We start from the raw sequence: 113,102 nt of genomic DNA on the forward strand, positions 1-113,102 counted from the left end.
CCCTTCGGTGTTCCAAACTCTATCAGTGTTTTTCCGGCCCCCTGACCACCGTCCTGCAGGCATGCAGAAGATGACCCCGGGATAGGATCTGACAAGTTGGGTGCTGCCAGGCCAAGCAAAGACGCTTGGTCACGTCGCTCGGCCTCAAGCAGGAGTACGACTGTACATGCGGCCGTAGAGCAGGTGCAAATCGATTAGAGGTGTGGTCTAGACCACTAATCCGGACCTCTCAGGCGGAACCGGTACTACATATGACATACCCTGCTACTCAGTGTGCCGTCCGGGACAGACAGTGACGGCCTCATCACATTTCCACCCCTGGGAGGCTTCCCATGACCAGCGTGACGTCCCCTCTCGCAGGACGTGCCATCGGACTGACGGAGGTGCCGGATCCGGTCTTCGCCGGAGCCATGGTCGGCCCCGGCATGGCCATCGACCCCGTACGTGAGCCTTCCGAGGCCGTCTCCCCCGTGGACGGAGTCATCGTCTCCCTCCACCCGCACGCCTTCGTCGTCGTGGACGGTGAGGGACACGGCGTGCTGACTCACCTCGGAATCGACACCGTGCAACTCAATGGCGAGGGCTTCGAGCTGCTCGTCAACAAGGGCGACAACGTGACCCGCGGCCAGGGCGTCGTGCGCTGGAACCCGGCCGCCGTAGAGGCCGCCGGCAAGTCCCCGGTGTGCCCGATCGTCGCTCTCGAAGCCACGGCCGAGGCTCTGTCCGATCTCCGCGAGGACGGCGATGTGAAGGCCGGAGACAGTCTCTTCTCCTGGGAGTGATGTCAATGCCGTCGTCATGACGGTGAGCAGGACAACCACCGCGGCGGCGGGACCCGCCGCACTATCGGAGACGGGTGAGATGGAGACAACGCTGCGAGGCGTCGGTGTGAGCCACGGTGTGGCGATCGGCGAGGTTCGGCACATGGGGACGGCGGTTCTGGAACCGCCTGCCAAGCAGATTCCGGTGGAGGACGCGGAGCGTGAACAGGGGCGCGCCCGCCAAGCCGTGGACGCTGTGGCGGCCGACCTGATGGCGCGCGGCAATCTGGCGGGGGGCGAAGCCCAGGCGGTGCTCGAGGCGCAGGCCATGATGGCCCAGGACCCCGAGCTGATGGCGGACGTGGAACGGCGTATCGCGGTCGGCAGTACCGCGGAGCGGGCCGTGTACGACGCCTTCGCCGCCTACCGTGCTCTGCTGGCCGGTGCCGGTGAGTATCTCGCCGGTCGGGTGGCCGACCTCGATGACGTGCGGAACCGTATCGTCGCCCGCTTGCTCGGGGTGCCGATGCCGGGCGTTCCGGACAGCGACGAACCGTACGTCCTTATTGCTCGTGACCTTGCGCCGGCCGATACCGCGCTGTTGGACCCGACTCTGGTGCTCGGTTTTGTCACCGAGGAGGGCGGGCCGACGAGTCACAGCGCGATCCTGGCGCGGGCGCTCGGTGTGCCGGCGGTGGTGGCGCTGCCGGGGGCCGGGGAGTTGGCCGAGGGCACGGTGGTCGCCGTGGACGGCAGTACCGGCGAGATCTTTGTGAACCCCAGTGTTGAGAAGAAGGAGCAGCTGGAGGCCGCTGCAACCGCGCGCAAGGCCGCTCTCTCCGCTTCTACGGGTCCTGGTGCCACCTCCGACGGGCACAAGGTGCCGTTGCTGGCCAATGTCGGCGGTCCTGCCGACCTGCCGGCCGCCTTGGAGGCGGGGGCCGAGGGTGTGGGGCTCTTCCGTACCGAGTTCCTTTTTCTGGACGACAGCAAGAACGCGCCGTCCGAGGAGAAGCAGATCGAGGCCTATCGGCAGGTGCTCGAGGCGTTCCCCGAGGGGCGTGTCGTCGTGCGGGTGCTGGACGCGGGCGCGGACAAGCCCTTGGACTTCCTGACTCCGGCCGATGAGCCGAACCCCGCTCTGGGTGTGCGCGGGTTGCGTTCGCTGCTCGACCACCCCGATGTGCTGCGCACGCAGTTGACGGCGCTCGCGAAGGCCGCCGAGGGGTTGCCGGTCTACCTCGAGGTCATGGCTCCGATGGTCGCGGACCGTGCGGACGCGAAGGCGTTCGCGGACGCGTGCCGGGAGGCCGGGCTGCGGGCCAAGTTCGGTGCGATGGTGGAGATTCCGTCGGCCGCGCTGCGGGCGCGCTCGATTCTGCAGGAGGTCGAGTTCCTGTCGCTGGGGACCAACGACCTCGCGCAGTACACCTTCGCCGCCGACCGTCAGGTGGGTGCGGTGTCCCGGCTGCAGGATCCGTGGCAGCCCGCACTGCTCGACCTGGTCGCGATGTCCGCCGAGGGGGCGCAGGCCGAGGGCAAGAGCTGTGGTGTCTGCGGTGAGGCCGCGTCCGACCCGCTGCTGGCTTGTGTGCTGACCGGTCTGGGGGTCACCTCCCTTTCCATGGGTGCGGCTTCGATTCCTTATGTGCGGTCGGCGCTGGCGAAGTACACGCTGGCGCAGTGTGAGCGGGCCGCGCTGGCCGCCCGGGCCGCCGACAGTGCCGAGGAGGCGCGCGCGGCGGCTCAGGCGGTGCTGTCCGGCGAGTAGTTCGGGCGGGAAGCCGTCCGTCGGCTGTGGTTCAGGGGCGCCTCACCAGTGGTGGGGCGCCCCTGGCGTGTTCAGTGGTGGTGTCCTCCCGGGGGCTGCTCCAGGTCTCCGAGGTCGGGCGGCACGCAGTAGTCGACGCCTGATTCCGGGGAGATGAGGTCGCCGGATTCGACGTCGGTGCAGTAGGCGTCGAAGACCTCGCCGGCGGTCAGGGCTTCCAGGCCGTCGCCGCGCAGGCGCCAGCCGTAGATGCAGTCGGTGGTGTCGGGGCTGGTGGTGCGCATGACGAGGCCGCCAGGGCTTCGGGTGGCGAGGCCGAGGGCGAGGATCGTGGTGAATTCGAGGGCCTCGGCGTCGTCCAGGTGGGTTGTTCCGTCCTCGTCCTGGTCGGCGTGGAGGACGGAGACGAGGGTTTCCGGTGGTCCTGAGACGCTGCAGACGAGGTGTCGGTTGCCGGGTCGGGCGGTGTCGAGGATGCGGACGATGAGGCCGGAGGCTCGGGTGAAGGCCGCGCGGCCGATGTCCTCGCCGCAGGAGGCGCAGGTGCCGAGGCGGGCCAGGAGTGTGGTCGCGTACTCCCAGGTCGCCTGGCGGACGGCCTCGTCGACCAGGGCCGGTAGGAGGTCGGCCAGGGGCTGGCCCTCGTAGAGCATGGCGGGGCCGGTGGCGGCGAGTTCGGCCGTGAAGCGGGTGCGGCTCGACGGGGTGTCGGGATCGAGGCCGCTGTCGGCGCAGAACTCGGCGTATTCCTGCGGGTCGAAGAGGGCCACGCTGGTGTGGCTGCCCTGGGAGGCGCGGATCTTGAGGAGGGCTTCCACCTGCTGGAGGTAGGCGGTGTGGTCGTCGAAGGTGAAGCTGCGATAGCGCCTCATGGCGCGGAAGTCCTGCTCGTCGGTCAACAGGCCGATGGTGCCTGCGATTTCGCGGCGCAGAACGCGTCGCATGGTCTGGTGGTCGGTGTGTGCCATGTTTCCCCCTGTGCACAGTCGATCAATGCTCACTCACAGTAACCGGCGGCACTGACAACGGCGCCCGAGCGAGCGGTTCGCGGACCAGACGGTGCTGAATCATGCAGGTCAGAGCGGTGACTGCGCCGAAGACCGTCCAGCCGAGGGGGCCGGTGGCGATGGCCGCGGTGACCGCGAGTGGGCCGATGCTGCGCTGGGTGGACTGGGCGAGTCCGTGCACGCCGAGGTAGGTGCCCTGGGCGGTGTCGGGTGCGAGGGCGACGGAGAGTTCCCACGAGATGGTGGCGTGCAGCATTTCCGCCATGGTGAAGGCGGCTGCCGACGCGGTGAGGAGCACCGTGGCGGTGGCGGCTCCGCCAGTGGCCGAGAGGGCCATGGTCGCGCCGCCCAGGGCGAAGGCGGCGGAGAGCGGTATCAGCAGGTTGCGGGTGGCGGCCGTCGTGGTGGCGAAGCGGGCCAGGGGGACGATGAGCGCCACCACCATCACGTTGTTAAAAACCATCAGCAGGGGTGCGAGGCCGCGCGGTGCGTCGCTGGCGTGGGCGATCCACAGCGGCAGGCCGACTTTGAAGACGGCGTCGTCGAGGAAGAGGACGGTTTCGGTCGCGACGTACGCGAGGTAGGTGCGGTCGCGCCAGGGGTTCGGTGGCTTGCTCGCGGAGGGCGCGTCCTTTGACGTCTTTACGGTGCGCTGCGGCGACGGGGGTTCGCCGCAGCGCATGGTGAGGGTAGCGACCGCGACGAAGGAGAGGGCGTCGCCGAGAAGAAGCCAGTGGTAGGCGGCGGTTGTGCCGACGGCGAGTGCGGCCGCGGCGGTGAGACCGCCCAGGGCCCAGCCCGCGTTGGCGGCGGTTCGGCTGATGGCCTGGTAGCGGATGCGGTCCGGGCCCGCGACGCGGGTGGCGTAGAGCTTGGTGAGCACGTTGGCGGCGCGGTCGCCGAAGCCACCGACGGCCGAGACGGTGATCAGCAGGACGTAGTTGTCCGTGGTGAGCAGGGCGAACGAGGCCAGGGCGCGCAGGAGTTGGAGGGCGACGAGGACGCGGGTGAGCGGGAACCGGTCGGCGAGGCGGCCGCCCAGGGGTGCGCCGGCGATACCGATGGCTCCGGCGATCGCGGCGAGGGTGCCGACTTGGGCGATGGAGAGATGCGAGACGTAGGTGAAGTACAGGACGGACACGGAGGCCCACAGGCCGCTGCCGGTGCGGTCCACGAGGGCGATCGCGAGCATTCTGCGGCCGTTGCGCCCTCCAGGTATGCGTTTTGCCCGTACGGCTGCACCCCGCGTCGTAACCACTGGCCCCCCTTGCGCTGAATTATGTATTGGTACATAGTGATTGACGTGGCAATACAATATGGGATCAGTGGTACGACGGCCAAGGGGATTGCTGCGTCCGTCGAACGGCGCGTGGCCGAGGGCGCGTTGGGGCCCGGTGCCGCGCTGCCTCCGGTGCGACGGCTCGCGGATGAGCTCGGGGTGAGTCCGGGGACCGTCGCCACGGCGTACAAGGAGTTGCGACAGCGGGGCATCGTCGTCACACGCGGGCGGGGCGGGACCGTGGTCGCACAGGCTCCGGCGGTGGCGTCGCGGCGGCCGCCCCGGGTCCCGGACGGCTTGCGGGACTTGGCCGGTGGGCACCCCGATCCGGCGTTCCTGCCGGCCCTGGTGCCGCCTTCGCGGCTCTCCCCCGGTGCGCGGTCCCACCGGTCGACGCCTCGGCTGGCGCGGTTGGAGGAGGCCGTACGGAACTGGCTTCGGCCCGATGGTGTGCCCGTGGAGCACGTGACCTTCGCGCACGGTGCGCTGGATCTGATCGCGCGGCTGCTGTCCGTGGAGTTGCGGCCCGGGGACGCCGTGGCCATGGAGGATCCCGGGTATCACCATCTGCTGGATCTGGTCACGGCGTTGGGGCTGCGTATGGTGCCTGTCGCCGTGGACGACGAGGGGATGCGTCCCGATGCCCTGCGTGCGGCGCTGCGGGCGGGTGTGCGCGCCGTGGTGTGCAGTCCCCGGGCGCAGAATCCGCACGGGGGTTGCTTCTCGGCCGCGCGCCGGGACGCGCTCGTCGAGGTACTCCGGGATGAGCCGGAGGTACTGGTCGTGGAGAACGATCACGCGTCCGCCGTAGCGGCTGCTCCCCTGTGGTCGCTGGCCTCGGGTGGGCTGTCGCGTTGGGTGCATGTGCGGACCGTCAGCAAGTTCCTCGGCACCGACCTGCGGTGGGCCGCGGCAGCCTGTGATCCGGTTACGTTGGCACGGCACGACGGGCGGTTTCTGCTGACGTCCGGCTGGGTCAGTCATCTCCTCCAGGAGACCGTCCACGGGCTGATGACGGACGACGGCACGCGCGCTTTGGTGATGAACGCCCAGGAGGCATACTCCTTGCGCCGGGAAGCCTTGCGCAAGGAGTTGGGCGGGCGGGGCATCGCGGCGCACGGGGCGAGCGGGATGAATCTCTGGGTGCCTGTGCGGGACGAGTCCGCCGTGGTCAACGGGCTGCGGTCGTACGGCTGGTGGGTCGCTGCGGGGGCGCGGTTTCGGTTGTCGTCCGAGCCTGGCGTACGGATCTCCGTCGCCGAGCTTGAGCCGGCCGACGCGGTGCGGCTGGCCTCGGACTTCGCCGCTGTGCTCGGCGAGGGCGAGTCCGAGGCCACCTATGGAGGGTGATCGACCTCTACGGGAGGCCGATCAGGCGCGTTTGCGGGCGAGCTCCTCGTAGAAGGTCAGCAGTCCGAGGTTGTCGATGGAGCCCGGGTTGACCGCCTTCTCCAACGGGGTGCCCTGGAGGAGGCGCTTGACCGGTACCTCGATGCGCTTCCCGGTGAGGGTGTGCGGGACTCCGGGCACCTCGATGACCTCGTCGGGGACGTGGCGTGGGGAGAGCTGTTCGCGGATCGCCTGCTTGATGCGGCCCAGGAGGGCGTCGTCGAGGACCGCTCCGGGGGCGAGGTGCACGAAGAGGGGCATCCAGTAGCCGCCGTCGGGCTGTTCGATGCCGATGACGAGGGATTCCTTGATCTCCGGGAGTCGTTCGACCGCTTCGTAGATGTCGGCCGAACCCATGCGCACGCCTTGCCTGTTGAGCGTGGAGTCGGAGCGGCCGTGGATGACGACGGAGCCTCGGGAAGTGACGGTGATCCAGTCGCCGTGGCGCCACACTCCGGGGTAGGTGTCGAAGTAGCTGTCGTGGTAGCGGGTGCCGTCCGGGTCGTTCCAGAAGTAGATCGGCATGGACGGCATGGGGTTGGTGACCACGAGCTCGCCGACCTCGTCGACCAGGGGTTCGCCGTTCGGGTCCCAGGACTGGAGGTCGGTGCCGAGACCGGGGGCCTGTAGTTCGCCGATGTACACCGGGAGGGTCGGTACGGCTCCCGCGAAGCAGGAGCAGACGTCCGTGCCGCCGCTGACCGAGGCGATCCACAGGTCGGCCCCGCTCTCCGCGAACTCGTCGTGCAGCCAGCGGAACCCGTCCGGGGGCAGAGGTGATCCGGTGGGGGCGACGCACTTCACCTTGGAGAGGTCGAAGTCCCGGGCCGGGTGCACGCCGGCCTTGCGGCAGGCCATGACGTACGCGGCCGAGGTGCCGTAGAGGGTCGCCCCGGTGCGTTCCGCGATGCGCCACTGGGCGGCCGTGTCGGGGTACCCGGGGCTGCCGTCGTAGAGGACGATCGTCGTGCCCGTCAGGAGGCCGGAGACGAGGAAGTTCCACATCATCCAGCCCGTCGACGTGTACCAGAAGAAGCGGTCCTCGGGGCCCAGGTCGCAGTGCAGGCCGAGTTGTTTGAGGTGCTCTACGAGGATGCCGCCCTGGGACTGGACGATGGCCTTGGGGAGGCCGGTCGTGCCGGAGGAGTAGAGCACCCACAGGGGGTGCTCGAAGGGAACCTCTTCGAAAACTGGCTCCACGTCCGCCGAGGTCAGGGACGACCACTCCAGGGCGCCTTCAGGGGTGTCGGTTCCCAGGAGGGGGATGTGGACCACCGCGCGCAGGGTGGGCAGTTCGCGGCGGAGTTCGGCGACCGTGTCGCGCCGGTCGTGCTCCTTGCCGCCATAGCGGTAGCCGTCGACGGTGAACAGGACGACGGGTTCGACCTGTTGGAAGCGGTCGAGGACGCTGCGGGCGCCGAAGTCGGGGGCGCAGGACGTCCAGACGGCGCCCACGGCGGCCGTGGCGAGCAGGGCGACGACGGCCTGCGGGATGTTCGGCAGGTAGCCGCTGACGCGGTCTCCGGGGCGTACGCCGAGGGTGCGGAGTTCGGCGGCCAGGGAGCCGACCTGGCGGCGCAGCTCGGCCCAGGTGACCGGGCTCGGCTCGTGGGTCTCGTCGACGTACAGGAGGGCCGGTTCGTCGGCGCGGGTCGACGCCGCGCGCAGGGCGTGCTCGGCGTAGTTGAGGGTCGCTCCGGGGAACCAGTGCGCGCCGGGCATCGAGCGGTCGCCGAGCACGCGCGCGTAGGGGGTCGAGAAGCGGACGCCGAACCACTCGGTGACGGCCTGCCAGAACGTGTCCAGTTCATCGACGGACCAGCGGTGCAGTGCCGTGTAGCCGCCGTCGGAGGGGGCTCCATGGTGTTCGGCCGCCCAGGACTGGAACCTGGTGACCTGTGCCTGGGCGATGCGTTCCGGATCTGGCTGCCAGAGCGGCAGGGGGTTCGCGGTCGACATGGGGCGGCTCCCGGGACTGTGCGCGTCGTGTGCGTCGCCGCGCACGGGCGGGGGTGTGCGCGTGACGCGGCTGACACGGACGATGCCATGTGATCGACTTCTGCACCAGGGCACGCCCCACATAGTCCGTGTCGTGAAGATGTGGTCCCACCACGGGTGAACGGCAGTTGAACGACACGGTTATCCGGGGCCGGTAATGGCAGGGTGAACAGCATGGACGGTCGTGACCTGGTGCGTTCGGTGAAGGTGGTCGGTTCGACGGGGGCGGCGCAGGGGTTGCGTACCGTACGGGCCGCATGGCGCAGGAGGCGTGCCGATGCCACCGGGCTGCCCACGCGGGGTGCCGAGCGGGCGCGGGTGCCCGGGCCGGTGCAGGAGGCGGAGCCGGGGCCCGGTGGCGGGGTCATCCGGTTCAGCCGCTCCGAGCTGCGCATCACCGTCGCCGTGAACGGGGCCGTCTTCTGGGGCTGGGACGGGGCCGGTCCCGAGCCGTCGTACGCGCTCGGCGGGCGGTGCCCCGAGCCGGATCCCCGGGCGCTCCTGGAGCCGGACAAGGACGGCGGCTGGCGGGTCGTGGCGGAGCGCGTGACGGTCGCCGTGTCGCGGCACGGCGCGGTCGAGGTGCGTACGCCCGGAGGTGTGACGCTGCGCCGGGATCTGCCGCCGCGCTGGTGGGAGCCGGTGGGCGGCGGCACGGCTCGCTGGATGCAGCGGTCGGAGGTGGCGGCGGACGCCCGGTTCTTCGGGCTCGGCGGGCGCGCGTCGGGCCCCCGGCTGCGCGACGGGACGTACCGGCTGTGGAACACCGACCCGGGGCACGCTTTCGCGCCGGGTGACGATCCGCTGTACATCACCATGCCCATGCAGTTGGTGGTCGCCGACGCCGCCACGCATCTGGTGTTCCACGACACCTCCTGGGACGGCACGGTGACGCTGCGGGAGGGCGAGGAGGGCGCCGGTTCCGGGCACGACCGGGCCGGGGCTTCCGAGCTGCGGATGGACGGGGGGCCGCTGCGGTGCTGGGTGGTGGTGGGCACTCCCGCGCGCGTGCTGCACGCCTGGGCCTCGCTCACCGGCGCTCCCGCGCTGCCGCCGGCCTGGGCGCTGGGTCACCATCACGCGCGGTGGGGCTTCGGCAGTGAGCAGGAGGTGCGGCGGATCGTCGCCGGCTACCAGGAGCGCGATCTGCCGCTGGACGCCGTCCACTTGGACATCGACCACTACGACGAGCACCAGGTGTTCACCGTCGACCAGGAGCGCTTCCCGAAGCTGCCGGTGCTCGCCGAGGAGTTGCGCCGGGACGGCATCCGACTGGTGTCGATCGTCGACCCCGCGGTGAAGGCCGAGCCGGGAAACGCCGTCTACGACAGCGGGACGGCCGAGGACGCCTTCGTACGGGACGCCTCGGGGCGGCTGGTGCGAGGAGTCGTATGGCCCGGGGAGGCCGTTTTCCCGGACTTCACGCACGCGCGTGTGCGGCAGTGGTGGGGCGGGCTCTACCAGGAGCGGCTCGCTCAGGGGTTCGCGGGTTTCTGGCACGACATGAACGAGCCGACCTCCTTCGCCGCCTTCGGGGAGTCGACGCTGCCGCGTTCGGCCCGGCACGACCTGGACGGGCGGGGCGGCGACCATCGTGAGGCGCACAACGTGTACGCGCTGTGCATGGCCGGTGCGGCCTACGAGGCGCTGCGCGAACTGGCCCCCCAGGAGCGGCCGTTCCTCTTCTCGCGCTCCGGGTGGGCCGGGATGCAGGCCTACGGGGGCACCTGGTCCGGCGACGTGGCCACCGGCTGGCCGGGGCTGCGGGCCTCGTTGTCGCTGGTCATGGGGCTCGGGCTGTGCGGGGTGCCGTACTCGGGTCCGGACGTGGGCGGCTTCGACGGGAGTCCCTCGCCCGAGCTGTATCTGCGCTGGTTCCAACTCGGCGCGTATCTGCCGCTGTTCCGCACCCATGCGAGTCTGCGTGCGGGGCGTCGGGAGCCCTGGGAGTTCGGTGCCGACGTGCTGGAGCACGCGCGCGTGGCACTCGTCGAACGGCGACGGCTGCTGCCGTACTTCATGACGCTGGCGCATCTGGCCCGGCGGACCGGGGCGCCCTATGTGCGGCCCCTGTGGTGGGGCGTGCCGGAGGATCGCGCGCTACGGGACTGCGAGGACGCCTTCCTGCTGGGCGACTGCCTCCTGGTGGCGCCGGTGCTCGTTCCGGGGTCGGACCGGCGTGCCGTGCAGTTGCCCAGAGGGCGCTGGTACGACACGGAGACGGAGCGGGCCTACGAAGGGCCGGCCCAGATTCTGGTCGACGCCCCGTTGTCGCGGATTCCGGTGCTCGCGCGCGCGGGTGCCGTACTGCCGGTGTGGGGCGCGGACGGGGAGTTGGAACTGGAGGTGTGGGCGCCCGCCCGTGGCCGTACCGGGGGCGGGCTGGTGGTGCCGGATGCGGGCGACGGGTGGGACGAGCCGGAGATCGAGCGGTACGTCGCCCGCTGGGAGGGCCGGCGGGTGGTCGTGGAGCGGGAGTTGGAGGACGGCGTGAGCGCGCCGTCCTACCCGGTCCGGGTACGAGGGCTCGGTGCGGGCTGAGCTCAGATGTACCGGCCTTCGAACCAGGCCTTGACGGCGACGGAGTGCAGCGGGAAGGCGAGTTCCTCCGGCCGGCGCAGGAGGTGCCAGCCCTCCGTCTCGTCGGTGGCGACGGACTTGGGCAGTCCCTCGACCGGGCGTTCGGGGAGGACTCCGAAGAGCAGGAGATGCCCGTCGGGCGAGCTGATGGCGTCGACGAGCCGTACGTCGCGGCTCGCGGTCTCGATGCCCGTCTCCTCCCTGAGTTCGCGGACGAGGGCCTGCCGCCAGTCCTCGCGGTCGTCGACGTAACCGCCCGGCAGGGCGACGCCTCCGCGCGCGGGGGACACGGTTCGGGTGATGACGACCAGGGCGGTGCCCTTCGTGTCGTACACGGGCTGGAGTGCGACGGCTACGGGCAGCGGGTTGCGGTACGCGACGGTGCCGCAGGCCGGGCAGGTGCGTGGCCAGCCGGAGACGCCCTCTCCGTAGGGCGATCCGCAGCTCGAACAGTGGCTGTTCGGCCCGGAGTTGGGGACGGAGGCTTGAGTTTCGGACACCCGGCGGACTGTATCCGATCAAGCGGAGGGCGTCTTTCCGGGGCCGCGTGCGTGAACGGGAAACGGCCGGAACCACCCCCGTGGGCCCCGGCCGTCCCTCCCGATACGACGACGCCGTAAGTGGCTCGATGGTTCACCGAAACGCCCTGCTCATTTTCCGTTGCCCGTGGCACACTTCTGACGTTCCGTCAGATCCAGTGCTGTGGAGGGACGTTGTCACGGACACGCACACCTGTGGTCACCGATTGGTTCACCGGGGACGGGGACGACTTCCGGCTGCTCGGCACGCGCTGTTCCGCGTGCGCCTCGGTCTTCTTCCCGCGGGAGGACGGCCACTGCCGCAATCCGGCCTGTGGGGGCGGCGAGTTGGCCGAGGTCCCGCTGTCGCGGCGCGGCCGTGTCTGGTCCTACACGGACAGCCGGTATCGGCCACCGTCACCGTATGTGACCGATCCGGAACTTCCGTGGGAACCGTACGCGTTGATCGCTGTGGAGCTGGAGTCCGAGCGGATCGTGGTGCTGGGGCAGGCGGTCCCCGGGATCACCGTCGCCGATCTGACGGTGGGCATGGAGGTGGAGGTCGTCCCCGGTGTGCTCAGCGAGGACGCGGAGACGACCTGGACGACCTGGCACTGGCGGCCTGCGGGGGTAACGGCATGACGGCGGACGTGGCGGTGCTCGGTGCGGGCATGCACCCCTGGGGGAAGTGGGGGCGCGGCTTCGTCGAGTACGGGACTGCGGCGGCCCGGGCGGCGCTCGCCGACGCCGGGTTGGAGTGGCGGGACGTCGGCTCGATCGTCGGCGCGGACACGGTGCGTGGCGGATATCCCGGGTATGTGGCGGGGGCGACGTTCGCGAAGGCGCTGGGCTGGCAGGGTGCCCGGGTGGCGAGCGTGTACGCGGCGTGCGCGTCCGGGGCGCAGGCCGTCAACGCGGCGCGGGCACAGATCCTTTCGGGGCTCGCGGACGTGGTGCTGGTCGTGGGCGCCGATGCCGCGCCCAAGGGGTTCTTCCGGCCGGCCGGCGGGGAGCGGCACAACGATCCGGACTGGCTGCGCTTCCGGGTCCTCGGGGCGACGAATCCGACGTACTTCGGGCTGTACGCGCGCAGGAGGATGGCCCTCTACGGGGACACTCCAGAGGACTTCGCCCAGGTGAAGGTGAAGAACGCCGCCCTGGGTGCGCTGAATCCGTACGCGCGCTACCGCAAACGGGTCTCCGCCGAGGAGGTCGCCGCCTCCGCGGTGGTCGCCGATCCGCTGCGGCTGCTCGACATCTGCGCCACCTCGGACGGCGGGGCCGCCCTGGTGCTGTCCAGCATGGAGTTCGCGCGCCGGCACGGGGCGGCGGACCCGGTGCGGATCCGCGCGGTGTCCACGGTGACGCCGCGCTATCCGAACACGGTGCTGGACCTCCCGGACATCGCCACCGACTCCGCGGCCGCGGTGCCACCACCGGACGAGACCTTCCGGGCGTCGATCGCCCGCGCGGCCTACGAGGAGGCGGGCGTCGGCCCTGAGGACCTCTCCCTGGCCGAGGTGTACGACTTGTCCACGGCCCTGGAGTTGCAGTGGTACGAGGACCTGGGGCTGTGCGGCGAGGGCGAGGGCGCGAAGCTGCTGCGGGAGGGCGCGACGGCCCTGGGCGGGCGCATACCCGTGAACGCGAGCGGTGGACTGGCCTCCTTCGGGGAGGCGGTTCCGGCGCAGGCGATCGCCCAGGTCTGCGAGCTGACCTGGCAGTTGAGGGGTGACGCGGGTGACCGGCAGGTCGCGGGGGCGCGGGTGGGACTCACCGCGAACCAGGGGCTGTTCGGACACGGGTCGGCGGTACTCGCCGTGCGGTGAGCGGCGGCGGGCCCCGCACGCGGTGTGATCGGCCCGCGAGGCTGCGTGAACGTCTTATGAACTGGGCCTGGGCGTACGCCGGTAGCGTCATCATGCTGCCGTGCGCTCCTCCACGGACACTCTCCGTTTCGCCTTCCAGCCGGTGGTCAATCTGACCACCGGCGGGGTCGCGGGGCTGGAGATCCTCGTCCGCCCGGAGACCGGGGACATCCTGGCCGAGGCCCGCCGCGACCCCGAACTCGACGGCAGGCTCGCCGTGTTGGCGGTCCGCGCCGCCGCGCGCAAGGAGACGCTGCTGCCGCTGCACATCAACGTGTTCGCCGGCACCCTCGCCGACCTGGGCGGGCTCACCCCACTGCACAGCGCGGTGCGCGAGGCGGGACGGCTCCCGTGGGAAATCACGATCGACATCGGCCCGCCGTACACGCACGTGCCCCAACGAGCGCTCCTGGAGGCGGTGTCCGAGCTGCGCGGCCAGGGATTCCGGATCTGCGCGGACGGCGTCGGCGACGGTGACGTACCCCTGCGGCTGCTCACGGATCTCGCCCCCGACCTGGTGAAGCTCGACGCGTCGCTGCTGGAGCGGCCGGCCGCGGTGCGGGCGATGCGGACCCTGTGCGAGCAGTTGGGCGCCCTGCTGTCCGTGGAGGGTGTCGAGACCGAGACGCAGTGCGCGACCGCGCGGTCGGCCGGAGTGCAGCTGGCGCAGGGCGAGTTGTTCGCGCCGGCGACGCGGGTTCCGGCGGTGGACGTATACGTTCCGCCTCGCGGCCCCGGTCTCGCGACGACACCGCCGTCGGGGCCGTGGGTGCGGGAGTTCGTCCGGCCGGCCGCGCTGCTGCCCGACACCGCGTCCGCCGGTCAGGTGCGGGCGCTGCTGACCGGCTCGCCGGACGTCTCCGGGGTGGTGCTCGTGGACCGGGACGGGGTGCCGGTCCGGTCGGTGCACCGGTCCCGCTTCCTGCTGTCCATGTCGGGGCGCTACGGGCATGCCCTGTACGCCGACCGGCCAGCCGCCAGGCTCGGTGACGTGCCGCGGACGGTCGGCGTCGACGCGACCGCCTGGGAGGTCCTGGACGTGGTCGCGGTCGGCGACCGGGACCGTACGTCGGACGACGTGGCGGTGGTCGACCGGTACGGGCGGTGCGTGGGCGCCGTACGACTCGCGGATCTGGTGCGGACGTTGGCGGAGACGCGGGTGGAGGAGGCCGCGGGGCTCAATCCGCTGACCAGGCTGCCCGGTTCGGACGCGATCACCGGGGAGGTGGACCGGAGGATCGTGGACGGGCGGGCGTTCGCGCTGAGTTGGCTGGATGTCGACCACTTCAAGCAGGTCAACGACGGGGCCGGCTTCGCGGCGGGCGACGAGTTGATCCGCTCGGTGGGGCGGGCGCTGCAGCAGGGGGCGATCGGGCACACGCGCGTGGGGCACATCGGCGGGGACGACTTCCTGGTGCTCACCGATCCGGAGGGGCTGGATCCGCTGGCCGCCGCCGTGCTCGACGTGCCCTGGGAGGCGGGCGGCAGGGCCGTGACGCTGTCCCTGGCCACCGTCCTGTGCCTGCCTGGCGGTGTGACCGACCACCGGCAGGCGGCCGCGTGTCTGGCGCCGCTGAAGAAGGCGGCGAAGGCGCTGGACGGCACGAGTTGGGTGCTGGGCCGGGCGGAGCGGGGCGAGTACGAGATCCTGCGCGGATCGCATGTGACGCCCGCACAGGCCCCCCGCACGGCCGCGGAGTCCCCCGGGCGCTGAGCGCGGCCCGGAGGCTGCCTACGGGGCGTGAGGGGCCGCCAGGACGGGTGTCACCGTTGCCGTCCGCGACCTTGACGCTCCACAGGCGCCGGTGAACACTTCCCGGTGTCGGTCGACATCGCCGTACATTCTCGGCGTACCAGGCACTGCGCCGCGCGGGCTCCGCCTGCGCTCAGGCCCACTTCCCATGGGCGATCTCGGCTGCGACGGCACGCTCGTCACGGACGCCGGGCGGGGCTCGGGACCCTCCCTGCCTTCGGCTGAAGTCGCCAAGGGAACCGCACCCTGCACGGAGGACCGGGGCCGACCGTCCCGGGCGAGGGCCTAGGAGCCGCCATGAGCAATGGAGACATATTCCTCGGTGAGGTCATCGGCACCGCGATCCTGATCCTTTTCGGCGCCGGAGTGGTCGCCGCCGTCGTACTCAACTACTCGAAGGCGAAGGACGGCGGCTGGATCGTCATCGCGTTCGGCTGGGGCTTCGGCGTGATGGCCGGGGCGTACACCGCCGCGCCGCTGTCCGGCGGGCAGCTCAATCCGGCCGTGACGATCGGCATCGCCATCGACACCGGGAAATGGGACAAGGTCCCGCTCTACATCGCGGGCCAGATGGTCGGCGCCATGCTCGGCGCGGTGCTGTGCTGGCTGGTCTACTACGCGCAGTTCCAGGCCAATGCCGAGGAGGAGATGGCCCAGCCCACGCTCGGGATCTTCTCCACCACGCCCACGATCCGCAATGTCGTGGCGAACCTGATGACGGAGATCATCGCGACGATCGCGCTGGTGCTGCCGATCCTGGCCTTCGGGCTCACCAAGGGACTGGGCACGTCCGGCACTGCGGTGCTGGTCGTCTCCTTCCTGGTGGTCGGCATCGGTCTGTCGCTCGGCGGTCCCACCGGGTACGCCATCAACCCGGCCCGTGACCTGGGCCCGCGCATCGTCCACGCGCTGCTCCCGATCCCGAACAAGGGCACCTCGGACTGGGGTTACGCGTGGATCCCGGTGGTGGGACCGCTGATCGGCGGAGCACTCGCCGGAGTCATCTTCAACGCAGCCTTCTGACAGCAGTGTTCGACCAGTCTTCCGAGAGCAGCCCTCCGAAGGACGGGAGCAGTCCTCCGAAGGAACCGAAGGACACGACAAAGGGGTCGTCATGACGGACAAGTTCGTCGCCGCAATCGACCAGGGCACCACCTCCAGCCGCTGCATCATCTTCAACCACGACGGCGCGATCGTCGCCGTCGACCAGCGCGAGCACCGCCAGATCTTCCTCCAGCCGGGCTGGGTGGAGCACGACGCCACCGAGATCTGGTCCAAGGTGCAGGCGGTGGTCGCCGGAGCGATCGCCAAGGCCGGACTGCGCGCCGACCAGATCAGCGCGCTCGGCATCACCAACCAGCGGGAGACGACGGTCCTTTGGGACCGCGCCACCGGCAAACCCGTGCACAACGCCATCGTGTGGCAGGACACCCGCACCGCGGCCCTGTGCAAGCAACTGGGCGGCTCGGACGGGCCGGACCGGTTCCGCGAACAGACCGGGCTGCCGCTCGCCAGCTACTTCTCCGGCCCCAAGGCGGCCTGGCTGCTCGACAACGTGCCCGGTCTCAGGGACCGCGCGGAACGCGGCGAGATCGCCTTCGGCACGATCGACTCCTGGCTGATCTGGAACCTCACCGGCGGCACCGACGGCGGCAAACACGTCACCGACGTGACCAACGCCGGGCGCACCATGCTGATGAACCTGGAGACCCTCCAGTGGGACCCGTCCATCCTGGCCGCGATGAACGTCCCCGAGGCGATCCTCCCAGAGATCAAGTCCTCGGCCGAGGTCTACGGCACCGCGGTCGGCCAACTCGCGGGCGTACCCGTGGCGTCGGCCCTGGGCGACCAGCAGGCCGCCGTGTTCGGACAGGCCTGCTACGACGTGGGCACGGCCAAGAACACCTACGGCACGGGCAGCTTCCTGCTGCTCAACACCGGGAACCGGCCGGTGCCTTCGAAGAACGGGCTCCTCACGACGATGGGCTACAAGATCGGCAGTGAGGCACCGGTCTACTGCCTGGAAGGATCAATTGCCATAACGGGCGCGCTCGTTCAGTGGTTCCGCGACCAACTCGGCATCATCCGCAACGCCGACGAGATCGAGAGCCTCGCCGCGGGCGTCGACGACAACGGCGGCGCCTACATCGTGCCCGCGTTCTCCGGCCTGTTCGCCCCCTACTGGCGCTCGGACGCGCGCGGAGTCATCACCGGGCTGACCCGGTACGTCACGAAGGCGCACCTCGCGCGCGCTGTGCTGGAGGCGACGAGCTGGCAGACGCGCGAGGTCGTGGACGCCATGTTCCAGGACTCCGGGGTGCAGATCACCACCCTGAAGGTGGACGGCGGCATGACCAAGAACAACCTCCTGATGCAGCACCAGGCGGACGTCCTCGACGTACCGGTGATCCGGCCCAAGGTCTCCGAGACGACCTGCCTGGGCGCCGCCTACGCGGCCGGGCTCGCCACCGGTGTCTGGAACGACCTGGACGAGCTCAAGTCGCACTGGCAGAAGGACGTCGAGTGGACGCCCTCCATGGAGTCGTCGGTGCGGGACCGCGAGTACCACAACTGGCGCAAGGCGGTGGAGAAGAGCTTCGGCTGGCAGGAGGACGGCGACAACTAGGCACGCGCGCGTACGTCGTTCACGAGGCACACGCGTGTGCGTGTCGTTCCGCGAGCTGCGGCCCGTACCCCGGTCGGCGGGGGGGTACGGGCCGCGCCCGCGCCTCAGCTGGTGACGCTCTGGCGGCGCTTCGCGCCGTAGGCCATCGCGTGCTGGACGACCTCGATGAGGACCTCCTTGACCGACGACCGGTCCCGGGCGTCGCAGAGCATGAGCGGTACGTCCTCGTCGAGGTCGAGGGCCTGGCGGACGGCGTCGACCGGGTAACGGTCGGCGCCCTCGAAGCAGTTGACGCCTACGACGAAGGGGATGGAGCGCCGCTCGAAGTAGTCGAGGGCGGCGAAGCAGTCCTCCAGGCGGCGGGTGTCGGCGAGCACGACGGCGCCCAGCGAGCCCTCGGAGAGCTCGTCCCACATGAACCAGAACCGCTCCTGCCCCGGCGTACCGAAGAGGTACAGCACCAGGTCCTCGCGCAGGGTGATACGGCCGAAGTCCATGGCCACGGTGGTGGTGTGCTTGCCCTCCACCCCGCTGGTGTCGTCGACCGGACGCCCTGCCTCGGTGAGCAGTTCCTCCGTGCGCAGCGGCCTGATCTCGCTGACCGCGCCGACGAGGGTGGTCTTGCCCACGCCGAAGCCGCCGGCCACCAGGATCTTGAGCGTGACGGGCTCGACCGGAGGCTTGCCTCGCTCAGTACGCCCGAAGATCATCGGTCTTTTCTCCTGCTTGATGGGGTAAGGGGCGGTGACTCGCGCCGCTCACAGGGCCCGGAGGCCGGAGATCACGTCGCGCAGAATACTCTCGTCCACCAGCTCGGCCGGGGGTACGGGACGTGACACATGGACGAGTTCCCCGTCCACGAGATCGCCGATGAGAACCCGTATCACCCCGATGGGCAGGTCGAGTTCGGCGGCGAGTTCGGCGACCGACTGCGGGGCGTCACGGCAGAGACCGACGATGTCCACGTGCTCCGGGGACAGCGTCTGGTCCGCTTCCGAGTCGTCCTCGTGGGACTCCGCGATCACCACCGCGATGAGGTCGAGGCGGTGCTGGGCCGGACTGGTGGTGCGGCCGCGCGTCATCGCGTACGGCCTGACGACCGGTCCGGCCTCGTCGTCGAACCAGTGGCTTCTTCCCTGACCGTCTCCGCTCATGTCACTTCACTACCCGCCGGAGGACAGGTCGGTGCGCGGGGCGGCCCCCAGATGCACACCGACCCGCTTCACGAGCAGGGTCATCTCGTAGGCGACCTGTCCGACGTCCGAGTCGGCGTCCGCGAGGACGGCGAGACAGCTGCCGTCGCCGGCGGCCGTCACGAACAGGAAGGCCTCGTCGAGTTCGACGACCGTCTGCCGCACGCTGCCCGCCTCGAAATGGCGGCCGACGCCCTTGGCGAGGCTGTGGAAGCCGGAGGCCACGGCGGCCAGGTGTTCGCTGTCCTCGCGGGTCAGGTCCTGGGACACGCCGGTGGCGAGGCCGTCGCCGGAGAGCACGATGGCCTTGCGGATGCTGGCGACCCGCTCGACGAGGTCGTCGAGGAGCCAGTTCAGCCCGCGTTGGTCGGTGCTGTGGCCGGTCGCCTTCGGTGCGGTCATCGACCGTCCCCCTTAGTTCCTTGTGCTGTGCCGCCTTGGGCGTCGTCGCCCTCGGCGTTCTCCTCGCGGCCGCGCTGCCAGCCGCGCTGGAGCGAGGCCATACGGCTGCGCACCTCGTCGGCGTCGCGTTCGGCGACCTCCGCCGGGCTCGCGGCGCGCCGATCGGGGTCCTGTTTCAGTTGCGGGGCCAGGTTGGCCTGACGTACGCGTCTGGGCAGCGCGCCCGTGTCGGGCCCGGTCCGGCCCTGCGGAGTGTCGGAGTCGGGAGCACCGGACGCGATCTCGGCGCGCCGGGTGCGCCTGGGGAGAGCGGGGGTCTCGGGCGGCTCTCCCGATCCGCGCCCCGGGTAGGCCTGGGTCGGCGCGGATTCGGCGCGCCCACCGGGCACGTCGGTACGGCGGCGTAGCGGCGTGTCACCGCGACGCCGGGCCGGTAGCGGTGCGGGGCCGTCCGTCTCGGATCCGCCCGAAGGCGAGGCCATGGAGGGTCCGTCGAAATCGACGTCTCCGGAGTCCCCCATTTCGCGCCGCGAGCGCTGCTCGACGACCGGGCGTCCATGGGAGCTGACGAGCTTGGGCGTACGGCGTCGGGGCAGCGGAAGCGGGTCGCTGTGACCGTCCGCATCGGCCCCGCGCGGTCCGTCGTGGGGCTCGGAGACCTGCTGATGAGGTTCTACGGGGCGTACGGGACCCAGGTCGTCCCGGTGGGCGGAGGAGCGGCGCGGGCGGAAGATCTCGCCGCGCTCGCCGTCCTCGTCGTCGAGCGCGTTCGGGAAGCCTTCGAGGGCGTCCAGGTCGACGGGGGCTTCCAGTTCGACCGGGCCGTCCAGGAGCGCGGGCGGCAGACCGGGCAGCTTCATGGGCACCTGGGAGAGCGCGGAGCGGTGGCTCTCCTCCAGCTCGGCCTCCTTCGTGGGCCGGGGCCGGTCGAGGCGGAAGCCGATGCCGTTGGTGTCCGGGACCTCGTCGCTCAGCAGGGCGTCGGGGATGAACACGACGGCGGTGGTGCCCCCGTACGGGGAGGGCTGGAGCGAGACACGGACGTTCTGCCGCTGGGCGAGCCGGCTGACCACGAACAGGCCGAGGCGGTCGGTGTCGGAGAGTTCGAACTCCGGTGTCTCGGCGAGCCGGAGATTGGCGTCCAGGAGCGCCTCGGCCGCCATCCCGAGCCCGCGGTCGTGGATCTCCAGGGTGAAGCCGTTGGCGACCCGCTCCCCGACGACCTGGACGGCGGTGTGCGGCGGGGAGAACACCGTGGCGTTCTCCAGGAGTTCGGCCACCAGGTGGGTGAGGTCCGCCACGGCAGGGCCGGTGACGGCGATCCGCGGCAGCCTGCGGACCTCGATGCGCTCGTAGTCCTCGACCTCGGCGACGGCCGCGCGGACGATGTCCATGAGCTGGACCGGCTTGCGCCACTGCCGGGACGGGGCCGCCCCGGAGAGGATCACCAGGCCCTCGGCGTGGCGGCGCATCCGGGTGGTCAGATGGTCGAGGCGGAACAGGTCGGCGAGTTCGTCGGTGTCCTCGGTCCTGCGCTCCATGGTGTCGAGCAGGGTGAGCTGCTTGTGCAGCAGGACCTGGCTGCGCCGGGCGAGGTTGACGAAGACGTCGGAGACACCGGAGCGCAACTCGGCCTGTTTGACGGCGGCTTCGACGGCCGCGCGCTGCAGGGTGTTGAGTGCCTGGCCGACGTCGCCGATCTCGTTCCTGTCGTACTCCAGGCGCGGGACCTCGGTCTCCACGTCGACCACTTCGCCGACGGACAGACGGCGCATCACGCTGGGCAGCCGGACGCCGGACGCCTCGTGGGCGTCCAGGCGCAGTTGACGCAGGTCGCGGATGAGGCCGCGGCCGATGCGTACGGACAGGAAGACCGAGAACAGGAGGGCGATCAGACCGAGGACGCCGGCGACGGCCGCCTTGAGGATGACGCTGATCGCGACGGGGCGGACGCGGTCCTGGTAGCGGTCGTTGGCCTGGTCGTCGAGGGTGCCGAGCTTGTCCAGCACGGCGCCGGCCGCGGTGCTCCAGGTCTGCGCGGTGACGTTGTCGGGCGTGCCGGACGTGGTCGAGGCGGCGGCCTGTTCCGCCACCCGCAGCGGGGCGCTGGCCGCGTTCTTCCAGAAGCGTTCGAAGTGGCCGCGCTCCGACGAGGGCAGCAGCGGCAGGTTGACGTCGTACATCAGGGTGCGCTGGGCGACGAGGTCGGAGATGTCGCGGGTCTCGTCCCGGGTGAGCTCGCCGACGATCAGGGAGGAGCCGAGCAGGGCGTCCTCACGGGAGAGGAACTCCCGCGCGCGGGCGAGGTTCACGAGGGCGCGGTACTGCTTGTCCATCTCGACGTTGTCGACGACATGGAGGTTGGACAGCAGCACGTAGCAGGGGTCGACCAGGTGGTTGTAGAGGTCGAGGGCCTGGGCGCGGCTCACGGTGCCGTCCTCGACGCTGCGCCGCAGGGACTGGAGGCCGTCGAAGGCGTCGAGGACCGCGGTGACGCGGCTGTCGGTGGCCTGCCCCATCGCGTCGCGTACGTCGGGGTTCTCGGCGTTCTTGCGGATCTTGGCGACGGCCTTGTCGGTGGCGGCGCGGCTGCGCTTGAGGTCGCCGAGCCCGTCGGCGGCGCGCGGGTCGGCGAGGTAGACGAGCGACTGCCTGCGTTCCTGCTGGATGACGCGGACGGTGTCCTCGGTGGGATAGCCGATCTTCTCGACGACCGACGACACGTTGAACAGGTCTCCGGCGGCGCGGCCGGTGAGGACTGTGGCGAACGCCCAGATCGCGGTCAGGGACACGAGCGGCACGAGAAGGAGCGCCACGATCTTCCGGCGGATGGACTTCCCGCGAAAGCGCATGGCCTCCCCCAGCTGGACCCCCGCCGGCCGGGGGTACACATGTACGTCAACAAACGGCGCGAGCCTACTACTGACACAGAGGTAACTCGAAGAGCTGTCCGGAGCGTGAACTTCCGCAACAGCGACCGGACATGGGGAGGTGTCGGGTCATTGCGGGAGATTGCCGCCCCGATATCCCCGGGATCCCCACACCCCACCCGATCGGTCCACTTGGCCAGTTGGCCGGAATTTTTCGTTCGTTGGGAATCTTCGTGGCATGTTGTTCGTCTTTCTCTACGGGACATGGGTGCGGAACCGGCCACACGAGCCGCATCCGCCCCCGGGCGGCGTAAAACAGGGCAGGCCGGGCACCCACTGGGGAGCCGGAGTCTTCGGACTCCGGGGCGAGTGGTGTACCGGCGGTGGGGAGGACACGTTGATGGGCACGGCGGAGCGGCAAGAGGCGCTTGAGGACGGCGTGGCGGCGCGGTCGACGGCGCAGCGGCGCCGTGAGGCACCGGATCGCGACATCGCGGCGGACGGTGGCATGACGACGGGCGGCGGCGAGAGCCCGAGGGGCTCGCACGAGCCCGCGGCGGCGGAATTCGAGGAGCGCGGCTCTGCTCGCGCGGCAGCGCAACAGCAGGAGTACTACCGGCCGTTGTGGATCGAGGAGCCCGCACGTCGGCGCAGGCTGCCCGATCCGGTGCGTACGGCGGCCGTGCGAGCGGTGCTCATCATCGCCGTGACGCTGATCCAGGCGACGGTTGCCTTCCTGTGCACGATGGCCGGGTCCTGGCTGGCGTTCCCGATGGTGATCAGCAGCGTGGTCAGCACGGTGGTGGCCACCTGGGGCGCCCTCGACGTCTGGGTGACCCGCCAGATGTGGAACCAGCGCAATGGCGTGATCTCGGAGCCCAGCAGCACGGCAAGGGCCCTCCGCCGCGAGCGGCGTCGGGCCCAGCGTCAGGCGCGGGCCGGCGAGCGGGCCCAGGAGCGGATAGCCCGCAAGAGCGGCGCCGGGCAGCTGTCGCACTCCTGAGACTCGTCAACGGACGGCTCGTCCAGTAGGGGCAGTTCTCCTACGGAGCGGTCGGCGCGGGGCGCTTGAACATCCGGGTCGCCGTGATCTCGCTGTGCACCGACTCGCCTTCTCCGGCAGGGGCCTGTTGTGGCAGGCCCGGCCGGAGGTGCTCCTCCACGCTGATGTACTTGAGGCCCGCCCTCAGGTCGGCGTCGTTGCGCAGCCGGATGACCAGCGGGAACTCGGCCAGCGCCGTCGTGTCGAACAGGCCGGTGGTGTACAGGAGTTGGACACCGAGCGCGTCGGACACGGCACGCTGCAGCTCCAGCAGGTAGGTCGCGTTGGCCCGCCCGATGGGGTTGTCGAGGAAGAGCGTGCCGGCGTGCCGGTGCTTGTCGCGGCCCCGGTCGTTCGAGCGCAGCGCGGCCATCGTGCAGTACAGGGCGATGGCCGCCGTGAGCAGCTGCCCGCCGGAGAACACATCGCCCATCTGCCCGACGGGCACCCGCTCGGCGCGCAGTACGGCGTCCGGCTTGAGGATCTCGACAGCGACACCCTTGGGCTCCAGACCGGCGCCAACTCCCCTCAGCAGCAGGGACATTCCGTCGCGCCGCATGTCGGAGTTCTTCTTCACGGCGGCCCGGGTCGCCTCGTCGACGACCATACCGAGCCGCTCGGTGAGCGTGGCCTGGTCGGGCTCCTCGAAGCGGATCCGCAGGAACTCCTGCCCGGACCACTCGCCGAGCCCCTCGGGCAGCCGGGACAGCCGCTGCGCGGACCGCAGGGTCGCCAGCGCCGACTCCACGAGCCCGCGGAGCCGGTCCACGATCGAGTCGCGGTTGCGCTCCAACTGCGCCAACTCATCGGTGAGGACCCGGAGTCGGGGCGCGAAGGCGTCGGCCCACTTCTGCGCGTGCTCGGGAAGCGCGGACGCGGGCAGTTCACGGATCTGCTGCCGCGCGGGGGTCCGTACCTGCTCGTAGCGCGTGGAGTTGGCGTGCCGCACGAGCACATCGCTCGCCTCGCGTACGGCGGACTCGGCGGCGGACAGGTCGGTGGCGCAGCCGCGCAGCGAGCGGCGGGCCTCGGCGGCGGAGTGCCGGGCCTCCTCCACGCTGCCGGGGTACGGCTCGGGCTCCTCCTGCTCCTCGTCCGAGGAGTGCTCGCGCATCAGGTCCCGGAGCATCGCGGCGGTCTCGTCGAAACCGCCGGCCCCGTCCTCGGCGGCGCGGTGGGCGTCGAGGAGCTCGGCGTGCGCCGCGCGGGCCTGGCCCAACGCGTCGGTGCGCGAGCCGAGTTCGGCCGTCGCCGTGCGCAGCAGGGCCTGGGCGTGCTCGGAGTCGCGCGGGAGGAGTTCCTCGGTCAGCTCGGTGTGTGCCTCGCCGTCCTCCGGCGCGTGCCGCTCGGCCTCGCCGCGCAGCCGCCCGAGCTGCTCGCTCGCGGTCGACACCCGGGTCTCCAGCAGCTGCACCAGTTCCTCGGCCCGCGCCGCGGCGGCCTGCCGGGACGGTCCGTCGGAGCCGTCCGGTGACTCCAGCAACTGCGCCGCGCGTGTGCGGACCTTGTTGCTGAGCCGGTCCAACTCCGCGATCGCCGCGCTCTCGTCGCTCTCCGCCCGCGCCTGCTCGGCCCGCAGATCGGCGCCGACGCCGACCTTCTCGTAGAGCTGCGAGGCGGCCCGGTAGGCCTCACGGAGGGCGGGCAGCGAGGGCTTGGGGGCGTCCGGGTCGTCTTCCGGTACGTCGTCGGGGGCGCCCGCGATCTCGGAGCGCTCGGCGCGCAGCGCACGGGCCGTGCGGCGGGCGTCGTCGGCGGCACGCTGGGCGGCGCGGCGGTCCTCGTCAGCAGCTCGCGCGCGCTCCAGGCAGGACTGGGCGCGGGCCTCCGACTCGGCTGCCTCGTCGGCGAGTTCACGCAGTTTGACCTGCCAGCCGGCGCGTTCCCGCAGCCGGAAGGCGAGTCCGGCGAGGGCGTCGGCGGCGCGCCGGGCCTTCTGCGCGGCCTCCTGCCGCTCGTCACGCAACTGGGCCGCCTCGGCGGCGGCCTCGTCGGCCTCGGCCCGTACGGTCCGCGCCTCACTGAGCTCGGCCTCGGCCTCCTCGGCGAACGCGCGCGTGTCCCGCGCGGCCTGCGCCAGCTCGACCAGCCGCCCGCTCGGGCAGCCGGTGCGCCAGGACGCGAGCCGTGCCGCCAGCTCCCGGTCCTTGCCGAGCCGCACGGCGAGCGTACGGATCTCCTCGTCCCGCTGCCCCGCCCGCGCGCGCAACGCCTGCCGCTCCTCGTCGGCGGCGTGCTCGTCGTGCATGGCCGGGTTCGGCGGTACGAGGAAGACGTCACTGGTCTGTGCGTCGGGCGCCGGGGTCGGGGCGAGGAGGGCGGCTGCCGTACCGACGGCCACTGCGGAACGGGGCAGCAGGGCCGCGTCGTTGAGGGCCTCACGGGCACGCGCGTGCGTGGCCGGGTCGGTGATGATCACGCCGTCGACCAGCTCGGGCCGGGCGGCGAGCACGCGCGCGTGGTCGGTGGGGTCGACGGCCTGGGCGAGGTAACGCCAGCCGGGCAGGGCCGGGATGCCGTGCTCGCCGAGGTACTCGACGGTGGCCAGGACATCCGGACCCGGCGGCAGCAGCCCGCCGTCGCCGAGCGCCCCGAGGATCCGGGAGTCGTCGGCGGCGGCGGTGCGCAGGTCGAAGAGGTTCCGCTCGGAAGAGGTGACCCCGTCGTCGAGCAGCTCGCGCAACTCGTCGGCGAAGCGGTCGAGTTCCTCGGGGGTGAGGGGGCCTTCGGCGAGAGGGCGGGAGGGTTTGGCGGTACCGGGGTGAGCAACGGGGGTGGCGTTGGTGGCGGAACGGCCGCTCGTGGCAAGGCCGTTGGCTGAAGCGACGTTCGCTGGGGCACCGGTCCGTGCGTCCGACTCGGCACCATCACCGTTACCGGCGGCACCCGAGCGCGCTCCCGCGACGCCCTGGCCCGCGTTGCCTACGCCCCCGACATCCCCCTGCCTCGTCGCCGCTTCGCCGCCCGTGCGCTCACCGCCCGGACCACGCGGCACCGGCACACCACCGCCTGCGGCACCACCAGCACCAGGCAAGCTGAGCAGCTCCGCCAGCCGCTCCTCCCCCGCCAGCCCCTCGGCAAGGCGCCGCTCCGCGTCATAGGTCCGCTCGGCGGCAGTCGCCGCGTCGGACGCGCGGGCCGCCGTCAGCTCAGCGCGGGACTCGACGGAAGCCGCCTCGCGGGCATGCTCGGAGGCCCTGCGGGATGCCTCGCGCGCGGTGTCCCAGGAGGCAACGGCGGTCTTCTCGGCGTCGCTCGCGGCGAGGGCCGCGCGGGCCGGGTCGGCGTCGGGGGCGCTGTCGTCGAGCCAACCGGCGCGCACCGCCTCGGCGGTCTCCTGCTCGACCTCGGACAGGCGCTGACGCAGATGCCCGACCTCACTGCGGGCGCGCTGCGCCTCGGTGGCGGCGGAGGTCGCGTCCCGGTGCGAGGTCTCGCCGGCCTCCTGCAGCGCGGCGGAGCGCTCCTCGCCCTCGTTGGCGAGGTTCTCCGCGCTCTCGGCGGCCGAGTGCAGGGCCCGTACGAGATCGACGGCGGCCTTGGCGCGGGCGGCGAGCGCCGGGGCGGCGTCCCGCTCGGCCTCGCGGATCGCGACGGCCACGCGCGCGGAGCGGTCGGCGGCGGCACGGTGCCGTAGGACCGCTTCGGCGGCCTGCCAGGCGGCGTGCAGGGTGCGGGCGTCGGCCAGTTCGCGCTTCTGCGCGGCGGCGGACTTCTCCATCGTGGCGAGCGCCAACGAGGCGTGCCGGTAAGCCAGTTCGGCGGCGATCAGGGCGCTGCGCTCCCGCGCCCCCTCGGCGTGCGTGACGGCGTACGCGGCGGCGGTGACCCGCTGGGCGAGATCGGCGGCCCGCACCCGCTCCTGCGCGCCCCGCGCGGACAGCCGGCGCGCCAAAGTACGCGTACGGCGCTCGGCGCCCGCGTGGATGTCACGCGCGCGTGCCCGTGCCTCGGCGGCCTCGACGATCCGGCCGAGCAGGTCCACGGAACCGGCCGTGAAATCCCGCTCGGCGATCAATTCGGCCCGCCGCCCCAGCTTGTTGCCGAAGCCGCCGACCAGGTCGGCGAGGCCGTCCGTGTCCCTGGTGTCGGTGACCGCGCGGAGCAGCAGGTCGGTGAAGTCGGAGTCCTTCTTGACCGCGAAGAGGCCTGCGGCCTCGCCCTCGTCGGCGTTCATCTCCCGCTGATAGCGGAAGAGTTCGGGGTCGAGACCGAGGTCACCGAGGTGCTCGATCCAGCGGTCGTGGATCTCCTCCCAGTGCACTTCGAGGTGCGGATACGCCTTGCCCGCATCGGTGATGGCGTCCCGGAAGCCCTTCATGGTGCGCCGGCGGCCCTGCGCGCCGGACGCGCCCTCGACGGGCGGCCGTACGGAAGTGGCCTCGGCGACGGGGAGGTTGTCCAGGCTCAGCCCGGGTCCGGGCCGGAACGAGTACCAGGCCTCGGCGAACTTCCGCGGGTCGTTGGAGACTTGACGCCCCCGCCACTCGCTGACCTTGCCGACCACCACGCACTCGCCGGTCAGCGTGTGCTGCCACTCCAGGGCGACATGCCCGCAGTCGTCCGCGAGGAGGAACTTGCGCAGCACACCGGAGCTCGCGCCGCCAAGGGTGTTGCGATGTCCCGGCAGCATCACGGAGAAGATCAGCTTGAGCAGGACGGACTTGCCGCCGCCGTTCTCCAGGAAGAGCACACCGGCGGGCGCGGGGCGGCGCGGCGGCCCGACGGGCTCGTCCTCGAAGAACTCCGCCTGGGTGGGCGCGGGATCGGGCACGGGCTTGCCCACGCCTCGCAGGTCAAGCACGGTGTCGGCGTAGCGCGCACCGGCGGGCCCGATGGAGTAGAGGCGGACCCGGGACAGCTCGTACATGGCGGACTCTCGTCGTAAGTCTTCGGCAGGTGGGGGGAGTTGAGGAACCTCAGGAGCTGAGGAACCTCAGGAGTGGAACGGCAGCCCGGCGTCGGCCACCAGCTCCAGATCCTCGGTGTCCTCGGCGGGCATCAGGCTCGCGGTGCCGTCGGTGACCGGGACGACGCCCAGCTCCAACAGCTCGGCCATGGCGGCACTTCCGGCCATGTCACGTACCTGGAGCTGATAACGGGCGGTCGTGCGATAGGTACCGCCGTTGTCGTCGCCGGTGCGCTGCAGGAACCCGGAGTCGGTGAGAAAGGCGGCGGCCTTACCGACAATCCCGGTGGTCGAACCGGCCAGTCTCCGGGCGTCCTTGGTGGCTCCGGTCGCACTGCGTCTGACCCAGATCCGCCAGGCCGCCTCCAGACCGGGCGCGTCGGTGGCCGGGTCGGTGTTCATGCCCTGCTCGTCGGCCCGCTCCTCCAACCGCCGACAGGCCTGCCGTACGAAGGCGTCGACCCCGTTGACCGTGACGCGCCCGATGTACCCGTCGTCGGCAAGATCCTCGGGCCGCGGAAACGCCATCGCGGCAACGGCAAGATGCGCGAGCCCGTGCAGGAACCGATCCCCGGAGTCGGCGGCCGTACGCCGCGCGTAGTCCCCCATCCGCACGGCGAACACCGAGTCCTCGGCGGCAGTTACGGCCATCCCCGCGCGCGGAGACACCTCCAGCACAACCAGCCCAAGCCCAGCAGCCACAGCATCGGCAAGCCGAGCAAACGGCGAATCCTCGCGGTATCGGCGGAGCAACTCCGCGTACTCCTGATCCCGCGCGGGCTGCAGTTTCGGCTGCAACCCGAACGCGACGAGCCGAGCGGCGTCGGCAGCATCGGCAGGCGTGACCGCAGCACTCACCGCCGGGGCGGCAGCTTCCGGCTCACTCCATTCGCCCTGCTCAGTCACGAAGCCAACTCCTTGAACTTGAAAACGGGGGCGAGGTCAAGCGCCCCGAAAGGGGCGCGGGGCTGTGACATTTGCGGCTCCGCCGCGTGGGCGCGACCAGCCACATCAGACGCGCACCCAAACAACGACCGACCCATCACGCCGCCTCACTCCGCCCCGCAGCCATCCCCGCCGCGTCCAACAAGGCCATCCCCACAATCAGATCGGCCCCACCGAACTCGGGATCATCCAGCTCGACCCCGTCATCCACGGCGAACAAAAGCTTCGGCTCCCCCTGCCGATAAGCAGTACCAACAGGCGGACTAGCCGCATGCACAGCCAACAAAGCCACCAGATAAGGAAGTTCGGGATCCCGCCGCCGCGCATCCGCAAGCAACCCCGACAACCTCCGAGGCGCATCCGCAGGCAGATCAAGCAACTCCATAGCCGCAGCCAGTTGCTCCTCACTGAACCGACTGTCATCCGGCGTGGCAATGAGATCCGGCTCAGGCATCTCCGCACCGAGATGCTCCCGCTCGGCAGGCGGCGTCAGAAGTATGTCGACAAGATCCCCCACCCGAACCGACACCGGCGTACGCAACCCTGTCCCCCGAGCGAAGAACGCGTCAGTGACCCGGATCGCCTGCTCCAACGGCAACGGCAGAACAGGCGAAACAAGATGCCCGTAGAGATCGATCCCCGAGGTCGTCATCGGCGTGGCGAAGGCCTGCCGATCCTGCTCCGCACGGAACAGCGGCCCGGCCTCCAGAAGACGCGACTGAAGCTGCGTGTGCCGCCGGATGCAGTCCTTGACGATGTCGACCAACTCGGCCGCCCGCCGCTTCTGTTCAGCGTCCTCGGACTCGTCACGGGCCTTGCGGATATTGGTCAGGATCGCGTTCTCGTGCCGGTACCGATCGGCAACGTGATCGAGGGCCTCGGCAATCATGTCCGGCACGGAGTTGAGCCAGTCCACCGCGCGGACGTTACGCCGCGTGGCATCCAACGCCCGCCGGAGCGTCTCCGAGTACTGCACGGTCCGATACCGAGCCTGCTCCGCCGCAAGCTGCGCGTCGGCAAGCCGCCCCCGGCTGATCAGCACCTCCAGCTTCACCTCGGCGGCGATCTGCGCACTGGTGACATCGGTGTCGAGCGCGCCGACCAGGACGTTGACAGCCTCATCGGTCGTCCGGAGGTAGACACTGCCGCCGTAGCCGGGGACTTCCTCGATCAGCTTGAAGTCGTAGTCGCGGCGCACATACGTGCCGTCCTGGGCGAACGTGCCGTAGACCGTGCGGAAGCCGCGGTCGACGCTGCCGACGTTGATCAGGTTCTCCAGGACCCAGCGGGCCACGCGCTCGTGCTCGACGACGGGGCGCTGCGGGGCCTGGGCGGCGATGCGCGGGATGAGCCTGGCCACTATCTGGTCGTGGTCCGCGCCGGTGTCGAAGTCCATGTTGAGGGTGACCAGGTCGATGGCGGCGAGGGCGACTTCCGCCATGCCGTAGACCGAGTACTCGCCGGCGAGATTCGCCTTGCGTGCGTCGAGGTCGTGCAGCGGCGCGGTGCAGGCGAGCGCGCGCAGTCGCCGCGCCAGTCCCTCGTCGGCGGCCGGGCCCGGGGCGGGGCGCGGCCCCGCGCTGAACTGGGGCGGAACGCTGTCCGTCGATGCAGGCGAAGTCACGTTGCACAGACTAGGTCCTCGGTCTGACAACGACCCAAACGACGCAGAAGCGACTACCGCCCCAGCCGCGTGTGCACGGTCCGCCGAGCACCGCGCCGTCCTCAGTCGGTTGCCGTGCCGTCCTCGCCGACCCGGTTCCGGTACGCGTCGACGACCCGTTCCAGCGAGTCGTCGAGGTAGACCGCGAGCAGTTTCTCGGCCTCGGCGGGGTTGTTCGCCTGGAGGGCCTGGAGGATCAGGCGGTTGCGCTGGAGGTACGGCTCGTGGAGCGCCTTCGGGTCGTCCACGAGGTGGAAGGCGAGCCGGAGTTCGGCGAAGACGCTGCGCATCAGCTCGTCGGTGCGGGCGCTGCCGGCGAGGGCGACGAGTTCCCGGTGGAAGTGGATATTGGCCGTACCCACTCCTTTCCAGTCATCTTCGACGGACGCCAACTGCCCCTCGGTGACGGCCGCGGCGAGCTGTTCGAGGGCGTACGGCGGCTCGCCCAGCCCGCGTACGACGGCGCACTCGACGAGGCGCCGGGTGCGGTAGATGTCCTCGACGTCCTCGACGGACAGGACCCGGACGAAGACGCCCCGGTTCAGCTCGTGGACGAGCAGGCGCTCATGGGTGAGCAGCCGGAACGCCTCGCGGAGTGTGTTGCGCGACACACCGAGCGCTCCGCCGATGCTGTCCTCCGAGAGCCGGGTGCCCGGCGGGAAATAGCCGTCCGCGATACGGCTCCTGAGGATGTCCGAGACGCGTTCCGCGGTGCTCGTACGGCCCAGGAGGGCGCGGTCGTCGGCCAGTCCCGCCATCTGCTCTGCCATGCCCGGAATTCAACCGCAGATACAAGAACGAAACAACATGGGTATTGAGGGATCGTTCAACGATCCTCTACCTTTCTCGGCAAGGCGCCACCGCTCACCCCGGTGCCGACGGCTTCCGCACAGCCCTGCTCACTCCCAGCACCCTCCGTCCTCCTTCTGCGAGGTGCCCATGAGCACGACCCCTCCACCTCAGGCCCTGAACACCGGCGCACAGCCCGGCGCGGACGAACTCACCACCGACGACGGCGCGTTGGCCTGGCTGCGCGCGCTAGGTCCGAACGGCCGCCGCGCCTTCGCCGGCGCGTTCGGCGGCTACGGCCTGGACTCCTACGACTACTTCACGCTGCCGCTGAGCATGGTCGCGCTGGCCGCGTACTTCGGCCTGGACAGTGGCCAGACCGGCCTGTTCACCACGGTCACGCTGGTCGTCTCCGCGGTCGGGGGCGCCATCGCGGGCGTCTTCGCCGACCGGGTCGGCCGCGTCAAGGCCCTGATGATCACGGTGGTCACGTACGCCGTCTTCACCGTGGCCTGCGGCTTCGCGCCCAGCTACGAGACCCTGCTGGTGTTCCGTGCCCTCCAGGGCCTCGGTTTCGGCGGCGAGTGGGCGGTCGGCGCGATCCTGGTCGCCGAGTACGCGAGCCCCAAGCACCGCGGCCGTACGCTCGGCGCGGTCCAGAGTTCCTGGGCGGTGGGCTGGGCGCTGGCGGCGGTGGTCTACACACTGGTCTTCTCGTTCCTCGGCGACGATCTGGCCTGGCGGGTGATGTTCTGGACCGGCGCGCTGCCCGCGCTGCTGGTGATCTGGGTGCGGCGCCGGGTGCACGACGCTCCCGAGGCCACGGCCACCCGTGAGCAGAACCCCCAGAAGGGCTCTTTCGCGGCGATCTTCAAGCCGGGCACGGCCGACGCACCGGGCCTGCTGCGCACGACGGTCTTCGCGGGCCTGCTCTCCACCGGCGTCCAGGGCGGCTACTACACCCTCGCCACCTGGGTGCCGACGTACCTGAAGACGGAGCGCGGCCTGTCGGTCGTCGGCACCGGCGGCTATCTGACCTTCCTGATCTCCGGCGCCTTTTTGGGCTATCTGACCGGCGGCTATCTCACCGACGTGCTGGGCCGTAAGCGCAACATCTGGCTCTTCGCGCTGCTCTCGGCGATCTGCATCCTGGCGTACACGCACATTCCCAGCGGCGCGAACACCCTTCTCCTGGTGCTCGGTTTCCCGCTCGGGTTCTGTATGTCGGCGATCTTCAGCGGCTTCGGCTCGTACCTGAGCGAGCTGTATCCGACGGCGGTGCGCGGCACGGGACAGGGCTTCACGTACAACACCGGCCGCGCGGTGGGCGCCGTCTTCCCGACCCTGGTGGGCTTCCTGGCCGACAGTTGGGGTGTGGGCGGAGCGCTCGTCTTCGGGGCCATCGGTTACGGCATCGCGGCACTGGCGCTCTTCGGACTGCCCGAGACCCGCGGAAAGGAACTGGCGTGAACCGCACGGAGGACCGCCCCCTGACGCTCGTCGACGAGCACGCGCACGCGTGGAGCCCGCGTTCCGCCCGGGCCCGCTTCCGGGCCGGACTGTCGGGTCCCACGGCCGGGGTCGCGGCGGGCCACACCCAGGTCAACCTGATCTCGGTGCCCGCCGACTGGGCCTACGACATGCTGCTGTTCTGCCAGCGCAACCCGAAGCCCTGTCCGGTGCTCGACGTCACGGACGCGGGCTCCTGGGAGACGGTTCTCGCCGACGGCGCGGACCTGCGCACCGATCTGCCGCGCTACCGGGTGTGGCGGGGCGGCGAGTTGGTGGACGAGCCGACGGACGTGCGGGCGTACTGGCGCGACGACCTGGTGTCGTTCCTGATCGGCTGCAGCTTCACTTTCGAGTGGTCGCTGAGCAAGGCGGGTGTCCCGATCCGGCACATCGAGCAGGGCCGCAATGTCCCGATGTACGTGACCGGCCGCACGTGTCGCCCTGCGGGGCGGCTGCACGGCCCGATGGTGGTGTCGATGCGCCCGGTGCCTCCGGAGCATCTGGCGACGGCGATCCGGGAGACGGCGCTGCTCCCGGCGGTGCACGGCAGCCCCGTACACTGCGGCGATCCTTCGGGGCTCGGCATCGAGGACCTCGGCCGGCCGGACTTCGGTGATCCGGTGGACGCCGCGCCGGACGACATCCCGGTGTTCTGGGCCTGCGGAGTGACCCCGCAGGCCGCGGTGATGGCGTCCCGCCCGCCGTTCGCGATCACCCACGCGCCGGGCCAGATGTTCGTCACCGACGCCCGCGACGAGCAGTACCGCGTCGCCTGACCAGGAGAGATGATGATCGATCTGAACGCCGACCTCGGCGAGGGCTTCGGCCGCTGGCATCTCACCGACGACGAACAGCTGATGTCCGTCGTCACCAGCGCCAACGTGGCCTGCGGTTTCCACGCCGGGGACCCGGTCACCATGCGGCGGGTGTGCGAGCTCGCGGCCGAGCGCGGTGTCCGGGTCGGCGCACAGGTGTCCTACCGGGATCTGGCGGGGTTCGGGCGGCGCGCGATGGACGTGCCGTCCGCCGAGCTGGCGGCCGAAGTGGCCTACCAGATCGGCGCCTTGGAGGTGTTCGCCCGCGCGGCGGGCACGCGCGTGTCGTACGTCAAGCCGCACGGCGCGCTCTACAACCGGATCGTGCACGACCGGGAGCAGGCCGCCGCGGTGATCGAGGGCGTGCTCCTGGCCGATGCCTCGCTGCCCGTGCTCGGGCTGCCGGGCTCGGTCGTGCTCGAACTGGCCGCGAAAGCCGGGCTGCCGGCCGTCACGGAGGCGTTCGCGGACCGCGCGTACACCGACGAGGGCACGCTCGTGCCGCGCGGCCGGGACGGCGCGGTGGTCACCGACCCCGAGGCCGTCGTGGAGCGCTCGCTGAGCCTGGCCCGCTCCGGGTCGGTCGACGCGCTCTCCGGGGCGCGCATCGAGGTACGGGCCCGCTCCTTGTGCCTGCACGGGGACACGCCCGGCGCGGTCGACCTGGCCCGCAGGGTCCGCGAGCGGCTCCTGGAGTCGGGTGTCCGGGTGGAGGCCTTCGCATGAGGGCGCTACCCGTCGGCGACAGCGCACTGCTCGTCGAGGTCGCCTCCGGGGAGGAGGCCCAGGCCGTCCACGCGGAGCTGCTGCGCCGCCGCGCGGCGGGCCTGCTCACCGTCCGCGAGATCGTCCCCGCCGCCCGCACGGTCCTCCTCGACGGCCTCGACGACCCGGCCCGGCTGGCCTCCGAACTCGCCACCTCCGACGTACCGCCCGCTCCCCCGCGCGCGGGGGAGGTGATCGACCTCCCGGTGCGCTACGACGGCCCCGACCTCGCCGACGTCGCCGCGCTGTGGAACGTCCCCGAGCGGGAGGTGGCCCGCATCCACGCGGCCACCGAGTTCCGCGTCGCCTTCTGCGGGTTCGCCCCCGGCTTCGGCTACCTCACCGGCCTCCCGGCCCGCTACGACGTCCCCCGCCGGGCCACCCCGCGCACGGCCGTCCACGCCGGTGCCGTGGGCCTGGCGGGCCCGTACACCGGCGTGTACCCGCGCGCCTCGCCCGGCGGCTGGCAGCTGATCGGAACCACGACCGCGGTCCTGTGGGACCACACACGCGAGCCCGCCGCGCTGCTGTCGCCGGGCACGCGCGTGCGCTTCGTCCCGGTGGCGGACGTATGACGGACAGCGCCTTCGCCGTCGTACGGGCCGGGGCCCTGACCACCGTGCAGGACCTGGGACGGCCCGGACACGCGCACCTGGGGGTGCCGCGTTCCGGGGCGCTCGACGGACCCGCGGCCGCGCTCGTCAACCGGCTGGTCGGCAACCCGCCCGAAGCGGCCGTCCTGGAGACGACCCTCAACGGCTGTGCCGTACGGCCTCGTTCAACGATCCTCGTGGCCGTCGGCGGCGCCCCCTGCCCGGTCACGGTGGACGGACGACCGGTCGCCTGGGGAGCACCCGTGCATGTCCCCGCCGGGGCGCTCCTGGACATCGGGACGGCCGTCTCCGGAGTGCGGTCCTACGTCGCCTTCGCCGGTGGGGTCGGGGTCGAGCCGGTGCTCGGCAGCCGTTCCACGGACCTGCTGTCCGGGCTCGGTCCGGCGCCGCTCACGAACGGCGCCATACTGCCGCTGGGTTCCCCGATGAGCCTCCACGCGCGCGTGGACGTCGCCCCGCAGCCGCGACCCCCGGTCGAACTCGTCCTGCGGGTGACCCTGGGACCTCGCGACGACTGGTTCACCCCGGAGGCCGTCCGCACGTTCACCTCACGCGCCTACCGGGTGTCCTCGGCGAGCAACCGCATCGGCCTGCGCACCGAGGGGCCGGCCCTGGAGCGGGCCCTTACCGGTGAACTCCCCAGTGAGGGCATGGTCCTTGGCGCCGTCCAGGTTCCCCCGGACGGCCGCCCGGTGGTGTTCCTCGCCGACCATCCGACCACCGGCGGGTACCCGGTGATCGCCGTCGTCCGCCCCTCGGACCTCCCGGCGGCCGCGCAGGCGGTGCCCGGGACCCCGGTCCGTTTCGTGGCCGTACGCCGCCGCTGAAGCCCCCGTAGGCCCTATGCGGCGTCCGGCTGCTCCTGCTGCACCGACAGCGAGGCAAGCGCCATCGACACGGCGTGGGACGCGCTCAGGTCGAGGCGCGCGCTGGTGCCCCGCGCGCGGTGGCGCATCTCGTCGGCGGCCAGCCTCAGAAGCTGCGGCAGCAGGTCGGTGCAGCGGCGGACCACCCACCCGGTGCCCGCGGTCGCCAGCCACAGCAGACTGGCCGACCTGGTGGGCGCCGGGAACTCGGGCTCGGGCGAGGGTGCGACCCCCGAGGCCACACCCTCCTCGGTGAGCAACGCGTGGAAACGCAGCGCCAGTTGGCGGTGTCCGCGCTCCCCGGGGTGCAGCCGGTCCGCGCTCCAGATCGCACGGTCCATGATCCACGCACCCTCGGCCGCGTGCAGATGTACGGCCCCGTACCGCTCGGAGAGCGCGTGCACCACGGTGTTCACCGCCCGCTGGCGACGGGCGAGCGGGCGGGCCAGCGCGCCCGGGAGGCCGAGCATCGCGCCCGGATCGGGCAGACAGGCCGTGAGCAGGGTCGCGCCCTGCGCCGTGAAGGCCGCGTAGACCTCGTCGAGGCGGGCGGCCACGGCCTGGATGTCGAAGGTGCAGCGCAGGGTGTCGTTGACGCCTATGACGACGGACACGACGTCCGGGTTCAGGGCGAGCCCGGCCGGGGTCTGCCGTTCCAGCACGTCGCGTGACTGCGCCCCGCTGACCGCCAGGTTCGTGAACTCCACGGTCCCTTCGGGCTGTTCGGCGATCCCGTCGGCGAGCAGCGCTGCCCAACCGCGCCATGCCTCGCCGACGGGATCGCCCACGCCCTCGGTGAGCGAGTCACCGAGGGCGACGAAACGGACCGTTCTCATGCCACGCCTCCGGGCACGAACCGCCGTACCGGAACATCCGCGTCGTGGGCCGCGAGGAACGCGTCGACCGCCGTGTGCCAGCCGAAACACTCGGCACGCGCGCGTGCGGTCTCGCGGCGCTCCGTCTCGGGGCGTTCGAGGAGCATGTCCACGGCGTCCGCGAAGGCCCTCCCGTTGTCCGCGGCCGTGGCACCGGCGGAACCGATGACCTCGGGCAACGCGGACGAGGCGCTGGCCACCACGGGCGTGCCACAGGCCATCGCCTCCAGCGCGGCGAGCCCGAAGGTCTCGGCGGGCCCGGGTGCCAGGCACACGTCGGCGGAGGCCTGGAGCGCGCCGAGCAGCCGCCGGTCGGAGACGTGCCCGAGGAAGGTGACCGGCAACCCGCGCTCCCGCGCCCGCTGTTCGAGCCGGGCCCGCAGCGGCCCGTCCCCAGCGACCACGAGGACCGCCCGCCGCCCGCGCCGTAGCAGCGCCTCCAGGGCGTCGAGCGCCGTGCCGGGCTTCTTCTCCACGGAGAGCCTGGTGCAGGTCACCAGCAGAACCTGGTCCACGCGCGCGTACTCCGCGCGCAGCACCGGGTCCCGCAGGGCCGGCCGGCGCCCCACCAGGTCGACGCCCAGGGGAGCCCGTACGACGTTCCGGGCGCCGATGCGGACGAACTCCCGCTCGGCGAACTCGGTGGTGCACACCACGCGCGCGTAGGTGTGCGCCGTACGGACGTTGAGGGCGTCGGCGGTGCGCCGGGACAGGTTCTCCGAAAGGCCCCAGGTACGCAGGACGCCGTCGGCGGTCTCGTGGGACACCATCACGGCGGGGACGCGGGCCCGCCTGGCCCATTTGCCGGTCCAGCGCAGGGTCGTACGGTCGGAGACCTCCAGGCGGTCGGGGGCGAGATGTTCCAGGAGGCCGGCCACGCGCCGCTTGTCGGCGAGGACGCGGTAGCCGCCGGTGCCGGGCAGCAGCGGCCCGGGCAGGGTGATGACCCGGCCCTGCTCGGTCTCACGGTCGGTGTGGCGTTCGCCGGGCAGGATGAGGACCGGATCGTGCCCGGCCTCCTTGAAGCCCCTGCCCAGCTCGCGCAGGGCGGTGCGCAGCCCCCCGGAGGAGGGGGCCACGAAGTTGGCGAGGCGGACGATCCGCAGCGAGGCGGTGTTCACGCCGCCACCACCACCTTGCGCGCGGCGAGGACATCCCCGTAGTGCGCGATCAGTTGGTCGCCGACGGCCGCCCACGTGCGGCCCTCGACCATGGCCCGCGCGGCGGTGCCGTACGCGGCGCGCAGTGCGGGATCGGCGGCCAGGGTCCGCACGGCGTCCGTCACAGCGGCCTCGTCGCGCGGCGGGAAGAGGAACCCGGTGCGGCCGTGGGCGACCAGGTCGAGCGGGCCGCCGGCGGCGGGCGCGACGACGGGGACGCCGCTGGCCATGGCTTCCTGGACGGTCTGACAGAAGGTCTCAAAAGGTCCGGTGTGCACGAATATGTCCAACGAGGCGAAGATACGGGCGAGCTCGTCCCCGGTACGCCGACCGAGGAAGACCGCGCCCGGCAGCGCCTCGTCGAGGTGCGGCCGACTGGGCCCGTCGCCGACGACCACGACCCGGACGCCCGGGAGTCCGCAGGCTCCGGCGAGGAGTTCGATCTGCTTCTCGGGGGCTAGCCGACCGACGTAGCCGACGAGCAGTTCGCCGTTCGGGGCGAGTTCGCGGCGCAGCGCCTCGTCCCGGCACTCGGGGCGAAAACGCTCTGTGTCGACGCCTCGCGGCCAGAGGCGGACCCGGGGCACACCGTGTGCCTCCAGGTCGCCCAGGGCCGCGCTGGAGGGCGCCAGGGTGCGGTCGGCGGCGGCGTGGACGGAGCGGATGCGCCGCCAGGCGGTGGCCTCGCCCGCACCGACATACGTACGGGCGTATCCGGCGAGGTCGGTCTGGTAGACGGCGACGGCGGGAATGCCGAGCCGCGCGGCGGCGGCCATGCCGCGGACGCCGAGGATGAAGGGGCTGGCCAGGTGCACGATGTCCGCGCGGTGTTCGGTGATGGCCGCGGCGACGCGTCGGCTGGGGAGGGCGACGCGGACCTGGGGGTAGCCCGGGAGCGGTAGGGAGGGGACACGGATGACGGGGCACGGCGACTCGGCGTCGGGCCCGGGGCCGGCCGAGGTGGCCGGCGCGACGACGAGCGGATGATGACCGCGATCCACGAGGTGCCGGGCGGTCTGGAGCGCGCAGTGGGCCACGCCGTTCACATCGGGGGGAAAGGATTCGGTCACGATGACGACACGCATACCCGTGTTCTCGCCGCGCTGGACGTGCCCGCGTCAACGTGGATCTATGCGAACGGTGAACGTCCCATGAGCGTTGCGCTGCACACCCGAGCAGGTCAGACGGCGGCCATGCGCGTCTGACCCGCGGGTCATCCCACGTTCACACTGCGGGGGCGTCGGGCCCGATCCGGCTCCGTACGGCTGTCTGGACTTCCGCTTCCTCGGCCGGGTCGGCGGCGAGCCTGCGGAGCTGCTCCACGACGCGGGCGTCGGCGGTCTCGGCGTGCCGGGCGGCGATCTCGCGGGTGGTCTCCTCGCAGTCCCAGAGGCACTCGACGGCGAAGCCTGCGGCGTAGGAGGGGTCGGTGGCGGCCAGGGCGCGGGCGGCCCGGCCGCGCAGATGGGACGAGGCCGTCTCCCGGTACACATGGCGCAGGACGGGGGCTGCGCAGGCGATGCCGAGGCGTCCGGCGCCGTCGACCAGGGTCCAGAGGGTGGGGGCGTCGGGTCCTTCGCCCATCACGGCCTCCCTGAGGGCGCCGAGGACGAGGTCGCTGTCCTGGGCTCCGCCCCGGCAGGCGAGCATCCGTCCGGCGGCGGCGCCGAGCGGATCGGGTCGGCGCGCCCAGCCGCGGGCCCGGTCGACGGCGGCGACCGACCGCATCCGTTCGAAGGCGTCCACGGCGGCCTCCACGACGGGTGCCGGGCCGGTGGCCACCGCGCGTTCGATCAGTTGGAGGGCTTCGGGATCGTTGCTGTCGGCGAGATAGCGCAGGGCGGTGCAGCGGGCGCCCTCCCCGCCGTCCTTGGCGGCCTCGACGATCGCGGGCCGGTCCTCGGGACCCGCCACCGCGGTGAGGCAGCGGGCGGCGGGGACATGCAGCGCGGCGCCGCGTTCGAGGCCCTGTTGGGCCCATTCGAACACCGCTTGCACGCTCCACCCCGGACGGGGCCCGGTAGGTCGCATCTGGCGTTGCCAGAGGTCGAAGCAGCCGGCTTCCTGGGCGGCACGCACGCGCGTGGCGATCGATTCGCGCGGGTCGTCGGCCCACAGCCGCCAGGGCCGGGGTTCGAAGGCGTCCCGCACGGCGGTGGCCAGTTCGGCCTCGCCCTCGGGGTCGGCCGGGAACCGCGCCAGCACGGGAGCGGCGAGGGCACGCAGGCCCGCGTCGTCGTCCCTGAGCGCCAGCTCGTCGAGCGCCCAGGCCCAATTGCTCCCGGAGGCCGCGTACCTGCGCAGCAGGGCGAGGGCGTCCAGCCTGCCGTAGGAGGCGAGGTGCCCGAGGACGGCGAGCGCGAGGCCCGTACGTGACTCCTCGGTGTCGAGGACGTCCTCGGTGTCGAAGAGGTGGGCCTCGACGGCGTCCAGGTCGCCGTTCAGATCGAGGTACAGACGGGCGTAGTACAGGGAGCGGTTCTCCACCTGCCAGTCGTGGCGGGGGTCGCGCAGCACACAGTGGTTCAGCGCCGCGAGTGCCTCGGCACGAGGGGCGGTGAGCGCGTGCAGTGTGCCGTCGCCGCGGCCCCGCTGAAGCAGGCCGAGCAGCGTACCGCTGGGCGCTATGACCGGATCGAACATGGGAAACAGCCTCACATCAAGCGTCGACGCAACCGGGGGACGTGCACTACCTGGCCGCGTGACAACACGTCGGGGCGCCCGCCGTTTCCTGCTTGCTGTAGACCATTTTCCTCTGCCTCTCGTAGGTGGCCCATACGGGCCGCAACTACGGCCCGCGCGGTGCGGCAACACCTGCCCAGCCATCGCGTCCGTAAATCACGACGTCATGATGACCCGGCAGTTCTCGATGCCGCGACCGAAATTTCGGGCGGCGCCGTGCTGCCTTCCCCCGTTTTCCCCCGTTTTCCTTGTCGTACCAGGTCAGAAGGCCCGCCTTTGCTGCCGACGGGCCGCGTGTCAGTGCGCGCCGAACAGCTCCAGCAGCTCGGCCTTGTCGAACATCCGGGCGGTGTCGACCGCCGACGGGGTGCCCGCGGCCGGATCGGCGCCGGCCTCCAGCAGGACTTCGATCACCTCGTGCTCGCCCTTGAAGACGGCTCCGGCGAGCGGGGTCTGGCCCCGGTCGTTGATCCGGTCGGCCTCGGCGCCGCGCGCCAACAGGGCCCGTACGGCCCCGGCGTGCCCGTGGTAGGCGGCGAGCATCACCAGGGAGTCACCGCGGTCATTGGTGAGGTTGGCCGGGACGCCCGCGTCCACGTACGCGACCAGCGCTTCGGTCCCGCCCTGACGGGCCAGATCGAAGATCTTGGTCGCGAACTCCACGACCTCGGGGTCGGGGGCTTCACTCATCGGCCTGACCGCCTCTCACTAGTACGGGTGAATCGCCAGCGTACTGGCTCCACAGACACATGACCGGCCCCCTCCGAGGCAAAGATCACCACAGGGCCCGACACCGGTGAAACCCCTGCTCAGACAGCCCGAATGCGCTCCACCATCCGAGGGAAATTCGCCGAAATTCACCCACTTGCACCTTTTATCGTATGGATACATCCTGTGATCCTGGAACAACTCATGGTGACTGTCCCCACGAACCAGGAGAGCTCAAATGATCTTGTCCATGTCAGGCGTCGTCCTTCTCGGCATCATCGTCTTCCTCTTCTTCAAGAAGGACGGACTCAAGGCCTCCCACGCCCTGGTGGCCGCACTCTTCGGCTTCTACATGGCCAGCACGGCCATCGCGCCGAGCATCAAGGCCGGCGGCGAGAGCCTGGCGAGCCTCCTCGGCGGCATCAAGTTCTGACGTCCCCACCCGTACGGACCTTCAGGAGACAGCAGTGGCCCGGCGCCCCCTCCCCCGCATCCTGAGCAACGGCACCGCCCAGATCGCCCGGAGCCGGGAGCTGGCCCGGACGGCGGCCGACAGCGCCACCGATGTCCTCCATCCGCTGATCACGATCACCAAGGGTCTGCGTCGGCTGGCATCCGCCGGCCGGCGCAGATGGACCGACACCCCCAAGGACAAGCGCGGGCCGCTGCTCTTCCTGGTGGCCTCGGTGATCCTGGTCGTGGCTCTGGTGCCCTACGGCCCGCTGCTCGCCGCCATCATCCTGATGGCGGCGGCGGCATGGCACGGCCGCGATCGCACCCCGCCGGCGCCCGAAGGGCCCGACGAGTCCCAGACCCAGCGCCTGCAGTCCCTCTACGAGGCGTTGGTGCCCTACTTCTCGACCGCCGAGGACCCGGCTCCCCTGTTCGCCCACGGCGGCGACTGGGAGAAGGCCTTCCCCGCCTACGAGTTCGACGGCGCGGGCCGGATCTCCCATCTGGTCGTCCGCTATCCGGCGTACTTCACCGACGGCGAGGCCGACTCCCGCGCGCGGATCGAGCAGCTGCTCACCGCGAAGTCCGGCCGCAGCCGGGAGTACCACTTCGCGTGGGACGAGGAGGGCAACCAGCTCACGATCGGCGTCCTCGCCCCGCTCCCCACCGACATCGCCGCCCAGCGCTTCGTCACCGCCCCCGGCGAGACCGTCCTGGGCTTCACCGACCCGACCCAGGTCCACCGCACCCTCCCCCTCACCCACGGCGAGGAACAGCGCGACGTCCCACCGGTCGTCTGGCGCACCGGCATCCGCTCCACCGAGCCGAACCTCCTGGTCATGGGCCAGCCCGGCAGCGGTACCTCCACCCTGCTGCGCTCCATCGCCCTGCAGGCCCTCCAGTACGGCGACGTCCTGATCGTCGAGGGCGGCGGCACCGGCGAGTACGCGTGCCTCACCGGCCGCGACGGCGTCCTCGCGGTGGAGTGCGGCCTGTCCGGCGCGCTGGCCAGCCTGGAGTGGGCCGCCCACGAGACGGAGCGCCGGCTGATCGCGGCCAACCGAGCCCGCCAGTCGGGCCACCCGGCACCGGACGACACCAGGCGCCCCCTGTGGATCATCCTGGACCGCCCGAGCGCCTTCGCCCACGTGGCGGCCGCCGACGGCTACAAGGACCCCCAGTCCCTGCTCCAGGTCCCCCTCCGGCACGGCCGCGCGGCCAACGTCACGGTGGTGGTGGCCGACCAGTTCGACAGCGCGGACACCCTCAGCGACGCCGTACGACAGCACACACGCGCGCGTGTCGTCCTCGGCCCCGCCACCGCCGCCCAGTTGGAGGCGGTCCTCGGCGCTCCCCCGCACACCACGCCGATCGCCCAGGTCCCCCCGGGCCGCGGCTACGCCCGCCTCGGCAACGGCCCGGTGCACCGCCTCCAGGTCCCGGCGACCCCGGACCCGTACGACGACGCGACGAACGACGCCCACCGCCAGGCGGTCCTGGCCCTGCTCCCGCCGCGCACGACACCGGCGGACGCGGCGGAGACGGTAGCCACAGAAGCGGTGGTGGAGGCCGCCGTGGCGGAGACTTCGTAACAGCCCGGGGTCGGCGCGGGCGGCCGGAAGTCGCCCGCCCGCACCGACCCCGGGTACGCCTTTTTCGCGTCTACGCCACGAACGTGCGCGGCGATTCGCCGCCGCCCCCGCTGACCCCGTTCTCCACCAGCCGGGCCGCCGCGGCCAGCCGTGCCGCCGCCTCCTCGGCCACCGCGCCGCCCACGGTGAACGGCAGTCGCACATACCCCTCGAAGGCACCGTCCACGCCGAACCGCGGCCCGGACGGGACCCGCAGGCCCACCCGCTCCCCCATCTCGGCGAGCCGAGAGCCCGACAGTCCGCCGGTGCGCACCCACAGCGTGAGTCCGCCCCTGGGCACTTCGAACTCCCAGTCGGGCAGCTGCCGCCGGAGCGCCCCGACCAGCGCGTCCCGGTTCTCACGGGCCTGGGCGCGCCGAATGTCCACGGCCTGTTCCCAACCGCCGGTGCTGAACAGCCAGTTGACGGCGAGCTGCTCCAGCACGGGGGTGCCGAGGTCGGCGTAGGCGCGGGCGGCGACCAGGCTGCGGATCACGTCGGGGGCCGCGCGGACCCAGCCGATGCGCATGCCCGCCCAGAAGGCCTTGCTGGCGGAGCCGACGGTGATCACCGTCGAACCGGCCGGGTCGAAGCCGCAGACGGGGCGCGGCATGTCGACGTCGTCGTCCAGCCACAGCTCGGTCATCGTCTCGTCGGCGACGAGCACGGTGCCGGCCGAGCGGGCCGCGTCCACGAGTTGGCGCCGCTGGTCGTCACCGGCCAGGGCGCCGGTCGGGTTGTGAAAGTCGGCGACGACGTACGCGATCCGGGGCGCCGCGTCCCGCAGCACCTGTCGCCAGCGGTCCATGTCCCAGCCGGACAGCCCGTCGGCCATCGCCACGGGCACCAGCCGGGCACCCGCCTCGCGCATCAGTTGAAGGATGTTGGCGTACGAGGGTGACTCGACGGCGACCCGCTCGCCGCGCCCCGCGAAGAGATGGCAGATGGCGTCGATGGCGCCCATCGCGCCGGTTGTGACCATGATCTGCTCGGGCATGGTCGGAATCCCGCGCAGGGTGTACCGCTCGGCGATCATCGCGCGCAGCGCGGGCAGCCCGGCCGGATAGTCGCCGTGCGTGTGGGCGTACGGCGGCAGCTCCTCCAGGGCGCCCTGCACGGCCCGGGTGAGCCACGGCTCGGGCGCGGGCAGCGAGGCGCAGCCGAGGTCGATCACCGAACCGAGTGCCTCCGGGGGCAACGGCTCCAACCCGCGCGCGGGGAGCGGATTACCGGCCGGTACGGAGGTCCAGCTGCCGGCCCCGCGCCGCGACTCCAGGAATCCCTCGGTGCGCAGCGCCTCGTAGGCGGCGGCAACGGTGGTGCGACTCACGGACAGCGCGAGCGCCAACTCCCGCTCGGCGGGCAGCCGGGCAGCCACCGGGACGCGCCCCTCCAGGACAAGCAGCCGGATACCGTCCGCGAGCGCCCGATAGGCGGGCGGGCGGCGGGTACCTGGCCCTGCCGGCCGGTCCTGCTGGGAGTTGAGCAGCCGGGCGAGCTGCGCGGCGCCCATCGCCGAGGTCCACTGCGCCATGGAAACCAGTCCACCTTCCCGGAATTGGCCATGGATGGCCTGTGTTCTCAAGCCACAGAGTGACATGCGTCAGGCCACTACCACCACCAGGGGGCACCTCTTGTCCACGCGGAACCGTCTCGGGCGACGGTTGGTCCAGCTGTACGTCGGACTCGCGCTCTACGGCGCCAGTTCGGCGCTCCTGGTGGTGTCGGGCCTGGGCCTGGAGCCCTGGAACGTGCTGCACCAGGGCCTCGCCGAACTCACCGGCCTGACGATCGGCGTCGTCTCGATCATCGTGGGCGCGGCGGTGCTGCTCCTGTGGATCCCGCTGCGCCAGCGCCCGGGCCTGGGCACGGTCTCCAACGTGTTCATGGTGGGCCTCGCGATGGACGGCACGCTGGCCCTGGTCCCTGAAGCACACGGTCTGGCCGTACGGATTCCGCTGCTGCTGGCGGGCATCGTGCTCAACGGAGCCGCCACCGGGCTCTACATCTCCGCGAACTTCGGACCGGGGCCGCGCGACGGGCTGATGACCGGCTTGCACAGGCGCACGGGCCGCTCCATCCGCCTGATCCGGACGGCGCTCGAGGTCATGGTCGTGGCCACCGGCTTCGCGCTCGGCGGCACCGTCGGCATCGGCACCCTGCTCTACGCTCTGGCGATCGGACCGCTGGCCCAGCTCTTCCTGCGCGTGTTCGCCGCCCCGTCGGCATCCGGCGGCAGCACGGTCGTAGCCACCGGGTCACCAGAACGGGCGATACTGCCCCGGTGACCACGCTCATACGTCATCCGTACCTCGACCACCCCGGCCCGATCCCCTTCGCCCACCGGGGCGGGGCGGCGGACGGCCTGGAGAACACCGTGTTCCAGTTCCGCCGCGCGGTGGAGCTGGGCTATCGGTACATCGAGACCGACGTCCACGCCACGGCGGACGGGAAGCTCGTCGCGTTCCACGACGAGACCCTGGACCGGGTGACCGACGGCGCCGGCCGGATCGCGGACCTGTTCTGGTCGGACGTGAGCCACGCGCGCGTGGCGGGCAAGGAACCGGTGCCCCTCTTCGAGGAGTTGCTGGAGACCTTCCCCGAGGTGCGCTGGAACGTCGACATCAAGGCGGAGCCGGCGCTCCGCCCGCTCCTGGACCTCCTGGAGCGCACCGACTCCTGGAACCGCGTCCTAGTTGGCTCCTTCTCAGAGAAGCGCGTGGTCCGCGCCCAGCACCTGGCAGGGCCGCGCCTGGCCACGTCGTTCGGCACGCGTGGGGTGCTGAACCTGCGGCTGCGGTCCTGGGGCGCCCCTCTCCCGGTGCGCCGTTCGGCGGTCGCCGCACAGGTGCCCGAGGAGCAGTCGGGCGTCCCTGTCGTCGACCGGCGCTTCGTCAGCGCCGCCCACGCGCGCGGGGTGCAGGTCCACGTGTGGACCATCAACGAGGCCGATCGCATGCACCGGCTCCTTGACCTGGGAGTGGATGGCATCATGACCGATCACATCGACACACTGCGCGAGGTCATGGTGGAGCGGGGCGTCTGGGCCTGAGCCCCCGGGGCGACGCGTTCACGGGGAAGCGAGGGCACGGGTGGGTACCGACACCCTGCGGTCACCGGCGGCCGACGAGGCAGCCGAGCGGCGGCGCGAACAGCGCGGCTGGTATTTCTACGACTGGGCCTGCTCCGTCTACTCGACGAGCGTGCTCACCGTGTTCCTGGGCCCCTATCTGACCTCGGTCGCGAAGTCGGCGGCGGACCCGGACGGGTTCGTGCATCCCCTGGGGATACCGATCCGGGCGGGGTCCTTCTTCGCCTACACGGTCTCCGCGTCCGTCATCGTGTCGATCCTCGTGATGCCCCTGGCGGGCGCGGCGGCCGACCGCACGGGCCGTAAGAAGCCCCTCCTGGCGCTTGCCGCCTATGTGGGCGCGACCGCCACCACGGGCCTGTTCTTCCTGGACGGCGACCGCTATCTGCTGGGCGGCTTCCTGCTGATCGTCGCCAACTCGTCGGTGGCCGTCTCGATGGTCGTGTACAACTCCTACCTTCCGCAGATCGCCCCTCCGGAGGAGCGCGACGCGGTCTCCTCCCGGGGTTGGGCCTTCGGCTACGCGGCCGGCTCCCTGGTCCTCGTCCTGAACCTGATCCTGTTCACCGCCCACGACTCCTTCGGCCTCTCCGAGTCGATGGCCGTCCGCATCTGTCTCGCCTCGGCCGGGATCTGGTGGGGCGCCTTCACCCTCGTACCGCTGAAACGGCTGCGCGACCGCGGCCGTACGACGTCCGAGGCGCCGACGGCGCAGGGCTGGCGGCAGCTCGCGGCGACCGTGCGGGACATGCGCGGCAAACCGCTCACGCTGTCCTTCCTGTTCGCCTATCTGATCTACAACGACGGCATCCAGACGGTGATCTCCCAGGCGTCCGTGTACGGCTCCGAGGAGCTGGGCCTGAGCCAGTCCACGCTCATCACGGCCGTCCTGATGGTTCAGGTGCTGGCGGTCGCGGGCGCGCTCGGCATGGGGCGACTCGCCCGGACCTACGGGGCCAAGCGGACGATTCTCGGCTCGCTGATCGCGTGGACGGTGACGCTGGGCGCCGGGTACTTCCTGCCCGCCGGCGCGCCCGTCTGGTTCTTCGTACTGGCCGCCGGGATCGGCCTTGTCCTGGGCGGCAGCCAGGCGCTGTCCCGGTCCCTGTTCTCCCATCTGGTTCCGCCCGGGAAAGAGGCCGAGTACTTCTCGGCGTACGAGATGAGCGATCGGGGCATGAGCTGGCTGGGACCGCTTCTGTTCGGGGTGACCTACCAGCTGACCGGAAGTTATCGGGACGCGATCATCTCCCTGGTGGCCTTCTTCGTGGTCGGATTCGTGCTGCTCGCGCGGGTTCCGGTGGCGCGGGCGATCAGCGACGCGGGGAATCCTCTTCCGGAGAGGATTTAGCGCTGGAGGCGAAAGGGCGGTAGTGTACGCGTTTGGCCTGCCTGGCGTACCGTTACTGCGCGTCAAAGATGACGAATCGCTGGGTGACATCTGCTAGTAGATGTGACAAACCGGGCGCTGGTGGGTACAACAAGGGGCGGCTACGACGGCGACGCATGACCCCGTACGGGAATCTTTACCGCCGACCGGACGTTGACCGGATGACGACGACAGCGACACCTGTCCTGTGGGCGACAAGCCCGGGAGGCACGATTCATGAGTGAGCGAGCTCTTCGCGGCACGCGCCTCGTGGTGACCAGCTACGAGACGGACCGCGGTATCGACCTGGCACCACGCCAGGCCGTGGAGTACGCATGCGAGAAGGGACATCGCTTTGAGATGCCCTTCTCGGTCGAGGCGGAGATTCCGCCGGAGTGGGAGTGCAAGGTCTGCGGGGCCCAGGCACTCCTGGTCGACGGCGACGGCCCTGAGGAAAAGAAGGCCAAGCCCGCGCGTACCCACTGGGACATGCTGATGGAGCGGCGCACCCGCGAGGAACTCGAAGAGGTCCTTGAGGAGCGTCTTGCCGTTCTCCGCTCCGGCGCGATGAATATCGCGGTTCACCCGAGGGACAGCCGCAAGTCGGCCTAGTCCTGAAGGTGCGGAGCGGTTCTACCGCACAAGGCACAAAGCAAGTAAGCGCGGGCGCCGTACGAATCTGTACGGCGCCCGCGCTTTTGCCTGTCCGCGTTCTGCCTGCGTCCGGATCAGCGGGTGAGCGGCGGGCGCGGGCCCTGCGGGGCGTCGCTGCCGGGCTCGTCCCGGATGACCTCGCCCTGGACGACCTTGCCGTCCGGGCGGTGCATACGGGCCTGCTGGAAGGCGTCTCCCAGGGTGCCGGGGGCGGCCTTGTCGAGCTTCCGCTCGACCACGCGCTCCGCGTAGCGTGCCAGGGCCTTCTGGACCGGCGGGATCAGCAGGAGCAGGCCCAGGGCGTCCGAGATCAGTCCGGGGATCATCAGCAGCAGACCGCCGAGCATCATCAGGCCGCTGCCACCACCGCTGGCCGGGGCGGTGCCCTGCTGCACGGCCTGGCTCAGGTTCTGGAAGGCCCGTCGGCCCGCCCGCTTGATCACCACGGCGCCGAGCACGAACCCGGCGAGCAGCAGCAGGAAGACCGTGAGACCGCTCGACGCGCCCGCGACCACCGTCAGCAGCCAGATCTCCAGCACCAGCCACACGGCGATGCCCAACGGCAGGAACGTACGCAGCCGGGAACGCGGAGGCCGGGCGGCGGAGGAAGGGGTGGGTGCGCCAGTCGTCATACGTCCAGTGTGCCTGGGCACGGCTCAGGGCGGGATAAGCGGACGATCAACGAGGCCTGTGAAGTCGTAGGGCTACGGCTGTGAAGGCTTTCTCCCGGGGTTCACGCGGCCGCGGAGTTTGCCGAAGCGCTCGCCCACGCCCCACGTCGTGACCCGCCACAGGGCCTCTACGAGGATGTCGCGGCTCATCTTGGAGTCGCCGAGTTCGCGCTCCACGAAGGTGATGGGGACCTCGACGACGTGGTAGCCGGCCCGGACGGCGCGGCGGGCCAGGTCGACCTGGAAGCAGTAGCCCTGGGAGGCCACGTCGTCCAGGCCGAGGCCTTCGAGGGTCTCGCGGCGGAAGGCACGGTAGCCGCCGGTGATGTCGCGCAGCGGCAGGTCGAGGGCCACGCGCGAGTAGAGGCTGCCACCGCGGGAGATGAACTCCCGGGACTTCGGCCAGTTCACCACCCGGCCGCCGGGCACCCAGCGGGAGCCGAGCACCAGGTCCGCGCCCTTGAGCGCGGTGAGCAGCCGGGGCAGCTCCTCGGGCTGGTGGGAGCCGTCGGCGTCCATCTCGATGAGGACGCCGTAGCCGTTGTCCATGCCCCAGTGGAAGCCCGCCAGATAGGCGGCGCCGAGGCCTTCCTTGCCCTTGCGGTGCAGCACCTGGACCTGTTCGTCCTCGGCCGCCAGCTCGTCGGCCAGCTTGCCCGTGCCGTCGGGGCTGTTGTCGTCCGCCACGAGGACATGAGCCTCGGGGACCGACTGCCGCACCCGACGGACGATGGACTTGATGTTCTCCGCCTCGTTGTAGGTCGGGATGATCACCAAGGCCGTGCCGAGCGGGCCGAACTTGCGCCCCTGGGCCTGTGCCGCGAGGGCTCCGTCGCCGTCGTTCACTGCTGCCCCTTCATGTCCGTACGCAGGCGTCCACCATAGTGGCCGCGGCCTGGGCTGACGTGCCAGGCCGTTCGTACGCTGGTGTCGATTCAACAAGAACGGGGTAAGAACGCGCTTTTCGGCACCTATGTGCTGCGGATGGGGGCCCGGCGCCCTTCGGGCCGACCTGGGACCCGCCGGCTGCGGGTCGACCAAGGCCGTTGTCTACTGGACGTCCGGGCCCCACCCGGGTCACACCAGCCGACCGGCCGGAACGTTCCCTCGCCGTGGCGCGGGCGCTGAGCCTGGCTCCCAGTGACGGTGCCCGGTACGGCACACCGTCCCTGACCCAGCGGCGCTTCGGCGATTGTTCGGAGGTTCCCCGGTCGGGCGTCCGGTGGTGGACTCGGACGAACCTACCGGCCCCCTCCGGCCGCCTGTCAACAGCCGTTTGACCTGCACTTTCTCCCTCAACCGGCTGGTCAGGGCAGAGGATGCCCAGGTCGCGCGACAGAGCGGCGGCCGTGGATCGGGAGCGCGCCACCCCGGGAGATCACTCGCCCGGCCGTACGAACACCGTCCGTCCGCCCACGACGGTCCGCAGACAGACCGGAAGGTCACCGCCGGGCGTCAGGTCGGGCAGTCCGGGTGTGCCGGAGCGCGGGTCGGTCGACCAGCGCGCGACCCGGTCGTCGGGCGCCTGCACCACCAGGGCGTCGGTCCGCCAGACGGCGTAGTCGGCGGGCGCGCCCGGGACCAGGACACCCGCGTCGTCGCGTCCTACGGCCCGCCAGCCGCCCCGCGTATGCGCGGTGAACGCGGCCCGCACCGAGACCCGATGTTCAGCCGTTCGGTGGAACGCGGCGGCGCGGACCGTGCCCCACGGGTCGATCGGGGTGACCGGGCTGTCGGAGCCGAAGGCGAGCGGCACACCGGCCCGCAGCAGGGCCGCGAAGGGGTTCAGGGCACGCGCCCGCTCCACGCCGAGCCGCTGGGCGTACATGCCCTCCTCGCCGCCCCACAGCGCGTCGAAGGCGGGCTGCACGGAAGCGGTGAGGCCCAGCTCGGCGAAGGCGGCGATCGTCTCCGGGGTGAGCAGCTCGGCGTGTTCGACGCGATGGCGGGCGGCGCGGACGCGGCCCAGACCGACCTTCTCCGCGGCTGCGCGGACGCCGTCGACCACCGCGGTCACTGCGGCGTCCCCGATGGCGTGGAAGCCCGCCTGGAGGCCCGCCTCGGTACAGGCGACGACATGGGCGGCGACGGCGTCCGCGTCGAGGTAGGCGATGCCGGTGTGCCCGGCGTCGGTGTACGGCTGGTGCAGACACGCGGTGTGCGAGCCGATGGAGCCGTCGACGAAGAGGTCACCCGCCGCTCCTACGGCACCCAGCTCCCGCGCCTTCGCCACGCCCTTGTCGGCCCACTCAGCCCAGTAGCCGACGACACGCGGCCCCAGCTCCTCGGCGGCCAGCCGCAGCAGGCCCGTGAAGTCGTCCTCGGAGGAGATGTCCGGCCCCGCGCACTCGTGGACCGAGCCGACGCCCAGGGAGGCCGCGTGGGCGAGCGCGGTGCGCTGGGCCTCGACGCGCTGCTCCGGCGTGATCGCGGCGAGCGCGATGGCGCGGACGGTGTGGTGGGCGTCGGCGGTGAGAGGGCCGTCCGGCGTGTCGAAGCCGGGGACCAGGTCGAGCAGGGCTGTGGTGACGACCGCGGAGTGGACGTCGATGCGGGAGAGGTAGAGCGGGCGTCCGCCGGTCGCCGTGTCGAGTTCGGCGCGGGTCGGCGGGCGGCCACCGGGCCAGCGGGCGGCGTCCCAGCCGTGGCCGAGCAGGACGCGGTCGGCCGGGCGGCCGGCGGCGAAGTCCCGGACCAGGGACAGGGCCGCCTCCAGGGAGGGCGCGTCGGAGAGGTCGAGGCCGGTGAGCGCGAGGCCGGTGGCCGTCGTGTGCACGTGTGCGTCGGTGAACGCCGGGGTGACCAGCGCGCCGTCCAGGTCGACCACCTCGTCGACACCGTCCGCAAAGGCGTCGGCGGCACCCTCGGAGCCGACCCAGGCGACCTGGCCGCGCTCCACGACCATCGCGGTCGCGAAGGGGTCGGCGGGGCTGTGGACTTCGCCGCGGCGGAGCAGGACGGTTGCCGGTTCGGGGGTGCGCTCACTCATGGGGAACAGTCTCGCGCCTCACCGGCGACGCCCCGCACGCAGGTCGGTCAGATGCGGGGCGGGCGGGCCTCGTACGGCGTCGAGAGGACCACCGTGGTCCGGGTCGAGACGCCGGCCAGGCCACGCAGCCGGGCCAGCAGCTCCTCCAGTTCGTGTGGGGTGGAGACCCGCACCTTGAGGATGTAGTTCTCGTCGCCCGCGACGCTGTGGCAGGCCTCGATCTCGGGGACGTCGGAGAGGCGGTCCGCGATGTCGTCGGGGGCGCTGGGGTCGAACGGTTTCACCGAGATGAAGGCGGTCATGGGCAGACCCACCGCCTCCGGGTCGACGACCGCGGCGTACCCGCGGATGACGCCACGCTGCTCCAGCCGGCGCACCCTCTGGTGCACGGCCGACGTGGACAGGCCCGTGGCCTTGCCCAGGTCTGTGTAGCTCATCCGCCCGTCCTTGACGAGCAGCTGCACGATTTGTCGGTCCAGCTCCTCCATGACGCAAGAACCTACAGTGCCGCTGATCTCCTCCGATACCTCGGCGGCGCAGGTCATACCCGGTTCGTGATGTGGCCGAGAGCGGCTTGTGAGCCTGCCGGGGACAAAAGCGCCGCCTCGGGCATCTGCGGGCGGCATGTGACGAACGCCACAGTCCTCGAACGGTCTCCGTGATGGTCTCGTGATTACCGCGGAGACGGGACGGGAAGTGCTTGCTGTGGTCGAGGCCGCAGCGCCTTCACGGCCCAGCCCAGTAGGGGGAGAAACCCATGCAGAGTGTTAAGCGCCCTGGACGCACCGCGCCCAAGCGGCCACAGCTCGTCGTCGAGCCCGAGCCGGAGGGCGTCGATTCCGATGCCCCGGACGGTTACGACGCCGATGAGCTCGACGCGTACGACACCTTCGAGATGTTCCGGGTGATCTGCCCGGACTGCGTGCAGCCCATCGCGCTCCTCGCGGACGAGGAAGTCCTGCCGGAGCACGCGCTGTGCGCCTCGCCGTGGAACCCGTTCGGGCTGACGGTCTGCGCCGGTACGGGCCGTGAGGCGTCCGACGCCCGGTCCGCCGACGAGTCCGCGGAGCCCCAGGAGCAGGAGACCGCGCTGCTGTTGACGCTCCCTCAGGGCCTCGACTGGCGGACGCAGCCGTTCTCGCACGTCGGCGGTCCCAGCTCGCGCCCGATGCGCGTGCCGGACATGCGCCGCGCCGCCTGAGCGCACTCGCTCAACCCCAGTAGCTGCCCTGCACCATGGCCCGCAGGCTGCCGTGGTGCAGGATCAGTGTGTCCGGATCCGCCGGGACGGCCACCTCTCCGAAGTGCACCTGCCGGTAGGCGATACGGAGCATCACGATCGCGTGCCGCAGGGCCGCGTACAGGGTGTAGAAGTCCATGTCGCGCGGGGTGTGGCCGGTGAGTTCGGCGTACCGCTCCTCCACCCGGTCCCGGCGGAAGAACTCCGGCAGCCCCGACTGACCGAAGGCGACCGTCAGGTCCTGGAAGAAGCGGTGCAGATAGACGGTCCAGCCGAGGTCCACCTCGCGCGGGGCCGGGGCCGCCATCTCCCAGTCGAGGACGGCGACGGGGTCGAACCCGTCGTAGACGACGTTTCCGATGCGCGCGTCGCCCCAGTTGAGGACCGGTTCGCCCGGGTCGGTGGGCCAGAGTTCCGTCAGCCGGTCGAAGGCGCTCTCGATGAGGGGTGAGCGGGCGAGGCCGTCAACCACCCATGCGTAGTAGGCGCGTTGAGATGCGACGTGGCGGTGGAGGGCGTCGCCGTCGCCCGGGAGGGTGAGGAACTCGGCCTCCCGCAGCGGGACTTGGTCGTGGAGGCGGGCGATGAGCGCGACCGAGGCGGCCTCCAGATGTTCTCGCTCCGCGTCGGTCGCCGCGTGCAGCCAATTGCCCTCGTACGTATACGGCATGACGTCCGGCGGTACGCGTCCCTCGGCGCGCTCCATGACGAAGAACGGCGCGCCGAGCGGGCCGGGGTCCTCCTCCAGCCAGCGGACCGCCGGTACCGGGAGGTCCGTGCGGTCGGCGACCAGGCGCATCGTGCGGAACTGGCGGGGCAGGTCGTAGACCGGGAAGACGGTGTACGCCGACGGGTCCGCCGCGAGTCTCAACGCGCAGGCGTGGAGCCGGGGTTCGGGGTGGTCGATGTCGAAGAGCAGGGTCTCGCTGGACATGCCGTTCGAGGAGGGGACCCTGACGTCTACGGCCTTGGCGCCGGGCAGGCGGGTGTCGAGCCACGCGGTGAGGCGGTGGGCGAGTTCCTCCGGGTCGCGGGTGGTGGTACGGGGGCGGGGTGCTGTCGCCATGTCGTCTCAACTCCCTTACGGGGCACGGTCTACATCACCTCGGCTTTCTACGGCGCCACCGAGATGTCACCTCAACTGCCTTACGGGGCGGCCGAGTCGAAGCCGGTGAAGCCGCTCGGGTCGTGGCGGCCGAAGGAGCCGTGCTCGAAGATGCCGTGGCCTGTCATGCCGTCGAGGCGGAAGCGGGCCGCGTGGTCGGTCACGCCATAGGCCGCGAGCGGGGCAGGCTGGGTGAGGTCGTAGGTGCGCCGGTCGAGCCATCCGGGACCGCGCCAGGTGCCGTGTTGCCAGTCGTCGGCGGGTGGGTAGCCGGCGCCGAGCGCGAGGGGTGAGGAGGTCAGGATCTCCACTTCGAGGTCCTGGGGCTTGCGGGCGTCGCCGAGGTGAAGGAGGGCGCGCTCGGGGTGGCGGGTGCCGGAGCGGTAGGTGATCTCGGCCTGGGGCCAGCCGAGTTGGCGGTCGCGGTGGCCGGGGCGGACGACGGTCGCCTCGTTCAGGGTGCGGTAGCCGTCGGCGTCCTCCTGGACGATGACCATGAGGAAACGGTCCTCGAAGCGGACCGGGCACCAGATCCAGTGGAAGCCCTCGGTCGGGTGGGCCTCGGCGAGCCGGCCACCCTCCTCGCCGGGGATCGGCCGCACGCCCCAACTCCGGTCCCGGGTACCGGTCCAGCCGTCGGCGGAGACCCGGAACTCCTCGTCACCGGCACGGATCACACCCTCCACACCGCCCGCCTGGACGAAGCGGCGCCCTTCGAGGGTGAGCCGGTCGCCGCGGTACTGGACGTGGTGGGGTTCCCAGAGGGCCGGAAACTCGGCGGTCCAAGTGAGGTCGCAGGAGAGGGAGTTGTCCTCGCAGCGCAGGCGCAGTCGGTGGAGTGGTTCCTCGACCTCGATGCGCAGTGGGCCTACGGCGAGGTGCATGCGGTCGTCGCCGAGGGCGTCCGAGGCGCGGACCGCGTGGAGTACGTCTCCGGTGCGGAGGGTCACGTAGGCGTCGATCACCCCGACGTTGGGGTAGACGCCAAGGCCGAGGATGAGCAGGGCGCGGCCCTCGTGGTCGAACACGTGGAAGATGCAGCGGTCGTAGGCGTTCCGGTCGCCGGTCGCCACGTGCTTCATCGACAGCGGGACCTGGTGCACGGGGTACTCGTCGAGGGGCACGGGACGGTCGTCTGCCACGGCTAACCTCCCCTGGGGACAGTGGAGGTGACGGTACGTCAGGTGGCGTGCGGTGGCCAGAGCCGGGAGCCGTACGCCGGTGAACTCACGCTCGATTACACGCGCCGGTGACCTGTCAACGCGCCTTTACGTTGCCTTGGTATGACCGCCACATATGCGCCGACCGGGCGTCAGCGCCGGATCTTCGTCCCCGTACCCGCAGAATCGGTTCCCCCGGCGCCGCCGCAACCCCAGGATCCGCCCATCTACCGTGATCTCATGCGGAGTTGGGCCGAACGGGGCCGCGCCCTGCCGGGGCGTCACGACCCGGAGTGGGCGCGGCTGGCGGCGCCGCCCTCGGGACTCAGCCAGTTCGGTGGGCTTCTGGACCCGCCAGGTGGCGGGCGATGACCATCCGTTGGATCTGGTTCGTGCCCTCGACGATCTGCAGGACCTTGGCCTCGCGCATGTAGCGCTCGACCGGGAAGTCGGCGGTGTAGCCGTAGCCGCCGAGGATCTGGACGGCGTCGATGGTGGCCTTCATCGCGGTGTCGGTGCAGTGCAGCTTGGCCATGGCGGCCTGTTTGGCGAACGGGCGGCCCGCGTCGCGCAGTCGGGCCGCCGCGAGGTAGAGGGCTCGGCCCGCCTCGATCTGGGTGGCCATGTCGGCGAGCATGAAGCGCAGGCCCTGGAAGTCGGAGATCGGGCGCCCGAACTGCTGTCGGCCGCTCGCGTAGGCCACCGCCTCGTCCAGCGCGGCCTGGGCCAGGCCGATCGCGCAGGCCGCGATGCCGAGCCGGCCGGAGTCCAGCGCGGACAGGGCGATCGCGAAGCCCTGGCCCTCCTCGCCGATGCGCCGCTCGTCGGGGACGCGGACGCCGTCAAAGTGGACCTGTGCGGTGGGCGAGCCCTTCATGCCCATCTTCTTCTCCGGTACCGCGCCACTCAGCCCGGCCGCGTCGCCGGGCACCAGGAAGGCGCTGATCCCGCGCGCGCCGTCCGCGCCGGTACGGGCCATGACCGTGTAGAAGTCGGCGATGCCGCCGTGGGTGATCCAGGCCTTGGTGCCGTCGATCACCCAGTCCTCGCCATCGCGCACCGCCTTCGTACGCAGGGAGGCCGCGTCGGAACCGGAAGCGGGTTCGGAGAGGCAGTAGGCGCCGAGCAGGCCGCCGCCGAGCATCGCGGGCAGGTGTTCGACCTGCTGCTGCTTGGTGCCGTAGTTGGCCAGCGCGTGGCAGGACAGGGAGTGAACGCTGACGCCGAGGCCGACCGTGAGGCGGGCCGCGGCGAGCTCTTCGAGGACCTGGAGGTAGACCTCGTACGGCTGCTCGCCGCCGCCGTACTCGGAGTCGTACGGCAGGCCGAGCAGTCCTGACCGGGAGAGCAGGGTGAAGACCTCGCGCGGGAAGATCCCGGCGTCCTCTTCCTCGGCCGCTCTCGGGGCGATCTCGCGCTGTGCGATGTCGCGGGCCAGCGAGATCAGATCCCGGGCCTCGTCCGTGGGCAGTTGCCGGTCCACCGGCTGCTGGGCGCGGTCGGGCATGGCGACGCTCTCCTCCCTGTCGGGCACATCGGCGGGCGTACGCCTGGGGTCGAGGCGACGTGGCCGGGTACCGCACGGATGCGGCCACTGCTCCTACTCCCGGGTCTCGGAAGCGGCTGACCAGCGGCTCTGCGCTGTGAGTATGCCCGATCGGAGGTCTCGCGTCACCAGTTAACGACCGCTTACTTCAAGAGTAGCCCGGTCGTCCGGAACTGGTCGGGAAGGATGGCTCAGCCGTCCCGGCGGGCCGGTGACGGCGCCGGATGGGCGGGGTCCAGTTCCTCGATGGCGCGCAGGGTGCCGCCGAGGGTCTTCACGAGGATTTCGCGCATCGTCTCGCGGGACAGGTCGGAGGTGCTGATCCACTCCAGGGTCGCGCCCTCGACGCTGCACACCCAGCCGAACAGGCCCATGCGGGCGATCCGGGAGATGTCGGTACGGCCGTAGGCCCCGTCGGCGATGGTCGCGACGATCGCCGCGCGCACCCCGTCACGGATGGCGTGCACCTCGGTGTCGAAGCCGACACCGCCGCTCACGATGGTGCGGTACGCGGCCTGGTTGTGCTCGGCCCAGCGCAGATAGCTGTCCATCGTCCGCTGCACGCGGTCCAGTTGGGGCAGTTCGAGACCGCTCGCCGCGAAGGTCACCAGGTCGGCGACCGAGTCGTTGATGATCGCCAGGTAGTAGCCGCGCTTGGACTGGAAGTAGTAGTAGATCAGCCCTTTGGCGACATGGGCCTGCCGCGCGATGTCGTCCATGGACAGTGCGTCGTAGGACGTGTCGGCGAACAACTTCCGGCCAATGGTGATGAGTTCGGCGCGGCGCGCCAAAGAACGCTCGGTACCGCGCGCCCGGGGACGCGCCACGTCACGCTGCTGACTGATTTCCAATTTCGACTCTGGCTCTCCAACTGGGCTTGGTCAACCGCAGTATGGCAGGTCGGGTATGCGTCAGGTCACAGCAGGCCGATTTGGGTCACAAGCATCGCGATCACCACGACGAGGGTCCATCCCATGACGTGCTCGACGATCTTCGGGCCGTCGCTCTTGGGGCCGCCGGTACGGGCACGGGTGCGGGCGGCGCTGGCTGAGTGTGCGGTCATGGTGGCTCACAGAGGTCGGATGTGTGGTGGACTCCCCCGGTCTGTCCACCTTGCCATCCATATCGCCTTCTGCGCCGGAGACCTTGGTCACAGCCACCTTGGCCACAAGCTCCGCGTCAGCGCACACCCACCGCCGCGAGTGCCGTGCGCCGGCGGGCGGTCGGATGCGCCGGGAAGTAGAGGTAACAGACGCCGCCGGTACCGGAGGAGAGCTTGCCGGAGGCGTTGTACCGCTTGGTGCGCAGCCAGATGTTCTCGAACTCGCGCCGGTCGTAGACGCGGCGCACGGCCGGATCGCTGGGCGAGAACGGGTCGTTGGCGATCACGTCGCCGTCGGCGGTGAAGCCGATCACCGTCATCAGGTGGCCGGCGGTGCCGTAGCCCGCGCCGGTCAGTTCGCTGCTGAGGAAGGACTGGGACGTTATGGCCGGGATGCCCGCCGCGATCAGCGTCTCCAGGTCGGTGAGCGAGCCGAGGCGGGTGACCACGCCCTGGAGGTCCTTGTACGTGGCCGCGTAGGCGGCGTTGAACGGCCAGTTGCCGCAGCCCTGGTACTGGTGGTCGTAGGTGAAGCGGGCCGCGTTGTCGACCTGCGGGTCGGCGAACGCCGGGTCCACCCAGGCCAGTTGCTCCGGGGTGAGCCGGCCGCCCCAGTACTCGATGATCATCTGCGAGGAGGTGGGGCTGCACCAGGCCTCGCCGCCGTTGTCGTACTCGGGGTACTGGCCGGTGTGGATCTCCTGCGAGTAGCGCGGGACGGTCAACTCCCGTACCAGACCGGGAGTCGATGCCGGGACGGTGAAGCGGTCCGGGATGTCCGAGCCCATCACGCCGAGCCGGCAGACGGTGGGGGTGAGCTTGGTGCCGGGCTTGCGGTAGAGGGTCAGGCGGAGTCGGTACGACGCGAGGCGCAGCCCTGTCGTGGCGTCGTCGATCGCGAAGGTGTCCGTCCAGATGGTGGACTTGCCGTCCGTCTGGTCGTCGACGGAGGTCCGCTTGATGTCCTGGTCGCCGGCCGCCCAGCGGCCCATCACGTACCAGGGGGTGTCCGTGCCGTCGGAGTACGTGCCGTGCAGTTCGACCTGGAGCCAGGTGCCGGCGGGGGTGTGCGCGTTCCAGGAGGCGATGGTCTCCGTGGCGGGGACGGAGAGCCGGTGGACGGGGGACGTCCAGGTCGCGTACTCCCAGGCCGCCGTCTTCTGGGTGTGCGGGTCCGTGTAGTCGACGCTGCCGAGGGCGGCGGCGATCGCGAGGCCGGGTCGGGGGCCCGCTACGGCGCGGGTGCCCTGGGCGGTGCCGCGGCACCAGTCGTCGTACGTGGTCCACGCGTGGTTGTCGACCATGCGCGACGGGGCGCCATCGGAGTCGGCGGCCTCGGTGGCGCTCGCGGTGGCGGCGACCGCCGGGCCCGGGCCGCTCACCACGGCGACGGCGACCGCGGCGGCCAGCACGATTCTGCGGGACGGCTGTTCGGCTCTGCTCATGGGCGGAAGACCCCCGGGTTCTCCGAGTCGGGACAGATCCAGTCGGGACGGGTCCCATGGACGACTGTGCGCCCACTATGAGCACACACGGCACTCCGCTGCCAGCACTTCGAACCTCGCCACACCCACCAATATTGGTATCGACCAGTGGCACGACCTGGGGCGGGAACCACGACTCCCTAGACTGTCCCGGTGACCTGCGGCATCACCCGCCCCACGACCTCCCGGGACCAGCCATGCACCACCTCGCCCACCGCCTGAGCGACCTGCCCCCGTCCTGCGGCCCGGTCCGGCTCGTCGCGGTCGACGGGCACGCGGGGTCCGGGAAGTCCACGTTCGCCGGGCAGCTGGCCGAGGCCCTGGGCGGCGCACCCGTACTGCACCTGGACGACCTCGCCAGCCACGACGAACTGTTCGGCTGGACCGACCGGCTGCTGAGCCAGGTGATCACCCCGCTCGGCCGCGGCGAGACCGCGCACTACGCCCCCTACGACTGGCACGCCCGGCACTTCGCGGCGCCCCGCGCGCTGCCGCCCGCGCCCGTGGTCCTCGTCGAGGGCGTCGGTGCCGGGCGGCGGGAGGTGCGCCCGTTTCTCGCGGGGCTGCTGTGGATGGAACTGCCCCAGGAGAAGGCCTGGGCGCGGGGGCGGCTGCGGGACGGGGCGGAGCAGCGGGACTTCTGGGACGGATGGGTCGAGGCGGAGCGCGAACACTTCGCCAAAGACCCTTCGCGCCCCCACGCGGACTTCCTGGTACGGCAGTTGGGCAAGGGGTACGAGGTACTCCCGGGGCCCTGCGGGACGATTGGACCGGACCACGCTGTCACCCACGGTGACGGACCGCCCGCAGTGTGCTGAACTTGTGAAGACCCTTCCGCTCGAACTTCCTTGAGTGCCTCAACTCGGCTTGACCCAGGGGCCGTACAGGTCTTACGTTCTGAATGTGCGGCCGGTTCGAAGCCGCCCAGAGTCGCGAAGCCCCCGGTTGTTCCCCCGTGATCGGGGGCTTCGTTCTGCTCCCAGCCCATTTTCCGGCCGCTACGAGCCGTGATTTGCTCACCCTGGGTCACCGTCCTGAGTGCGCCCCATCTGCTCCCACCTCGTCAAACGGCCTGTGCGGCACCCTTCGATGGGCGACTGCCCCGCAGGTACGATGCCCAGGGTGCGACCGACGGACGGCTGCTTCGCGCACCACGGCAACTCCCGTCCGCGGCACAGCGGTTCGACCCAGACTGCCGACGGGCGCCGGCCCGGCGGTGAATCAACGGGGGCACGGTTTGTGGGGGGACGTGATGGACTTCGGCACGCAGGGCCCCGAGGCCCCGGCCGACCTCGCGTGGCTGCGAGGCGTGGACGCCTACACGATGGGCGCTTATCCGCAGGCGGAGGAGGAGTTCCGCACGGCGGTACGGATGGATCCCGGGATGGCCGACGGCTGGCTCGGACTGCACGCGCTGCGGGTCGACACGACGACCGCGCTGCTGCGGATGTACCGGCACCGTGAGCGCTTCGGGGAACAGCGCACCAGGCACCGCCGTACGCTCAACTCCTGGTACTGGCTGGGCTGGTGGGTGCAGCCCGTGCTGGAGAGTCCGCGTGATCTGCTGCTCGCGCACGCCTCGCACTGGCTGGACGGCCGCCATGTGCCGGAGCTGGACCGGGCGTTGGCGGGGCTGCCGCCCGTAGACACCGATCACCAGGTGCGCTTCCTGCACGCGTGCCGGGCCTATCTGGTCAAGGACTGGGAGCAGCTGGTCCGGCACACGGATCCGCTGATCAACGATCAACTCCTGGGTATCGAGGCCGGGTTGTTCGGCGGGATGGCACGGGTGCGCCTGGAGATGTACGGCCAGGCCGAACCGCTCCTGTCCTCCGCGCTGATGCGCTGTCGCAGTGAACAGCCTCAGCGCAAGGAGTTGCGGTACTGGCTGGCGCGGGCGCATGAGGGCACCGGGCGCAGTGCGGCGGCGCTGCCGCTGTACCGGGCGGTGTATCGCGTGGACCCGGCGTTCATGGACACCTCGGCGCGGTTGGCCGCGATCACCGACTCCGACGGGTACGACGGCTCGGAGGATGTGACCGACCTCGCGGCGATCACGCTCTCCGGCGGGCAGGACGCGTTGGAGGGGCCGGACGGGCTCGATCCGCTGTTCGGGGCGGAGGGGCGGGATCTGAGGCTGTCCGAGCCCGGTCTGCCGCCGACCGGGCCGCTGCCGTCCGCGGGTGACTCGGTGCGCGAGAAGATCTCGAATCCGGTGCTGCCGTTGCCCACGGGGCCCACTGACCCGGTCTTACTGGAGGAGGCGCTCAACGAGCTTGAGCGCATGGTGGGGTTGGAGCCGGTCAAGCGCCAAGTCAAGGCGTTGTCGGCCCAGTTGAACATGGCTCGGCTGCGGGCCGGGCAGGGGTTGCCGGTTCAGCCGCCGAAACGGCACTTCGTCTTCTCCGGGCCGTCGGGTACCGGCAAGACCACCGTGGCTCGCATTCTCGGGCGGGTCTTCTACGCGCTGGGGTTGCTCGGCGGGGACCATCTGGTCGAGGCGCAGCGGGCTGATCTGGTCGGTGAGTATCTCGGCCAAACGGCCGTGAAGGCCAACGAGTTGATCGACTCGGCGATCGGTGGCGTCCTCTTCGTCGATGAGGCGTACTCGCTCTCCAACTCCGGTTACGGCAAGGGCGATGCGTACGGCGACGAGGCCTTGCAGGTGCTGTTGAAGCGGGCCGAGGACAATCGCGATCACCTCGTGGTGATCCTGGCGGGCTATCCGGAGGGCATGGACCGGTTGCTCGCCGCCAACCCCGGGCTGTCGTCCCGCTTCACGACTCGCGTCGACTTCCCTTCGTACCGGCCGCTTGAACTCACCTCTATCGGCGAGGTGTTGGCGGCGGAGAACGGTGACGTGTGGGACGAGGAGGCGTTGGACGAGCTGCGGTCGATCGCCGGGCACGTGGTCGACCAAGGGTGGATCGACGAGCTCGGCAACGGTCGGTTCCTGCGGACCCTGTACGAGAAGAGCTGTGCGTATCGGGATCTGCGGTTGTCCGTGTATCCCGGGATGTTGTCGCGGGATGACCTGTCGACTTTGCGGTTGCCGGACCTGATGCAGGCGTATGGAGAGGTGTTGTCGGGGCGGGGGCCGGGTTCTGCCGGGATGTGAACTGCGGTGCGCGAGAGCTTGGTTGGATCTGTCTGTTCGCGGCTGCGGGTGCGTTGTGGCTGGTTGCGGGTGCGGGTCCGTTGTGGCTGGTCGCGCAGTTCCCCGCGCCCCTTGGGTGGGGACGGGGGACCCGTGTCTGTCAGGTGCCGTCGGCTTCGAGCCTCGGCCAAGCGACGACGGCTTCGGGCCCTCAACCACACATCGCCCGCTTCACAGCCGTAGCCGCACACCGCCGAGCTCAGGCCCTCAGCGCGGCGCCGTCGGCTCCAGGCCCCAGCTGATCGACGCCGGCTCCAGTCCTCTCCACCGTCAAGCGCCGCGAGCCTCAGGCTCGAACACTCACCGCCAGCTTCAGACCCCGGCCACAGATCGCCGCCCTCAGGCCTCAGCCAGACGCCGCCGACCTCGGATCTCAGTCAGACGCTGCCAGCCCCAGGCTCAACCAGACGACGCCCGGCCCGTATCAGTCCCCGGCCAAGCGACGCCCGCTCCACGCACAGCCCCACACCGCCGACTTCAGCCCTTAGCCAGGCGACGCCCACTTCAGCCCTCAGGCCAGACACCGCCCGCTTCACAGCCGTAGCCGCACACCGCTGACTTCAGCCCTCCCCCAGGCACCGCCCACCTAGGACCCCAGCCACGCGACGCCCGCTCCAGAATCTCAGGCCAGACGTCGCGCCCCGCTTCAGACTTCCGCCCTCAGCCGGCCACCGCCTGTTTGAGTTCTGCCGTCCGTGGCTGTGTCGGTGCCGGGACCTCTCGGTGGGCCGGGTCTGTTACCTCGCCCACCAACAGCTCCAGGACGTCCTCCAGGGCGACCAGGCCGAGCACCTTGCCGGAGGCGTCCGCCACCTGAGCCAGGTGAGTGGCCGCTCGGCGCATGACCGTCAGAGCGTCGTCCAGGGGGAGTTCGGCTCGGAGGGTGGTCATCGGGCGCCAGATCTGTTGGGGGACCGCTCGCTCCGACTCCTCCAGGTCCAGTACGTCCTTCACGTGCAGGTAGCCCATGAAGGCGCCGGTCTCCGCCGCGATCGGGAAGCGGGAGTAGCCGGTGCGGGCCGTGAGGGCGACGATTTCGCCCGGGGTGACCGAGGGGCTGACCGTGACCAGGTTCTCGCGGCGGAGGAGGACGTCCGTGACCGGGCGGGAGCCCAACTCCAGGGCGTCTTCCAGGCGTTCTTGTTCCTCCGGGTCGAGGAGGCCGGCCTGGCCCGAATCCTCCACCAGGCGGTTTAGCTGTTCGCTGGTGAAGACGGCCTCGACCTCGTCCTTGGGTTCGACGTGGAAGAGGCGCAGGATGCCCTGGGCGACGGCGCCGAGGGCGATGGTGATCGGCTTGCAGATCCGGGCGAAGGCGACCAGGCCGGGGCTGAGCCACATCGCGGCCTTCTCCGGCGCGGCCATCGCGAGGTTCTTCGGGACCATCTCGCCGATGACGAGGTGGAAGAAGACGACCGCGGCGAGCGCGAGGATGTAGCCGAGGGGGTGGATCATGCCCTCGGGCAGGTGCATCCACTGGAAGACCGGCTCCAGGACGTGCGCGACCGTCGGTTCGGCGACCGCGCCGAGCGTCAACGAGCAGACGGTGATGCCGAATTGGGCCGCCGCCATCATCTGCGGCAGCCGCTCAAGGCCGTAGAGGACCTGTCGGGCGCGGGCCGTGTTGAGGGGTTCGATCTGGCTGCGGCGGACGGAGACGAGGGCGAACTCGGCGCCGACGAAGAAGCCGTTGGCGAGCACCAGCAGGACGGCGAAGAGGAGTTGGAGGACGGTCATCGGGCCGCCTCCATCACGTTCACGGCCGGAGTCGTGCGGACCAGGCGGACTCGTTCGGCGCGGTAGTGGCCCACCTGGCGGACCGAGAGCCGCCAGCCCGGGAGTTCGGCCTTGTCGCCGGGGGCCGGGATGCGGCCGAGGAGGTCGGCCACCAGTCCGGCGACCGTTTCGTACGGGCCCTCGGGGACGTCGAGGCCTATGCGTAGGAGGATGTCGACTCGGCAGCTGCCGTCCGCGTCCCAGGCCGGCTTGCCGTCCTCCGGTGGGGCCGCGGCGAGTTCCGGTACGTCCTGGCCGTCGTGCTCGTCGCGAACCTCGCCGACGAGTTCCTCGACGATGTCCTCCAGGGTGACCACGCCCGCCGTACCGCCGTATTCGTCGACCACGACGGCGATCGGCTGTTCGCTGCGCAGCCGGGCCAACAACGGTTGCACGGGCAGGGTCTCGGGGACCAGTACCGGGGACTTGGCGATGCTGGTGACGGAGGTGCGGAGGCGGTCGTGGGAGGGCACGGCCAGCGCGTCCTTGAGGTGGACCATGCCGACGATCTCGTCGATCTTCTCGCGGTAGACGGGGAAGCGGGACAGACCGGTGGCCCGGGTCAGGTTGACCACGTCCTCGGCGGTCGCCGACGACTGGAGCGCGCTGACCTTCACGCGCGGGGTCATCACGTGCTGCGCGGTCAACTCGCCCAGCGACAGCGTCCGTACGAAGAGATCGGCGGTGTCCTGCTCCAGCGTGCCGGCCTGCGCCGAGTGCCGGGCCAGGGAGACGAGTTCACCGGGGGTACGGGCCGAGGCCAGTTCCTCGGTGGGCTCCACGCCGAGAGCGCGGACGAGCTTGTTGGCGACGGTGTTCAGTGCGGCGATCACCGGGCGGAACAGCTTCGCGAAAGCGTGCTGCGGGGCGGCGACGAAGCGTGCGACCTGCAGGGGTCGCGACACCGCCCAGTTCTTGGGCACGAGCTCGCCGATCACCATCTGCACGGCGGAGGCCAGCAGCATGCCGACGACCACGGCGACGCCGGAGACGGCACCCTCGGGGATGCCGATCGCGCTGAACGGGCCGTGCAGCAGTTCCGCCAGGGCCGGTTCGGCGAGCATGCCGACGACCAGGGAGGTGATGGTGATGCCGAGCTGGGTGCCGGAGAGCTGGAAGGACAGCTCCTTGAGCGACTCGACGACCGTGGCGGCCCGTCGGTCGCCCTCGGCGGCGGCCTTCTCGGCCTCGGGACGCTCCACGGTGACGAGCCCGAACTCGGCCGCGACGAAGAAGCCGTTGGCCAGAATCAGCAGGATCGCCGCTCCGAGGAGCAACAAGGGGATGGTCATGCCGCCGCCTCGATATGTCGGGAGGGGGCGGCGCAGGTACTACAGGACGATCCGTCCATCGCTGGAGGGAATCACTCCTCGGGTCGCAGGGTGCCTCTGAAGACAGGGGGAACATCGGTGGCGGAGGCGGGAACGAAAAACGCCACCGACAACAGATTAATCAAGACATGGCCCTCTACGGCAGATCCCTCAGCGACCGGTCCTCGGCGAGCGCCCGCAGAGTGCGCGCGTCGGCGATGGCCCGCTCCTTGGCGATACCGGGCTGGATGCCCAGCGCGGGCTGGCTGGTGCCGTCGCTGAGGTTGAGGAACACCCAGGGATCGCCGGGGCGCAGATTCACCTGGAGGATCTCGGCCCACTCCAGATGGCGCCTGCTGACGATGTTCACGACGGTGACACCGGACTCGTCGGCGACGACCTTCACCCGCGCGAGCAGGGCCAGCACGGCGAAGAGGATGGCCCCCGTGAAGACGAAGCTGAGCTTCTCCCCCGGGGTGAGCTGCTCCAGCAGCATCGCGACGGTCGTGATGACGACGAAGATCGCGACGCCCGCGGTGAGCAGCACGGCACGGGTGCGGCCCGGCCGGAACGTGACCGGCAGGGCGGGGAGTTCGGACATGGTCGGCGTGATCCTCGGTGTGTTCCTCAGAGACGGCAGGCATGGATGGCCGTCGTCAGGATGGCCCGGGCGCCGATGTCGTACAGGTCGTCCATGATCCGCTGCGCTTCCTTGGCGGGGACCATCGCGCGGACGGCGACCCAGCCCTCGTTGTGCAGCGGGGAGACGGTCGGGGACTCCAGGCCGGGGGTGAGCGCGACGGCCTTCTCCAGCTGCTCGACCCGGCAGTCGTAGTCCATCATCACGTACGTCCGGGCGACCAGGACGCCCTGGAGGCGGCGCAGGAACTGCTGGACCTTGGGCTCCGCAGTGTCGTCCGTCGGGGCGTCCTTGCGGCGGATGACGACGGCCTCGGACTTCATGATCGGGTCGCCGAAGACCTCAAGTCCCGCGTTGCGCAAGGACGTTCCGGTCTCGACGACGTCCGCGATGACCTCGGCGACACCGAGTTCGATGGCGGTCTCCACGGCACCGTCGAGGTGGACCACGGCGGCGTCGATGCCGTTGTCCGCGAGGTGCTTGGCGACGATCCCCTCGTACGAGGTCGCGACCGTCTTGCCCTTGAGGTCCGCCATGCTGCTCGCCGCGCCCGGCTTGGAGGCGAAGCGGAACGTGGAGCGGGCGAAGCCGAGCGGGAGGATCTCCTCGGCGCTCGCGGCCGAGTCGATCAGCAGGTCGCGGCCGGTGATGCCGATGTCGAGGCGGCCGGAGGAGACGTAGATCGCGATGTCGCGGGGGCGGAGGTAGAAGAACTCGACCTCGTTGACCGGGTCGACGATCCGCAGTTCCTTGGACTCCCGGCGCTGCTGGTAGCCGGCCTCATGCAGCATGTCCGCCGCAGGTCCTGACAGGGAACCCTTGTTGGGGACGGCGATGCGCAGCATGAGGTCGGCTTCCTTCGCGTGAAAAGTGGTGCAGAAAGGGGTGATGAAAGGGGTGAACTGTCGGAAACGGTTCTAAAGGGTTTTTACAGGTGGGCGTAGACGTCGTCCAGCGAGATTCCGCGGGCGACCATCATCACCTGGACGTGGTAGAGCAGCTGCGAGATCTCCTCGGCGGCCGCTTCCTTGCCCTCGTACTCGGCGGCCATCCAGACCTCGGCGGCCTCTTCCACGACCTTCTTGCCGATGGCATGGACGCCCTTGCCGACCAGCTCTGCGGTGCGGGAAGTGGCGGGGTCGCCGGTGGCGGCCTTCTGCTGGAGCTCGGTGAAGAGCTCCTCGAACGTCTTATTGGACATGATGCCGCCCACTTTACGGGTTGTGGTGGTCGGCCTAGCGCCAGGGTTCGGATACCGAGCGGAGGGTGGCCGCCGTAGCCACCGCCGCCGTCACCGCCTCGTGCCCCTTGTCCTCGTTCGAGCCCTCCAGGCCCGCCCGGTCCAGGGCCTGCTCCTCGGTGTCGCAGGTCAGGACGCCCATGCCGACGGGGACGCCGGTCTCGACCGAGACCTGGGTGAGGCCCTGGACCACGCCCTGGCACACGTACTCGAAGTGGGGGGTGCCGCCGCGGATGACGACACCGAGGGCGACGATCGCGTCGTAGCCCCGGCCCGCCAACACCTTTGCCACGACCGGGAGTTCCCAGCTGCCGGGGACCCTCAGGAGGGTCGGCTCGTCGATCCCCAGGTCGTGCAGGGCGCGCAGCGCGCCGTCCACCAGACCGTCCATCACCTTTTCGTGCCACTGTGCCGCGATGACGGCGACCCGCAGGTCTCCGACGTTGCGTACGGACAGTTCGGGTGCACCCTTGCCGCTCACGTCTCTCCTCAGTTCCTGTTCTTACTGGTTGCCGCAGGTGGACACGGGGGCCGTGTCCAGCCAGGGCAGGTCGTGCCCCATCCGGTCCCGCTTGGTGCGCAGGTAGCGGAGGTTGTGCTCGCCCGCCTCTACGGGCATCGGCTCCCGGCCGGTGACCTTGAGGCCGTGCCGGACGAGCGCGTCGGTCTTGTCGGGGTTGTTGGTCATCAGGCGCAGGCTGTGGACGCCGAGGTCCTCCAGGATCTGCGCGCCGGCGCCGTAGTCCCGGGCGTCGGCGGGCAGGCCGAGCTCCAGGTTGGCGTCGAGGGTGTCCCGGCCGCGCTCCTGGAGTTCGTACGCCCGGAGCTTGGAGAGCAGGCCGATGCCGCGTCCCTCGTGGCCGCGCAGGTAGACGACCACTCCCCTGCCCTCCTCCTGGATGCGCTCCAGGGAGGCCTCCAGCTGGGGGCCGCAGTCGCAGCGCAGGGAGTGGAAGACATCGCCTGTGAGGCACTCGGAGTGGACGCGGACGAGGACGTCCTCGCCGGTGCCGATCTCGCCGTGGACGAGGGCCACGTGCTCCACTCCGTCCACGGTGGAGCGGTAGCCGTAGGCCGTGAACTGGCCGTGGCGGGTGGGGAGTTGGACCTCGGCCTCGCGGCGGACGGTGGGTTCGGCGGTCTGGCGGTAGGCGATCAGGTCCTCGATGGAGATGATCGTCAGGCCGTGCTTGCGAGCGAAGGGGATCAGTTCGGGGAGGCGGAGCATACGGCCGTCCTCGCCCGCGATCTCGACGATCGCGCCGGCCGGGCGCAGGCCCGCCAGACGGGCCAGGTCTACGGCGGCCTCGGTGTGGCCGTTGCGGACAAGGACTCCGCCGGTGCGGGCGCGCAGCGGGAAGATGTGGCCGGGGCGGACCAGGTCGTCGGGCTCGGCGTTGCCGCTCGCCAGGACCTGAAGCGTGGTCGCGCGGTCGGAGGCCGAGATACCGGTGGTCACACCGTGAACGGCGGATGCGTCCACGGAGACTGTGAACGCGGTTTTCATCGACTCGGTGTTGTCCTCGACCATCTGCGGGAGCCGGAGCCGGTCCAGCTCGTCGCCCTCCATGGGGGCGCAGATCAGGCCGCGGCACTCGCTCATCATGAACGCGATGATCTCGGGGGTGGCCTTCTCGGCGGCGATGACGAGATCGCCCTCGTTCTCGCGGTCCTCGTCGTCGACGACCACGACGGGGCGGCCGGCCGCGATGTCCGCGATGGCCTGCTCGACCGGGTCGAGGGAGAAGTCCTCGAAACCGTCTGTGCTGTACAGGATCGGTGCCGCTGTCATGCCGGCGCTCCTTCCAGGACGGGCTGCGGTGCCTTGCGGGAGCGCAGCCACCAGTCGCGCATGCCCCACAGGACGAGCGCGCCGTAGATGACGTAGACGAAGCCGGAGAAGGCGAAGCCGTTGGCGAAGTTGAGGGGGACGCCGACGAGGTCGACGAGGAGCCAGGCGAACCAGAACTCGACCATGCCGCGGGCCTGGGCGTACATCGCGACGACGGTGCCGACGAAGATGTAGGCGTCGGGCCACGGGTCCCAGGAGAGGGACGGGTAGGCCTTGAAGAGGGCGGCGACCGCGACCGTTCCCACGGCGGCGGAGCCGGCCAGGATCGCGCGCTCGCGCCAGGTGGCGAAGCGGGGGGTGATGTGGCCGTCGGCGGAGCCGCCCTTGCCGCGGTTCCACTGCCACCAGCCGTAGACCGCGACGACCATGACGACGACCTGCTTGCCGGCGCTGCCGGAGAGGTGGGCGGTGGCGAACGCGGCGAAGAGGATCACACCGGAGACGAACTGGGTGGGCCAGCTCCAGATGGACCGCCGCCAGCCGAAGGCGAGGCCGATCAGTCCGATAACGTTGCCGATCATGTCCGACCACTTGATGTGCTGGCCGAACAGGACGAAGGCCTCGGAGTTGAGCCAGTTCACGGGGTCACCTCCCGCGCGCCCATCAGCCGCTCCACGTACTTGGCGATGACGTCGACCTCGAGGTTGACCGGGTCGCCGGGCTGCTTGTGGCCCAGCGTGGTCAGGCCGAGGGTGGTCGGGATCAGGCTGACCGTGAAGTAGTCCGGGCCCGCGTCGACCACGGTGAGGCTGATGCCGTCGACGGTGATGGAGCCCTTCTCGACGACGTAGCGCGTGAGGTCGGCCGGGAGCGAGATCTTGACGATCTCCCAGTTCTCGGACGGCTTGCGCTCGATGACCTCGCCGGTGCCGTCGACGTGCCCCTGCACGATGTGGCCGCCGAGGCGGGCGCCGAGGGCCATCGGGCGTTCGAGGTTGACGCGGGAGCCGACGGCGAGATTGGCCAGGCTGGAGCGGTTCAGGGTCTCGGCCATGACGTCGGCGGTGAACTCGTCACCCGCGAAGTCCACGACGGTCAGGCACACGCCGTTCACGGCGATGGAGTCGCCGTGCTTCGCGCCCTCGGTCACGACAGGGCCACGCAGGCGGAAGCGACACGCGTCGTCGAGGGTCTCGACAGCGGTGACTTCACCCAGCTCTTCGACGATTCCGGTGAACACTTCCCGGGTCCTCCTGCCACATCGGGGCACGGACTCCGGGGCCTGTCGAAGACGACAGAATGAAACGAACGGAAGCACCGGGACGACGCCGGACAGAACCCGCCCACACAGGACGAGCCGATACGGCGGCGCGCTCGAATGCCCGCCCGCCGCGCACTGCCTCCCATCCGGACTTTAACCGTCGGTCCAGGAATTCCACCTGGTCAACCGGCCGCTGAACAACACGGACGGGTCGCGGACTGTAACCGCCGGTTCGGACTTTCACCGACCCCGGAGTGCGCTGCTTCTGGTACACGGCCAGTGTGCCACGCCCGGCAAGGGTCCATCCAGGTGAAGGGTGTGGGCTGGCTCACAGAGAGTGTCACTGGCCTTCTCAAGCGGGCCCTACCTGCTGGATCATCTGGTCTAGTCCTTTTCGGATCTCCGGAGGGGACACCCCTGGACCGGTCCGGCGGTGGTGACGACGGCCCTTGCCCACCGCCGGGCCACTCAGGCCAAGCGCGATCGCGCGCTCGGCCGGCTATCCGAACAACTCGCCCTGCGCTCCGTCCTGTGCGGTCAGCAGGGCCCCGCGCAGGACGGCGGCGCCGCCGAGGGCGCTGGGGCGGACCTCCGCGGGCAGGGGTGACATGCGGGTGATCCGTTCGGCCACGCGTACGGCGAGTTCGTCGCCCCCGGCCTGCCCGACCTCACCGCCGAGGACCACGCACCCGGGGTCCAGCAGCGCGACGACCGACGCGACACCGAGGGCGAGCCGGTCGGCGAGGGTGTCCAGAAAGCGGGCGGCGCGAGCGTAGTCGGGGGCGGAGGCACCGTCGGGGGTGGCTGCGGCATCCGCGCCTCCGCCGGCACCCGCGTCTCCCCGGGCACCCGCGTCTCCCCGGGCACCCGGCTCACTCCCGCCCACCCCCGTGACCGCCCACCGCACAACCTCCGCCGCGCTGCCCCCCTCGGCACCCTCGACCCCCAACACCCCGCACTCCCGCGCCAGTTCAAGCACAGCCCCGGCCCCCGCGAGCGAGTGAAACCCGCCCTCGCAGTCCGTCGCCGAAGGCAGCCCCCGCGTCCCCGGCACCGGCAGGAAGCCGAGTTCGCCCGCACCCCCGGACGCTCCCCTGCGCAGCGCGCCGTCCAGGACCACCGCCGCGCCGATGCCCATGCCGAGCCAGAGCAGGACGAACGTGTCCCGGTCGTGGGCCGCGCCGTCGCGTTGCTCGGCCAGGGCCGCGAGGTTGGTCTCGTTCTCGACGACGATGCGGGTGTCCGGGAGGCGTTCGTGGAGGGCGGCGACCAGGCGGCGGTGCCAGGCGGGGAGGCCGCTGGTGTCGCGGAGTTCGCCGGTGGTCGGGTCGATGAGGCCGGGGGCGCCGACGCACACCGTGTGGAGGTGTTCCGCGCCCGCCTCCTTCGCCGCGCGTTCCACGAGGGCGACGGCCTGTTCGACCGCCGGGCCCGTGCCCGAGTCGTCGTCGATCGGTACGGACGCCTCGGCCAGCACCCGGCCGACCAGGTCGGAGACGAGCACGGAGACGCCCTCCAGCCGGACGTCCAGCGCGGCCAGGTAGGCACGATCGGCGACGATGCCGTACAACCGGGCGTTCGGGCCGCGCCGTTGCTCCCCGGATTCGCCGACCATCTCGATCAGTCCGGAGGCCGTGAGGCGTTCGACGAGGTCGGCGACGGTCGGCCGGGAGAGTCCGGTGAGCTGCTTCAACTGCCCTGCCGTCAGCGGGCCTTCCTGCTGAAGCAGTCGCAGGGCGAGCCGGTCATTGATGGCCCGGGCGGTGCTCGGGGATGCGGGCATGCCGGGAATCCTCCCAGATCGAGGGGGTGCATCGGGCGGCCGGTATTTCGCTATCTATCAGGCAGGGTTCCTGATAGTTTACCCGGCGCGAGCGGGACGAGAACACGCGAGCAGGGATTTTGACGGCGGCGGGGACGTGACCAGCAGGAGGGGCCGGACAATGAGTGAAGTGGTCTACGACCGACGTGAGGTGAAGCGCGCCCGGTACGCCGTGGCGGCCGTCTTCGCGGTGCACGGCGCGGTCACCGGCTCGTTCGCGACCCGGGTGCCGTGGATCCAGGAGCACGCGCACGTCGCCGCGGGCTGGCTCGGATTCGCCCTCGCCTTCGGGGCGTTCGGTGCCTCCTGCTCGATGCCGCTGGCCGGCTGGATCACCCATCGCTTCGGCAGTCGTACGGCCCTGCGCGGACTGATCGCGCTCTGGACGACGGCCCTGATCCTCCCGTCCCTCGCGCCGAACCTCATCACCCTCTGCCTGGCGATGTTCACGTACGGCGCGAGCGCGGGCATGGCCGACGTCGCCATGAACGCGCTCGGCGTCGAGATCGAGCGGCTGCTCGGCAAGTCGATCCTCTCCGGGCTGCACGGCATGTGGAGCGCGGGCGCCCTGATCGGTTCGGCGGGCGGCACCCTCGCCGCGCACCTCGGCTCGGACGCGCGCGTGCACCACCTCATCGCGGCTGCCGTCCTGACCGTGCTCGGCGTGACCGCCTGCCACTGGGTGCTCGACATTCCCCCGGGCGTGGAAGAGGAAGCGCCGCCCCGGTTCACGCTGCCGCCGAAGTCCGCGCTGCTCATCGGTGCGGTGGGTTTCTGCGCGGTGTTCGCGGAGGGGGCGAGCCTGGACTGGTCGGCGGTGTTCCTGAAGGACCAGTTGGGTACGTCGGCCGGGCTCGCGGCGGCCTCGACGACCGGCTTCATGCTGACGATGGCGGTGGCCCGGATGGTGGGCGACGGGGTGGTGAACCGCTTCGGTTCGGTGCGTACGGTCCGCGCGGGCGGGGTGCTGTCCGTGTTCGGCGGGCTGCTGATCGTCCTCGCGGAGAACCCCGCGCTGACGATGATCGGCTTCGCGCTGCTCGGTCTGGGCATCGCCGTGGTCGTCCCGCTGTGCTTCGCGGCGGCGGGCCGCAGCGGCCCCAACCCGAGCCAGGCCATCGCGGGCGTCGCGACGATCACCTACACCTCGGGGCTTGTCGCGCCGAGCCTGATCGGCGGGGTCGCGCAGGCGACGAGCCTGGTCGTGTCGTTCTGCCTGGTCACGGTGTTGGCGGGCGGGCTCGTGGTCTTCGCGGGCGTGCTCCGCGCCGGGGACCGGGACCGCCCGAAGGTCAGTCCGCCGAGCGCAGCAGTGTCCGGCCCACGGCCCTGAGCGCCTCGCTCCAGGGCGCGGGGCGCAACGTCCCCGCGTCCAGCCGGACCAGCACCCGGGTACCGGTCGCGTACGTCACCGAGCCGTCCGCCGAGCAGAACCGGAAACCGTAGGTCAGGCCGGTGTTCCCCAGCCGGTCGAGCCAGAGGTGGACGCCGTAGTCGCCCGGCTTCGTGACCGGCGCCTCGTAGCTGATCAGCAGTTCCTTCACCACGTTGCAGGCATCGCCCGCGCTCGCCCAGTCGCCGTCGAAGCGGACCCCGTGCTCCTGCCACAGCTCGGTCCACGCCCGCTCGACGAGGAGCGGGTAGCGGGCGTTGTGCAGCATGCCGAGCGCGTCGAGGTCGTCGAAGTGGACGGTGACCGGTATGAGCCGGCCGTGCGACAGGGCAATGGCGGACGGGGATTCGACGGTCACGGCGGGGCTCCCGAGCGGTGCTGGTGGGGCGGTGGAGACTGTGGGGACCGCCCCATTCTAAGCGACCGCTCAGGAGCCCCTGCCGGGAAGGCCCTGCTCAGGCGGGCCTACGGGAGGCCCAAGGGAAGGGTCTACGGGGGGCCGGTCATCCGGCGATCGAGTCCAGCTGCTCGGCCGCCGGACGCAGCGCCCACAGGTCGCCGCCGGGCGGCGCCTCCAGCTTCGGTACGGCGGCCTTGGCGCGGGCGTCGCCCGCATCGGCAGCCGCGTGGACGACGTCGCTCGCCGCGTACCGGTAGAACTCCAGCTCCGGATGCGACCACGCGGCGGCGCCGGTCGCGGCCGGCAGCAGATAGTCCACCGCCTTCAACAGGCCCTGCCCGTCCGGGCCTTGATAGCTCCACAGGTCCACGCCGACATGCCGGCCGATGGCCGCGAGCCGGGTGTACGCGACCAGGTCGAAGGTCGAGTAGTGCCAACTCCGGGTCCGCGCGAGCTCCTGCGGCTGGCTGCCGTCGCCCGCGATCTGCGGGTCGATGCGCTTGGCGCGCGCGTCCAGCACGGTCCGCCTGGCCAGCGCCTTGTCGCCGGTCGCGTAGGCGAGGGCGGCCACCTGCATGTCGTAGAAGGTGCCGTGGTTGTTGGCGGCGGCGCCCTCCTCCTTGCCGAAGGCGCTGTTCTTCAGCCAGTCGAGGAAGTCGGAGTTCCAACTGGCCATCGCCGTACGGTCGTTCCGCGTCCAGCCGGGGGCGCCGGTGCCGAGGATCGCGAGGGCGTCGACGACGCTGGTGTACGACTGGGAGAAGTCGATGACGCCGATGGCGCGGCCGTCGTACTTGCACGGGATGAACTGGGCGTGGTTCAGGTTGGGGTTCATCCGCGTGGCCGGGTCGAGGAACCAGGTGCGCAGGACCTGGTCGGCCTTGTGCGCGTAGCGCTTCTCGCCGGTGTAGTACCAGGCGAGCGCGAGGTCGTACGTCGAGTCGAAGACCTTCTCGACGTCCTGGCGGTCGGTGCCCGTGTCGACCTCGGGGTTGCGCTGACCGTCGCGCTGGACGTACGGGCAGCCCCAGGGGTTGGCGGCGGTCGGGGTGGTCGTGGGCCACCAGTAGGGGGCCTGGCTCAGGTAGTCGTGAACATCGCCGCCGGGGGCGGGTTTCGGCTTGTCGACGACCGTCCAGGGGCCCTGGTGCAGCCAGTTGTCGGCGCGGGTCGTCAACTGCTTGACCGCGCGGCGGAGTTGGGGGTCACCGCGGTCCAGGCGGAGCTTGGTCTGCTGGAGGCGGGCGCCGTCGAGGACGGCGGTGTTGGGGGCGGCCGGCGCCGAGTGCGCAGCGGCCGAGGGGACGCACACGGCTGTCAGCGTGGCCACGGCCGCGAGAAGGACGCCGAGGCGGGGTCTGGCACTCATGCACCAACTCCAATCATGGATGTGAACGTTGTTCATGAATGGAACTGTGCGAGCGTAGAACCACCAGGTACCCGTGACAATGGTCCGGACCGGATTCATGGACGCGGATAGCGAGCCCCCGCAGTGGAGCGCGGCGTCCAGCGCGGCGCGGCGCGGCGCCACGGCGGTGCTGCCCAGTTTTCGCGTCGGCGCACAGTTCTTTGCCTTGGACGTGATGTCCGGCCTGAACCACCGAGACGACGGCACCGCACCTCGCGGGCATCTGATATATCGCTGGTATGCGCACTGAATACAACCCGGCCCAGCTTGAGCCCTTCGCGGTTTACCGTCTGCTCACGTCGACTGTCGTTCCGCGCCCCATCGCCTGGGTCTCGACGGTCTCCGCCGACGGCGTCGACAATCTCGCTCCCCACTCCTTCTTCACCGTCTCGTCGGTCGCGCCGCCCATCGTGCAGTTCACCTCGGTCGGCCGTAAGGACTCGCTGCGCAATGTCGAGGCCACCGGACAGTTCGTCGTCAACCTCGCCCCGGAACCGCTCATCGACGAGGTGAACAAGACCGCGACGGAATTCCCGGAAGGCGTGAGCGAATTCGACGCCGTGGGGGTCGAGCGCGAGGCCGGCGCGCGGGTGAAGGCACCGCGCGTCGCCCGCTCCCCCGTGGCGCTGGAGTGCGAACTCCACAGCACCCTTCTGCTGGGTAATTCCACTGTGGTCTTCGGACGGGTGATACACATCGCGATCGACGAAACCGTTCTGGAGAACGGCCATCCGGAAGCCACTCGGCTACGCCCGCTGGCCCGCCTGGGCAAAGACGAGTGGAGCACCCTCGGCGAGGTTCTCGACCTGCGTCGCATTCGGTACACCGACTGGCCCGAATCGAACCGATAGGCCCTTTTCCTCTCATGGAATTGGCCGTTCCCACGATTTCGATCGGACCAGTACGGCGGTGTGCTGGTCCGCCGGACTCCCGCGTACCGAGGCTTGTCCCGTAAGTGATCTTCAAGCGGATGGGGACACGGTCGTCGGGGTGCGCATCCATCCAGCGAGGGTGAGGTTGTGCAGGCGGGCAACGCGGAGGATGGCATGGTGGACCCCCTCTCCTTTGAGCCGGCGGTCGCGGAGGATCTTCCAGGTCTTCATACGGGCGAAGACGTGCTCCACTCGGGCACGAACCTGCTTGTGAAGCGATTGCGTTCCTCCTTCCAGGACGGGAGCTCTTCCCCCTGGCGCCGACGGTGTGGAATGACCGGACCGGTGGCCTGATGGGCGGTGGAGTACCGATAGTTCTTCGACTGCTCGGCAACTGTGTGGTCGCGGGTGGGCACCAGCGTGCCATCCACGATGAGCACGGTGTTCTTACCGAACCGCTTCCGCCGCTGGAGCGCGAGCATCGGCCCGAGGTGGTCAATGATCCGGTCCGCGGACGACTTGGAGATCCCGAACACCGGGGCAAGCTGCCGCATCGTCAAGTTCGTGCGCCAGTACGCCGTGACCAGCAAGATGCGGTACTCGGATGCGGTACTCAAGCGACAGGCTCCACGGGCGACCGCGGTGCAGATCGATGGCCTGCTCGTGCCGAATCACGGCCACCGACTTGCTAAAGCCACCCGGGCCCGGTCCGCTGAAGGGGGCTGTCCAAGACGGCGCCGACGCCGTGACCACACCAGCCACACCATGATCGTTCCACCCCGGGAGGAGGCCGAACGAGTGCCTTCCGCGCAAGAGGCGGCGCCCAACGGTGCTGTGCCTACTGACGCGTCCAGTCCAGAATGCTGTCGTGGCCGAAGATGAACAGAGCAGCATAGAACCGCGTTCATTCCTGACGTGCACAACGGAGGTTGCTCAGCTGCTGGGTGTCGAAGACGTCGCCATGAAGCCAGACAACCGGCATGCCCGCCACCTCGCACATGCGGTGCGTAAGCCGCTGCTCGAACGTGCCTTTCTGCCCGAGGAGTTGTTCGCCCCGTTGATGGCGGCAGCCGTGTACGACCCAGACCCCAGCTTCTGCCGCTGGTTCGTCGAACCGGCGGTCTACGCGTTCGGACGGCGCCGTGTGATGGCAGCAATGGTCGACTACCTACGGATCGGCACGGATGCTGAGCGAGGGGGTGCCGTGCGGGCCTGGTACTGCGCCCATGTGCCTTTGCGCGAAGATCGGTCCCCAGCGTACGAACCCGGCGGGGTACGTGATTCCGCTCTGGACGAGTCACAGGACATCAAGGACGCCTGGCTGGAAGCCTCCATGCGGGTGTTCGCCGAGGCCACCGATCTGCGGATGCGCCACCGCGTCCTGCTGGGCCTGCCTACCTCCCCGGCGGCATATCCGCCACACCTGCACGAACTATTTGAAAGCACACTCGCATCCGCCGAGGCCCATCCCGACCACCACATCCGTCGCTGGGCCGCCGCAGCAGACCACGACGCAGTCTGAGCCCGACTGTCGCCCCCCCCGGCCGTTACGGGACAGCCCTTAATCGAGTCGGCCCCACGCGGCGACCAGTTCCGACAGGTAGATCGTCGCCTGCGCTTCCTCGCACGCCTGCGACAGGCGGCTGTGCAGCGTCTCGACATCCGCGTCCTGGGCGTCGGCGACACCGCTGCGTTCGATCAACGGCAGGAGACTGCGCACGGTTTCGGCGACGAGAGACATCGCCACCGAGTCCGCGTCTCCCGTCGGCACGGCAACGGCGACCGCGGGACGGGCCAGCCCCGCCGATCGCAGCACCTGGGCCAGTTGTTCGCCCATGTCGGGGTTGCTGCCTGCCTCTCGCTGCCCCGCGCAGATCCACTCCCGGCAGGTCGTCACCAAGGGCACCTCGGGAATGGCGCGCGCCCGGGAGATATTGATTTCCTGGAACGTCACGAGGCCGCCGGGACGTACCGACCTCGTCAGCGCTTTCACGACCGCCACGGGGTCCTGGAGATGCATCAGGATGAGTCGACCCACCAACGCGTCGACAGGCTCCGCGAGTTCGACATCGGGCAGCACCCGGTGCTCGAACCTGACATTCCCCATCGCGGCCGCGGCGGCATTGTCGCGCGCGGTCTCCAGGACCTCCGGATTCATGTCCACGCCCACGACGTGGCCCTGCGGGCCGACGATCCGCGCGGCGGCGAGAGACACTCCGCCCGTGCCGCAGCCGACGTCGAGGACACGCATTCCCTCTCGCAGGCCGGCGGCCCTCAGGAGGTACTCGGTGAACCCTCCGTACAGCGCGTCCTGGACATCCAGCCTGGCCGTCTCCTCGGAAGTCTTTCCCATCGCGTATGTGCTGATCGCTGTCTCTGACATGCTTCGTTCCGCCACCGTTCACGAGTACCGGCCGAGACACCCGACGGTGACTCGCGGACGACTCTGCCAAGGCGCGGCCAAGCCGTCTTTCGTGTCGGCGCACAGTCCTTTCCCGTGGACGAGAGGATCAGCGTGCCAAGTCGTATGCATACGACGCCGTGAACGTGCCGGCCGCGCCCTTGCAACCGTCCGACTCCCCCGGCAGCTTGACCCACAGATAACCGTCGATCCGTGCCTCCCCGGTGTTCAGGGTCGGCGCCCGGCCGATCTTGCGGCCCGCCGGGTCGCACCACTGGCCGTCGGCCGGGGCGCCGTTGCCGTTGCGGCTGGTGTCGATGACCGCGCCGAGATCCGCGGGGCCGCCGAGGGCGTCGAGGACCTGGCGGTCGTAGGCGATCTCGGCCGAAGTGGCGTGGAAATTCGAGACGTTGCTGAAGACGCCGTCCGAAGAGGCGGCGGAGGCCGCGCCCGCCTGCTTGAGCAGGGCCGCCTGTTGTGCGGCCGGGTTCCAGTCGGAGTGGCCCGCGTCGTAGTACACGCGGGCCTTCGGGTCGGCGGCCTTCAGGACGCGGCCCGCGCGGGCCAACGCCTCGAAGCGGTCGGCGCGTTGGGCCTCGGAGAGGCAGTCGGCCTGGGCTATGGAGTCCGGTTCGAGGATGACGACGACCTCCCTGGAGCCCAGCCCCGCCGCGAAGTTGTCGATCCACCCGTCGTACGCGGCGAAGTCCGACGCCCCGCCTTCGGAGGCCCCGCCGCAGTCCCGGTCCGGGATCGCGTACGGCACGACGACCGGCACCCGGCCCTGTGCGGCGGCGCCCGAAGTGACCGCGCGGACCCGGGAGGTGATCGTCGACGGCGTGAAGTCCGCGAACCACACCGCCGCCGGCTGATCGGCTATCCGGGACTCTATGACCTCGGTACGGGGGTCGTCGGGGTGATCGCGGACCCAGTCGAGGACCTGCGACTCGGGGTGGCGGTAGAGGCTCGGGGAGACGGCCGCCGACCGCTTCCTGCCGGTCTTCGTGGGAGAGGGCACGGCGCTCTTCCTCGGCTTGGCCGAGGCGGACGCGGAGGAACTCGCCTTTGTGGAGGCGGTTGTTGACGGTACGTCAGGCAGCAGCACCAGCAGCGTGGCCCCGCTCGCGTCGAGCCGCGCCGCGTTCGCGCCGCGCTCGTCGTCCAGCGCCTTGATCATCCCGGTCACCGTGCCGACCGCGACCACGACCGACGCGGCCACCACCAGCACGCCGCGCCGGGCGGCCCGCCCCCGCCGCCGGCCACGCGAACCCGACACCCTGCCCCCTCGCGCCGAACCCGTTCCCCCGTTCTGGGGAAGTGTCGGGCCCGGCGGCACCTCGGCCAGCCTAGGGCTGGGACGCTGCCCCCATGGGGCAATTGGCACACTTCACCACACCCGTGGACAAGGTCGTCTCCCGGCTGCGCGCGCTCGACGAGGAACTGCCGGCCCGGGACGGGATCGCGGTCTTCAACCGCGTCTACCTCGCCGTCACGGAGGCGGTCGACCGGAGCGTCGACGCCGGGCGGTTCGCCGACGCGCGGGCCGCGATCACGCTGGACGTACGGTTCGCGGAGCGGTACCTCGCGGCCGTGGACGCGGCGGCCAACGGGCGCCGCCCGCCCGCCTGTTGGCGACCGCTGTTCCAGCTTCGGCGCCATCCCGGCGTACGTCCGCTGCAGTTCGCCCTGTCCGGCATCAATGCGCACATCGGCCACGATCTCGCGCTCGCCGTCGTGGACGCCTGTCGTACGCTCGACTGCGAACCGGCCGAGCTGGAGGACGAGTTCGACCGCGTGGGCGATCTCCTCGTCTCGCTGGAGGAGCGCATCCGCGAGGAGCTGATGCCCGGGCCCGATCTGTTCCAGATCGCCGATCCGCTCACGCATCTGCTCGGCTCATGGAGTCTGGAGCGGGCCCGCGAGGCCACCTGGACGGCGGCGCGGGCACTGTGGGCGTTGCGCGGACTGCCCGATGTGGCCGAGGAGTTCACCGAGCGGCTGGACGCGGCGGTGGGGCTCGCGGGCCGCATGATGCTGACGCCGTTGCCCGACTGAGGTGGCCTGATCCGGTCGTCGTGCGAGCCGCCTCGGAATCCTCCGGTGATCGCCCTACGTTGACGCACGCATCCCCATGCGAAGGAGCATCGGTATGACGATTCGGCTCGGCCTCAGCCTCCCCCAGATGCACCAGTACACCATCGGCACGGACGTTCCCGACGTGGCCCGCGCCGCCGAGGAGATCGGCTACGACAGCCTGTGGGTCTTCGAGCGGGCCCTCTTCCCGGAGCCCGCCACCCAGGGCCTGTACGGCATCGAGGGCCTCCCCTGGCCGGACGCGTACCGGAACGTGGCCGAGCCCCTGGTCACCCTCACCCTCGCCGCAGCGGTCACCGAGCGGGCCCGGCTGGGCAGCAGCGTGCTGGTGGCACCGCTGCACACCCCCTTCCAACTGGCCAAGTCGCTGGCCTCGTTGGACGCGGCGAGCGGCGGCCGGGTGATCGCGGGCCTGGGCACCGGCTGGTCGCTCGACGAGTACGCGGCCTCCGGCATCCGGCCGTTCGAGGAGCGCGGCAAGGTCCTCGACGAGCTGATCGAGGTGTGCCGGGCGGTCTGGGGCCCCGACCCGGTGACGTACGACGGGCAGTTGACGAAGATCGCCTCGGCCGTGGTCGGTCCCAAACCCGCCCGGCCGATCCCGATCATGCTGGCCGCGGGCAACAAGAAGGCCCAGCGGCGGCTGGTCGACCACGCCGACGGCTGGCTGCCGGTGGGCATGGGCGCCGAGCAACTGGCCGCCCAATGGCGGGAGTTGCAGGAGCTCGCGGCCGAACGCGGGCGCACCGAACCGATCCGGACAGTCGTGCGGGTCAACACCGTGTACACGGCCAAGCCCTACGACGGACCGGACCGCCAGCCCTTCCAGGGCAGCGCCGACCAGATCGTCGAGGACCTCGTGGCCCACGCGGCGGTCGGCCTGGAGGAGATCCTGATCGACCTCCAGACCACCCCGCGGGACGCCCAGGAGCTCAAGGCCGTCGCCGCCGAGGTGTACGAGAAGGCGCGGGCGGCCGGGGTCTGAGGAACTCCGGCCGGTTCACCTCCGGCCGGCTGAACTCCCCTCAGTCCTCCGGGAGTTCGACCGGGGCGATGTCGTCGTAGACGTCCCCCGGCCCGGGGTTGGTCGGGTCGGTCGTGCCGCCGAGTTGGTGCATGACGCCCCAGACCGCGTTCAGCGCGGTCTGGACGGCGCCCTCGGCCCAGCCCGCGGTCCAGGAGATGTCGTCGCCGGCGAGGAAGACGCCCCGCTTGTCCTCGGGCAGCCGGTCCTGCATGAAGTGGGTGAACAGGCGCCGCTGGTAGCGGTAGTGGCCGGGCAGGTTGGCCTTGAACGCGCCCATGAAATAAGGCTCGTTCTCCCAGGAGACGGTCACCGGGCTGCCGATGACGTGCTTCCTGATGTCGACCTTCGGGTAGATCTCGCCGAGCGACTTCAGCATGACCTCCATCCGCTCGTTCGCGGACAGCGGCAGCCACTTGAGGCTGTCGTCGCACCAGGTGTACGAGAGGCAGATGACGGCGGGCTTGTCCGGGCCGTCGTCGAGGAGGTAAGTCCCGCGCGTCATACGGTCGGTGAGGGTCATCGACATGACGTCCCGGCCGGTCTCCTCGTCTCTGTCCAGCCAGAACGGCCGGTCGACCGGGACGAAGAGCTTGGAGCTCTCCATGTAGTGGGTGCGCTCGATCGCGGTCCAGTGGTCGATCGGGAAGAGCGAGTCGTCGCAGGCGATCTTCGAGAGCAGCATCCAGGACTGGGCGGTGAAGATCGCCGCCTGGTAGGTGCGGATGTCGCCGTTCGCGTCCGTCACGGTGATGCCGTTGCCGGCGGTGCGGTGCAGCCGGGTCACGGCGGGGCGGGGTGCGCTGCCCGCGTGCAGGGAGGCCAGCGAGGTGCCGTAGGGCCAGTGGACGATCTTCTGCGGCTCGCGGTCCCAGAGGCGGAGCGGGAGTTGCTGGGAGCCGCCGACGATGCCGCGGTGGTGGTCGTCGGCCTCGGTGTAGACGACGCGCAGGATTTCGAGGATCGAGTTGGGGAAGTCGGTGTCCCAGCCGCCGGTGCCGAAGCCGACCTGGCCGAAGATCTCGCGGTGCCGGAAGGACTTGAAGGATTCCGAGTCGCAGAGGAAGCCGTAGAAGGTCTGGTTGTCGAGTTTCTCGACGAGCTTCGACCAGATCGCGCGGATGCGCGGGACGTCGCGTTCGCGCAGGGCGCGGTTCATGTCGGAGAAGTCGGCGCCCTCTTCGAGGCAGGCGTTCCAGGCGTGCATGACGTCGCGGTAGACCTGCGGGAGGTCGTCGACGGTGGTCGCGTAGTGCGACTCGCCCTTGAGGTCGACGACCGTCGAAGGGGTCGCCTCCGCAAGGGGGTTGGGGAACGGCCGGGTCTCAAGTCCCACCAGGTCGATGTAGTGCTGGAGGGCGGTGGAGGAGGGCGGGAAGCGCATCGCGCCCATCTCGGCGGTGAGGGAGGGATCGCACCCGTCGAAGCCGACGGTCCGCAACCGTCCCCCGATCTGGTCGGCCTCGTAGACGACGGGCTTGAGGCCCATCTTCATCAGCTCGTAGGCGGCCACGATGCCGGACAACCCGCCGCCGATCACCGCGACTTCGGTGCCGTGCTCGGTCGCGGGTATCTGGCCGAGGCCCGCCGGGTGGGCGAGGAAGTCGTCGTACGCGTATGGGAAGTCCGGCCCGAACATGGTGATCGGCGGCTGCCGCTCGTCGGCGTGCTGGACGGCGTTGGGCACCGTGGACGTCATGGGGTACGGACTCCTAGCGGAACAAGAACAAGTACAAGTGCGGGAACAGCAGGGGGGATTCAGGCCAGGGACCCGTAGAGGCCGGGGCGACGGTCCGTCAGATACGGGTTGGCCGCACGGGAGTTGGCGAGGAACTCGGGGTCCAGGTCCGAGAGGAGGAGTTCCTCGCCGCGGCCGGCGCGGGTGCGGGCGACTCCGTCGGGGCCGGCGAGGGTGGAGAGGCCGAAGAAGTCGAACTCCCCTTCCTGGCCGATGCGGTTGATGTACGCCACGTACATCTGGTTCTCCCAGGCGCGCACCGGGACCAGGGACTCGGCGACGAACTGGAACGGGTGCATGTTCGCCGTCGGGACGAGGAGCAGGTCGGTGCCGGCGAGGGCGTGCGCGCGGACGGGCTCCGGGAACTCGACGTCGTAGCAGATCATCAGCCCGACGGTCAGGCCGTCCAACTCGGCCTGGACGACCGGCTGTTCGCCCGGTGTGAAGTGGGCGCGCTCGAAGTCGCCGAAGAGGTGGGTCTTGCGGTAGTTGGCGAGGCGGGTGCCGTCGGCGGAGATGAGCTGGGCCGAGTTGTACACGGCGTCGCCGTCGCGCTCGGGGTAGCCGTAGGCGATCGCGAGGCCGTGGCGGCGGGCGATGTCGGCGATCGTGTCCGCGGAGTCGCCGTCGGCGGGTTCGGCGAGGCGGCCGATGTCGTCGCCGATCGCGTATCCGGTGAGGAACATCTCCGGCGCGGCGAGCAGCCCGGCACCGCCGGCCGCGGCCCGGCCCGCGGCCTCGTCGAGGACCTTGAGGTTCTCGACGAGGGAGCCGGGGCGGCCGGAGCTCTGGAGGAGGGCGGTGCGCATGTGTGTTCCTCACCGGTACGAAAAGGTTGAAGAGCCACCTATCGGGGCCCACCTAGACGGTACGGCCGAGGGGCTGGGCCGGACAAGAAGGAGCCGTTGCGCGCCGGTGAGCGGTTTGTTGCGTGCGGGTGGGACGGGGCGGCGATTCGTTGCGTGCCTGGTGGGTGCGGGTCGTTCGGTTGCGGCGAACCGGCTGTCAGACCCCGGGCGTAGGTTTCCGTCCATGAATCCTGACCTGATCAACCGGCTCACTCCCTTCCGCGAGGAAGCACTGGGGCGCGGGATACCGCTCGAGGACGTCGAGCGGTGGATCGCCACCGCACGTCCGTCCGCGACCCTCGTCACGCGCGGGGACGGGCCGGTCGTCGGCAGGTTCGGCGGACCGCTGCTGCTGCCCGCCGACGCGCCCGACCCCTGGTACCCGTTACTCGCCACCCTCGACTGCGCGGCCCTGCCCGAGGAGACGACGGGCCTTCAACTGCCCTCTGATGGACGCCTGTTGTTCTTCGGCTTCCCCGAGATGACGTACTACGGCAGTACGGCCGGTGAGGTCGTGCACATCCCCGAGGGGACACCCGTCGAGGAGCGGAACACGAAGTACCCCTGCGTCTACGGCGAGGAGGGGGACACGTTCTTCGACGGCGCGACGCTCGCCGTCTACGAGCAGTTCCCGCAGCAGGAACTGCGGCTGGCGCCCGACGTCTCCCTGCCGCACCACTTCCTGGCCCCGTCCCCGGAGGGCGGCGACGAGACCGTCACGCTCCCCGGCCATCCCCACGCCTGGGACCTGGCCGAGGCCTGGGACGAGACGTACGGCGGCATCGTCGTCGACGGACCGCTGCACATCGGCGGGTACGCGTCCCACGAGTGCACGGAGACGGACCCCGTCACGGACGCGGCGGCGGAGGCGGAACGGGCGCGCCGACACGAGGCCGAGGCGACGCCCGGGTCCGCCGACGCCACGGAACTGCCCGCCCCCGAGGAGTGGACCCTGCTCGCCCAGTGGGACATCGGTCTCAACGGGCGGGAGGGCTCCACCCTGCACTGGGTGATCCCGAAGCAGGATCTGGCCGAGCGCCGCTTCGACCGGGCGCACGTGTCGTTCTTCTGGAACCCTTGATGGTGCCTCCGCTGGAAGGCCCGTGCGTCGGCTGCGGGTCCGTTGTGGCTGGTCGCGCCCACGCGGCGGAGCCGCACATCGACACAGCCCCGCGCCCCTTTGGGGCGCGCTGCCGGACCGCTTGTGTCACTCAACCGCGGGGCACCGCGAACACCGTAAGGACGGCCGCGTGGTCCGACGGCCAGCAGTTGGCGGCCACGTCCGGCCAGGGGCTAGGCGTGCCGACCACAAACGTCCGGGAGTCGAGCACGGTCAGCCCCCGGTGCAGGACGTAGTCGATACGGTCCTGCGGTTCGGCGCGCCCACTGCCGTCCTCGTTCACGGGGTGGATCGGCGACCAGGTGTGCCCGGGGTCCGCGGCCGGGTCCGGGTGGACCTCCCGGTACGAGTCGCGCAACCCCGCGTCCGCCGCCGCCTTCGTCACCGGCCACTCCACGTCCGGCCAGTCCAGGTGCGAGGGGCTGTTGAAGTCACCGACCAGGACAACGGGGACGGCGTCCGCGGCCACCTCCGCGATCCGGCCGAGGGCATCCCGCATCTGGGCGAGCCGGACGTCCTCGTGGGCGATCAGGTCGGCGGCCGGGAGCCCGTCGTAGGCGGATTCGTAGGGGCCGTAGGGCGTGCAGTCGAGGTGGCAGGTCCACAGGTCGATCTCGCGGCCTTCGGATACGGCGATCCGTACGCCCGCCGCTCCGTAGAAGCCGACGTCCGGGTCGTCGAAGCGGGCGGTGATCGGGTGGCGGCTGATCACGCCGAGGTTCTCGCCGGCGCGGTGGTGGTGCCAGCCGAGCGCCTCGGCGAGTTCCTCGGCGGCGGTACCGCCGGTCTCCTGGAGGCCGACCACGTCCGCGCCGGTCTCCGCGATCGCCTTGAGCTGCTTGGTCCGGTGGTCGTCGACTTTGCTGCCGCCGAGCCAGAGGTTCCAGGTCAACACGCGTAGCTCGTACGGCGATTCGTGCGTCACCATCGCGCGCAGGGCTGCCGGGGTGACCCCGACGAGGCTCTCCCGCACCGTCCGGCCGGGTGCCGCGTCGATCGGGGCCAGCGACGGTACGGCGAGGACCGCGCAGCCGGCCGCCTCGGCGGAGCTGACGCCGGTCTGGGTGTCCTCCACGGCCACACAGGCCGCCGGGTCGACGCCGAGGGCGCGGCAGGCGGCGAGGTAGGGATCGGGGGCGGGCTTGGTGGGCCCGGTGTCGTCGGCGGTGACGGAGACCGCGAAGCGGCTCGCGCCGAGGGCGTCCAGGACGGTGTCGGCGACCGCGCGGGGGGACGCGGTGACCAGGGCCGTGGGGACGCCGTCGCGGGCGAGGGCGTCGAGGAGGTCGAGCGCGCCGGGGCGGGGCACGATGCCGGTGCGGACGCGGGCGGCGAACTCCCGGTGCAGTGCGGCCGCGAGGTCCGCCGCCGGGGCGCCCGTGGTCGTGGCGAGCCAGTCGGCGGTGTGCTCGACCGGGCGGCCGAGCACCTCCGGCTGGTCCGCGTCCGTCAGGGTTCTGCCCGCGACCTGCTCGACCGCCTCCCACCACAGCCGCTCGGTGTCGACGAGCGTTCCGTCCATGTCGAACAGGACGGCCTGGAGCGGGAGTTGGGCGTGGGGGGTCACGTTTCTCTCTTTCACTGCGGGTGCGCTACGGGCGGTTGGGCCCTACGGGTTGATGCGGTCTGCCACGAGTACCGGCCGTTCCGGCAGCGACACCTTTACAGCGACTCCGGCGCCCAGGGTGGTGGCCTCGTGCGTGGGCAGGTCGGCCTTGACCTCGGTGCCGTCGCCGAGCAGCACGCTGACGCGGACGACCGCGCCGAGGAACGCGGTGCCGACGACACGCGCGTCACCGGCCTCGTCGGCGTGCACGTCGATCGCCTCGGGCCGTACCAGCACGTCGACTTCGGGTCCTGCCGGTGCCTCGCCGTCGACGGGCAGCCGCTGGCCGAGCACCTCCACGACCCCGTCCGAGAGCTGCCCCGGGAGGCGGCTCATCGTGCCGACGAACTCGGCGACGAACGCGGTCGTGGGCCGGCCGTACAACTCGGCCGGTGCGGCGCACTGTTCGAGCTTTCCGGCGCGCATCACGGCGACCCGGTCGGCTATGGACAGCGCCTCTTCCTGATCGTGCGTCACGAAGAGAGTGGTGATGCCGAGTTCCTGCTGGAGGCGGCGGATCTCCTCGCGCAGGGACAGCCGCACCTTGGCGTCGAGCGCCGAGAGCGGTTCGTCGAGGAGCAGGACGCGCGGCTGGAGGGCGAGCGCACGGGCCAGGGCGATGCGCTGCTGCTGACCGCCGGAGAGCTGGTGCGGGAAGCTCTCGCCCTTGTCGCCGAGCCCGACAAGGTGGAGCAACTCGTTGGCGCGAAAACGTCGTTCGGCCTTGTTCACCTTGCGCATGCGCAGGCCGAAGGCGACGTTGTCGAGCGCGTTGAGATGCGGGAAGAGGCTGTACGACTGGAAGACCATCCCGGCGTCGCGGCGATGGGCGGGGACCTGGGTGACATCCTTGCCGTCCACCAACACCTCGCCGGAGGTGGGGTGTTCGAAGCCGGCGAGCATGCGCAGGGCGGTTGTCTTGCCGCAGCCGGAGGGGCCGAGCAGGGCCAGGAACTCGCCGGGCTGGACGGTCAGGTCGAGTCCGTCGAGGGCGACCGTGGGGCCGAACTCCCGGCGCAGGCCCCGGAATTCGACGGTCGCGGCGTTGTCCGTCGTTGTCTTCTCAAGCGTGGTGGCGGTCATGGTTCATCCCCGGGACGAAGCGGTTTTGTCACGTCCGCCGACACCGGCGAGCGTGAGGAGGAGTGCCCAGGTGACGACCAGGCTGAGCACGGAGACGGCGACGGAGAGCTGGGCGTTGGACCCGCCGACGCTGTAGATCCACACGGCGAAGGGCTGGAAGCCCAGGAGTTGGGCCACGGTGAACTCGCCGAGCACCAGCGCCAGCGTGAGGAAGGACGCGTTGAGCAACGCCCCGCGCAGATTGGGCAGTACGGTCCGCACCAGCGCCTGCGGCCAGTTCGCGCCGCAGCTGCGGGCGGCCTCGACGAGGGTCTTCACGTCGATGGCACGCAGCCCGGAGTCCAGCGCCCGGTACACGAACGGCAGCGCCATCACCACGTAGGCGAGGACGAGGATGAACGGGAAGCTCGGGTTCTGGATGGCGACGAACGTCTGGAACAGCGGGGTGCGGGACAGGTAGTCGGGGCCCCACTTGAGGACGGTGGCGATACCGGCGACGAACGCGATCGGCGGCACCACCAGCGGCAGCGAGCAGATCACCTCGACGACCGGACGCAGGCGGGGCGCGCCGAGCCGTAGCGCGACCATGGCGGGCACCATCAGGAGCAGCACTACGGCGATGGTGGCGGCGGCGAGTTCCAGCGAGAGCACCAGGCTGGAGGTGAAGCCGTCGGCGGAGACGATCTGGGTGTACGCGTCGAAGGTGACGCCCTCCCCCGGCACGTCGACCGTGAAGACCACGGACGCGGCGAGCGGGACCAGGAAGTACAGGGCGGCGAGGCCGAGGACGACCCACCGCCAGAGGTTCAGGCGTCCAGCCATCGCGCGCTCCGTCGTTGCAGGGGCAGGTACACGGCCATGACCAGGCCCGCGACCAGGACCATGTCGAGGCTCATCGCCAGCGCCACGTTCTCCTGGCCGACCAGCACGTTGCCGGAGATGGCGTCGGCGATCTGCAGGGTGATCAGCGGGATCGAACTGCCCACCATGGCCGCGGCGGTGGCGTACGCGGCGAACGCGCTGCCGAAGAGGAGGACGAATCCGCCGAGCAGGGAGGGCGCGAGGACCGGCAGGGCGACGTGGCGCCAGTACTGCACGCCGGTGGCGCCGTTGTTCTGGGCGGCCTCGCGCCACTGGGTACGCAGGCCCTCCAGGGCCGGGGTGATGGTGAGGACCATCAGCGGGATGAGGAAGTACAGGTAGACGAGGACCAGGCCCCAGAAGCTGTAGAGGTCCCAGCCCTTGTCCTTCAGGCCCAAGTGGGTCGTCAGGACACCGGCGTTGCCCAGCGTGGCGACGAACGCGAAGGCCAGCGGGACACCGCCGAAGTTGGCGAGGACGCCGGACGCGGTGAGGACGGCCTCGCGCAGCGCGCGGAAGCGGGAGGTGACGACGACCTGCGCGAGCGGCAGCCCGAGCAGGGTGCCGAGGGCGCCCGCGAGCGCGGACAGCTTGACGCTGCCGATCAGCGCGGTGAGGTAGGCGCCCTTGAGTGATTCGGTGAGGTTGGCGGTGCTGTACGAAGTGGCGCCCGTCGTCTGGTTCTTGACGGTGAAGGCGCCGTTCAGCATCGCGACGGCGGGCACCCCGAAGGCGACCGCGACGAACACGAGCAGCGGGACCACGGCGATCCAGCTGGGGACGCGGCGCCGCCGCTTCGAGGAAGCGGCGGCGACCACATCGGCCCGCGTGAGCGTGGCCGTCATCCGGAGACGGCCTTCGCCCAGCCCTGCGCGATGACCGTCTTGGCCTTGCTCTGCTGGGCCTCGGTCGGGAAGGACGGCGCGCCGGTGACCTGCGGGAGCTTGGCGGCGGCGGTCTTGTCGAGCGTGCCGGCCGACTCCATGGAGGTCATCAGCGCCGGACGCGCGTACCCCTTGAGCCACAGGTTCTGGCCCTCGGTGCTGTACAGGTACTCCTGCCACAGGCGGGCGGCCGCCGGGTGCGGGGCGTCCTTGTTGATGGCCTGCGAGTAGTACTGCGCGTACTGGCCGTCGCTCGGGATGGAGACCTTCCAGTCGACGCCCTTGGACTTGAACTCGTCGGCGTAACCGGCGTTCAGGTAGTCCCAGTCGATGGAGATGGGCGTCTCGCCCTTCTCGACGGTGGCCGGGGTGGACTCGACGGGCGTGTAGTTGCCGTTCTTCTTCAGCTTGGCGAAGAAGTCCAGGCCGGGCTGGATGTCGTCGAAGGAGCCCTTGTTGGCGAGCGCCGCCGCGTACACGCCACCGAAGGCCGAACCCGACTTGGTGGGGTTGCCGTTGAGCGCGACCTGCCCCTTGTACTGCGGCTTCAGCAGATCCGCGAAGGTGGTCGGACAGGTCTTCACGCGCTTCGCGTCGCAGCCGATGGAGATGTAGCCGCCGTAGTCGTTGAACCACTGCCCCTTCGGGTCCTTCTGGCCCGCGGGGATCTGGTCGAAGGAGGCGACCTTGTACGGCGCGAGCAGGCCCTGCTGGGCGGCGCTCAGCGCGAAGGAGGAGCCGAGGTCAAGGACGTCGGGCGCACGGTCCTGGCCCTTGCGGGAGGTTACGGCGTTGATCTCGTCCTGGCTGGAGCCGTCCGGGTTCTCGTCCGTGATCTTGATGCCGTACTTCTTGGTGAAGCCGTCGATGAGGGCGCCGTAGTTGGCCCAGTCGCGGGGCAGCGCGATGGTGTGCAGCGTGCCCTCCTTCTTGGCCGCCTTCACCAGGGCGTCCATGCCCCCGAAGTCGGCGACGGAGGTGGCGGTGGCGGCGTTCTTGCCGTCGGCGGTGGTCGACGAGTTGGTGGGAGCGGCGCCACAGGCGCTGAGGGCAAGCGCGGCGACGACGGCGAGGGATCCACCCAGGACGGCGTTTCTCGGCGGGGACACGGTCACGGTCTCTCCAGGGGTGCGCACGACGGTTTGAGCAGAGCGGAGAACTTGTCTGAACAAGTTGGCCTCAGTACGCCCGCCGATGGTGTCCTGTTCGTAAACATTGGCGAAACCGTGACCCCTTATTCACTGCACACTCCTGGCTGACACGGATCACCAAGGGAACTCGACTACGCTGCTCACGCTGTGCACAGTGGCCAATTCGGAGGGGAAGCATGACGGCGCGACACGAGGAGATCGCCGACGAGCTGCGCCAGGCCATCGACCGCGAGGAGTACACAGTCGGCAGCCGGCTGCCCGCGGAGACGGACCTCGCGGCGCAGTACGGCGTCTCACGCGGCACGGTCCGCCAGGCCGTCGCGGCCCTCACCGCCGAGGGGCTGATCGGCTCCCGCCAGGGCGCCCGCCGGGTGGTGCTGACCAGCCGCCGCAGCCAGAGCTTCGCGGAACTGCGCAGCTTCGCCGAGTGGGCCCGCGCGATGGAACGCGAGGCGACCGGACACGTGGTCACGCAGGAGTACCGCCCGGCCACCGCCGAGGACGCCGTACGCCTCCAACTCACCACGGGGACCTCCGTGTTGCACGTCCTGCGGGTGCGCGGTCTGGACGGCGAGCCGGTCCTCCTGGAGCGGACGGTGTACGCCGACTGGATCTCCCCCGCCGTCGAGGCGATCGAGCCGGAGTGCCCGTCGGTCACTCAACGCCTGTACGACGACACGGGGTTGGTCTTCGCCTACGGCGAGCACGTCATCGACGCGGTCGCCGCGGGCGCGCAGGACGCGGAGCTGCTGGGCATCCGGCGGACCAGTCCGCTGCTGCGGGTGCGCCGGGTGACAACGACCCGCGAGGGACGGCCGGTTGAGTGGTCGGACGACCGCTATCGCTCGGACGCGGTGAGCTTCAGCGTGCACAACTCGATAGGGAACAACGCGCTGGCGCGGAAGACGGCGGAGTGAGAGCCTCCGGCCGCGCTGTGGGACAGTCGTAGCAAGGGGGACGGGTCCGACGTCATGGAGGTCCTGATGGAGATTGCCGCGTTGCCCCGTGTCGGCGAACAGACCACGGTCGTCGCGGCGGAGCCCGACGCCGTGTGGCGCGGCCTGAGCCAGGTGATGGGCCACTCCTCCGCGCGGGCGACCCTGTACGCACACCTGGTCCGCGCCGCCGACCGCGAGACCTCTGGGCCCCGGCCCCTCGCCGAGGGTTCGACGTTCGCCGGTTTCCACGTGACCTCGGCGGTCCCGGGGCGCGAGCTGGTCGTCGAAGGCAGCCACCGCTTCTCGTCGTACGCCCTGATCTTCCACGTCGAGCCGACCGGCCCGGGGCGCTCGCTGCTGTGGGCCGAGACCCGGGCCGCCTTCCCCGGCCTGGCCGGGGGCCTCTACCGGCGGCTCGTCATCTCCAGCGGCGGGCACGTGATCGCCGTACGCCGGCTGCTGTCGGCGGTCCGCCGCCGGTCCGAGTAGCCCCCGCGGCTCAGGTCGGCGAGCCCGACGAGAAACGCCGGAGCAGCGGCGACAGCACCAGCACGGACTTGGTCCGCTCCACGAACGGCTCCCCCGCGATGCGCTCCAGGACCCGCTCGAAGTGGCGCATGTCGGCGGCGAAGACCTGGACGACCGCGTCCGCGTCGCCGGTGACCGTCGACGCGGCCACGACCTCCTGGTAACGCTCCAGGCCGCGCCGGATGGTGTCCGGGGAGGTGTTGTGGCGGCAGTAGATCTCGACGAACCCCTCGGTCTCCCAGCCGAGCGCCGACGGGTCCACCCGTACGGTGAAGCCGGTGATGGCGCCGGTGGCCCGCAGCCGGTCCACGCGCCGTTTCACGGCGGGCGCGGACAGGCCGACGAGCTGCCCGATGTCCGCGAAGGAGCGGCGGGCGTCCTCGGCGAGGGCGTGCACGATGCGTTCGTCGAGTTCGTTCAGCACGGGGGATCGATCACTTCTCGGGTGGTGCGGTGGGTGCCAGTCGGGAGCGGCGGTGGCCGTATACGAAGTAGAACACGAGCCCGACGGCCATCCAGATTCCGAAGACCACCCAGGTGACGGCCGAGAGGCTGCCCATCATCCACACGCACAGCGCGAAGCCGACGGCGGGCAGCACCGGCGACAGCGGTACGCGGAAGGTGCGGGACATGTCCGGGCGGGTCCGGCGCAGCACCACGACGGCGATGTTGACCAGCGCGAAGGCGAAGAGCGTGCCGATGCTGGTCGCGTCCGCGAGCTGCCCGAGCGGGATGGCGGCCGCGAGGACTCCGCAGAACAGAGACACGATGACGGTGTTGGCGCGCGGCGCTCCCGTCTTCGGGTGGACCTTGCCGAACACCTTGGGGACCAGCCCGTCCCGGGACATCGCGAAGAGGATGCGGGTCTGGCCGTAGAGCACGGTCAGGACGACGCTCGCGATGGCGATGACCGCGCAGCCGGCGAGGAGGGTGCCCCAGAAGGACTGGCCGGTCACGTCGCGCATGATCTGGGCGAGGGCGGCCTCGGAGTCGTTGAAGCGGCGCCAGGGCTTCGCGCCGACGGCGACGGCCGCGACGAGGACGTACAGCGCGGTCACGATGACGAGCGAGAGCATGATCGCGCGGGGCAGGTCGCGCTGGGCGTTCTTCGCCTCCTCGCCTGCCGTGGAGGCGGCGTCGAAGCCGATGTACGAGAAGAAGAGCGTGGCACCGGCCGCGCTGACGCCGGCCATGCCGAGCGGCATGAAGTGGTCGTAGTTGCCGGACTTGAAGCCCTGGATGCCGATCGCGCAGAACAGCACCAGCGCGGCGATCTTCACGCACACCATGACCGTGTTGGCCCGCGCGGACTCCCTGGCGCCGCCGAGCAGGAACGCCATCGCGAGGAGTACGACGATCAGCGCCGGGAGGTTGAAGATGCCGCCGTCGCCGGGCGGGGCGGACAGGGCGTCCGGGATGGTGACGCCGATGGTCCCGTCGAGCAGTTCGTTGAGGTACTCGCCCCAGCCGACGGCGACGGCGGCGACCGAGACGCCGTACTCCAGGACCAGACACCAGCCGCAGATCCAGGCGATCAGCTCGCCCATGGTGGCGTAGGCGTACGAGTACGAGGAACCGGCTACCGGGATGGTGCCCGCGAGTTCCGCGTAGGAGAGGGCCGAGAAGAGGGCGGTGAGGCCGGCGATCACGAAGGAGAGGGTGACGGCGGGGCCGGCCTTGGGGACGGCTTCGCCGAGGACGACGAAGATGCCGGTGCCGAGGGTGGCGCCGATGCTGATCATCGTCAGCTGCCAGAGCCCGAGCGAGCGGCGGAGTGAGCCGCCCTCGCCCTGGCCGCCCTCGGCGACCAGGAGTTCCACGGGTTTGCGGCGCATCAGACGCGCGCCGAGCCCCGGGGACGGTGGGGCGGCGGCCTGGCCTCGGTGGTGCTGGGGTGCGCCTTGGTCGAGCACGCGGGGGCTCCTTGTCGCTGCCGGTCGTGGCGGCAGGGACGGGCGGCACGGAGGGGGCCGCCGAGCGGGTGTCCTGCCGCGCGCTGGGTACAGCGCTTGACCCTACGAGGCCGCGCGTCCTGGTCGTAATGCGGCAACCTTGCGCGTCTTCGCAAGATCGTTGCGTTCGTGGGACGCGGGTGTTGATTCGTTGCGCGGTGGGGGTGGGGCGTTGCGCAACGCCTGACACGGCCCTCGTCAGGGTCTGGTTCAGCCCTCGTCCGGCTCCCCCGCGAGGGCCCGCGCCGCGGCCAGGTCCTCCTCGTCGAACCCGATCCGCCCGGGCTGCCCGAACACCTCCGCCTGCGCGTCGATCCATCGCGTGTGCGCCTCCCACGCGGCCTGCTTGCTCATGCCGAGCGCGGCCCCGATCTGCGTCCAGGAGGCACCGGCCTCGCGGGCCGCGCGGACGGTGAGCTGACGGCCGTAGGCGGCCTTGCGGGCGACGACTTCGCTCAGGGCGAGCAGTTCCAGCGTCTCGGTGCGGTCGAGCGCCTCGGCGTCGCTGCCGAAGCCGGCGAGGGACTCGCGGGTGCGGAGGTCGTCGAGGCGGGCGACGGCGGTGAGGAGGGTGTGCTCGGGTTCGATGCTCTGGGGTGTGGTCATGGCTTCAGCGTTACGTCAAGTCCGCTTGACGTCAAGAGAGCCTGACGGTAGCTCTTTGGTGAGGAAGGTGCAGGGGTCCACGCACTCGCGGATCACCCCGTCGCGGTCCTCGTACGACCACCGGTCCACGTAGTCCGTCAGACGCCGGTAGCCGAGCCGTGCGTAGAGGTCGGCGGCCCTCGGGTTGTCGGCCGCGACGCCCAGGCCGAGGACCGTACGGCCGTGCTCCCGGGCCAGTTCCTCGGCACGCCGGATCAGCGCGCCGCCGATGCCGCGCGAGCGCAGCTCCGGGGGCCGGACGCCGAGACCGTTGAGCTCCGGGCAGCCGGGCAGGGCGGCCCGCACCTCGGGGGCCGCGCAGCCGTCCCAGATCACCTCCGCGTGCCCGACGGGCCGACCGTCGATCCAGGCGACCAGATAGGTACCCCCGCCCGCCCCCTGCCGCGCGAACCGCCGGGCATGGGACGAGACGGCCCCCGGCGAGCCGATGTACTGGTCGAGCAGCGCCACGTCGGCGGCCCGGCACACGGCGATCTCCATACGCCCGACGGTAGCCGCCGGAGACGCCGACGGCCCCCGAATATCCCGGGCGCCGGGACAACAGGGGCCGTACGGAAGGGAGTTGGTGGCTCCGGTCCACCTGCAGAAAAGGGAGCTGGTCAGCTCCAGCTCGCGTGCAGGGGCTTGCCCTCCGCGTAGCCCGCCGCGCTCTGGATGCCGACGATCGCGCGCTCGGCGAACTCCTCCAGGGAGCCCGCGCCGGCGTACGTGCAGGAGGAGCGGACGCCCGCGATGATCGAGTCGATCAGGTCCTCGACGCCCGGGCGGGCCGGGTCGAGGTACATGCGGGAGGTGGAGATGCCCTCCTCGAACAGCGCCTTGCGGGCACGGTCGTAGGCCGATTCGTCCGACGTGCGGTTGCGCACCGCGCGGGCGGACGCCATGCCGAACGACTCCTTGTAGAGGCGGCCGTTGGCGTCCTGCTGGAGGTCGCCCGGGGACTCGTACGTGCCCGCGAACCACGAGCCGATCATGACGTTGGACGCGCCGGCCGCGAGGGCCATCGCGACGTCGCGCGGGTGACGGACCCCGCCGTCGGCCCACACGTGCTTGCCGTACTTCTTCGCCTCGGCGGCGCACTCCATGACCGCCGAGAACTGCGGCCGGCCGACGCCGGTCATCATGCGGGTGGTGCACATCGCGCCGGGGCCGACGCCGACCTTGATGATGTCGGCGCCCGCGTCGATGAGGTCCTTGACGCCCTCGGCGGCGACGATGTTGCCGGCCACGATGGGGACCTGCGGATCGAGCGCCCGCACCTGCTTGATCGCGCTGATCATCGACTCCTGGTGGCCGTGGGCCGTGTCGATGACGAGCGTGTCCACGCCCGCGTCCAGCAGCTGCTTGGCCTTCTGCACGAAGTCGCCGTTGATGCCGACGGCGGCGGCGATACGCAGCTTGCCGTCCGCGTCGACGGCCGGCGAGTACAGCGTGGCGCGCAGGGCGCCCTTGCGGGTGAGGATGCCGGCGAGCTTGCCGTCCTTGTCGACGGCGGGCGCGTAGCGGCGATTGGCCGCGTCCAGCTTGTTGAACGCCTCGCGCGGGTCGATGTCCGCGTCGAGCAGCAGCAGGTCACGGGACATGACCTCGCCGAGCTGGGTGAAGCGGTCCACACCGGTCAGGTCGGCGTCGGTGACGACACCGACCGGGCGCTGGTCCTCGTCGACGACGACACCGGCGTTGTGCGCGCGCTTGGGCAGCAGGGCCAGCGCGTCGGCGACGGTCTGGTGCGGGGCCAGCCGGATCGGGGTGTCCAGCACGAGGTGGCGGCTCTTCACCCAGGCGACGACCTCGGTGACGACCTCGATCGGGATGTCCTGCGGGATGACGACGAGGCCACCGCGCCGGGCCAGCGTCTCGGCCATCCGGCGCCCGGCGATGGCGGTCATGTTGGCGACGACCAGCGGGATGGTGGTGCCCGTGCCGTCCGGGGAGCTGAGGTCCACGCCCTGACGCGATCCGACCGCGCTGCGGCGCGGCACCATGAAGACGTCGTCGTACGTCAGGTCGTACGGGGGCTGGATGTCGTTGAGGAAACGCACGTGCTGCACATCCCAGTCGATCAGAGGTGGTCCCCGGACAGGTCAGCCAGGGGGAAGAGCACGTACTTCATTGTCCCATGTCGGGCGTAATGCCATGCCTCGGATCATCGTCCAGGCAGGTCGACGGCCCCTTGGAGGAATGCCCAGGAGAGCGTCTGGGATGCGTGCGCGGGCAACCTTCGGGGCAGCTCGCGCATCGAACGGGCATGGCTTCCCAGCGCATGATGTTCGGGGCGGCGCTCGCCGCCGTGGTGCTCGCCCTGGCGTCCGGCCCGGCCGCCGTGGCCGCCGATCCGTCTCGCCTCCCCACGAAGGTTCCTACGAAGGTTCCTACGAAGGTTCCTACGAAGGCCCACACGACGATCCAGGCGGACAAGCAGATCGACGTGGGCTCGGCCGCGCAGTCGGTCCACGTGATCTGGAACTTCTCCGACCCCTCGGTGAACCTTCCCCCGCCCGCGGAGCAGACGCTCGTCATCGATGCCCGGGGCCTCGCGGGCGTCGCGCGCATCGCGGTCGCCGATCCGAGGTGCACCGCCCACGGGCAGGTCTTCTCCTGCGCCAACCAGAACACCTCCCAGCTGACGAACCTGGACTTCACCGTGCGGGCGGACCCGGGCGCCGCCCTCGGCGCCACCGGCACGATGAAGTACACCGCCTCCGCCGGCCACGGGGCCCCCGGCACGGCGCGGGTGAAGGTGGTCGTCGGCGTCCCCGACCTGGTCGTCGGCAAGGTGCCGGACGTGACCCACGCCAGGATCGGCTCCCGGATCGACGTGCCGCTCCGGCTCCGCAACACCGGGGACCTGGCCACCGACCGGCGCATCGCGGTGCACTGGGTGGGGGCGGGAGGTCTGGTCTTCGACCGGAAGTTCTCCAACTGCGGCTACAGCACCGGCACCGACCTCGCCGCACCCGCCAGCCCGACCTCCGTCACCTGCGTCTTCCCGGCCGCCGTGGCCGCGGGCGCCACCTTCGAGCTGAGCAGCCCGCTGACCGCCGCGATCGGCGCGCACGTCCTGACCGGCGAGATCAACTACACGGCCGAACTGCTACAGCCCGGCGCACGACCCGAGGACCGACTCGACGCCGAACTCGAACCGGGCGCCGGCCCGGCGCTCACCCTGGTGCCCGCGTCCGGAACGGGAGAGGGCTTCGAGAGCGGCGCCACGGGCCGCGTCGGCGTCCTCGCCGACAGCTCCGCGGATCTGGCGGCCACGGCCACGGCGAAGCCCGCCCCCGGTGCGGACGGATGGACGCTGAACCTCACCGTCGTCAACCACGGCCCGGCCGCCGTGTACGCGACCGGCAACGAGACCGACAACGAATACGTCGCCGAGGTCGACGTGGTCCTGCCCCGGCACACGGTCGCGACCGACTACGAGCACGCGGAGTCCGAGGACAGCGCGTACGGCCCCTGCTTCCTCTGGGTCAGCGACACCACGACGGCACCTTTCGAGGCGGGCCACCGGCACTACGTGTGCGTCGTGCCGTTCGGTATCGGGGCCGGCAAGAACGTGGAGTCCCTGTTGTCGGTGAAGGCGGACAAGAGCTACGACGGCGCCAAGGGCTCGGCGACCGTGCGCCCCGGCCCGGCCGGCATCGCCCTTCACGACCCGAACTCCGCCAACGACCACGTCACCTTCGCCTTCAGCACGTCGACGGCACCGCCCGGCGACACCGTCGCCGACACCGGCGCGGACCGCACGGCACTCATCGCCGCCGGGGCAACCGGTGCTGTCCTGCTGGGCGCCGCCGCCCTCGTCGTCCACCGCCGCCGCAGGCGTTCGCACTAGAACGAGGGATCAGTACAGGAACCGGTGCAGCGGAGCCGACTCGGTCAGCAGCATCGTGAGCCGGTGGGCGAGGCGCTGCCACGCCTCGTCCTGCGCGTAACTGAGCCTCACGTCCTCGCCGCCGCCCGCCTCGATCGCCGCGAAGAGTGTGGCCGTATCGGCGTCGGGGGTGAGGTCCACCAGGGACAGCACCCGTGCCAGCGCGCCGACCAGGCCGACGGCGGTCTTCTCGGGCGTGAGGACGGTGCCCCGGACGGTGGCCACGACACCCGAGGGGTCGGGCAGGTCCGGCGGTGCCACGAGCAGCCCGGACAGCTCGCGCAGCAGCGCGTACAGCAAGTCCGTGTCCTCCGTGGGCAGTTCGACGATGCGCAGGCCCTCGTGTTCCCAACGGCCGTTCGGCGACCACACCTTGGGCCCCTGCGCGACCGCGTCGGTCAGCAGCTCCCGCACCCGCGTGAAGACGGCGAGCCCGTCCGCGAACAGCGCGTGCCCGCTCGCTCCGCCCACGGACTCGGCCAGGGGCGCCAGCAAGTGCTCTTCCACCCGGTCGCACTGCGCTTCGAGGTCCGGGTCCACGACCACGAGACGAACCGACGTGCGCTGCTCCTGTTGCTCCATACCGAACACTCTGCCAGCCGCCTCGGACAATCGGGCTAGAGCTTGGTTCCGCCCAGCGCGAGCACGACCGAAAGCTCCGGCGTGTTGTCGACCGCGCCGCCGAAGACGTCGACGGCGGTCTCCCACTCGTCGGGCCGCGCCTTGGCGTACGGCTGCCAGTTCCGTACGACGACCAGCAGCCCCTGTTCCACCGCGCCCTCGGGCCACACGGTGTGGTCGCCGAGACTGTCCGCGAGGGCGTCCCAGTTGCGGCCGAACCAGTCGGGCAGGGACAGCGCACGGGCGCAGCGGTCCATCAGGCCGGCCTTGTCCGTGACCCCGTCGAGGTCCAGCGTGACCGCGAGCTGTGTCATCTCAGTACCGTCCTGAACGACTTGTAGTGATCATCGGTGTAGTAGATCTCGCCGTCCTGCCCGGTGACAATGCGCCGGGCCCCGCGGTCGCGCGAGCCCGGCGTCCTGACGGTGTATTCGTGGTAGTAGCCGTGCTTTTGCTGGGGCAGCAGCTTCTCGTAGTTCCCGAAGACGACCCCGTCCTTGGCGTACGGGAAGGGGCCGCCCTTGTCGATGAGAGCGACGGTCTGCCGTGCCTCGGCGGGGAGTTGGGAGAGTGTGACGCCGGTCGTGTCGGTGGCTGTGGTGCCGGTGGTGGCCGTAGCGGAACAGCCGACCGGCAGCAGTACGGCCAGACAGACGAGAAGCACCCGGCAGGCGAGAAACACTCGGGGGACGAACCGCAGCAGCATGCGCCTGATGCTGCCACGGCCGTCCCCTTACGACCCGTTGTCAGGACCCGTCGGTGTGGGTTCAGATCCCGTGGGTGTCGGTTCAGATCCCGTCGGGGTCCGTCCGGCTGAGCGCCGACTTCGGCGGCGAACCGGCCGTCATCAGATAGTCCGCCGCCGCGGTGTCCGTCACCAGGCTGGTGACCAGACCCGACCGCAGCACCGCGTCGATCGCCGCCGCCTTCCGCTGTCCGCCCGCGATCGCGACGACCTCGGGGATACGGCGCAGCTGGTCCGCCTTGACGGTGATGCACCGCTCGCCCAGGTCCCGGCCGACCCGGCGGCCCTCGGCGTCGAAGAGGTGCGCGGACGTCTCGGCGGCGACACCGAAGGACGAGTAGTGCGCCCGCTCCTCGTCGCTGAGCATGTCGTAGACCGTCGAGATGCCCGGCTCCCAGGAGCCGATGGAGACGCAGGCGACCGTGACCTTGTCGAAGTACTCGAAGGCCCGGGCGATCCCCGTCTGGTGGCGCAACGCTTCTGCGGTAGCCGCGTCCGGCAGCAGCATCGGCGCGTAGATGGGGTGGGCGTCGCCGCCCGACACCTGCGCGGCCCGCCGTACGGCCTCGACCGAGCCGCGCTCCGCGGTCCCCGCGTCGTACACGCCCGTCAGCTGGACCACCGTACAGGGCGGCAGCCGGTCGAGCGCCGCCGCCATGTGGATGGTGGACCGGCCCCAGGCCAGGCCGAGCACATCGCCCTCGTTGACCAGCTCGCCGAGCAGGTCGGCCGCGACCTCCCCGAGGTTCTCGGGGTCGGGCGACTCCTCGCTGACCTCGGCCGGGGACTCGACCACGACGGCGTGCCTCAGGCCGTACCGGGCACGCAGCGCGTCCGAGCGCTCCGCGTCCAGTTCGGCCGGTACTCGGATCTCGATCCGTACGAGATCCCGTTCGAGAGCGGTCTCCAGGACCCGGGCCACCTTGAAGCGGCTGACGCCGAACTCCTCCGCGATCTGGATCTTGGACTTGCCCTCGAGGTAGAAGCGGCGGGCCATGGCCGCCGCCTGCACCAGCTCTGCGGGTCCCATCCGCATGGCTGACCGGCCCGCCGACATACCCGACACGGCGATCTCCTCACTGCTGTTCACACTCTGGATTCGCCGTTCATCCTCGCAGATCCGGCGCACTTGATCAGCCTTGATGGCCGCCGTTCACATACCTGCCGCTCAGTGGTCGCACGCCCAGGATGCCTTGCCGGTGGCCACCTCCGCCTGTGTGCGCAATGCACGTACCGCCGCGGCCGGGTCGGATGCCCCGTACACCGCCGAACCGGCGACGAACACGTCCGCGCCCGCGTCCGCGCAGCGCTCGATCGTCGAGGCCGAAACTCCCCCGTCGACCTGCAGCCACAGCTCCAGTCCGTGCTTCTTGATCAGCTCACGGGTGCGGCGGATCTTCGGCAGCATGATGTCGAGGAACGACTGGCCACCGAAGCCCGGCTCCACGGTCATGATCAGCAGCATGTCGAGTTCGGGGAGCAGATCCTCGTACGGCTCGATCGGCGTCGCGGGCTTCAGCGCCATGGACGCGCGCGCCCCCTTGGCCCGAATCTCGCGGGCGAGCCGTACCGGCGCACCGGCCGCCTCGACATGGAAGGTGACGGAGGAGGCACCCGCCTCGACGTACTGCGGCGCCCAGCGATCGGCGTCCTCGATCATCAGATGGCAGTCCAGCGGGGTGTCCGTCGCCCGGGCCAGCGACTCTACGACCGGTACGCCGAGCGTGAGGTTCGGGACGAAGTGGTTGTCCATGACGTCGACGTGGAGCCAATCGGCTCCCTCCACCGCCTTCGCCTCCTCGGCGAGGCGGGCGAAGTCTGCGGACAGGATGCTGGGGTTGATCTGGACGGCCATGCCCCAAGCCTGCCATGCCCTCCGGGGGTTGGCCGCATCGGTCCGTTGTGGATGCGGTGCCATTTCGGGTGCGGGTGCGTTGTGGCTGGGCGCGCCCCGCGGCGGAGCCGCAAATCGACACTGCCCCGCGCCCCTTACCCGGCGCTGTTCTGGACCGGGTGGAAACAGTGCCGTTCCGGTCAGTGGACCAGGGCGTGACCCGGCCTCCGCGCGGAGCCCATGCTCGGCGGCACGTCACGCGTCGTCACGGGGGAATGTGCAGTGAGTCGGACAGAGACAGAGTTGGTTGCGCTGCACGCACGGCATCTCAGCTCCGGGCGCGGGCGGCTGGCTGCGATGTTCGGGAACATCGTGGAGGAGTCCGCACGCGGGGCTGAGATCACCTCCACCGACGGCACGAACTACCTCAACTGCGGCGGCTACGGCGTGTTCTTCGTCGGGGCCGGGCATCCGCGGGTCGTCGCTGCGGTGCGGCGGCAGGCGGAGCGGCTGGCGTTGTCCACGCGGCTGTTCCTGGACCCCGTTTCGGGGCTCGCCGCCTCGGCTCTCGCCGGGGTCGCGCCTGCGGGCCTGGACCGGGTGCACTTCTCCGGTTCGGGGACCGAGGCTGTCGAAGCCGCCGTGAAGCTCGCCCGCGCGCACGGCAGGCGGCGGCTGATCTCGATGCGGGACGGCTATCACGGCAAGACCCTCGGGGCGCTGTCCCTGACCGCGAAGGCGCTCTACCAGGACCCGTTCCGGCCCCTGCTGCCGGACGTCCAGCATGTGCCGTTCGGCGACACCGACGCGCTGGCTGCTGTGCTGGGTGATGGCGGCGCGGACGCCTGCGTGGTCGTGGAGCCGGTGCAGAGCGAGGCCGGTGTGATCGTGCCGCCGCCCGGATATCTGGGGGCGGTCGCCGCACTGTGCCGGGAACACCGTGCCTTCCTGGTGGTCGACGAGGTGATGACCGGGCTGGGTCGGCTCGGCTCCTGGTGGGGCTGTGTCGCCGAGGGGGTACGGCCTGACGTGCTCGTGACGGGCAAGGCGCTCTCGGGTGGGGTGATGCCGGTGGCGGCCACGCTCGCGACCCAGGAGGCCTTCGAGCCGTTCGACAGTGACCCCTTCCTGCACACCTCCACCTACTCCGGCGCCCCGATCGCCATGGCCGCCGCCAGCGCGACCATCGGGGTCATCCGGGACGAGGGGCTCGTCGAACGCGCCGCCGCCATCGGCGCCCGGCTCCTTCCCGCGCTCCGGGCCGTCGCCGCCGACCGCGCTCCCGGCCCGGTCCGTGAGATCCGCGGTGCCGGGCTGCTGATCGGGATCGAGCTGGTGGACGCGGGGGCGGCCGGTGAGTTCCTGCTGGAGATGGTCGACCGCGGGGTCGTGGTCAACCACTCGCTCAACGCCCATCCAGTTGTCCGGCTGACCCCGCCCGCCGTGCTCTCCCCGGCGCAGGAGGCCCGGCTGCTGGAGGCCGTCGAGGGTGCCCTGACGGCGATGGCCAAGTCCCTGACCTGACCCGGCGAATCGACCCCGCGAACCGACCCGGCGGCCCGCACACGGCCACGAGGCTCCCGAAAGGCTGACGACATGCCTACGTACCCCGAGAACCCCAACAACCTTGAGATTACGGCGAGTTCGCGCAACCCGACCGACCCACCGGACCCGGCACGCCCGACCGACCCACCGCACCCGGCACGCCCGGCACGCCCGGCACGCCCGGCACGCCCCCAGACCGTGTTACTCACCGGCGCCAGCGGCGTCCTCGGCACCGCCCTGCTGCCGTATCTGCATCTGCGCCACCACCACGTGATCGCGTTGACGCACCGCAGGCCCCTCTCCTCCGGCGCCGAGGTCCTGGCCGGCGACGTCACCCGGCCCCGGCTGGGCCTCGACGTCGCCTCCTACCGGCACCTGTGCGCACGTACGGACGCGGTGGTCCACGCCGCCGGCATGGTCGCCTTCGGTTCCGGCCGCGCCTCGATGCACGCGGTGAACGTCGAAGGGGCCGGGCGGGTCGCCCGGTTCGCGGCCGACGCCGGTGTTCCGCTGATCCACGTCAGCACCGCGTACGTGGCCCGCTACCGGGAGATCCTGGCCGCCGGGGGCAACCGCGCCGAGCGGGCCGGGAACAGCCCCGCGGACTACGTGGCCTCCAAGACCGCCGGCGAGGAGGCGGTCGCGGCGGCCGGCGGCAAGGTGACCGTCGTACGCCCGTCGATCATCATCGGCGACTCCGTGACCGGGGAGATCGCCGAACCGCAGGGGCTGCACATCTTCGCCCAGCAGGTGCTCCGCAACCGCCTGCCCTTCGTGCCGAGCGACCCCGCGAGCTACGTCGACTTCGTACCGCAGGACGTCGTGGCCCGCGCGATCGTGTCCCTGCTGGACGACGGCGCACACCCCGCCGAGCACTGGCTCAGCGGCGGAGCCCACGCCCTGACCTGCGACCGGCTGGTCCAGGTGATCGTCGAGGAGGCGGCGGAGGCGGGCATCGCGGTCCGGCCGCTGCGGGTGCTGGCACCCGATGTCGTCGAACGGCTGGTCCGCCCGGCCTTCTTCGACGTGGTGCCCGAGTGGGCGCAGACCCGGTTGGACCGGCTGCTGGACATGTCGTCCGTCCTCTTCAACGAGAAGCCGCTGCCCAGTTCGCTCACTGACGTACCCGGTATCGGGGCCGCGGCCGGAGTGCGGGCCAACGAGGACGCCTGGCGGGCATCGGTAAGGCGTCTGATCGCCGACCGGCTCGGCGCCAGGGCGTCGGCGTGAGCGCCCGGGCGAAGGCGACAGCGGTCCCCCGTGGCTCCCGTGGCTCCCGGAGCAATCCCGCAGATCGAGGAGGAGACGGCGATGTACTTTCTTGATCCCGAACGCGCGGTGCTGGACCGGTTCCTGCCCGGGCTGGACGAGCGGCTCGCCGAACTGCTGCAACGGGAACGGGAGCGCCCGGGCGGACCAGCGCTGCCCCTGTTCAAAGCCGCGGGCGGCCCCGCGCTGCTCGTGCCGGCGGAACACCGCGGTCTCGGGATCGGCGCCGAGGACGCCGTGTCGTTGCAGCGGGCGATCGGCGCGCGCAGCCCGTCGCTGGCGGTGGCCACGACCATGCACCACCTGTCGGTGGCCGGGCTGGTCCAGGCGTACGAGGTCGCGCACGGCATGGAGTGGATGCTGCTGGAGGCTGTCGCCGACCAACGGCTGCTGGTCGCCTCGGGGTTCGCCGAGGGCCGGTCGGGACAGTCGATCCTCGACTCCTCCATCAAGGCGCACCAGGACGGCGACGACGTGGTGCTCAACGGCGCAAAGAAGCCGTGCAGCCTGTCGGCCTCGATGGACCTGCTGAGCGTGTCGGTGACGCTCGACGACGGGCAGGGTCCGGAGCTGGCCGTGGCAGTGGTGCCTGCCGCGACACCCGGCGTCTCCGTGCACCCGTTCTGGGGAAGCTTCGTCCTGGCCGGCGCGGAGAGCGACGAGGTCCGGCTGCACGACGTCCACGTCCCGCCGGATCTCGTGGTCCGCACCGGGCTCGGCGAGGACCGCACGCTGGACCCGGTCCAGACCGTGGGCTTCGTGTGGTTCGAGCTGCTGATGGCCGCGTCGTACCTGGGGATGGCCAGCGCGCTGGCCGAGCGCGTACTGCTGGCGAAGCGGGCGAGCGCCGCCGAACGGGCCGCGATCCTGGTCGAGTTGGAGTCGGCCATGGGCGGCATCCGCGGTGCGGCCGCCGTGATGGACACGGGCCGGCCACTCGGCCAGGACGACCTGCTCCGCGCACTGGTCAGCCGCTTCTCGACGCAGGACACCATCGACCGGGTCGTGCCCCGGTGCCTGGAGGCGCTGGGCGGCATGGCCTACGTCTCCACCGACGACACCGCGTATCTCTCGGCGTGCACGGCGGCCCTGAAGTTCCATCCGCCGTCGCGCAGATGGGCCGCGGAGGGCATGTGCGCGGCCTTCGCGGGCGGCCCGCTGGTGCTCGGCTGAGCACGCCCTCCGCGTACCCGATCCTCGCCTCCCGGACAGTCCAACACCCTTACGGAGACGCCCAGATGACCTGCCACGTACGGATCGAAGCGATCGTCCCGGACGGAGACGCCACCCATGTCTTCGACCGGGTCCAGGACTACGAGCGGTACACCGACTACACGGACACGGTCCGGTCCGTCACCGTGACGCCCGACGGGGCCGACGGGGCCGACGGGATCAACCGGACCGACCGGACCGACGGAACCGACACCGTGGAGTCCGCCTGGGAGGTGCACTTCCGCAGCGGTCTGCTCCGGTGGACCGAACGGGACGTCATGGATCCCGTCGCCCGGCGCATCACCTTCGACCAACTCACCGGCGACTTCGCGAGTTTCGCGGGCACGTGGGACATCACCCAGGCCGGTACGGACGTGAGCGTCCTGTTCACGTGCGAGTTCGACCTGGGCATCCCCAGCCTGGAACCGATCATCAACCCGGTCGCGATGCGGGCCCTGGACGAGAGCATGGGCCTCATCCTGCGCGGCCTGCTGGGCGAGGACATACGGCTCACCGGCAGCCGACGCGACACGGCCGCCGCGATGCACTGAGCGTCGGCGAGGAGTCCTCCGTGGGCCTGCTCGACGCGCACCCAGCACTCCCCCAACCGCCGTACCACCACGCCTACTTGCGCGCCCGCCGTCCGACAACCATGAGGAGCCCCCGTGGACAAGCGCCGAACCGTCGTGCTCGACCCCTTCGGCAGGGCAGTCCCCGAAGAAGCCGCACGCCTCCGCGCCCTCGGCGCCCTCGTCCCCGTGGAACTCCCCGGCGGTGTCCCCGCCTGGGCCGTCACCCGGTACGACCTCCTGAAGTCACTGATGCTCGACCCCCGCGTCAGCCGGGACGCCCGCCGCCACTGGGCCCTGTACGACAAGGTCGCCGGCGAACCGGGCTGGGCCTGGCTCTACAGCTGGACCAGCATCGTCAACATGCTCAGCTCCTACGGCGAGGACCACACCCGCCTGCGGAAGCTCGTCGCCCCGAGTTTCACCCGGCACCGCACCGAGGCCATGCTCCCCCGGGTGCGGGAGATCACCGCGGGTCTGCTGGACGCGATGGCGGAGGTCCCGGCGGGCCAAGTCATCGATCTAAGGGCGGAGTTCGCGCATCGGCTGCCCATGCGGATGATCTGCGACCTGTTCGGCGTGCCCGAGCGGATGCGGGACGCGGTCGCGCGGCTCATCGAGGGAATCATGGACACCACCGGCACCCCGGAGCAGGCCGCGGACATCCTCGAACAGATCGTGACAGTCCTGCCGGCACTGATAGCGGAGAAGAGCGAGCACCCCGGCGACGACCTGACCACCGAGCTGATCACGGTCCGCGACCAGGGTGACCGGCTCTCCGAGGAGGAGTTGATCCACACCCTTCTCCTCGTCATCGGCGCCGGTTTCGAGACGACCGTCAACCTGATCGGCAACGCCGTGCACGCCCTGCTCCGCCACCCCGACCAGCTCAAGCAGGTGCTCGCCGGGCAGTTGACCTGGGACCAGGTGATCCAGGAAACGCTGCGCTGGGCCCCCTCCATCGCCAACGTGCCGTTGCGCTACGCGGTTTCCGACATCAAGACCCCCGACGGTACGACGATCCGCGCCGGGGAGGCCATCCTCACGACCATCGCCGCGGCGGGCCACGACCCGGAGCGCTTCGGCCTCGACGCCCACCTGTTCGACGTGGCCAGGAACGCGGACGGGCATCTCGCCCTGGGCATCGGCGTGCACCGCTGCGTCGGCGCCCCGCTGGCCCGCGTGGAGACGCTCGCCGCGCTGCCCGCGCTCTTCGCGCGCTTCCCGGGCATCTCCCTGGCGGTGGAGGACGACGACCTGGAACAGGTCCCCTCGTTCATCGCCCAGGGCTGGCGGGAACTGCCCGTCCGGCTCGCCCCCACAACTCCCGCCGCCTGAACCGGAGTCGTCGGAGTCGTCAGAGGCGGGCACAACGGCAACCCCTCCCTCAGACCGCCCCGCTCGGCGATGCCCGACCCGAGGTGCGAGAATCCTGCACTTCACCGGCTTTCAGCAGCGGGCAGGGCACCTCAGCGCAGAGGGAGATGGCATGGGCTTGGGACAGCCGTTCGGCTCCTACCAGAACGAGATCTACCTGAACGGGCTCGGCGGCATCGTGCCGTCCTACCCCATGGCCTTCGCGGAGTTGGAGGACCGGGCGAGCTCCGCGCTGCCGCCCTCCGTGTGGTCGTACGTCGCGGGCGGCGCCGGAGACGAACGCACCCAGCGGGCCAACGTCACCGCCTTCGACCGCTGGGGCCTGGTCCCCCGCATGTTCGTCGGCGCGGCCGAACGCGACCTGTCCGTCGACCTGTTCGGGATGCGGTTGCCCTCTCCCGTCTTCATGGCTCCGATCGGCGTCATCGGCCTGTGCGCCCAGGACGGCCACGGCGACCTGGCGACCGCAAGAGCCGCCGCGCGCACCGGAGTTCCGATGATCGCCTCCACGCTCACGGTCGACCCGCTGGAGGAGGTCGCGGGCGAGTTCGGGGACACCCCGGGCCTCTTCCAGCTCTACACGCCCACCGACCGCGACCTCGCCGCGAGCCTCGTCCACCGCGCGGAACAGGCGGGCTACAAGGGCATCGTGGTCACCCTGGACACCTGGGTCACCGGCTGGCGCCCCCGCGACCTGTCCACCGCCAACTTCCCCCAGCTGCGCGGCCATTGCCTCGCCAACTACACCAGCGACCCGGTCTTCCGCGCCCGCCTCGCCCGCACCCCGGAGGAGGACCCGCAGTCCGCGGTCCTGCTCTGGACCCAGCTCTTCGGCAACCCTCTCACCTGGGACGACCTCCCCTGGCTACGGTCCCTCACCGACCTCCCGCTGATCGTGAAGGGCATCTGCCACCCCGAGGACGTACGCCGCGCGAAGGACGGAGGCGTGGACGGCGTCTACTGCTCCAACCACGGCGGTCGCCAGGCCAACGGCGGCCTCCCCGCGCTGGACGCGCTGCCCGCCGTGGTCGAGGCGGCGGACGGCCTCCCGGTCCTGTTCGACTCCGGCATCCGCAGCGGCGCCGACATCGTCAAGGCCATCGCCCTGGGCGCCACCGCCGTAGGCATCGGCCGCCCGTACGCCTACGGCCTCGCCCTGGGCGGCACGGACGGCATCGTCCACGTGCTGCGCTCACTCCTGGCGGAGGCCGACCTGATCATGGCCGTGGACGGCTACCCGACGCTGCCCGACCTCACACGGGAGGCCCTCCAGCGCGTCGTATGACAGACCCCTCAGCCGGTCCGGCGGATGAGCGCCAGATACATCGCGTCGGTCCCGTGCAGATGCGGCCACAGCTGTACGTCGGGACCCGCGCCGAGTTCCGAAACGTCCGGCAGGAGCGGGCGGGCGTCGATCAGTTCGGTCTGCGGGTACTGCTTGAGGATGTCGTCGACGACGGCCCGGGTCTCGGCGAGGTGCGGTGAACAGGTCGCGTATCCGACGACACCGCCGACCCGCACGGATTCGAGCGCGGTGCCCAGCAGGTCGCGCTGGAGGGGCGCGAATCCTTCGAGGTCCTCGGGGCGGCGCCGCCAGCGGGCCTCGGGCCGCCGACGCAGGGCGCCGAGCCCGGTGCACGGCACGTCCATCAGGACGCGGTCGAAGCTGCCGGGACGCCACGGCGGCCTGGTCCCGTCGGCGGTGATGACCTGGTACGGCCCGGGGTTCCCGGCGAGCGCCTTCGCCACCAGGCCCGCACGTTTCGGCTGCTTCTCGGAGGCGAGGAGCATCGCCCCGCGCTCGGCGGCCAGGGCGGCGAGGAGGGCGGCCTTGCCGCCGGGGCCCGCGCAGCCGTCGAGCCACTTCTCGTCCGGCCCGTCGAGGGGCGCGTTGGCGAGCGCGAGCGCGACCAGCTGACTGCCCTCGTCCTGCACCCCCGCCCGGCCCTCCTTCACGGCTTCTACGGCCCCGGGCTCGCCGCCCTCGCTGAGCCGCACGGCGTACGGCGACCAGCGCCCCGCCAGCGCGGCCTCCTCGCGGAGCAGTTCCTCGGTGGTGGAGCGGCCGGGGCGGGCGACCAGGGTCACCTCGGGCCGTTCGTTGTCGGCCGCCAACAGGCTCTCGATACCGGCGCGTCCGCCGCCGAGCGAGTCCCACAGCGCGGAGACGACCCAGCGCGGGTGCGAGTGCACGATCGCGAGGTTGTCCTCGGGGTCGTCGTCGTAGGGCGGCGCGACCCGCTCGATCCAGGTGTCGAGGTCGTCGCGCGCGACCTTGCGCAGCACGGCGTTGACGAACTTGGCCCGTCCGTCACCGAGCACGACCCGGGCGAGTTCCACGGAGGCGGACACGGCCGCGTGGCTCGGGATCCGCGTCCCGAGCAACTGGTGCACCCCGAGGCTGAGCACGTCCAGCACCGGCGGGTCGACCTCGCGCAGCGGCCGGTCGACGCAGGAGGCGATGATCGCGTCGTACGTCCCCTGCCGGCGCAGGGTGCCGTAGACCAGCTCGGTGGCGAGGGCCGCGTCCCGAGAGTCGAAATCGCCCTTCTCACGGGCCTTCCGCAACAGCGGCGGCAGCACGAGGTTGGCGTACGCGTCCCGCTCGTCCACGGCCCGCAGCGCCTCGAAGGCGAGGAAACGGACGGGGTCCTTCTGCGGCCGACGGTAGGGCTTGCCGGGCTTACTGGGTCGCGGGGACTGCTCGCTCACGAAAAAGGTGCTCCGGATTTCTGGCTGAGATGTACCCCCAGCCTACGTCGCACCACCCGGACCGCGCGCGGTCCGTCAGGCCCCCACGGTCCCGACGGTCCCGAGGCCCTCCCCCGCGCCGATCCGCGCCCCGCGCGCCCAGTCCGCCGCCCGCATCGGCTTCTTGCCCTGCGCCTGCACCCACAGCAGCTCGACGGCGTACGAACCGGTCCCCACGTACACGTTGTTCTTGCCGACGGCCAGCGCACCGGGCGCGAGGTCGGTCCGCTCGGGCACGGGCACCGCCTGAATCAGCTTGAGCCGCTCACCGCGGAACACGGTCCAGGCCCCGGGCGCGGGCGTACATCCACGCACCACCCGGTCCACTCGCAGAGCAGGATCCGCCCATTTCACCTCCGCGTCCTCGACGTTGATCTTCGGGGCGAGGGTGATGCCCTCGTTCGGCTGCGGTACGGCCTTCAGGGTGCCGTCCTCGATGCCGTCCATGGTCGCAGCGAGCAGGCCCGAGCCGGCGAACGCGAGCCGGGTGAGCAGATCGCCGCTGGTGTCGGTGGGGCGGATCTCCTCGGTGACGGTGCCGTAGACGGGTCCGGAGTCCAGGCCTTCCTCGATCAGGAAGGTGGAGGCGCCGGTGATCTCGTCGCCGGACATGATCGAGTGCTGCACGGGGGCGGCGCCGCGCCAGGCGGGGAGCAGCGAGAAGTGCAGGTTGACCCAGCCGTGGGCGGGGATGTCGAGGGCGACACGGGGCAGCAGGGCGCCGTAGGCGACGACGGGACAGCAGTCGGGCGCGATCTCCCGCAGCCGCTCCAGGAACTCCGGATCACGCGGTTTGACGGGCTTCAGCACCTCGATGCCCGCCTCCTCGGCCCGCTCGGCGACGGGACTCGCCACCAGCCTGCGCCCACGCCCGGCCGGCGCGTCGGGCCGCGTGACGACGGCGGCCACCTCGTGCCGCCCGGAGGCGATCAGGGCGTCCAGGGCGGGAACGGCGACCTCGGGGGTACCGGCGAAGACGAGCTTCATGGGAGGGTTCGGGCCTCTCGGGCGGAGGTGGGCGGGCAGCGCACCAGTCTATGGCGCGTCCCGGCGCGCGCGCCCGGCGGCTCACACCCGTCAACTCACCGACGACTCCCCCAACTCCCCGGCGCCCGCAGCGCACACCGGTTCTGCGGGGGCGTACGCATATGCCCCTACGCCCCCTTCGCGTGACCAGCGGAGCGCACAGGCGTTGGTCAAGAAAGAGTTGACCTCCTTGGGCCGCATTCGCGCGGCCCGATCCTTTTCAACGCCGGTTCGAGAGGCTTGTTCATGGCCGACCACGCAACCCACGACGCCCAGGCTCGGGCCAGCCTGCACTTGCTGGTGCGGGACATCGAGCGGGTCCGCCGGCAGGTGGACGCACTGCGCACGCTCACCGCCCAGCTGGGCAACGTCTACCGCCCGCGCCGCTCCGGCCCGTCCACGGGCTTCGTCGTCTACGGACGCGCTCCCGCCCCGACGGTCCGTCTCGCGCAGGAG

At 70.9% G+C, this 113,102-nt stretch carries 101 protein-coding genes, 1 pseudogene and 1 riboswitch (1 of these 103 running past the window's edge); of the genes and pseudogenes, 40 read left to right on the forward strand and 62 right to left on the reverse strand.

Annotated elements, in window-relative coordinates; all coding sequences use genetic code 11:
* The first annotated feature begins 332 nt into the window (after window positions 1-332).
* Window positions 333-782, forward strand: coding sequence for a PTS sugar transporter subunit IIA (locus SPR02S_RS24385; protein ID WP_019059625.1), 450 nt, complete (start codon window positions 333-335; stop codon window positions 780-782).
* Between the two features lie 79 nt (window positions 783-861).
* On the forward strand, window positions 862-2,532 hold the full coding sequence (gene ptsP / locus SPR02S_RS24390; RefSeq protein ID WP_019059626.1) for a phosphoenolpyruvate--protein phosphotransferase: 1,671 nt from the start codon (window positions 862-864) through the stop codon (window positions 2,530-2,532).
* Between the two features lie 71 nt (window positions 2,533-2,603).
* On the opposite strand, the gene SPR02S_RS24395 is transcribed toward ptsP, so the two are convergent.
* The gene (locus tag SPR02S_RS24395) at window positions 2,604-3,500 is read right to left on the reverse strand and encodes a DUF8829 domain-containing protein (RefSeq protein WP_019059627.1); all 897 of its coding nucleotides are present in this window, start codon (window positions 3,498-3,500) and stop codon (window positions 2,604-2,606) included.
* Between the two features lie 22 nt (window positions 3,501-3,522).
* Window positions 3,523-4,731: an MFS transporter gene (locus SPR02S_RS24400; protein WP_019059628.1), complete on the reverse strand. Its 1,209-nt coding sequence runs from the start codon at window positions 4,729-4,731 to the stop codon at window positions 3,523-3,525.
* Between the two features lie 111 nt (window positions 4,732-4,842).
* Between SPR02S_RS24400 and SPR02S_RS24405 the strand changes: the two genes are divergently transcribed.
* Entirely contained in the window at window positions 4,843-6,168 is a 1,326-nt protein-coding gene (locus tag SPR02S_RS24405) for an aminotransferase class I/II-fold pyridoxal phosphate-dependent enzyme (protein ID WP_043258467.1), read from the forward strand.
* Window positions 6,169-6,189: 21 nt separating this feature from the next.
* Here SPR02S_RS24405 and SPR02S_RS24410 read toward each other — a convergent pair whose 3' ends face one another.
* Window positions 6,190-8,166: an acetoacetate--CoA ligase gene (locus SPR02S_RS24410; RefSeq protein WP_019059630.1), complete on the reverse strand. Its 1,977-nt coding sequence runs from the start codon at window positions 8,164-8,166 to the stop codon at window positions 6,190-6,192.
* 213 nt (window positions 8,167-8,379) lie between these two features.
* Here SPR02S_RS24410 and SPR02S_RS24415 point away from each other — a divergent pair, with 213 nt between their 5' ends.
* A complete protein-coding gene (locus SPR02S_RS24415) occupies window positions 8,380-10,746 on the forward strand; it encodes a glycoside hydrolase family 31 protein (protein WP_019059631.1) in 2,367 nt (788 codons plus the stop codon).
* Window positions 10,747-10,748: 2 nt separating this feature from the next.
* On the opposite strand, the gene SPR02S_RS24420 is transcribed toward SPR02S_RS24415, so the two are convergent.
* Window positions 10,749-11,285, reverse strand: coding sequence for an NUDIX domain-containing protein (locus tag SPR02S_RS24420; RefSeq protein ID WP_019059632.1), 537 nt, complete (start codon window positions 11,283-11,285; stop codon window positions 10,749-10,751).
* Between the two features lie 234 nt (window positions 11,286-11,519).
* Here SPR02S_RS24420 and SPR02S_RS24425 point away from each other — a divergent pair, with 234 nt between their 5' ends.
* From SPR02S_RS24425 to glpK, 5 genes are all read left to right on the forward strand, one after another.
* Complete coding sequence (locus tag SPR02S_RS24425; RefSeq protein WP_019059633.1) at window positions 11,520-11,945, forward strand: Zn-ribbon domain-containing OB-fold protein; 426 nt, start codon at window positions 11,520-11,522, stop codon at window positions 11,943-11,945.
* Window positions 11,942-13,132 carry a lipid-transfer protein gene (locus SPR02S_RS24430; RefSeq protein WP_019059634.1) on the forward strand — a complete coding sequence of 397 codons (1,191 nt, stop codon included), beginning with the start codon at window positions 11,942-11,944 and terminating at the stop codon, window positions 13,130-13,132. Before SPR02S_RS24425 ends, SPR02S_RS24430 begins: the two co-directional genes overlap by 4 nt.
* Window positions 13,133-13,232: 100 nt before the next feature.
* Window positions 13,233-14,885 (forward strand): GGDEF domain-containing protein, encoded by a 1,653-nt coding sequence (locus SPR02S_RS24435; protein WP_019059635.1) that lies wholly within the window; start codon window positions 13,233-13,235, stop codon window positions 14,883-14,885.
* A 336-nt stretch (window positions 14,886-15,221) separates the two neighbouring features.
* Window positions 15,222-15,947: an MIP/aquaporin family protein gene (locus SPR02S_RS24440; protein WP_019059636.1), complete on the forward strand. Its 726-nt coding sequence runs from the start codon at window positions 15,222-15,224 to the stop codon at window positions 15,945-15,947.
* A gap of 91 nt (window positions 15,948-16,038) precedes the next feature.
* Window positions 16,039-17,550, forward strand: a complete 1,512-nt coding sequence (gene glpK / locus SPR02S_RS24445; RefSeq protein ID WP_019059637.1) for a glycerol kinase GlpK — start codon at window positions 16,039-16,041, stop codon at window positions 17,548-17,550.
* A 104-nt stretch (window positions 17,551-17,654) separates the two neighbouring features.
* On the opposite strand, the gene SPR02S_RS24450 is transcribed toward glpK, so the two are convergent.
* From SPR02S_RS24450 to SPR02S_RS24465, 4 genes are read right to left on the reverse strand one after another with little or no spacing between them, the layout of a single operon-like run.
* Window positions 17,655-18,260, reverse strand: coding sequence for a GTP-binding protein (locus tag SPR02S_RS24450; RefSeq protein WP_019059638.1), 606 nt, complete (start codon window positions 18,258-18,260; stop codon window positions 17,655-17,657).
* Window positions 18,261-18,308: 48 nt separating this feature from the next.
* Window positions 18,309-18,704, reverse strand: a complete 396-nt coding sequence (locus SPR02S_RS24455) for a DUF742 domain-containing protein (RefSeq protein ID WP_019059639.1) — start codon at window positions 18,702-18,704, stop codon at window positions 18,309-18,311.
* A gap of 9 nt (window positions 18,705-18,713) precedes the next feature.
* Window positions 18,714-19,145, reverse strand: coding sequence for a roadblock/LC7 domain-containing protein (locus SPR02S_RS24460; protein WP_019059640.1), 432 nt, complete (start codon window positions 19,143-19,145; stop codon window positions 18,714-18,716).
* Window positions 19,142-21,997 carry a nitrate- and nitrite sensing domain-containing protein gene (locus tag SPR02S_RS24465; RefSeq protein ID WP_019059641.1) on the reverse strand — a complete coding sequence of 952 codons (2,856 nt, stop codon included), beginning with the start codon at window positions 21,995-21,997 and terminating at the stop codon, window positions 19,142-19,144. The genes SPR02S_RS24460 and SPR02S_RS24465 overlap by 4 nt, the downstream gene beginning before the upstream one ends.
* Before the next feature lie 418 nt (window positions 21,998-22,415).
* On the opposite strand from SPR02S_RS24465, the gene SPR02S_RS24470 reads away from it, so the two are divergent.
* Entirely contained in the window at window positions 22,416-23,018 is a 603-nt protein-coding gene (locus SPR02S_RS24470; RefSeq protein ID WP_019059642.1) for a hypothetical protein, read from the forward strand.
* Between the two features lie 40 nt (window positions 23,019-23,058).
* Here the strand turns inward: SPR02S_RS24470 and SPR02S_RS24475 are convergent, their stop codons facing one another.
* The 4 genes from SPR02S_RS24475 to SPR02S_RS24490 form a co-directional block, all read right to left on the reverse strand.
* A complete protein-coding gene (locus SPR02S_RS24475; protein ID WP_019059643.1) occupies window positions 23,059-27,927 on the reverse strand; it encodes a hypothetical protein in 4,869 nt (1,622 codons plus the stop codon).
* A gap of 66 nt (window positions 27,928-27,993) precedes the next feature.
* The gene (locus SPR02S_RS24480; RefSeq protein WP_026150830.1) at window positions 27,994-28,872 is read right to left on the reverse strand and encodes a hypothetical protein; all 879 of its coding nucleotides are present in this window, start codon (window positions 28,870-28,872) and stop codon (window positions 27,994-27,996) included.
* 136 nt (window positions 28,873-29,008) lie between these two features.
* A complete protein-coding gene (locus SPR02S_RS24485) occupies window positions 29,009-30,535 on the reverse strand; it encodes a hypothetical protein (RefSeq protein WP_019059645.1) in 1,527 nt (508 codons plus the stop codon).
* 101 nt (window positions 30,536-30,636) lie between these two features.
* Window positions 30,637-31,344 (reverse strand): GntR family transcriptional regulator, encoded by a 708-nt coding sequence (locus SPR02S_RS24490; RefSeq protein WP_019059646.1) that lies wholly within the window; start codon window positions 31,342-31,344, stop codon window positions 30,637-30,639.
* Window positions 31,345-31,513: 169 nt separating this feature from the next.
* On the opposite strand from SPR02S_RS24490, the gene SPR02S_RS24495 reads away from it, so the two are divergent.
* Genes SPR02S_RS24495 through SPR02S_RS24515 form a run of 5 tightly spaced genes read left to right on the forward strand, consistent with a single transcriptional unit; the run spans window position 31,514 to window position 35,896 of the window.
* The gene (locus tag SPR02S_RS24495; RefSeq protein ID WP_019059647.1) at window positions 31,514-32,833 is read left to right on the forward strand and encodes an MFS transporter; all 1,320 of its coding nucleotides are present in this window, start codon (window positions 31,514-31,516) and stop codon (window positions 32,831-32,833) included.
* Window positions 32,830-33,651: a putative hydro-lyase gene (locus SPR02S_RS24500; protein WP_019059648.1), complete on the forward strand. Its 822-nt coding sequence runs from the start codon at window positions 32,830-32,832 to the stop codon at window positions 33,649-33,651. The genes SPR02S_RS24495 and SPR02S_RS24500 overlap by 4 nt, the downstream gene beginning before the upstream one ends.
* Before the next feature lie 12 nt (window positions 33,652-33,663).
* Window positions 33,664-34,416 carry a LamB/YcsF family protein gene (locus tag SPR02S_RS24505; RefSeq protein ID WP_026150831.1) on the forward strand — a complete coding sequence of 251 codons (753 nt, stop codon included), beginning with the start codon at window positions 33,664-33,666 and terminating at the stop codon, window positions 34,414-34,416.
* A complete protein-coding gene (locus SPR02S_RS24510) occupies window positions 34,413-35,030 on the forward strand; it encodes a 5-oxoprolinase subunit B family protein (protein WP_019059650.1) in 618 nt (205 codons plus the stop codon). Before SPR02S_RS24505 ends, SPR02S_RS24510 begins: the two co-directional genes overlap by 4 nt.
* A complete protein-coding gene (locus SPR02S_RS24515; RefSeq protein ID WP_019059651.1) occupies window positions 35,027-35,896 on the forward strand; it encodes a 5-oxoprolinase subunit C family protein in 870 nt (289 codons plus the stop codon). The genes SPR02S_RS24510 and SPR02S_RS24515 overlap by 4 nt, the downstream gene beginning before the upstream one ends.
* 14 nt (window positions 35,897-35,910) lie before the next feature.
* On the opposite strand, the gene SPR02S_RS24520 is transcribed toward SPR02S_RS24515, so the two are convergent.
* The 5 genes from SPR02S_RS24520 to SPR02S_RS24540 form a co-directional block, all read right to left on the reverse strand.
* On the reverse strand, window positions 35,911-36,771 hold the full coding sequence (locus tag SPR02S_RS24520; protein WP_019059652.1) for an SGNH/GDSL hydrolase family protein: 861 nt from the start codon (window positions 36,769-36,771) through the stop codon (window positions 35,911-35,913).
* Complete coding sequence (locus SPR02S_RS24525) at window positions 36,768-37,931, reverse strand: glycosyltransferase (RefSeq protein WP_019059653.1); 1,164 nt, start codon at window positions 37,929-37,931, stop codon at window positions 36,768-36,770. Before SPR02S_RS24525 ends, SPR02S_RS24520 begins: the two co-directional genes overlap by 4 nt.
* Window positions 37,928-39,055 carry a glycosyltransferase family 4 protein gene (locus SPR02S_RS24530; protein ID WP_019059654.1) on the reverse strand — a complete coding sequence of 376 codons (1,128 nt, stop codon included), beginning with the start codon at window positions 39,053-39,055 and terminating at the stop codon, window positions 37,928-37,930. The genes SPR02S_RS24525 and SPR02S_RS24530 overlap by 4 nt, the downstream gene beginning before the upstream one ends.
* 139 nt (window positions 39,056-39,194) lie before the next feature.
* Window positions 39,195-40,613, reverse strand: a complete 1,419-nt coding sequence (locus tag SPR02S_RS24535) for a HEAT repeat domain-containing protein (RefSeq protein WP_019059655.1) — start codon at window positions 40,611-40,613, stop codon at window positions 39,195-39,197.
* Between the two features lie 336 nt (window positions 40,614-40,949).
* Complete coding sequence (locus SPR02S_RS24540) at window positions 40,950-41,342, reverse strand: ankyrin repeat domain-containing protein (protein WP_019059656.1); 393 nt, start codon at window positions 41,340-41,342, stop codon at window positions 40,950-40,952.
* Between the two features lie 256 nt (window positions 41,343-41,598).
* Here SPR02S_RS24540 and SPR02S_RS24545 point away from each other — a divergent pair, with 256 nt between their 5' ends.
* Both SPR02S_RS24545 and SPR02S_RS24550 read left to right on the forward strand, forming a co-directional pair.
* Entirely contained in the window at window positions 41,599-41,793 is a 195-nt protein-coding gene (locus tag SPR02S_RS24545; protein ID WP_019059657.1) for a hypothetical protein, read from the forward strand.
* 34 nt (window positions 41,794-41,827) lie between these two features.
* Window positions 41,828-43,405 carry a membrane protein gene (locus tag SPR02S_RS24550; RefSeq protein ID WP_019059658.1) on the forward strand — a complete coding sequence of 526 codons (1,578 nt, stop codon included), beginning with the start codon at window positions 41,828-41,830 and terminating at the stop codon, window positions 43,403-43,405.
* A 70-nt stretch (window positions 43,406-43,475) separates the two neighbouring features.
* On the opposite strand, the gene SPR02S_RS24555 is transcribed toward SPR02S_RS24550, so the two are convergent.
* Window positions 43,476-44,978 carry an SCO1417 family PLP biosynthesis transcription factor gene (locus SPR02S_RS24555; RefSeq protein ID WP_019059659.1) on the reverse strand — a complete coding sequence of 501 codons (1,503 nt, stop codon included), beginning with the start codon at window positions 44,976-44,978 and terminating at the stop codon, window positions 43,476-43,478.
* Between the two features lie 64 nt (window positions 44,979-45,042).
* On the opposite strand from SPR02S_RS24555, the gene yczE reads away from it, so the two are divergent.
* The 4 genes from yczE (at window position 45,043) to SPR02S_RS24575 (ending at window position 48,516) form a co-directional block, all read left to right on the forward strand.
* Entirely contained in the window at window positions 45,043-45,732 is a 690-nt protein-coding gene (gene yczE / locus SPR02S_RS24560) for a membrane protein YczE (protein ID WP_174447562.1), read from the forward strand.
* Window positions 45,729-46,496, forward strand: coding sequence for a glycerophosphodiester phosphodiesterase family protein (locus SPR02S_RS24565; protein WP_019059661.1), 768 nt, complete (start codon window positions 45,729-45,731; stop codon window positions 46,494-46,496). Before yczE ends, SPR02S_RS24565 begins: the two co-directional genes overlap by 4 nt.
* Window positions 46,497-46,536: 40 nt before the next feature.
* Complete coding sequence (locus SPR02S_RS24570) at window positions 46,537-47,886, forward strand: MFS transporter (RefSeq protein WP_019059662.1); 1,350 nt, start codon at window positions 46,537-46,539, stop codon at window positions 47,884-47,886.
* 255 nt (window positions 47,887-48,141) lie between these two features.
* Window positions 48,142-48,516: an RNA polymerase-binding protein RbpA gene (locus tag SPR02S_RS24575; protein WP_003977404.1), complete on the forward strand. Its 375-nt coding sequence runs from the start codon at window positions 48,142-48,144 to the stop codon at window positions 48,514-48,516.
* A gap of 116 nt (window positions 48,517-48,632) precedes the next feature.
* On the opposite strand, the gene fxsA is transcribed toward SPR02S_RS24575, so the two are convergent.
* The 4 genes from fxsA to SPR02S_RS24595 form a co-directional block, all read right to left on the reverse strand.
* Window positions 48,633-49,190 carry an FxsA family membrane protein gene (gene fxsA, locus SPR02S_RS24580; RefSeq protein WP_019059663.1) on the reverse strand — a complete coding sequence of 186 codons (558 nt, stop codon included), beginning with the start codon at window positions 49,188-49,190 and terminating at the stop codon, window positions 48,633-48,635.
* Window positions 49,191-49,262: 72 nt separating this feature from the next.
* Complete coding sequence (locus SPR02S_RS24585; RefSeq protein WP_019059664.1) at window positions 49,263-50,075, reverse strand: polyprenol monophosphomannose synthase; 813 nt, start codon at window positions 50,073-50,075, stop codon at window positions 49,263-49,265.
* 532 nt (window positions 50,076-50,607) lie between these two features.
* Complete coding sequence (locus tag SPR02S_RS24590; protein WP_019059665.1) at window positions 50,608-52,218, reverse strand: amidohydrolase; 1,611 nt, start codon at window positions 52,216-52,218, stop codon at window positions 50,608-50,610.
* A 47-nt stretch (window positions 52,219-52,265) separates the two neighbouring features.
* Window positions 52,266-52,706: an Lrp/AsnC family transcriptional regulator gene (locus SPR02S_RS24595; RefSeq protein WP_026150833.1), complete on the reverse strand. Its 441-nt coding sequence runs from the start codon at window positions 52,704-52,706 to the stop codon at window positions 52,266-52,268.
* Between the two features lie 269 nt (window positions 52,707-52,975).
* Between SPR02S_RS24595 and SPR02S_RS24600 the strand changes: the two genes are divergently transcribed.
* On the forward strand, window positions 52,976-53,419 hold the full coding sequence (locus SPR02S_RS24600; protein ID WP_019059667.1) for a hypothetical protein: 444 nt from the start codon (window positions 52,976-52,978) through the stop codon (window positions 53,417-53,419).
* Window positions 53,420-53,429: 10 nt separating this feature from the next.
* Here SPR02S_RS24600 and SPR02S_RS24605 read toward each other — a convergent pair whose 3' ends face one another.
* The 6 genes from SPR02S_RS24605 to SPR02S_RS24630 all read right to left on the reverse strand — a co-directional run bounded on the left by SPR02S_RS24605 (window position 53,430) and on the right by SPR02S_RS24630 (window position 59,816).
* A complete protein-coding gene (locus tag SPR02S_RS24605; RefSeq protein WP_019059668.1) occupies window positions 53,430-54,524 on the reverse strand; it encodes a phosphotransferase family protein in 1,095 nt (364 codons plus the stop codon).
* An 80-nt stretch (window positions 54,525-54,604) separates the two neighbouring features.
* Window positions 54,605-55,705, reverse strand: a complete 1,101-nt coding sequence (locus SPR02S_RS24610; RefSeq protein WP_019059669.1) for an Rv3169 family protein — start codon at window positions 55,703-55,705, stop codon at window positions 54,605-54,607.
* Between the two features lie 343 nt (window positions 55,706-56,048).
* Window positions 56,049-57,230: an acyl-CoA dehydrogenase family protein gene (locus SPR02S_RS24615; protein WP_019059670.1), complete on the reverse strand. Its 1,182-nt coding sequence runs from the start codon at window positions 57,228-57,230 to the stop codon at window positions 56,049-56,051.
* A 230-nt stretch (window positions 57,231-57,460) separates the two neighbouring features.
* Window positions 57,461-58,120: a TetR/AcrR family transcriptional regulator gene (locus SPR02S_RS24620; protein ID WP_026150834.1), complete on the reverse strand. Its 660-nt coding sequence runs from the start codon at window positions 58,118-58,120 to the stop codon at window positions 57,461-57,463.
* Between the two features lie 65 nt (window positions 58,121-58,185).
* The gene (locus SPR02S_RS62365) at window positions 58,186-58,332 is read right to left on the reverse strand and encodes an SCO1431 family membrane protein (protein ID WP_019059672.1); all 147 of its coding nucleotides are present in this window, start codon (window positions 58,330-58,332) and stop codon (window positions 58,186-58,188) included.
* A gap of 116 nt (window positions 58,333-58,448) precedes the next feature.
* On the reverse strand, window positions 58,449-59,816 hold the full coding sequence (locus SPR02S_RS24630; protein WP_026150835.1) for a C39 family peptidase: 1,368 nt from the start codon (window positions 59,814-59,816) through the stop codon (window positions 58,449-58,451).
* A 236-nt stretch (window positions 59,817-60,052) separates the two neighbouring features.
* Between SPR02S_RS24630 and SPR02S_RS24635 the strand changes: the two genes are divergently transcribed.
* Window positions 60,053-60,673: a uridine kinase family protein gene (locus SPR02S_RS24635; RefSeq protein WP_019059674.1), complete on the forward strand. Its 621-nt coding sequence runs from the start codon at window positions 60,053-60,055 to the stop codon at window positions 60,671-60,673.
* 434 nt (window positions 60,674-61,107) lie between these two features.
* The gene (locus tag SPR02S_RS24640) at window positions 61,108-62,973 is read left to right on the forward strand and encodes an AAA family ATPase (RefSeq protein WP_019059675.1); all 1,866 of its coding nucleotides are present in this window, start codon (window positions 61,108-61,110) and stop codon (window positions 62,971-62,973) included.
* Between the two features lie 699 nt (window positions 62,974-63,672).
* Here SPR02S_RS24640 and SPR02S_RS24645 read toward each other — a convergent pair.
* The 10 genes from SPR02S_RS24645 to SPR02S_RS24690 all read right to left on the reverse strand — a co-directional run bounded on the left by SPR02S_RS24645 (window position 63,673) and on the right by SPR02S_RS24690 (window position 72,814).
* Complete coding sequence (locus SPR02S_RS24645) at window positions 63,673-64,749, reverse strand: hemolysin family protein (RefSeq protein WP_019059676.1); 1,077 nt, start codon at window positions 64,747-64,749, stop codon at window positions 63,673-63,675.
* Entirely contained in the window at window positions 64,746-66,080 is a 1,335-nt protein-coding gene (locus SPR02S_RS24650) for a hemolysin family protein (protein WP_019059677.1), read from the reverse strand. Before SPR02S_RS24650 ends, SPR02S_RS24645 begins: the two co-directional genes overlap by 4 nt.
* 175 nt (window positions 66,081-66,255) lie before the next feature.
* Window positions 66,256-66,699 carry a PH domain-containing protein gene (locus tag SPR02S_RS24655; protein WP_019059678.1) on the reverse strand — a complete coding sequence of 148 codons (444 nt, stop codon included), beginning with the start codon at window positions 66,697-66,699 and terminating at the stop codon, window positions 66,256-66,258.
* Window positions 66,700-66,725: 26 nt separating this feature from the next.
* Window positions 66,726-67,583 (reverse strand): ATP phosphoribosyltransferase, encoded by an 858-nt coding sequence (gene hisG / locus SPR02S_RS24660; protein WP_019059679.1) that lies wholly within the window; start codon window positions 67,581-67,583, stop codon window positions 66,726-66,728.
* A gap of 83 nt (window positions 67,584-67,666) precedes the next feature.
* Window positions 67,667-67,939: a phosphoribosyl-ATP diphosphatase gene (locus SPR02S_RS24665; RefSeq protein ID WP_018534786.1), complete on the reverse strand. Its 273-nt coding sequence runs from the start codon at window positions 67,937-67,939 to the stop codon at window positions 67,667-67,669.
* 34 nt (window positions 67,940-67,973) lie between these two features.
* A complete protein-coding gene (gene ribH, locus SPR02S_RS24670) occupies window positions 67,974-68,459 on the reverse strand; it encodes a 6,7-dimethyl-8-ribityllumazine synthase (protein WP_019059681.1) in 486 nt (161 codons plus the stop codon).
* Window positions 68,460-68,480: 21 nt separating this feature from the next.
* Complete coding sequence (locus SPR02S_RS24675) at window positions 68,481-69,770, reverse strand: bifunctional 3,4-dihydroxy-2-butanone-4-phosphate synthase/GTP cyclohydrolase II (RefSeq protein ID WP_019059682.1); 1,290 nt, start codon at window positions 69,768-69,770, stop codon at window positions 68,481-68,483.
* Window positions 69,767-70,411: a nicotinamide mononucleotide transporter family protein gene (locus SPR02S_RS24680; protein ID WP_019059683.1), complete on the reverse strand. Its 645-nt coding sequence runs from the start codon at window positions 70,409-70,411 to the stop codon at window positions 69,767-69,769. Before SPR02S_RS24680 ends, SPR02S_RS24675 begins: the two co-directional genes overlap by 4 nt.
* Complete coding sequence (locus tag SPR02S_RS24685; RefSeq protein ID WP_019059684.1) at window positions 70,408-71,010, reverse strand: riboflavin synthase; 603 nt, start codon at window positions 71,008-71,010, stop codon at window positions 70,408-70,410. The genes SPR02S_RS24680 and SPR02S_RS24685 overlap by 4 nt, the downstream gene beginning before the upstream one ends.
* 149 nt (window positions 71,011-71,159) lie before the next feature.
* Window positions 71,160-71,293, reverse strand: a riboswitch (FMN riboswitch).
* Between the two features lie 237 nt (window positions 71,294-71,530).
* Window positions 71,531-72,814, reverse strand: a complete 1,284-nt coding sequence (locus SPR02S_RS24690; protein WP_019059685.1) for an ROK family transcriptional regulator — start codon at window positions 72,812-72,814, stop codon at window positions 71,531-71,533.
* 160 nt (window positions 72,815-72,974) lie between these two features.
* Between SPR02S_RS24690 and SPR02S_RS24695 the strand changes: the two genes are divergently transcribed.
* Window positions 72,975-74,186, forward strand: coding sequence for an MFS transporter (locus SPR02S_RS24695; RefSeq protein ID WP_019059686.1), 1,212 nt, complete (start codon window positions 72,975-72,977; stop codon window positions 74,184-74,186).
* Here the strand turns inward: SPR02S_RS24695 and SPR02S_RS24700 are convergent.
* Together SPR02S_RS24700 and SPR02S_RS24705 are read right to left on the reverse strand one after the other, a co-directional pair.
* Window positions 74,146-74,604 carry an acyl-CoA thioesterase gene (locus SPR02S_RS24700; protein WP_019059687.1) on the reverse strand — a complete coding sequence of 153 codons (459 nt, stop codon included), beginning with the start codon at window positions 74,602-74,604 and terminating at the stop codon, window positions 74,146-74,148. The genes SPR02S_RS24695 and SPR02S_RS24700 overlap by 41 nt on opposite strands.
* 145 nt (window positions 74,605-74,749) lie before the next feature.
* Complete coding sequence (locus SPR02S_RS24705; RefSeq protein WP_019059688.1) at window positions 74,750-76,015, reverse strand: alginate lyase family protein; 1,266 nt, start codon at window positions 76,013-76,015, stop codon at window positions 74,750-74,752.
* A gap of 278 nt (window positions 76,016-76,293) precedes the next feature.
* On the opposite strand from SPR02S_RS24705, the gene SPR02S_RS24715 reads away from it, so the two are divergent.
* A complete protein-coding gene (locus tag SPR02S_RS24715; RefSeq protein ID WP_019059690.1) occupies window positions 76,294-76,905 on the forward strand; it encodes a flavin reductase family protein in 612 nt (203 codons plus the stop codon).
* A 111-nt stretch (window positions 76,906-77,016) separates the two neighbouring features.
* Here SPR02S_RS24715 and SPR02S_RS56235 read toward each other — a convergent pair.
* A pseudogene (locus tag SPR02S_RS56235) lies at window positions 77,017-77,688 on the reverse strand (transposase family protein).
* Window positions 77,689-77,794: 106 nt separating this feature from the next.
* Between SPR02S_RS56235 and SPR02S_RS24725 the strand changes: the two are divergent.
* Window positions 77,795-78,448: a hypothetical protein gene (locus SPR02S_RS24725; RefSeq protein WP_245607610.1), complete on the forward strand. Its 654-nt coding sequence runs from the start codon at window positions 77,795-77,797 to the stop codon at window positions 78,446-78,448.
* 39 nt (window positions 78,449-78,487) lie between these two features.
* Here SPR02S_RS24725 and SPR02S_RS24730 read toward each other — a convergent pair whose 3' ends face one another.
* Complete coding sequence (locus SPR02S_RS24730) at window positions 78,488-79,309, reverse strand: class I SAM-dependent methyltransferase (RefSeq protein ID WP_026150836.1); 822 nt, start codon at window positions 79,307-79,309, stop codon at window positions 78,488-78,490.
* A gap of 127 nt (window positions 79,310-79,436) precedes the next feature.
* A complete protein-coding gene (locus SPR02S_RS24735; protein ID WP_020684207.1) occupies window positions 79,437-80,555 on the reverse strand; it encodes a glycoside hydrolase family 6 protein in 1,119 nt (372 codons plus the stop codon).
* Between the two features lie 140 nt (window positions 80,556-80,695).
* On the opposite strand from SPR02S_RS24735, the gene SPR02S_RS24740 reads away from it, so the two are divergent.
* Window positions 80,696-81,382 (forward strand): DUF5995 family protein, encoded by a 687-nt coding sequence (locus SPR02S_RS24740; RefSeq protein WP_019059694.1) that lies wholly within the window; start codon window positions 80,696-80,698, stop codon window positions 81,380-81,382.
* A 94-nt stretch (window positions 81,383-81,476) separates the two neighbouring features.
* Window positions 81,477-82,406, forward strand: coding sequence for an LLM class F420-dependent oxidoreductase (locus tag SPR02S_RS24745; RefSeq protein WP_019059695.1), 930 nt, complete (start codon window positions 81,477-81,479; stop codon window positions 82,404-82,406).
* 40 nt (window positions 82,407-82,446) lie between these two features.
* On the opposite strand, the gene SPR02S_RS24750 is transcribed toward SPR02S_RS24745, so the two are convergent.
* Together SPR02S_RS24750 and SPR02S_RS24755 are read right to left on the reverse strand one after the other, a co-directional pair.
* Window positions 82,447-84,144, reverse strand: a complete 1,698-nt coding sequence (locus SPR02S_RS24750) for a flavin monoamine oxidase family protein (protein WP_019059696.1) — start codon at window positions 84,142-84,144, stop codon at window positions 82,447-82,449.
* A 59-nt stretch (window positions 84,145-84,203) separates the two neighbouring features.
* The gene (locus SPR02S_RS24755) at window positions 84,204-84,992 is read right to left on the reverse strand and encodes a carbon-nitrogen hydrolase family protein (protein ID WP_019059697.1); all 789 of its coding nucleotides are present in this window, start codon (window positions 84,990-84,992) and stop codon (window positions 84,204-84,206) included.
* A 223-nt stretch (window positions 84,993-85,215) separates the two neighbouring features.
* Here SPR02S_RS24755 and SPR02S_RS24760 point away from each other — a divergent pair, with 223 nt between their 5' ends.
* Window positions 85,216-86,112, forward strand: coding sequence for a DUF1963 domain-containing protein (locus SPR02S_RS24760; protein ID WP_019059698.1), 897 nt, complete (start codon window positions 85,216-85,218; stop codon window positions 86,110-86,112).
* Between the two features lie 130 nt (window positions 86,113-86,242).
* Here the strand turns inward: SPR02S_RS24760 and SPR02S_RS24765 are convergent, their stop codons facing one another.
* From SPR02S_RS24765 to SPR02S_RS24785, 5 genes are read right to left on the reverse strand one after another with little or no spacing between them, the layout of a single operon-like run.
* A complete protein-coding gene (locus SPR02S_RS24765) occupies window positions 86,243-87,718 on the reverse strand; it encodes an HAD-IA family hydrolase (protein ID WP_019059699.1) in 1,476 nt (491 codons plus the stop codon).
* Between the two features lie 42 nt (window positions 87,719-87,760).
* Window positions 87,761-88,840: an ABC transporter ATP-binding protein gene (locus tag SPR02S_RS24770; protein WP_019059700.1), complete on the reverse strand. Its 1,080-nt coding sequence runs from the start codon at window positions 88,838-88,840 to the stop codon at window positions 87,761-87,763.
* Window positions 88,841-88,843: 3 nt separating this feature from the next.
* Window positions 88,844-89,662, reverse strand: a complete 819-nt coding sequence (locus SPR02S_RS24775) for an ABC transporter permease (RefSeq protein ID WP_019059701.1) — start codon at window positions 89,660-89,662, stop codon at window positions 88,844-88,846.
* Window positions 89,647-90,546: an ABC transporter permease gene (locus tag SPR02S_RS24780; RefSeq protein WP_019059702.1), complete on the reverse strand. Its 900-nt coding sequence runs from the start codon at window positions 90,544-90,546 to the stop codon at window positions 89,647-89,649. Before SPR02S_RS24780 ends, SPR02S_RS24775 begins: the two co-directional genes overlap by 16 nt.
* Window positions 90,543-91,700: an ABC transporter substrate-binding protein gene (locus SPR02S_RS24785; RefSeq protein WP_019059703.1), complete on the reverse strand. Its 1,158-nt coding sequence runs from the start codon at window positions 91,698-91,700 to the stop codon at window positions 90,543-90,545. The genes SPR02S_RS24780 and SPR02S_RS24785 overlap by 4 nt, the downstream gene beginning before the upstream one ends.
* Before the next feature lie 212 nt (window positions 91,701-91,912).
* On the opposite strand from SPR02S_RS24785, the gene SPR02S_RS24790 reads away from it, so the two are divergent.
* The gene (locus tag SPR02S_RS24790) at window positions 91,913-92,653 is read left to right on the forward strand and encodes a GntR family transcriptional regulator (protein ID WP_019059704.1); all 741 of its coding nucleotides are present in this window, start codon (window positions 91,913-91,915) and stop codon (window positions 92,651-92,653) included.
* Window positions 92,654-92,719: 66 nt separating this feature from the next.
* Window positions 92,720-93,163: a hypothetical protein gene (locus SPR02S_RS24795; protein ID WP_020684208.1), complete on the forward strand. Its 444-nt coding sequence runs from the start codon at window positions 92,720-92,722 to the stop codon at window positions 93,161-93,163.
* Window positions 93,164-93,173: 10 nt separating this feature from the next.
* On the opposite strand, the gene SPR02S_RS24800 is transcribed toward SPR02S_RS24795, so the two are convergent.
* From SPR02S_RS24800 to SPR02S_RS24820, 5 genes are all read right to left on the reverse strand, one after another.
* Complete coding sequence (locus SPR02S_RS24800; RefSeq protein WP_019059706.1) at window positions 93,174-93,626, reverse strand: Lrp/AsnC family transcriptional regulator; 453 nt, start codon at window positions 93,624-93,626, stop codon at window positions 93,174-93,176.
* Between the two features lie 10 nt (window positions 93,627-93,636).
* A complete protein-coding gene (locus tag SPR02S_RS24805) occupies window positions 93,637-95,115 on the reverse strand; it encodes an amino acid permease (RefSeq protein WP_019059707.1) in 1,479 nt (492 codons plus the stop codon).
* A 249-nt stretch (window positions 95,116-95,364) separates the two neighbouring features.
* Window positions 95,365-95,760 carry a hypothetical protein gene (locus SPR02S_RS24810; protein WP_019059708.1) on the reverse strand — a complete coding sequence of 132 codons (396 nt, stop codon included), beginning with the start codon at window positions 95,758-95,760 and terminating at the stop codon, window positions 95,365-95,367.
* 15 nt (window positions 95,761-95,775) lie between these two features.
* Complete coding sequence (locus SPR02S_RS24815) at window positions 95,776-96,300, reverse strand: GNAT family N-acetyltransferase (protein WP_019059709.1); 525 nt, start codon at window positions 96,298-96,300, stop codon at window positions 95,776-95,778.
* Window positions 96,301-96,419: 119 nt separating this feature from the next.
* Window positions 96,420-97,862, reverse strand: a complete 1,443-nt coding sequence (locus SPR02S_RS24820; RefSeq protein WP_026150838.1) for a GuaB1 family IMP dehydrogenase-related protein — start codon at window positions 97,860-97,862, stop codon at window positions 96,420-96,422.
* Between the two features lie 206 nt (window positions 97,863-98,068).
* On the opposite strand from SPR02S_RS24820, the gene SPR02S_RS24825 reads away from it, so the two are divergent.
* A complete protein-coding gene (locus tag SPR02S_RS24825) occupies window positions 98,069-99,658 on the forward strand; it encodes a hypothetical protein (protein WP_019059711.1) in 1,590 nt (529 codons plus the stop codon).
* A 9-nt stretch (window positions 99,659-99,667) separates the two neighbouring features.
* Here the strand turns inward: SPR02S_RS24825 and SPR02S_RS24830 are convergent, their stop codons facing one another.
* The 5 genes from SPR02S_RS24830 to rpe form a co-directional block, all read right to left on the reverse strand.
* Window positions 99,668-100,279 (reverse strand): hypothetical protein, encoded by a 612-nt coding sequence (locus SPR02S_RS24830; RefSeq protein ID WP_043258465.1) that lies wholly within the window; start codon window positions 100,277-100,279, stop codon window positions 99,668-99,670.
* Between the two features lie 35 nt (window positions 100,280-100,314).
* Window positions 100,315-100,632, reverse strand: coding sequence for a barstar family protein (locus SPR02S_RS24835; RefSeq protein WP_019059713.1), 318 nt, complete (start codon window positions 100,630-100,632; stop codon window positions 100,315-100,317).
* A complete protein-coding gene (locus SPR02S_RS24840; protein ID WP_019059714.1) occupies window positions 100,629-101,024 on the reverse strand; it encodes a guanyl-specific ribonuclease in 396 nt (131 codons plus the stop codon). The genes SPR02S_RS24835 and SPR02S_RS24840 overlap by 4 nt, the downstream gene beginning before the upstream one ends.
* An 82-nt stretch (window positions 101,025-101,106) precedes the next feature.
* Complete coding sequence (locus tag SPR02S_RS24845; RefSeq protein ID WP_019059715.1) at window positions 101,107-102,153, reverse strand: sugar-binding transcriptional regulator; 1,047 nt, start codon at window positions 102,151-102,153, stop codon at window positions 101,107-101,109.
* Between the two features lie 78 nt (window positions 102,154-102,231).
* The gene (gene rpe / locus SPR02S_RS24850; RefSeq protein ID WP_019059716.1) at window positions 102,232-102,918 is read right to left on the reverse strand and encodes a ribulose-phosphate 3-epimerase; all 687 of its coding nucleotides are present in this window, start codon (window positions 102,916-102,918) and stop codon (window positions 102,232-102,234) included.
* Window positions 102,919-103,200: 282 nt separating this feature from the next.
* Between rpe and SPR02S_RS24855 the strand changes: the two genes are divergently transcribed.
* From SPR02S_RS24855 to SPR02S_RS24880, 6 genes are all read left to right on the forward strand, one after another.
* Window positions 103,201-104,421: an aspartate aminotransferase family protein gene (locus SPR02S_RS24855; protein ID WP_019059717.1), complete on the forward strand. Its 1,221-nt coding sequence runs from the start codon at window positions 103,201-103,203 to the stop codon at window positions 104,419-104,421.
* A 72-nt stretch (window positions 104,422-104,493) separates the two neighbouring features.
* Window positions 104,494-105,672, forward strand: a complete 1,179-nt coding sequence (locus SPR02S_RS56240) for an SDR family oxidoreductase (protein ID WP_019059718.1) — start codon at window positions 104,494-104,496, stop codon at window positions 105,670-105,672.
* Window positions 105,673-105,711: 39 nt separating this feature from the next.
* A complete protein-coding gene (locus SPR02S_RS24865) occupies window positions 105,712-106,884 on the forward strand; it encodes an acyl-CoA dehydrogenase family protein (protein ID WP_306305741.1) in 1,173 nt (390 codons plus the stop codon).
* Window positions 106,885-106,949: 65 nt separating this feature from the next.
* Entirely contained in the window at window positions 106,950-107,474 is a 525-nt protein-coding gene (locus tag SPR02S_RS24870; protein ID WP_019059720.1) for a type II toxin-antitoxin system RatA family toxin, read from the forward strand.
* Between the two features lie 114 nt (window positions 107,475-107,588).
* Window positions 107,589-108,830: a cytochrome P450 family protein gene (locus tag SPR02S_RS24875; protein WP_019059721.1), complete on the forward strand. Its 1,242-nt coding sequence runs from the start codon at window positions 107,589-107,591 to the stop codon at window positions 108,828-108,830.
* A 151-nt stretch (window positions 108,831-108,981) separates the two neighbouring features.
* Complete coding sequence (locus tag SPR02S_RS24880) at window positions 108,982-110,154, forward strand: alpha-hydroxy-acid oxidizing protein (RefSeq protein ID WP_019059722.1); 1,173 nt, start codon at window positions 108,982-108,984, stop codon at window positions 110,152-110,154.
* 8 nt (window positions 110,155-110,162) lie between these two features.
* On the opposite strand, the gene SPR02S_RS24885 is transcribed toward SPR02S_RS24880, so the two are convergent.
* Window positions 110,163-111,581, reverse strand: a complete 1,419-nt coding sequence (locus tag SPR02S_RS24885; RefSeq protein WP_019059723.1) for an RsmB/NOP family class I SAM-dependent RNA methyltransferase — start codon at window positions 111,579-111,581, stop codon at window positions 110,163-110,165.
* Window positions 111,582-111,656: 75 nt separating this feature from the next.
* Window positions 111,657-112,607 carry a methionyl-tRNA formyltransferase gene (fmt, locus tag SPR02S_RS24890; RefSeq protein WP_019059724.1) on the reverse strand — a complete coding sequence of 317 codons (951 nt, stop codon included), beginning with the start codon at window positions 112,605-112,607 and terminating at the stop codon, window positions 111,657-111,659.
* A 285-nt stretch (window positions 112,608-112,892) separates the two neighbouring features.
* Here fmt and SPR02S_RS24895 point away from each other — a divergent pair, with 285 nt between their 5' ends.
* On the forward strand, window positions 112,893-113,102 hold the 5' end (the start) of the coding sequence (locus SPR02S_RS24895; protein ID WP_019059725.1) for a hypothetical protein. It continues 360 nt past the right edge of the window; 210 of the gene's 570 nt are visible here — the first part of the coding sequence; it begins with the start codon at window positions 112,893-112,895; its stop codon lies off the right edge, out of view.

Origin of the sequence: Streptomyces prunicolor NBRC 13075 (assembly GCF_000367365.1) — a bacterium.
GTDB classification, from domain to species: Bacteria; Actinomycetota; Actinomycetes; order Streptomycetales; family Streptomycetaceae; genus Streptomyces; species Streptomyces prunicolor.

Excerpts from the sequence above, each read along its gene's own strand:
- SPR02S_RS24590 (WP_019059665.1), bottom strand. The coding sequence starts at position 52,218 with ATGAGTGAGCGCACCCCCGAACCGGCAACCGTCCTGCTCCGCCGCGGC.
- yczE (WP_174447562.1), top strand. The coding sequence starts at position 45,043 with ATGCGTCAGGCCACTACCACCACCAGGGGGCACCTCTTGTCCACGCGG.
- SPR02S_RS24475 (WP_019059643.1), bottom strand. The coding sequence starts at position 27,927 with ATGTACGAGCTGTCCCGGGTCCGCCTCTACTCCATCGGGCCCGCCGGT.
- SPR02S_RS24465 (WP_019059641.1), bottom strand. The coding sequence starts at position 21,997 with ATGCGCTTTCGCGGGAAGTCCATCCGCCGGAAGATCGTGGCGCTCCTT.
- SPR02S_RS24645 (WP_019059676.1), bottom strand. The coding sequence starts at position 64,749 with ATGACCGTCCTCCAACTCCTCTTCGCCGTCCTGCTGGTGCTCGCCAAC.
- SPR02S_RS24675 (WP_019059682.1), bottom strand. The coding sequence starts at position 69,770 with ATGACAGCGGCACCGATCCTGTACAGCACAGACGGTTTCGAGGACTTC.
- SPR02S_RS24490 (WP_019059646.1), bottom strand. The coding sequence starts at position 31,344 with ATGGCAGAGCAGATGGCGGGACTGGCCGACGACCGCGCCCTCCTGGGC.
- SPR02S_RS24600 (WP_019059667.1), top strand. The coding sequence starts at position 52,976 with ATGCAGAGTGTTAAGCGCCCTGGACGCACCGCGCCCAAGCGGCCACAG.
- SPR02S_RS24880 (WP_019059722.1), top strand. The coding sequence starts at position 108,982 with ATGGGCTTGGGACAGCCGTTCGGCTCCTACCAGAACGAGATCTACCTG.
- SPR02S_RS24655 (WP_019059678.1), bottom strand. The coding sequence starts at position 66,699 with ATGTCCGAACTCCCCGCCCTGCCGGTCACGTTCCGGCCGGGCCGCACC.
- SPR02S_RS24770 (WP_019059700.1), bottom strand. The coding sequence starts at position 88,840 with ATGACCGCCACCACGCTTGAGAAGACAACGACGGACAACGCCGCGACC.
- SPR02S_RS24695 (WP_019059686.1), top strand. The coding sequence starts at position 72,975 with ATGAGTGAAGTGGTCTACGACCGACGTGAGGTGAAGCGCGCCCGGTAC.
- SPR02S_RS24515 (WP_019059651.1), top strand. The coding sequence starts at position 35,027 with ATGACGGACAGCGCCTTCGCCGTCGTACGGGCCGGGGCCCTGACCACC.
- SPR02S_RS24400 (WP_019059628.1), bottom strand. The coding sequence starts at position 4,731 with ATGCTCGCGATCGCCCTCGTGGACCGCACCGGCAGCGGCCTGTGGGCC.
- SPR02S_RS56240 (WP_019059718.1), top strand. The coding sequence starts at position 104,494 with ATGCCTACGTACCCCGAGAACCCCAACAACCTTGAGATTACGGCGAGT.
- SPR02S_RS24415 (WP_019059631.1), top strand. The coding sequence starts at position 8,380 with ATGGACGGTCGTGACCTGGTGCGTTCGGTGAAGGTGGTCGGTTCGACG.
- SPR02S_RS24615 (WP_019059670.1), bottom strand. The coding sequence starts at position 57,230 with ATGCCCGACCGCGCCCAGCAGCCGGTGGACCGGCAACTGCCCACGGAC.
- SPR02S_RS24635 (WP_019059674.1), top strand. The coding sequence starts at position 60,053 with ATGCACCACCTCGCCCACCGCCTGAGCGACCTGCCCCCGTCCTGCGGC.
- SPR02S_RS24830 (WP_043258465.1), bottom strand. The coding sequence starts at position 100,279 with ATGGAGCAACAGGAGCAGCGCACGTCGGTTCGTCTCGTGGTCGTGGAC.
- SPR02S_RS24530 (WP_019059654.1), bottom strand. The coding sequence starts at position 39,055 with ATGCGTGTCGTCATCGTGACCGAATCCTTTCCCCCCGATGTGAACGGC.
- SPR02S_RS24630 (WP_026150835.1), bottom strand. The coding sequence starts at position 59,816 with ATGAGCAGAGCCGAACAGCCGTCCCGCAGAATCGTGCTGGCCGCCGCG.
- SPR02S_RS24640 (WP_019059675.1), top strand. The coding sequence starts at position 61,108 with ATGGACTTCGGCACGCAGGGCCCCGAGGCCCCGGCCGACCTCGCGTGG.
- SPR02S_RS24605 (WP_019059668.1), bottom strand. The coding sequence starts at position 54,524 with ATGGCGACAGCACCCCGCCCCCGTACCACCACCCGCGACCCGGAGGAA.
- SPR02S_RS24840 (WP_019059714.1), bottom strand. The coding sequence starts at position 101,024 with ATGCTGCTGCGGTTCGTCCCCCGAGTGTTTCTCGCCTGCCGGGTGCTT.
- SPR02S_RS24450 (WP_019059638.1), bottom strand. The coding sequence starts at position 18,260 with ATGATCTTCGGGCGTACTGAGCGAGGCAAGCCTCCGGTCGAGCCCGTC.
- SPR02S_RS24440 (WP_019059636.1), top strand. The coding sequence starts at position 15,222 with ATGAGCAATGGAGACATATTCCTCGGTGAGGTCATCGGCACCGCGATC.
- SPR02S_RS24705 (WP_019059688.1), bottom strand. The coding sequence starts at position 76,015 with ATGAGTGCCAGACCCCGCCTCGGCGTCCTTCTCGCGGCCGTGGCCACG.
- SPR02S_RS24730 (WP_026150836.1), bottom strand. The coding sequence starts at position 79,309 with ATGTCAGAGACAGCGATCAGCACATACGCGATGGGAAAGACTTCCGAG.
- SPR02S_RS24810 (WP_019059708.1), bottom strand. The coding sequence starts at position 95,760 with ATGACCACACCCCAGAGCATCGAACCCGAGCACACCCTCCTCACCGCC.
- SPR02S_RS24665 (WP_018534786.1), bottom strand. The coding sequence starts at position 67,939 with ATGTCCAATAAGACGTTCGAGGAGCTCTTCACCGAGCTCCAGCAGAAG.
- SPR02S_RS24750 (WP_019059696.1), bottom strand. The coding sequence starts at position 84,144 with ATGACGTCCACGGTGCCCAACGCCGTCCAGCACGCCGACGAGCGGCAG.
- SPR02S_RS24595 (WP_026150833.1), bottom strand. The coding sequence starts at position 52,706 with ATGGAGGAGCTGGACCGACAAATCGTGCAGCTGCTCGTCAAGGACGGG.
- glpK (WP_019059637.1), top strand. The coding sequence starts at position 16,039 with ATGACGGACAAGTTCGTCGCCGCAATCGACCAGGGCACCACCTCCAGC.
- SPR02S_RS24740 (WP_019059694.1), top strand. The coding sequence starts at position 80,696 with ATGGGGCAATTGGCACACTTCACCACACCCGTGGACAAGGTCGTCTCC.
- SPR02S_RS24545 (WP_019059657.1), top strand. The coding sequence starts at position 41,599 with ATGATCTTGTCCATGTCAGGCGTCGTCCTTCTCGGCATCATCGTCTTC.
- SPR02S_RS24540 (WP_019059656.1), bottom strand. The coding sequence starts at position 41,342 with ATGAGTGAAGCCCCCGACCCCGAGGTCGTGGAGTTCGCGACCAAGATC.
- SPR02S_RS24535 (WP_019059655.1), bottom strand. The coding sequence starts at position 40,613 with ATGTTCGATCCGGTCATAGCGCCCAGCGGTACGCTGCTCGGCCTGCTT.
- SPR02S_RS24505 (WP_026150831.1), top strand. The coding sequence starts at position 33,664 with ATGATCGATCTGAACGCCGACCTCGGCGAGGGCTTCGGCCGCTGGCAT.
- SPR02S_RS24755 (WP_019059697.1), bottom strand. The coding sequence starts at position 84,992 with ATGCGCACCGCCCTCCTCCAGAGCTCCGGCCGCCCCGGCTCCCTCGTC.
- SPR02S_RS24495 (WP_019059647.1), top strand. The coding sequence starts at position 31,514 with ATGAGCACGACCCCTCCACCTCAGGCCCTGAACACCGGCGCACAGCCC.
- SPR02S_RS24395 (WP_019059627.1), bottom strand. The coding sequence starts at position 3,500 with ATGGCACACACCGACCACCAGACCATGCGACGCGTTCTGCGCCGCGAA.
- ptsP (WP_019059626.1), top strand. The coding sequence starts at position 862 with ATGGAGACAACGCTGCGAGGCGTCGGTGTGAGCCACGGTGTGGCGATC.
- SPR02S_RS24410 (WP_019059630.1), bottom strand. The coding sequence starts at position 8,166 with ATGTCGACCGCGAACCCCCTGCCGCTCTGGCAGCCAGATCCGGAACGC.
- SPR02S_RS62365 (WP_019059672.1), bottom strand. The coding sequence starts at position 58,332 with ATGACCGCACACTCAGCCAGCGCCGCCCGCACCCGTGCCCGTACCGGC.
- fmt (WP_019059724.1), bottom strand. The coding sequence starts at position 112,607 with ATGAAGCTCGTCTTCGCCGGTACCCCCGAGGTCGCCGTTCCCGCCCTG.
- SPR02S_RS24815 (WP_019059709.1), bottom strand. The coding sequence starts at position 96,300 with ATGGAGATCGCCGTGTGCCGGGCCGCCGACGTGGCGCTGCTCGACCAG.
- SPR02S_RS24835 (WP_019059713.1), bottom strand. The coding sequence starts at position 100,632 with ATGACACAGCTCGCGGTCACGCTGGACCTCGACGGGGTCACGGACAAG.
- SPR02S_RS24790 (WP_019059704.1), top strand. The coding sequence starts at position 91,913 with ATGACGGCGCGACACGAGGAGATCGCCGACGAGCTGCGCCAGGCCATC.
- SPR02S_RS24775 (WP_019059701.1), bottom strand. The coding sequence starts at position 89,662 with ATGGCTGGACGCCTGAACCTCTGGCGGTGGGTCGTCCTCGGCCTCGCC.
- SPR02S_RS24430 (WP_019059634.1), top strand. The coding sequence starts at position 11,942 with ATGACGGCGGACGTGGCGGTGCTCGGTGCGGGCATGCACCCCTGGGGG.
- SPR02S_RS24760 (WP_019059698.1), top strand. The coding sequence starts at position 85,216 with ATGAATCCTGACCTGATCAACCGGCTCACTCCCTTCCGCGAGGAAGCA.
- rpe (WP_019059716.1), bottom strand. The coding sequence starts at position 102,918 with ATGGCCGTCCAGATCAACCCCAGCATCCTGTCCGCAGACTTCGCCCGC.
- SPR02S_RS24470 (WP_019059642.1), top strand. The coding sequence starts at position 22,416 with ATGGGCACGGCGGAGCGGCAAGAGGCGCTTGAGGACGGCGTGGCGGCG.
- SPR02S_RS24455 (WP_019059639.1), bottom strand. The coding sequence starts at position 18,704 with ATGAGCGGAGACGGTCAGGGAAGAAGCCACTGGTTCGACGACGAGGCC.
- SPR02S_RS24555 (WP_019059659.1), bottom strand. The coding sequence starts at position 44,978 with ATGGCGCAGTGGACCTCGGCGATGGGCGCCGCGCAGCTCGCCCGGCTG.
- hisG (WP_019059679.1), bottom strand. The coding sequence starts at position 67,583 with ATGCTGCGCATCGCCGTCCCCAACAAGGGTTCCCTGTCAGGACCTGCG.
- SPR02S_RS24825 (WP_019059711.1), top strand. The coding sequence starts at position 98,069 with ATGGCTTCCCAGCGCATGATGTTCGGGGCGGCGCTCGCCGCCGTGGTG.
- SPR02S_RS24715 (WP_019059690.1), top strand. The coding sequence starts at position 76,294 with ATGCGCACTGAATACAACCCGGCCCAGCTTGAGCCCTTCGCGGTTTAC.
- SPR02S_RS24745 (WP_019059695.1), top strand. The coding sequence starts at position 81,477 with ATGACGATTCGGCTCGGCCTCAGCCTCCCCCAGATGCACCAGTACACC.
- SPR02S_RS24510 (WP_019059650.1), top strand. The coding sequence starts at position 34,413 with ATGAGGGCGCTACCCGTCGGCGACAGCGCACTGCTCGTCGAGGTCGCC.
- SPR02S_RS24650 (WP_019059677.1), bottom strand. The coding sequence starts at position 66,080 with ATGACCATCCCCTTGTTGCTCCTCGGAGCGGCGATCCTGCTGATTCTG.
- SPR02S_RS24870 (WP_019059720.1), top strand. The coding sequence starts at position 106,950 with ATGACCTGCCACGTACGGATCGAAGCGATCGTCCCGGACGGAGACGCC.
- SPR02S_RS24460 (WP_019059640.1), bottom strand. The coding sequence starts at position 19,145 with ATGACCGCACCGAAGGCGACCGGCCACAGCACCGACCAACGCGGGCTG.
- SPR02S_RS24575 (WP_003977404.1), top strand. The coding sequence starts at position 48,142 with ATGAGTGAGCGAGCTCTTCGCGGCACGCGCCTCGTGGTGACCAGCTAC.
- SPR02S_RS24795 (WP_020684208.1), top strand. The coding sequence starts at position 92,720 with ATGGAGATTGCCGCGTTGCCCCGTGTCGGCGAACAGACCACGGTCGTC.
- fxsA (WP_019059663.1), bottom strand. The coding sequence starts at position 49,190 with ATGACGACTGGCGCACCCACCCCTTCCTCCGCCGCCCGGCCTCCGCGT.
- SPR02S_RS24520 (WP_019059652.1), bottom strand. The coding sequence starts at position 36,771 with ATGAGAACGGTCCGTTTCGTCGCCCTCGGTGACTCGCTCACCGAGGGC.
- SPR02S_RS24385 (WP_019059625.1), top strand. The coding sequence starts at position 333 with ATGACCAGCGTGACGTCCCCTCTCGCAGGACGTGCCATCGGACTGACG.
- SPR02S_RS24690 (WP_019059685.1), bottom strand. The coding sequence starts at position 72,814 with ATGCCCGCATCCCCGAGCACCGCCCGGGCCATCAATGACCGGCTCGCC.
- SPR02S_RS24780 (WP_019059702.1), bottom strand. The coding sequence starts at position 90,546 with ATGACGGCCACGCTCACGCGGGCCGATGTGGTCGCCGCCGCTTCCTCG.